General features: G+C 73.4%; 98 protein-coding genes, 2 tRNA genes and 1 riboswitch (2 of these 101 only partly in view). Of the genes, 41 read left to right on the top strand and 59 right to left on the bottom strand.

The window, feature by feature from the left end:
• The 5 genes from ACZ47G_RS08665 to ACZ47G_RS08685 all read right to left on the bottom strand — a co-directional run.
• On the bottom strand, positions 1 to 308 hold the start of the coding sequence (locus ACZ47G_RS08665; protein WP_465740715.1) for an extracellular solute-binding protein. 1006 nt of this gene lie to the left of the window's left edge; only the first 308 of its 1314 coding nucleotides appear in the window; it begins with the start codon at positions 306 to 308; the stop codon falls past the left edge of the window.
• Between the two features lie 420 nt (positions 309 to 728).
• Positions 729 to 2282, bottom strand: coding sequence for a glycoside hydrolase family 3 protein (locus ACZ47G_RS08670; RefSeq protein WP_465740716.1), 1554 nt, complete (start codon positions 2280 to 2282; stop codon positions 729 to 731).
• Between the two features lie 6 nt (positions 2283 to 2288).
• On the bottom strand, positions 2289 to 3116 hold the full coding sequence (locus ACZ47G_RS08675; RefSeq protein WP_380459136.1) for a carbohydrate ABC transporter permease: 828 nt from the start codon (positions 3114 to 3116) through the stop codon (positions 2289 to 2291).
• Complete coding sequence (locus ACZ47G_RS08680; protein ID WP_465740717.1) at positions 3113 to 4141, bottom strand: carbohydrate ABC transporter permease; 1029 nt, start codon at positions 4139 to 4141, stop codon at positions 3113 to 3115. Before ACZ47G_RS08680 ends, ACZ47G_RS08675 begins: the two co-directional genes overlap by 4 nt.
• A gap of 90 nt (positions 4142 to 4231) precedes the next feature.
• Positions 4232 to 5518 carry an extracellular solute-binding protein gene (locus ACZ47G_RS08685; RefSeq protein WP_465740718.1) on the bottom strand — a complete coding sequence of 429 codons (1287 nt, stop codon included), beginning with the start codon at positions 5516 to 5518 and terminating at the stop codon, positions 4232 to 4234.
• Between the two features lie 338 nt (positions 5519 to 5856).
• Between ACZ47G_RS08685 and ACZ47G_RS08690 the strand changes: the two genes are divergently transcribed.
• The 4 genes from ACZ47G_RS08690 (at position 5857) to ACZ47G_RS08705 (ending at position 9915) form a co-directional block, all read left to right on the top strand.
• Positions 5857 to 6648, top strand: coding sequence for a GntR family transcriptional regulator (locus ACZ47G_RS08690; protein ID WP_380459128.1), 792 nt, complete (start codon positions 5857 to 5859; stop codon positions 6646 to 6648).
• Positions 6649 to 6986: 338 nt separating this feature from the next.
• Entirely contained in the window at positions 6987 to 7283 is a 297-nt protein-coding gene (locus tag ACZ47G_RS08695) for a DUF3311 domain-containing protein (RefSeq protein ID WP_465740719.1), read from the top strand.
• Positions 7280 to 8890, top strand: a complete 1611-nt coding sequence (mctP, locus tag ACZ47G_RS08700; RefSeq protein ID WP_465740720.1) for a monocarboxylate uptake permease MctP — start codon at positions 7280 to 7282, stop codon at positions 8888 to 8890. The genes ACZ47G_RS08695 and mctP overlap by 4 nt, the downstream gene beginning before the upstream one ends.
• A 197-nt stretch (positions 8891 to 9087) precedes the next feature.
• Positions 9088 to 9915, top strand: a complete 828-nt coding sequence (locus tag ACZ47G_RS08705; protein ID WP_465740721.1) for a histidine phosphatase family protein — start codon at positions 9088 to 9090, stop codon at positions 9913 to 9915.
• Between the two features lie 12 nt (positions 9916 to 9927).
• Here the strand turns inward: ACZ47G_RS08705 and ACZ47G_RS08710 are convergent, their stop codons facing one another.
• The gene (locus ACZ47G_RS08710; RefSeq protein ID WP_465740722.1) at positions 9928 to 10890 is read right to left on the bottom strand and encodes a helix-turn-helix domain-containing protein; all 963 of its coding nucleotides are present in this window, start codon (positions 10888 to 10890) and stop codon (positions 9928 to 9930) included.
• Positions 10891 to 11290: 400 nt separating this feature from the next.
• Between ACZ47G_RS08710 and ACZ47G_RS08715 the strand changes: the two genes are divergently transcribed.
• Together ACZ47G_RS08715 and ACZ47G_RS08720 are read left to right on the top strand one after the other, a co-directional pair.
• A complete protein-coding gene (locus ACZ47G_RS08715) occupies positions 11291 to 11785 on the top strand; it encodes a GNAT family N-acetyltransferase (protein WP_465740723.1) in 495 nt (164 codons plus the stop codon).
• 193 nt (positions 11786 to 11978) lie between these two features.
• Positions 11979 to 14105, top strand: coding sequence for a DUF459 domain-containing protein (locus tag ACZ47G_RS08720; protein ID WP_465740724.1), 2127 nt, complete (start codon positions 11979 to 11981; stop codon positions 14103 to 14105).
• Between the two features lie 60 nt (positions 14106 to 14165).
• On the opposite strand, the gene ACZ47G_RS08725 is transcribed toward ACZ47G_RS08720, so the two are convergent.
• From ACZ47G_RS08725 to ACZ47G_RS08745, 5 genes are all read right to left on the bottom strand, one after another.
• On the bottom strand, positions 14166 to 15359 hold the full coding sequence (locus ACZ47G_RS08725) for a glycoside hydrolase family 113 (RefSeq protein ID WP_465740725.1): 1194 nt from the start codon (positions 15357 to 15359) through the stop codon (positions 14166 to 14168).
• A 16-nt stretch (positions 15360 to 15375) separates the two neighbouring features.
• Entirely contained in the window at positions 15376 to 16827 is a 1452-nt protein-coding gene (locus tag ACZ47G_RS08730) for a glycosyltransferase family 2 protein (RefSeq protein WP_465740726.1), read from the bottom strand.
• A 67-nt stretch (positions 16828 to 16894) separates the two neighbouring features.
• On the bottom strand, positions 16895 to 17737 hold the full coding sequence (locus tag ACZ47G_RS08735; RefSeq protein WP_465740727.1) for a hypothetical protein: 843 nt from the start codon (positions 17735 to 17737) through the stop codon (positions 16895 to 16897).
• A 164-nt stretch (positions 17738 to 17901) separates the two neighbouring features.
• A complete protein-coding gene (locus tag ACZ47G_RS08740) occupies positions 17902 to 19356 on the bottom strand; it encodes a glycoside hydrolase family 26 protein (protein WP_465740728.1) in 1455 nt (484 codons plus the stop codon).
• Positions 19357 to 19505: 149 nt separating this feature from the next.
• Positions 19506 to 20531: a flagellar basal body-associated FliL family protein gene (locus tag ACZ47G_RS08745; protein ID WP_465740729.1), complete on the bottom strand. Its 1026-nt coding sequence runs from the start codon at positions 20529 to 20531 to the stop codon at positions 19506 to 19508.
• A gap of 331 nt (positions 20532 to 20862) precedes the next feature.
• Positions 20863 to 21003, top strand: a riboswitch (cobalamin riboswitch).
• Between the two features lie 193 nt (positions 21004 to 21196).
• Here ACZ47G_RS08745 and ACZ47G_RS08750 point away from each other — a divergent pair.
• From ACZ47G_RS08750 to ACZ47G_RS08760, 3 genes are all read left to right on the top strand, one after another.
• Positions 21197 to 23602 (top strand): ribonucleoside-diphosphate reductase subunit alpha, encoded by a 2406-nt coding sequence (locus ACZ47G_RS08750; protein WP_465740889.1) that lies wholly within the window; start codon positions 21197 to 21199, stop codon positions 23600 to 23602.
• Positions 23602 to 24618 (top strand): ribonucleotide-diphosphate reductase subunit beta, encoded by a 1017-nt coding sequence (locus ACZ47G_RS08755; RefSeq protein WP_465740730.1) that lies wholly within the window; start codon positions 23602 to 23604, stop codon positions 24616 to 24618. The genes ACZ47G_RS08750 and ACZ47G_RS08755 overlap by 1 nt, the downstream gene beginning before the upstream one ends.
• A gap of 86 nt (positions 24619 to 24704) precedes the next feature.
• The gene (locus ACZ47G_RS08760; protein WP_465740731.1) at positions 24705 to 25178 is read left to right on the top strand and encodes a hypothetical protein; all 474 of its coding nucleotides are present in this window, start codon (positions 24705 to 24707) and stop codon (positions 25176 to 25178) included.
• Between the two features lie 53 nt (positions 25179 to 25231).
• On the opposite strand, the gene ACZ47G_RS08765 is transcribed toward ACZ47G_RS08760, so the two are convergent.
• Together ACZ47G_RS08765 and ACZ47G_RS08770 are read right to left on the bottom strand one after the other, a co-directional pair.
• Positions 25232 to 25450: a DUF397 domain-containing protein gene (locus tag ACZ47G_RS08765; RefSeq protein WP_465740732.1), complete on the bottom strand. Its 219-nt coding sequence runs from the start codon at positions 25448 to 25450 to the stop codon at positions 25232 to 25234.
• The gene (locus ACZ47G_RS08770) at positions 25443 to 26312 is read right to left on the bottom strand and encodes a helix-turn-helix domain-containing protein (protein WP_465740733.1); all 870 of its coding nucleotides are present in this window, start codon (positions 26310 to 26312) and stop codon (positions 25443 to 25445) included. The genes ACZ47G_RS08765 and ACZ47G_RS08770 overlap by 8 nt, the downstream gene beginning before the upstream one ends.
• 227 nt (positions 26313 to 26539) lie before the next feature.
• Between ACZ47G_RS08770 and ACZ47G_RS08775 the strand changes: the two genes are divergently transcribed.
• Together ACZ47G_RS08775 and ACZ47G_RS08780 are read left to right on the top strand one after the other, a co-directional pair.
• A complete protein-coding gene (locus ACZ47G_RS08775; protein WP_465740734.1) occupies positions 26540 to 26953 on the top strand; it encodes an ATP-binding protein in 414 nt (137 codons plus the stop codon).
• Positions 26950 to 27225 carry a hypothetical protein gene (locus ACZ47G_RS08780; protein WP_465740735.1) on the top strand — a complete coding sequence of 92 codons (276 nt, stop codon included), beginning with the start codon at positions 26950 to 26952 and terminating at the stop codon, positions 27223 to 27225. The genes ACZ47G_RS08775 and ACZ47G_RS08780 overlap by 4 nt, the downstream gene beginning before the upstream one ends.
• Positions 27226 to 27772: 547 nt before the next feature.
• Here the strand turns inward: ACZ47G_RS08780 and ACZ47G_RS08785 are convergent.
• Complete coding sequence (locus ACZ47G_RS08785) at positions 27773 to 28267, bottom strand: SRPBCC family protein (RefSeq protein WP_465740736.1); 495 nt, start codon at positions 28265 to 28267, stop codon at positions 27773 to 27775.
• Positions 28268 to 28368: 101 nt separating this feature from the next.
• Entirely contained in the window at positions 28369 to 29289 is a 921-nt protein-coding gene (locus ACZ47G_RS08790; RefSeq protein ID WP_465740737.1) for an LLM class flavin-dependent oxidoreductase, read from the bottom strand.
• A 65-nt stretch (positions 29290 to 29354) separates the two neighbouring features.
• On the opposite strand from ACZ47G_RS08790, the gene ACZ47G_RS08795 reads away from it, so the two are divergent.
• On the top strand, positions 29355 to 29795 hold the full coding sequence (locus tag ACZ47G_RS08795; protein ID WP_465740738.1) for a MarR family winged helix-turn-helix transcriptional regulator: 441 nt from the start codon (positions 29355 to 29357) through the stop codon (positions 29793 to 29795).
• 161 nt (positions 29796 to 29956) lie between these two features.
• Positions 29957 to 31015, top strand: a complete 1059-nt coding sequence (locus ACZ47G_RS08800) for a ferritin-like domain-containing protein (protein ID WP_465740739.1) — start codon at positions 29957 to 29959, stop codon at positions 31013 to 31015.
• A gap of 122 nt (positions 31016 to 31137) precedes the next feature.
• Here the strand turns inward: ACZ47G_RS08800 and def are convergent, their stop codons facing one another.
• From def to ACZ47G_RS08840, 8 genes are all read right to left on the bottom strand, one after another.
• The gene (gene def / locus ACZ47G_RS08805) at positions 31138 to 31791 is read right to left on the bottom strand and encodes a peptide deformylase (protein ID WP_465740740.1); all 654 of its coding nucleotides are present in this window, start codon (positions 31789 to 31791) and stop codon (positions 31138 to 31140) included.
• Between the two features lie 27 nt (positions 31792 to 31818).
• Entirely contained in the window at positions 31819 to 32805 is a 987-nt protein-coding gene (locus ACZ47G_RS08810) for a tetratricopeptide repeat protein (RefSeq protein ID WP_380459061.1), read from the bottom strand.
• Between the two features lie 339 nt (positions 32806 to 33144).
• Entirely contained in the window at positions 33145 to 34581 is a 1437-nt protein-coding gene (locus ACZ47G_RS08815) for an HD-GYP domain-containing protein (RefSeq protein ID WP_465740741.1), read from the bottom strand.
• On the bottom strand, positions 34578 to 35999 hold the full coding sequence (locus tag ACZ47G_RS08820) for an HD-GYP domain-containing protein (protein WP_465740742.1): 1422 nt from the start codon (positions 35997 to 35999) through the stop codon (positions 34578 to 34580). Before ACZ47G_RS08820 ends, ACZ47G_RS08815 begins: the two co-directional genes overlap by 4 nt.
• Positions 36000 to 36351: 352 nt before the next feature.
• Entirely contained in the window at positions 36352 to 36777 is a 426-nt protein-coding gene (gene rsrA / locus ACZ47G_RS08825) for a mycothiol system anti-sigma-R factor (protein WP_465740743.1), read from the bottom strand.
• A complete protein-coding gene (locus tag ACZ47G_RS08830; protein WP_380459155.1) occupies positions 36774 to 37517 on the bottom strand; it encodes a sigma-70 family RNA polymerase sigma factor in 744 nt (247 codons plus the stop codon). The genes rsrA and ACZ47G_RS08830 overlap by 4 nt, the downstream gene beginning before the upstream one ends.
• Positions 37518 to 37844: 327 nt before the next feature.
• Positions 37845 to 38483 carry an alpha/beta hydrolase family protein gene (locus ACZ47G_RS08835; protein ID WP_465740744.1) on the bottom strand — a complete coding sequence of 213 codons (639 nt, stop codon included), beginning with the start codon at positions 38481 to 38483 and terminating at the stop codon, positions 37845 to 37847.
• 22 nt (positions 38484 to 38505) lie between these two features.
• Positions 38506 to 39258 (bottom strand): SOS response-associated peptidase, encoded by a 753-nt coding sequence (locus ACZ47G_RS08840; RefSeq protein ID WP_380459050.1) that lies wholly within the window; start codon positions 39256 to 39258, stop codon positions 38506 to 38508.
• A 137-nt stretch (positions 39259 to 39395) separates the two neighbouring features.
• Here ACZ47G_RS08840 and ACZ47G_RS08845 point away from each other — a divergent pair, with 137 nt between their 5' ends.
• The 5 genes from ACZ47G_RS08845 (at position 39396) to hisN (ending at position 43996) form a co-directional block, all read left to right on the top strand.
• On the top strand, positions 39396 to 40118 hold the full coding sequence (locus ACZ47G_RS08845; protein ID WP_465740745.1) for a M50 family metallopeptidase: 723 nt from the start codon (positions 39396 to 39398) through the stop codon (positions 40116 to 40118).
• Positions 40119 to 40272: 154 nt separating this feature from the next.
• Complete coding sequence (gene aroA / locus ACZ47G_RS08850; RefSeq protein WP_465740746.1) at positions 40273 to 41610, top strand: 3-phosphoshikimate 1-carboxyvinyltransferase; 1338 nt, start codon at positions 40273 to 40275, stop codon at positions 41608 to 41610.
• A 15-nt stretch (positions 41611 to 41625) separates the two neighbouring features.
• On the top strand, positions 41626 to 42681 hold the full coding sequence (rsgA, locus tag ACZ47G_RS08855; protein WP_465740747.1) for a ribosome small subunit-dependent GTPase A: 1056 nt from the start codon (positions 41626 to 41628) through the stop codon (positions 42679 to 42681).
• Between the two features lie 119 nt (positions 42682 to 42800).
• The gene (locus ACZ47G_RS08860) at positions 42801 to 43124 is read left to right on the top strand and encodes a DMT family transporter (protein ID WP_380576335.1); all 324 of its coding nucleotides are present in this window, start codon (positions 42801 to 42803) and stop codon (positions 43122 to 43124) included.
• A gap of 74 nt (positions 43125 to 43198) precedes the next feature.
• Positions 43199 to 43996, top strand: coding sequence for a histidinol-phosphatase (gene hisN / locus ACZ47G_RS08865; protein WP_465740748.1), 798 nt, complete (start codon positions 43199 to 43201; stop codon positions 43994 to 43996).
• 91 nt (positions 43997 to 44087) lie between these two features.
• Here hisN and ACZ47G_RS08870 read toward each other — a convergent pair whose 3' ends face one another.
• Positions 44088 to 45563 (bottom strand): catalase, encoded by a 1476-nt coding sequence (locus ACZ47G_RS08870; protein ID WP_465740749.1) that lies wholly within the window; start codon positions 45561 to 45563, stop codon positions 44088 to 44090.
• A 105-nt stretch (positions 45564 to 45668) separates the two neighbouring features.
• Here ACZ47G_RS08870 and ACZ47G_RS08875 point away from each other — a divergent pair, with 105 nt between their 5' ends.
• Positions 45669 to 46082: a Fur family transcriptional regulator gene (locus ACZ47G_RS08875; RefSeq protein ID WP_380462716.1), complete on the top strand. Its 414-nt coding sequence runs from the start codon at positions 45669 to 45671 to the stop codon at positions 46080 to 46082.
• Between the two features lie 19 nt (positions 46083 to 46101).
• Here the strand turns inward: ACZ47G_RS08875 and ACZ47G_RS08880 are convergent, their stop codons facing one another.
• From ACZ47G_RS08880 to ACZ47G_RS08895, 4 genes are all read right to left on the bottom strand, one after another.
• A complete protein-coding gene (locus ACZ47G_RS08880) occupies positions 46102 to 48075 on the bottom strand; it encodes a tetratricopeptide repeat protein (RefSeq protein WP_465740750.1) in 1974 nt (657 codons plus the stop codon).
• Positions 48076 to 48441: 366 nt separating this feature from the next.
• A tRNA-Met gene (locus ACZ47G_RS08885) sits at positions 48442 to 48515 on the bottom strand.
• 83 nt (positions 48516 to 48598) lie between these two features.
• A tRNA-Met gene (locus tag ACZ47G_RS08890) sits at positions 48599 to 48672 on the bottom strand.
• A 68-nt stretch (positions 48673 to 48740) separates the two neighbouring features.
• Positions 48741 to 51737 carry a UPF0182 family membrane protein gene (locus ACZ47G_RS08895; protein WP_465740751.1) on the bottom strand — a complete coding sequence of 999 codons (2997 nt, stop codon included), beginning with the start codon at positions 51735 to 51737 and terminating at the stop codon, positions 48741 to 48743.
• 212 nt (positions 51738 to 51949) lie between these two features.
• Between ACZ47G_RS08895 and ACZ47G_RS08900 the strand changes: the two genes are divergently transcribed.
• Complete coding sequence (locus ACZ47G_RS08900; RefSeq protein WP_465740752.1) at positions 51950 to 52522, top strand: PPA1309 family protein; 573 nt, start codon at positions 51950 to 51952, stop codon at positions 52520 to 52522.
• 14 nt (positions 52523 to 52536) lie between these two features.
• On the opposite strand, the gene ACZ47G_RS08905 is transcribed toward ACZ47G_RS08900, so the two are convergent.
• From ACZ47G_RS08905 to ACZ47G_RS08920, 4 genes are all read right to left on the bottom strand, one after another.
• The gene (locus ACZ47G_RS08905) at positions 52537 to 53649 is read right to left on the bottom strand and encodes a YlbL family protein (RefSeq protein WP_465740753.1); all 1113 of its coding nucleotides are present in this window, start codon (positions 53647 to 53649) and stop codon (positions 52537 to 52539) included.
• Between the two features lie 42 nt (positions 53650 to 53691).
• Positions 53692 to 53865: a hypothetical protein gene (locus ACZ47G_RS08910; protein WP_465740754.1), complete on the bottom strand. Its 174-nt coding sequence runs from the start codon at positions 53863 to 53865 to the stop codon at positions 53692 to 53694.
• A 241-nt stretch (positions 53866 to 54106) separates the two neighbouring features.
• A complete protein-coding gene (locus tag ACZ47G_RS08915; protein WP_380462705.1) occupies positions 54107 to 54547 on the bottom strand; it encodes a molybdenum cofactor biosynthesis protein MoaE in 441 nt (146 codons plus the stop codon).
• Positions 54548 to 54750: 203 nt separating this feature from the next.
• Positions 54751 to 55899 carry an NAD-dependent epimerase/dehydratase family protein gene (locus ACZ47G_RS08920; protein WP_188303064.1) on the bottom strand — a complete coding sequence of 383 codons (1149 nt, stop codon included), beginning with the start codon at positions 55897 to 55899 and terminating at the stop codon, positions 54751 to 54753.
• Positions 55900 to 56099: 200 nt separating this feature from the next.
• Here ACZ47G_RS08920 and ACZ47G_RS08925 point away from each other — a divergent pair, with 200 nt between their 5' ends.
• Complete coding sequence (locus ACZ47G_RS08925) at positions 56100 to 57617, top strand: zinc-dependent metalloprotease (RefSeq protein WP_465740755.1); 1518 nt, start codon at positions 56100 to 56102, stop codon at positions 57615 to 57617.
• Positions 57614 to 58201, top strand: a complete 588-nt coding sequence (locus ACZ47G_RS08930) for an NUDIX hydrolase (RefSeq protein ID WP_465740756.1) — start codon at positions 57614 to 57616, stop codon at positions 58199 to 58201. Before ACZ47G_RS08925 ends, ACZ47G_RS08930 begins: the two co-directional genes overlap by 4 nt.
• Before the next feature lie 116 nt (positions 58202 to 58317).
• Here ACZ47G_RS08930 and ACZ47G_RS08935 read toward each other — a convergent pair whose 3' ends face one another.
• Positions 58318 to 59061 carry a M48 metallopeptidase family protein gene (locus tag ACZ47G_RS08935; RefSeq protein WP_465740757.1) on the bottom strand — a complete coding sequence of 248 codons (744 nt, stop codon included), beginning with the start codon at positions 59059 to 59061 and terminating at the stop codon, positions 58318 to 58320.
• 255 nt (positions 59062 to 59316) lie between these two features.
• Here ACZ47G_RS08935 and ACZ47G_RS08940 point away from each other — a divergent pair, with 255 nt between their 5' ends.
• Together ACZ47G_RS08940 and ACZ47G_RS08945 are read left to right on the top strand one after the other, a co-directional pair.
• Positions 59317 to 60405, top strand: a complete 1089-nt coding sequence (locus ACZ47G_RS08940) for a TOMM precursor leader peptide-binding protein (protein WP_465740758.1) — start codon at positions 59317 to 59319, stop codon at positions 60403 to 60405.
• A 489-nt stretch (positions 60406 to 60894) separates the two neighbouring features.
• On the top strand, positions 60895 to 62313 hold the full coding sequence (locus ACZ47G_RS08945; protein ID WP_465740759.1) for an ABC1 kinase family protein: 1419 nt from the start codon (positions 60895 to 60897) through the stop codon (positions 62311 to 62313).
• A gap of 148 nt (positions 62314 to 62461) precedes the next feature.
• On the opposite strand, the gene ACZ47G_RS08950 is transcribed toward ACZ47G_RS08945, so the two are convergent.
• The 4 genes from ACZ47G_RS08950 to ACZ47G_RS08965 form a co-directional block, all read right to left on the bottom strand.
• Entirely contained in the window at positions 62462 to 62707 is a 246-nt protein-coding gene (locus ACZ47G_RS08950) for a hypothetical protein (protein WP_380461827.1), read from the bottom strand.
• Positions 62708 to 62859: 152 nt separating this feature from the next.
• Positions 62860 to 63228, bottom strand: a complete 369-nt coding sequence (locus ACZ47G_RS08955) for a WhiB family transcriptional regulator (RefSeq protein ID WP_465740760.1) — start codon at positions 63226 to 63228, stop codon at positions 62860 to 62862.
• Positions 63229 to 63396: 168 nt separating this feature from the next.
• Positions 63397 to 63855 carry a hypothetical protein gene (locus ACZ47G_RS08960; RefSeq protein WP_380461825.1) on the bottom strand — a complete coding sequence of 153 codons (459 nt, stop codon included), beginning with the start codon at positions 63853 to 63855 and terminating at the stop codon, positions 63397 to 63399.
• A gap of 293 nt (positions 63856 to 64148) precedes the next feature.
• Positions 64149 to 66416, bottom strand: coding sequence for an ATP-dependent DNA helicase UvrD2 (locus tag ACZ47G_RS08965; RefSeq protein WP_465740761.1), 2268 nt, complete (start codon positions 66414 to 66416; stop codon positions 64149 to 64151).
• Between the two features lie 284 nt (positions 66417 to 66700).
• Here ACZ47G_RS08965 and ACZ47G_RS08970 point away from each other — a divergent pair, with 284 nt between their 5' ends.
• Complete coding sequence (locus ACZ47G_RS08970; RefSeq protein WP_188304952.1) at positions 66701 to 66958, top strand: mycoredoxin; 258 nt, start codon at positions 66701 to 66703, stop codon at positions 66956 to 66958.
• Positions 66959 to 66988: 30 nt separating this feature from the next.
• Here ACZ47G_RS08970 and ACZ47G_RS08975 read toward each other — a convergent pair whose 3' ends face one another.
• The 6 genes from ACZ47G_RS08975 to ACZ47G_RS09000 all read right to left on the bottom strand — a co-directional run bounded on the left by ACZ47G_RS08975 (position 66989) and on the right by ACZ47G_RS09000 (position 75132).
• Complete coding sequence (locus ACZ47G_RS08975) at positions 66989 to 67828, bottom strand: GntR family transcriptional regulator (protein WP_380461823.1); 840 nt, start codon at positions 67826 to 67828, stop codon at positions 66989 to 66991.
• 250 nt (positions 67829 to 68078) lie between these two features.
• Positions 68079 to 69020, bottom strand: coding sequence for an NAD(+) diphosphatase (gene nudC, locus ACZ47G_RS08980; RefSeq protein WP_380461822.1), 942 nt, complete (start codon positions 69018 to 69020; stop codon positions 68079 to 68081).
• A 78-nt stretch (positions 69021 to 69098) separates the two neighbouring features.
• Positions 69099 to 70502, bottom strand: coding sequence for a dipeptidase (locus ACZ47G_RS08985; protein WP_465740762.1), 1404 nt, complete (start codon positions 70500 to 70502; stop codon positions 69099 to 69101).
• Positions 70503 to 70635: 133 nt separating this feature from the next.
• On the bottom strand, positions 70636 to 73530 hold the full coding sequence (locus ACZ47G_RS08990) for an FtsX-like permease family protein (RefSeq protein ID WP_465740763.1): 2895 nt from the start codon (positions 73528 to 73530) through the stop codon (positions 70636 to 70638).
• On the bottom strand, positions 73527 to 74291 hold the full coding sequence (locus ACZ47G_RS08995) for an ABC transporter ATP-binding protein (RefSeq protein WP_465740764.1): 765 nt from the start codon (positions 74289 to 74291) through the stop codon (positions 73527 to 73529). The genes ACZ47G_RS08990 and ACZ47G_RS08995 overlap by 4 nt, the downstream gene beginning before the upstream one ends.
• Positions 74292 to 74502: 211 nt before the next feature.
• On the bottom strand, positions 74503 to 75132 hold the full coding sequence (locus ACZ47G_RS09000) for a PadR family transcriptional regulator (protein WP_465740765.1): 630 nt from the start codon (positions 75130 to 75132) through the stop codon (positions 74503 to 74505).
• Positions 75133 to 75199: 67 nt separating this feature from the next.
• On the opposite strand from ACZ47G_RS09000, the gene ACZ47G_RS09005 reads away from it, so the two are divergent.
• The gene (locus ACZ47G_RS09005; RefSeq protein WP_465740766.1) at positions 75200 to 76171 is read left to right on the top strand and encodes an endonuclease/exonuclease/phosphatase family protein; all 972 of its coding nucleotides are present in this window, start codon (positions 75200 to 75202) and stop codon (positions 76169 to 76171) included.
• Positions 76172 to 76174: 3 nt separating this feature from the next.
• Here the strand turns inward: ACZ47G_RS09005 and ACZ47G_RS09010 are convergent, their stop codons facing one another.
• The 4 genes from ACZ47G_RS09010 to ACZ47G_RS09025 form a co-directional block, all read right to left on the bottom strand.
• Positions 76175 to 77359 carry a PP2C family protein-serine/threonine phosphatase gene (locus ACZ47G_RS09010; protein WP_465740767.1) on the bottom strand — a complete coding sequence of 395 codons (1185 nt, stop codon included), beginning with the start codon at positions 77357 to 77359 and terminating at the stop codon, positions 76175 to 76177.
• A 192-nt stretch (positions 77360 to 77551) separates the two neighbouring features.
• Complete coding sequence (locus ACZ47G_RS09015) at positions 77552 to 80779, bottom strand: UvrD-helicase domain-containing protein (protein ID WP_465740768.1); 3228 nt, start codon at positions 80777 to 80779, stop codon at positions 77552 to 77554.
• A gap of 107 nt (positions 80780 to 80886) precedes the next feature.
• On the bottom strand, positions 80887 to 84219 hold the full coding sequence (locus ACZ47G_RS09020) for an ATP-dependent helicase (protein WP_465740769.1): 3333 nt from the start codon (positions 84217 to 84219) through the stop codon (positions 80887 to 80889).
• An 83-nt stretch (positions 84220 to 84302) separates the two neighbouring features.
• A complete protein-coding gene (locus tag ACZ47G_RS09025) occupies positions 84303 to 84680 on the bottom strand; it encodes an MGMT family protein (RefSeq protein WP_465740770.1) in 378 nt (125 codons plus the stop codon).
• Between the two features lie 134 nt (positions 84681 to 84814).
• Between ACZ47G_RS09025 and ACZ47G_RS09030 the strand changes: the two genes are divergently transcribed.
• Positions 84815 to 87568: a flippase-like domain-containing protein gene (locus ACZ47G_RS09030; protein ID WP_465740771.1), complete on the top strand. Its 2754-nt coding sequence runs from the start codon at positions 84815 to 84817 to the stop codon at positions 87566 to 87568.
• Between the two features lie 120 nt (positions 87569 to 87688).
• Here the strand turns inward: ACZ47G_RS09030 and moeZ are convergent, their stop codons facing one another.
• The 5 genes from moeZ to ACZ47G_RS09055 all read right to left on the bottom strand — a co-directional run bounded on the left by moeZ (position 87689) and on the right by ACZ47G_RS09055 (position 94458).
• Positions 87689 to 88867 (bottom strand): adenylyltransferase/sulfurtransferase MoeZ, encoded by a 1179-nt coding sequence (moeZ, locus tag ACZ47G_RS09035; protein WP_380463498.1) that lies wholly within the window; start codon positions 88865 to 88867, stop codon positions 87689 to 87691.
• A gap of 229 nt (positions 88868 to 89096) precedes the next feature.
• Positions 89097 to 90086, bottom strand: a complete 990-nt coding sequence (locus tag ACZ47G_RS09040) for an NAD-dependent epimerase/dehydratase family protein (protein WP_465740772.1) — start codon at positions 90084 to 90086, stop codon at positions 89097 to 89099.
• A gap of 153 nt (positions 90087 to 90239) precedes the next feature.
• On the bottom strand, positions 90240 to 91403 hold the full coding sequence (locus ACZ47G_RS09045; RefSeq protein ID WP_465740773.1) for a hypothetical protein: 1164 nt from the start codon (positions 91401 to 91403) through the stop codon (positions 90240 to 90242).
• Positions 91403 to 93199 (bottom strand): DUF3492 domain-containing protein, encoded by a 1797-nt coding sequence (locus ACZ47G_RS09050; protein WP_465740774.1) that lies wholly within the window; start codon positions 93197 to 93199, stop codon positions 91403 to 91405. Before ACZ47G_RS09050 ends, ACZ47G_RS09045 begins: the two co-directional genes overlap by 1 nt.
• Positions 93200 to 93555: 356 nt before the next feature.
• Positions 93556 to 94458 carry an alpha/beta fold hydrolase gene (locus ACZ47G_RS09055; RefSeq protein WP_465740775.1) on the bottom strand — a complete coding sequence of 301 codons (903 nt, stop codon included), beginning with the start codon at positions 94456 to 94458 and terminating at the stop codon, positions 93556 to 93558.
• 219 nt (positions 94459 to 94677) lie between these two features.
• Between ACZ47G_RS09055 and ACZ47G_RS09060 the strand changes: the two genes are divergently transcribed.
• The 3 genes from ACZ47G_RS09060 to ACZ47G_RS09070 all read left to right on the top strand — a co-directional run bounded on the left by ACZ47G_RS09060 (position 94678) and on the right by ACZ47G_RS09070 (position 96176).
• Entirely contained in the window at positions 94678 to 95319 is a 642-nt protein-coding gene (locus ACZ47G_RS09060) for a TetR/AcrR family transcriptional regulator (RefSeq protein WP_380463488.1), read from the top strand.
• 164 nt (positions 95320 to 95483) lie between these two features.
• Positions 95484 to 95711, top strand: a complete 228-nt coding sequence (locus tag ACZ47G_RS09065; protein WP_350506147.1) for a DUF3107 domain-containing protein — start codon at positions 95484 to 95486, stop codon at positions 95709 to 95711.
• A 138-nt stretch (positions 95712 to 95849) separates the two neighbouring features.
• Complete coding sequence (locus ACZ47G_RS09070; RefSeq protein ID WP_380463486.1) at positions 95850 to 96176, top strand: hypothetical protein; 327 nt, start codon at positions 95850 to 95852, stop codon at positions 96174 to 96176.
• A gap of 11 nt (positions 96177 to 96187) precedes the next feature.
• Here the strand turns inward: ACZ47G_RS09070 and ACZ47G_RS09075 are convergent, their stop codons facing one another.
• Positions 96188 to 96916 (bottom strand): ferritin-like fold-containing protein, encoded by a 729-nt coding sequence (locus ACZ47G_RS09075; RefSeq protein WP_465740776.1) that lies wholly within the window; start codon positions 96914 to 96916, stop codon positions 96188 to 96190.
• A 699-nt stretch (positions 96917 to 97615) separates the two neighbouring features.
• Between ACZ47G_RS09075 and ACZ47G_RS09080 the strand changes: the two genes are divergently transcribed.
• The 5 genes from ACZ47G_RS09080 to ACZ47G_RS09100 all read left to right on the top strand — a co-directional run bounded on the left by ACZ47G_RS09080 (position 97616) and on the right by ACZ47G_RS09100 (position 103064).
• Positions 97616 to 99646, top strand: coding sequence for a DEAD/DEAH box helicase (locus tag ACZ47G_RS09080; RefSeq protein WP_465740777.1), 2031 nt, complete (start codon positions 97616 to 97618; stop codon positions 99644 to 99646).
• Between the two features lie 140 nt (positions 99647 to 99786).
• Positions 99787 to 100665 carry an alpha/beta fold hydrolase gene (locus ACZ47G_RS09085; protein WP_465740778.1) on the top strand — a complete coding sequence of 293 codons (879 nt, stop codon included), beginning with the start codon at positions 99787 to 99789 and terminating at the stop codon, positions 100663 to 100665.
• A gap of 378 nt (positions 100666 to 101043) precedes the next feature.
• Complete coding sequence (locus tag ACZ47G_RS09090; RefSeq protein ID WP_188305309.1) at positions 101044 to 101202, top strand: hypothetical protein; 159 nt, start codon at positions 101044 to 101046, stop codon at positions 101200 to 101202.
• A gap of 304 nt (positions 101203 to 101506) precedes the next feature.
• Positions 101507 to 102145, top strand: coding sequence for a DUF6758 family protein (locus tag ACZ47G_RS09095; protein ID WP_465740779.1), 639 nt, complete (start codon positions 101507 to 101509; stop codon positions 102143 to 102145).
• Positions 102146 to 102203: 58 nt separating this feature from the next.
• Positions 102204 to 103064, top strand: a complete 861-nt coding sequence (locus ACZ47G_RS09100) for a PHP domain-containing protein (RefSeq protein ID WP_465740780.1) — start codon at positions 102204 to 102206, stop codon at positions 103062 to 103064.
• 129 nt (positions 103065 to 103193) lie between these two features.
• Here ACZ47G_RS09100 and ACZ47G_RS09105 read toward each other — a convergent pair whose 3' ends face one another.
• Positions 103194 to 103835, bottom strand: a complete 642-nt coding sequence (locus tag ACZ47G_RS09105; protein ID WP_465740781.1) for a suppressor of fused domain protein — start codon at positions 103833 to 103835, stop codon at positions 103194 to 103196.
• 418 nt (positions 103836 to 104253) lie between these two features.
• On the opposite strand from ACZ47G_RS09105, the gene corA reads away from it, so the two are divergent.
• On the top strand, positions 104254 to 105375 hold the full coding sequence (corA, locus tag ACZ47G_RS09110; protein WP_465740782.1) for a magnesium/cobalt transporter CorA: 1122 nt from the start codon (positions 104254 to 104256) through the stop codon (positions 105373 to 105375).
• A gap of 19 nt (positions 105376 to 105394) precedes the next feature.
• On the opposite strand, the gene ACZ47G_RS09115 is transcribed toward corA, so the two are convergent.
• A complete protein-coding gene (locus ACZ47G_RS09115) occupies positions 105395 to 106324 on the bottom strand; it encodes a DMT family transporter (RefSeq protein WP_465740783.1) in 930 nt (309 codons plus the stop codon).
• A gap of 219 nt (positions 106325 to 106543) precedes the next feature.
• Between ACZ47G_RS09115 and ACZ47G_RS09120 the strand changes: the two genes are divergently transcribed.
• The 4 genes from ACZ47G_RS09120 to ACZ47G_RS09135 all read left to right on the top strand — a co-directional run bounded on the left by ACZ47G_RS09120 (position 106544) and on the right by ACZ47G_RS09135 (position 110368).
• Positions 106544 to 107083, top strand: a complete 540-nt coding sequence (locus tag ACZ47G_RS09120) for a hypothetical protein (RefSeq protein WP_465740784.1) — start codon at positions 106544 to 106546, stop codon at positions 107081 to 107083.
• Positions 107084 to 107221: 138 nt separating this feature from the next.
• On the top strand, positions 107222 to 108526 hold the full coding sequence (locus ACZ47G_RS09125) for a magnesium transporter MgtE N-terminal domain-containing protein (RefSeq protein ID WP_465740785.1): 1305 nt from the start codon (positions 107222 to 107224) through the stop codon (positions 108524 to 108526).
• Positions 108516 to 109151, top strand: a complete 636-nt coding sequence (locus ACZ47G_RS09130; RefSeq protein WP_465740786.1) for a DUF1003 domain-containing protein — start codon at positions 108516 to 108518, stop codon at positions 109149 to 109151. The genes ACZ47G_RS09125 and ACZ47G_RS09130 overlap by 11 nt, the downstream gene beginning before the upstream one ends.
• Before the next feature lie 56 nt (positions 109152 to 109207).
• Complete coding sequence (locus tag ACZ47G_RS09135; protein WP_465740787.1) at positions 109208 to 110368, top strand: Mrp/NBP35 family ATP-binding protein; 1161 nt, start codon at positions 109208 to 109210, stop codon at positions 110366 to 110368.
• Positions 110369 to 110661: 293 nt separating this feature from the next.
• On the opposite strand, the gene ACZ47G_RS09140 is transcribed toward ACZ47G_RS09135, so the two are convergent.
• The 4 genes from ACZ47G_RS09140 to sigE all read right to left on the bottom strand — a co-directional run bounded on the left by ACZ47G_RS09140 (position 110662) and on the right by sigE (position 113857).
• On the bottom strand, positions 110662 to 111339 hold the full coding sequence (locus ACZ47G_RS09140; protein WP_465740788.1) for a hypothetical protein: 678 nt from the start codon (positions 111337 to 111339) through the stop codon (positions 110662 to 110664).
• A gap of 201 nt (positions 111340 to 111540) precedes the next feature.
• Entirely contained in the window at positions 111541 to 111975 is a 435-nt protein-coding gene (locus ACZ47G_RS09145) for a sec-independent translocase (protein WP_465740789.1), read from the bottom strand.
• Positions 111976 to 112100: 125 nt separating this feature from the next.
• Positions 112101 to 113132 (bottom strand): anti-sigma factor family protein, encoded by a 1032-nt coding sequence (locus ACZ47G_RS09150; protein ID WP_465740790.1) that lies wholly within the window; start codon positions 113130 to 113132, stop codon positions 112101 to 112103.
• Positions 113129 to 113857: an RNA polymerase sigma factor SigE gene (sigE, locus tag ACZ47G_RS09155; protein ID WP_465740791.1), complete on the bottom strand. Its 729-nt coding sequence runs from the start codon at positions 113855 to 113857 to the stop codon at positions 113129 to 113131. The genes ACZ47G_RS09150 and sigE overlap by 4 nt, the downstream gene beginning before the upstream one ends.
• Positions 113858 to 114145: 288 nt before the next feature.
• Between sigE and ACZ47G_RS09160 the strand changes: the two genes are divergently transcribed.
• Positions 114146 to 114659, top strand: partial view of an O-methyltransferase gene (locus tag ACZ47G_RS09160; RefSeq protein WP_189915839.1) — the 5' portion only. Its footprint extends 119 nt past the window's final position; the window shows 514 of its 633 coding nt (coding positions 1–514); its start codon is at positions 114146 to 114148; the stop codon falls past the right edge of the window.

Consider the following 114659-nt stretch of genomic DNA (forward strand, 5'->3'; position numbering starts at 1 on the left):
TCGGGGGCGCTGCCGTCGGCGATGGCCTTGTCGAGCTTGCCGACCTTGTCGGCCCAACCCTGGTACACCAGCTTGAGGCTGACGTTCGGGTACTTCGCCGCGAACTCGTCGTTGACCCGCTGGACGAGGTCCGGCCAGCTCTTCTGGGCGTCGTCCATCAGCCAGACGGTGACGGTGCCGCCGGCGCCCTTCGGGTCCGAGGAGGCGTTCTTGCCGTCACCCGAGGGTGAGCCGGACGAGGAACAGGCCGTCAGTCCGACCGCCAGTGCGGTGATCCCGAGCGCCGAAACGAGCTGACGCTTCTTCACGCCATCCTCCGAGGGTTGTCCAAGAACGGTGGTGCCCGCCGACAGCGTGATTGGCGCCCGCGGCGGGAGAGTCCGGGCGGGGGCGGCGAAGAGCTTCGAAGGGGGCGCGATACCACATCCGGTGAGGTTCAATTTCGAACCGGATGCATGGACTCTGGCCTAGACCAACTGTGGTGTCAACGGCCAACAGGCCCTGTTGCCAGGGCCGTTGCAGAGCCGTTGTACCGCGTGGCGATCAGTCGCCGGGCCGTCACCCTAAGTGGGGCTTAAGGTGGATTTAAGGCTCTCTTGAGGGAGCACGGTCATCCGACGGAAGCCCGGGCCGACACCCGGGAAACGGAACGGGCCCGCCATGCGACATGCGCATGACGGGCCCGTCGGCCGACGCCTCCCGGACCGGCCGGTGGCGTCTCTCCGCTCTCAGCCGACCGCTCCCGGCTGCCCGGTGAGCACCTCCACGGCCGCCAGCCCGCAGACCCGGGCGGCGCCGTGGGTGGCGATGTACAGCGCGCCGACCGGCTCGGACTGGGGCAGCCCCATCTCCACCACCGCGGCGTCCGGCCGGGCCGCCACCAGGCGGGCCAGCGCGGCGGCCATCCAGGCGTGCCGGTGGGCGTCCCGGACCACCAGCACCAGCCGGCGGCCCTCGGCGCCCGCCACCAGCTCGGCGACCAGGGCGTCCAGCAGCTCCGGCGCGGCCTCGGCGGCCGACACCTCACGGGTGCGGGTGCCCGGGAAGCGGTCGGCCAGCATGCCGGCCACGCCCCACGGGGTCACGTCGCCGACCGCGATGTTCGGCTCGTCCGAGAACGAGGCCACGTACGGGCGCTCGCTCACCGGCAGCACCTCGCGGCCCGGCGCCCGGACCACCTTCAGCGCCCGGCGCGCGGCCCGCAGGCCCACCGCGAGGTCCGGCTCGACCTGCTCGCCCTGGGCCGCGATCCGGCCCCAACTGCCCAGTGCCCGCACCCGGTCGGCGGCGTCCGCCAGCCGCTCCTCGGTGAGCCGGCCGGAGCGCACGCCCGCCACGATGGCGTCGCGCAGCATCAGCACCGTCTCCTCGTCGGCCAGCCCGCCGCCGACGCAGATCGCGTCCGCGCCGGCCGCCAGCGCCAGCACGGTGCCCTCGCCCATGCCGAAGGTGTCGGCGATGGCGCCCATCTCGATCGCGTCGCTGACGATCAGGCCCTGGTAGCCGAGGCCGCCGTCGGCCGGGGCGGCCCGCAGCAGGTCGCGCAGCACGGTGGGGCTCAGGGTGGCCGGCAGCTTCGGGTCCAGCGCCGGGACCATGATGTGGGCGGTCATCACGGCCTTGGTGCCGGCCGCGATCGCGGCCTGGAACGGCACCAGGTCGCGGGCGCGCAGCACGTCCAGGTCGACGTCGATGACCGGCATGCCGTGGTGCGAGTCCACCGCGGTGTCGCCGTGGCCGGGGAAGTGCTTGGAGCAGGCGGCCACGCCGGCCGACTGCAGGCCCTCCACCCAGGCGGCGGTGTGCCGGGCGCACAGCTCCGGGTCGGCGCCGAAGGAGCGGACGCCGATGACCGGGTTGCGCGGGTTGGAGTTGACGTCCGCGGTGGGCGCCCAGTTGTAGTTGACGCCGGCCGCGGCCAGCGCCCGGCCCAGCTCGCGGGCGACGTCCCGGGTCAGCGCCGGGTCGTCGATCGCGCCGAGGGCGAGGTTGCCCGGCCAGGAGGAGCCGGAGCCGGCCTCCAGCCGGGTGACGTCGCCGCTCTCCTCGTCGATCGCGATCAGGAGGTCGGGGTTCTCCGCGCGCAGCGAGCCGGTGAGGGCGGAGAGCTGGTCGAGGTCGACCACGTTGCGGTCGAACAACGCGACCGAGCCGAGCCCGGCGGCCAGGTGGCGGCGCAGCCAGGCGGGCGGCTCGGTGCCGACGAAGCCGGGCTGCAGGACGGTCAGGGCGTCCCGGTGGAGCTGGTCGCTGTCCGGGACGGTGGGAACGAGGATGCTCACGGTGGCTCAGCCCTTCACGGCGCCGTCGGTCAGACCGCCGACCGCCTTGCGCTGCAGGAAGACGAAAAGGATCAGCACGGGGACGGCGAACATCGTGGAGGCCGCCATGGTCGCGCCCCAGTCGTTGCCGAAGGCCGTCTTGAAGGAGGACAGCCACAGCGGGAGGGTCTTGCCCTCCTCCTTGTTGACGATCAGGACGAGCGGGAACTCGTTCCAGGCCGTGATGAAGCCGAACAGCGAGGTCGACATCAGGCCGGGCGCCAACAGCGGGAAGATCACCTTCACGAAGGCCTGGGTGCGGGTGCAGCCGTCCACCATGGCCGACTCCTCCAGCTCCTTCGGCACCGCGGCGATGAAGCCGCGCAGCGTCCAGATGGTGAAGGGCAGGACCATCATCATGTAGAAGAACGTCAGCGGCAGCAGGCTGTTCAGCATGTCGTTGTCGCGCGAGATCATGTAGACCGCGATGGTCATGACCTCCCAGGGGGCCATCTGCGCCAGCATGATGACCAGCACGAAGGCCTTGCGGCCGCGGAACTTCATCCGGGCGATGGCGAAGGCCGCCAGGGTCGCGATCACCAGCGAGATCAGCACCGCGCCGACGGTGACGGTGACGCTGTTGGTGACGTACGTCCAGAAGTCCGGGGCGTTCACCGCGGTGGTGAAGTGGTCGAACGTCGCGTCGAAGGGGACGAAGACCGGCGTCTTGCTGATGATGTCGCGGTCCTGCTTGAACGCGGTCGCGATCATCCAGTAGACGGGGAAGATGAAGAAGACGATGAGGACGACCGCGATCACGTTCGGCCAGGTACGTCCGAAGAGAGAGCGCCTCACAGCTCGTCCTCCTGCTTGATCATGATGCGGAAGTAGTACGCCATCAGCACCCCCAGCATCAGGATGGTGAGCACCGCGATCGCGGCGCCGACGCCGTAGTGCTGGCTGCCCGAGCCCTCCAGGAAGGCGTGCACGGGCAGGGTGCGGGTCAGCTTCTCGGGGCCGCCGCCGTTGATCGCGTAGACCTGGGTGAACGACTTGAACACCCAGATGACCTCGAGGAAGGTCGTGGCCAGGAAGAACGGCTTCAGGTTGGGGAAGATCACCGAGCTGAAGATCTTCGAGGAGCCGGCGCCGTCCATCCGGGCGGCCTCGTAGAGCTCCTTGGGGATGGTGGTCAGGCCGGCGTACATGTTGAACGCCACGAACGGGATCGACATCCAGACGATCAGCAGGATGACGACGAAGAAGGTGGAGTACTCGTCGCTCATCCAGTTGTAGTCGGCCATCGAGTGCCAACCCAGCTTGTCCAGGAACCAGTTGACGACGCCCCACTGCTCGTCGAACAGCCAGGTGTAGACGGTGGTCGCGGCGACGACGGGCATGGCCCAGGCCATCAGCAGCGCGATCGACAGCGCCAGGCGCATCTTCTTGCCGAGGTTGTTGAGCAGCAGGCCGATCAGGGTGCCGCCGACCATGATCAGCACCACGTTGATCAGGGTGAAGGCGACGGTGCGACCGGTGACCGACCAGAACTCCGGGTCGGACAGCTGCTCCTTGTAGTTGTCGAACCCCGTCCACTCGGTCAGGTGCATCACCAGCTGGCGCCGGTTGAGGTTCTGGAACGACAGCAGGACGGTCTTCAGCAGCGGCCAGCCCAGCAGGACGATGGTCGCCACGATGGCCGGCAGCAGCAGCAGGTACGGGGCGAGGCGGGCACCCAGGCCGGGGCCGCCCGCGGATCTGGTGCGCTTCGGCGCGGCGCCCTCGGCCCCGCCGCCGGCGGCACTGGTGTCAATCTCGGCCACAACAGCCTTCCCTGACTCCGGGGACTGTGTCTGCACCCGCTCCGAATGCACAGCCATCGTTCTCACTTCCTCACAACCCGGCCACGACGGACAGGCGCCGCCCACCGACCCCCCGCCGGGGGCCGGTGAGCGACGCCGCTCAATCCCTTAGTTCTTCTCGTTGAGCCGCTTGGCGATCTCGTCGTCGTACTTCTTCGCGGTGGCCGCGTAGTCGCCGCCCTGCAGGGCCGCGGTCAGGAAGTCCTTGATCGGGTTCGGCTTGTTCTCGACGCTGGCCCAGTTCGGGGTGTTCGGGGTGATCCCGCCGACCGCGGCGGCCGTCTGGGCGGCCTTCGCGAAGTCACCGGTGAGCTGGCTGTTCAGCGCGGCCTTGTTCGGGATGTTGCCGGCCGCGGCGACCAGGCCCTCGTTCTTGTCGTTGAGGGCGATCTTCAGGAAGTCCTTCGCCATGTCGGTGTTCTTGCTCTGCGCGGCGATCGCGAGGTTCGAGCCGCCGAGGAACACGCCGGAGGGCTTGTCGGCGGTCTTGCCCGGGATCGGGAAGAAGCCGATCTTGTCCTTCGACAGGTCCTTCTCGTCCGGGAGCTCCCAGCCGAGGGCGATCATGGTGCCGACGTTGCCCTTGGCGAAGACGTCCTTCTGCTGCGGGGTGGCCTCGTCCTTGTCCTTCGGACCGGTGGCCGAGTAGCTCTGCAGCTTCTGGTAGGTCTGGAACGCGGCCTTCGCCTCGGGGGACTCCAGGCCGCCGACCCACTTGTCGCCGTCCTTCTTGGCGATCTTGCCACCCTCACCGGTGAGCAGACCGAAGTAGGTGTACCACTCCTGGCCCGGCAGGTAGATCGGGTCGGTGACGCCCTGGGTGGTCTTCAGCTTGTCCAGGTCGCCGTAGAACTCGTCCAGGGTCTTCGGCGTGTCGGTCAGGCCGGCGGCCTTCCAGAGGTCCTTGTTGTAGGCCACCACGCGGTTGGAGACCCACCACGGGGCGGCGTACTGCTTGCCGTCCAGGATCGCGGCCTCGTTCTGGTTGGCGGCCCAGCCGTCGCCGCCCAGCGCGGACTTGTCCTTGGTGATGTCCAGCAGGCCGCCGGTGGAGGCGTAGCCGGCGGTCTGGGTGTTGCCGATCTCCAGGACGTCGACCGAGCCCTCGGACAGCGCGGCGGTGACCTTCGGGCCGATGTCGGTCCACTCCTGGGTCTGGAAGTCGACCTTGGAGCCCGGGTAGGTGGTCTCGAACTCGGTCTTGACCGCGTCGGTCCAGCCCTTGGGGGCCGAGCCGGTCATCGTCCAGACCTTGAGCGTCTTGCCCTTGTACTTGTCGGCCGCGTTGGAGGACGACGACGAGCCGCCGTCGCTCTTCTTGCCGTCCGAGCCACAAGCCGCGAGACCGACGACCATTGCTGCGACGCCGACCGCCGCGATGAGCTGACGCTTCACGCCATCCTCCTGAGGGATGCCTGGGTTACCCCCGTCGGGCGGCAGCGGCAGACCCGCGCAAAGCGGGAGGAAAAGGTGCCGCGGACCCCTTCGAGCGGGTGGGGGGATTCATCGTTACCGGCCTAGTGGTGTAGACCAGATGCCTGGAGCTTGGCCTAGACCAATGGGCCTGTCAACGGCTGTTCGACCGATCTCGACCACCCGTTATCAAGCCGACACCGCACATCGTTCATCGCGTGATGAGGTATTCGTTCCGCAGCCATACATGCAACGATGTGGTCCGTTAACGATGTGGCGGGGCGGTAGAAGGCCCCGCGAGAAGCGGGAGAACAGGTCCGATGAGCAGCGACGGGGGATCCACCGCCCAGGCCGACGACCCCGAGGTGAAGAACCTCCCGACGCAGGCCGGCACCGACCCGACCGCGCGCGTCCCCAAGTACTACGGCCTCAAGCGCCACCTCCTCCAGCTCACCGAGACCCAGCCCGCGGGCACCCCGGTCCCGCCCGAGCGCGCGCTGGCCGCCCAGTTCGACACCTCGCGCACCACCGTCCGCCAGGCCCTGCAGGAACTGGTCGTCGAGGGCCGACTGGAGCGCATCCAGGGCAAGGGCACCTTCGTGGCCAAGCCCAAGGTCGCCCAGGCCCTGCAACTCACCTCCTACACGGAGGACATGCGCGCCCAGGGCCTGGAGCCCACCTCCCGGCTGATCGAGATCGGCTACATCACCGCCGACGACCGGCTCGCCCCGCTGCTGGACATCAAGCCCGGCGGCCGGGTGCTGCGGATCGAACGGCTGCGGCTGGCCAACGGCGACCCGATGGCCATCGAGGTCGCCCACCTCTCCGCCAAGCGCTTCCCCGCGCTGCGGCGCAACCTCGCCAAGCACAACTCGCTGTACGCGGCGCTGCGCGAGGTCTACGGGGTCACCGTGGCCGAGGCCGAGGAGACCATCGAGACCACCCTCGCCAACCCGCGCGAGGCCGGGCTGCTCGGCTCCGACCTCGGCCTGCCGATGCTCCAGCTCTCCCGGCACTCCTTCGACGCGGACGGCGACCCGGTCGAGTGGGTGCGCTCCATCTACCGCGGCGACCGCTACAAGTTCATCACCCGGCTGAAGCGTCCGGAGTAACCGGAAGCGCCCGGAACCACCGGGCGCCCCCGCTCACCACGGGCACCGGCGCGCACGCCCCACGCGCCGGTGCCCGTTCGCGTTCCCGCCTTCCCAGCACTCGCAGCCGCACCCGCACCCGCACCGCCACGCGCGGCCACGCGCCGCCACACGCGGCCCTTCGTGTCCGGATGGCGGGAAGTTGCGTCAATCCCGGTGACATGGATCACGCGATGCCCTAGATTGCGCAGCCGTACTGACTGCCGATCACCGCTGGTGCTGCTCGGCGGGCTCACGGGGGCACGCGGTGCCCCCGGAGCTGCGGCGCCGACGGGGAACCCTCCGGAGCGGAGCCCACGATGTCGTCTGATCAAGCCCCCAGCGAAGCCGCCATGCCCGAGCCGGCCGGGAGTCCCGTCCCGGCCGTGACCCCCGAGCGGGTGCTGGCCGGGCTCGCCCTGCTCGTGCCGATCGTCGCGATGCTCTGGGTCTCCTCGTACGACAAGACCGACCCGGCGGCGTCCGGGATGCCCTTCTTCTACTGGTACCAGCTGCTCTGGGTGCCGGTGTCGGCCGTCTTCACGGTCGCCGCCTACCTGCTGATCAACCGGGACGAGAAGGCCCGCAAGGCGGCCCGGACGGGCGGTGCGCGATGAAGGACGTCAACGTGCCGGCCCTCGCGGTCTTCGTCCTGTTCTTCCTGCTGGTCACCGTGATGGGCTTCCTCGCCTCCCGCTGGCGCCGCGCGGACGACGCGGCCCACCTGGACGAGTGGGGCCTGGGCGGGCGCAACTTCGGGACCTGGGTGACCTGGTTCCTGCTCGGCGGCGACCTCTACACGGCGTACACCTTCGTGGCCGTCCCGGCGGCGGTCTACGCGACCGGCGCGGCGGGCTTCTTCGCGGTGCCGTACACGATCATCGCCTACCCGCTGGTCTTCCTGTTCCTGCCCCGGCTCTGGTCGGTCTCCCGGGTGCACGGCTACGTGACCCCGGCGGACTTCGTCCGCGGCCGGTACGGCTCCCGGCCGCTGTCCCTGGTCATCGCACTGACGGGGATCCTGGCCACCATGCCGTACATCGCCCTCCAACTGGTCGGCATCCAGGCGGTGCTGGACGTGCTCGGCGTCGGCGGCGGGGAGAACGCCAACTGGTTCGTCAAGGACCTGCCGCTGTTCCTCGCCTTCGGCGTGCTGGCCGCCTACACCTACTCCTCCGGCCTGCGCGCCCCCGCGCTGATCGCCTTCGTCAAGGACGCCCTGGTCTACATCGTGATCATCGTCGCGGTGATCTACATCCCGATCCGGCTGGGCGGCTACGGGCACATCTTCGACGCGGCCGCGCAGCACTTCAAGCAGGCCAAGACCGGCGGGCTGACCCTCCCGGACAACAAGCAGTGGACGTACGCCACGCTCGGCCTCGGCTCGGCGATGGCGCTGTTCATGTACCCCCACTCGGTGACCGGCGTGCTGGCCTCCAAGTCCCGCAACACCGTGCGCCGCAACATGGCGATCATGCCCGCCTACTCGCTGATGCTCGGCCTGCTGGCACTGCTCGGCTTCATGGCGATCGCGGCGGGCGTGGGCAGCGGCGTCAAGGGCTACAACTCCCAGCTGTCCGTGCCGCAGCTGTTCGCGAACATGTTCCCGGACTGGTTCACCGGCGTGGCCTTCGCGGCGATCGGGATCGGCGCCCTGGTGCCGGCCGCCATCATGTCCATCGCGGCGGCCAACCTGTTCACCCGCAACGTCTACAAGGAGTGGCTCAAGCCCGCCGCCACCCCCGCCGACGAGACCCGGATCGCCAAGCTGGTCTCGCTGCTGGTGAAGGTCGGCGCGCTGGTCTTCGTGCTCGGCATGGACAAGCAGGCCGCGATCAACCTCCAGCTGCTGGGCGGCCTGTGGATCCTGCAGACCTTCGTGGCGATCGTCGGCGGCCTGTTCACCCGCTGGTTCCACCACTGGGCGCTGTTCGCCGGCTGGGCGGCCGGCATGGTCTACGGCACCTGGAAGGCCTACGGGCTGGCCAGCCCGGCCACCAAGCACTTCGGTGGCAACGCGGCCGAGATCCCCGGCATCGGCGAGATCGGCTACATCGGCCTGACCGCCTTCGCGCTCAACCTGATCGTCGCGGTGGTGCTCACCCTGGTGCTGCGGGCGGTCAAGGCCCCCGACCTCCCGGACGAGACCAAGCCCTCCGACTACAGCGCCGAGGCCGGCGACGACGAGCTGAAGAACGCGCCGGAGCCCGTAGCGGCGCACTGATTGGCACTGCGCGCGCCCTGTGATCGCGCCGCCTTCTCCGTGAACACTGGAGGAGGCGGCGCGATCATATGTATGAACAGGCGTGCACGCCGGGCACCACCAGACCGGACCGGCATCCGGCCGGAACCCGATCGACCCGAACCCGAACCCGAACCTGATCGACCCGAACCTGATCGACCCACGGGGAGCTCGCGGCCATGGCAGAACTCGGCACCACCCTCAACGGCCAGCACCAGTCCACCCAGAGCCCGCACCAGAGCCCGCACCAGTCCGTCCAGGGCGTGCACCACCACGTCCCCGCCCACCGCCCGGCGTCGGCCACCCGGCTGCCGTCCGTGCTGATCGCCACCCGGCACGGCGAGTCCACCGCCAACGTCGAGTTCCAGCTGGCCGAGGCCGCCGGCGCGCTCAGCGTCCCGATCAGCTGCCGCGACGCCGACATCCCGCTGTCGCTGCGCGGCCGGCAGCAGGCCCAGGCGCTCGGCCGTTGGTGGGCCGCCCTGCCCGGCGCCGACCGCCCGCGCAGCGTCTGGTGCTCGCCGTACGTGCGCACCGCCGAGACCGCCCGGATCGCGCTCGCCCAGGCCGCCGGGCTCGGCGCCGTGCCCGTCACCCTCGCCGTCCGGTACGACGAACGGCTGCGCGACCGCGAGCTCGGCGTCCTGGAGATGCTCCCCAAGGCCGCCATCGAGGCCAAGCACCCGGAGGAGGCGGCCCGGCGGCGCAAGATGGGCGAGCTGTACTACCGCCCGCCCGGCGGCGAGTCCTGGGCCGACGTCGCCCTGCGGGTGCGCAGCCTGCTGCGGGACGTCTGCGAGGAGGACGCCGGACGGCCCGTCCTGCTGGTCGCCCACGACTGCACGGTGCTGATGCTGCGCTACGCGCTGGACCGGCTCGACGAACAGCAGCTCACCGCGCTCGGGCCGGTGCACAACTGTTCCACCAGCCTGTGGCGGGCCAAGGACGGGCGGCTGCGGCCGGACGGGTGGAACGGGGTCGGGCACCTGGGCGTCGAAGGGGCCTAGCCAGTCAGGCGGTCAGGCGGTGGCGACCGCCGGGTCGGCGAAGCAGCGCCGGTAGGCCAGCGGCGTGGTGCCCAACCGGCGGCCGAAGTGGTGCCGCAGCGCCGCCGCGTTGCCGAAGCCGCAGCGGGCGGCGATCGCGTCCACCGACTCGGTGGTGGACTCCAGCAGCCGCTGGGCCAGCAGCACCCGCTGCCCCACCAGCCAGCGGTGCGGGGTGGTGCCGGTCTCCTGCTGGAAGCGCCGGGCGAAGGTGCGCGGCGACATGTGCGCCCGGGCGGCCAGTTGCTCGACGGTCGCCTCCTGGTCCGGGTGGTGGCGCATCCAGTCCAGCAGCGGGGCCAGCGAGTCCCCGCCGCCCTCCGGCAGCGGACGGTTCACGAACTGCGCCTGCCCGCCCTCCCGGTGCGGCGCCACCACCATCCGGCGGGCGATCCCCCGGGCCACCTCGGCTCCTTGCAGCTTGCGCACCAGGTGCAGGCAGGCGTCGATGCCGGCCGCGGTGCCGGCCGAGGTGATCACCGGGTCGTCGTCCACGTACAGCACGTCCGGCTCCACCACCGTCCCCGGGAAGCGCCCGGCCAGCTCGTCGCTGTGCCGCCAGTGGGTGGTGGACCGGCGGCCGTCCAGCAGCCCGGCCGCGCCCAGCACGAAGGCGCCGCTGCAGATGGACAGCACCCGGCCGCCGTCCGCCACCACCCCGCGCAGCGCCGCCAGCAGCGGCTCCGGGTACCGCGCGCGGATCCCGGAGGCGGTGACCACCACGAGGTCCGCCCCGGCGAGGCGCTCCGGGCCGTACGGGACGTCCACCGAGAAGCCGGAGTGGGTCGCGTGCGGCCCGGGGTGGGCGCCGGCCAGCGCGAAGTCGTACCCGGGCAGCCCGTCGGCGGTGCGGTCCAGGCCGAAGACCTCGCAGGCCACCCCCAGCTCGAACGGATGGATCTCCTCCAGCACCACCGCGACCACGTTCCTCAGCATGCCGATCAGGATGCCCCGGCGGGCCGGGCGCCGGGAAGGGCCCGGCTGGCAGGATTTCGAGGCAACGCGGCGTTCCTGCCACTCGTGGGCACCGGCACCCCCCGGCCACAGTGGTGGCCATGGAACCCGGCACCCTCGCAAGCGCACTCGCCCTGGCCGGCACCGTAGGCGGCTTCGGCCTGCTCGGCGCCCTCATCGGCCGCGAGCTCTCCCACGGCCCCGCCGCCGGCCGCGACAACCACCACCGCGCCGGCGGCTACCCCGCCGACCCGCACCGAGCCGACCGGCTGTACGGCACCCTGCCGGCCGCCTCGCTGCGCCCCTCCGCCGACCCGGCCACCCTCCCGGTCCGCTCCACCCCCGAGATCACCACCCCGCACGGCTCCGGCACACTGACCCGATGGACTACCTCATCCGCCACGCCCTCCCCCGCGACCTCGAAGACGCCGGCCGGATCACCGTCGACGCCTTCGTCGGCGACGGCTACACCCGGCCCACGAGCGGCTACGTCGAGCTGCTCCGCGACGCCGAGCGCCGCTCCCGGGAGGCCGAACTCCTGGTCGCCGTCGACCCGGCGGGCGAACAGGTCCTCGGCTGCGTGACCTTCGCCGTCGGCGGCACCGAGTGGGCCGACATCGCGACCCCGCGGGAGGGCGAGATCCGGATGCTCGCCACCGCCGCCGCCTCCCGCGGCCGAGGCGTCGGCGAGGCCCTGGTCCGCGCCTCCGTCGCCCGCACCCGCGAACTCGGCCTGGCCGGCATGGCGTTCTCCACCCGCCCCGAGATGACCGCCGCCCACCGCGTCTACGAGCGGGTCGGCTTCCGCCGCACTCCCGAACGCGACTGGGCGCCCTACCCGGGAATGGACCTGATGGTCTACACCATGGCCTTCTGACGCCCCGGCGGCAGCGCGCCGGTCATCCCCGTCCCCGGTGACCGGCAGACGATCAACAGGCGTCTTTTGATATAAACCACAGATCAAGACGTGTCTTTGACACGTCGCGACAGTCGATCGACCCGGGGGGACGCACCACATGGACGACGGGCCCAGCCTCGGCGCGCCCGGAAGCGGCCCCACGCTCCAGGACATGCGCGAAGCACGGGGCGTCGAGCCCCCGGCCACCAGCCGCTACGCGATCCCCGCGCCGGTCCCCGAGCCGCGCGGTCCCCTGCCGCCCTCGGTCCGCTTCAAAGCGGTCGACGGACTGCGCGGCCTCGCCATCGTCTCCGTGCTGCTCTACCACACCGACTGGTTCCAGAACGGCCTGTTCGGCGTGGACGTCTTCTTCGTGCTCTCCGGCTTCCTGGTCAGCCTGGTGCTGATCCGCGAGCTGGACCGCACCGACGGCATCCGGCTCGGCGTCTTCTACCGCCGCCGGGCCAAGCGGCTGCTGCCCGGACTGCTCGCCACCATCACCCTGGTCGTCGGACTGTCCGCCCTGCTCAGCCCGCTGCGCGACGTCAAGGACCTGCGCCCGCAGGCGCTCGCCGCACTCGCCCAGGTCGCCAACTGGGCCCAGCTGTCCCGCGGCGACGCCTACTGGCAGCACTTCGCCTCGATCGACCCGCTGGCCGCCATGTGGTCGCTCAGCATCACCGAGCAGTTCTACGCGCTCTGGCCGGTGCTGCTGCTCGTGGTCTTCGGCCTGTGCCGCCGCTCGCTGCGCGCGACCGGCATCGCCACCGCCGTGCTGTTCGCGGCCGCCGCGGCGGTCGCCCCGCTGATGTGGAACGGCGACAACAGCGACCGCCTCTACCTCGGCACCGAGACCCGCGCCGTCGGCTTCGCGGCCGGCGCCACCGCCGCCTTCGGGGTCTACCTGTGGCTGCGCCGCAAGGTCCGCGCCACCGCCGACGGCTCCCGTGCGGCCCAGCGCGGCGGAGCCGCCCTGCCCACGCTGGTCGGCACCGCGGCCCTCGGCGGCCTGGTCTGGGCCAGCCTGTCCGTCGGCACCTACCACGAACCCTGGCTCTACCAGGGCGGACTGGCCGTCGTCGCGGCGCTCGCCGCCGTGCTGACCGCCTCGCTCTGCCACGACCGCGGCCCCCTGGTGTGGCTGCTGTCGCTGCCCCCGCTGCGGCTCACCGGAACCATCTCGTACAGCCTCTACCTGCTCCACCTGCCGGTGTACTGGCTGCTCCAGCACTACGTGGACGACATCTCGCCGCAGAAGCTGCTGCTGATCGGCGGACCGCTCTCCTGGGTGCTGGCCTGGCTGCTGCACACCGGCACCGAGAAGCTGCGGGTGCTGCGCTGGCGGGCCTTCCCGGCCGTCCCGCTGCTCGCCGTCACCACCGCGGTGGCCACCGCCGGGGCCTGGTACCTGCCCGCCTGGGTCACCCACGACATGCGGTCCGGGCCGAGCGGCAAGCCGATGGTCCTGGTCCTCGGCGACTCCTTCGCCCAGGACCTCGCCACCGGCCTCTACCGGCACGGCGACCGCTACCGGGTGGTCGACGGCGGCATCAGCGGCTGCGGGGTGTTCGACCCTGACAAGGTGCGCACCACCTCCCAGGTGGAGTTCGACACCGAGCCGGACTGCCGGGACCGGGCCGCCGTGTGGGACCGGCAGCTCGCCTCCGCCGCCCCGCAGGCCGTCGTGGTCCACCTCGGCTGGGACGCCGCCGAGCAGCACCTGGACGGCACCTGGCTCAACCCCTGCGACGACGACTACCGCACCCGGTACCGCACCCAGCTCGCCCAGGCCATGGAGCAGATCCACCGGCGGGCACCCGGGGCCCAGGTGCTGCTGATGAACGAGCGGGTCGAGAACGGCGCCATCAGCAAGGCCTGGGGCACCTGCTACGACCAGCAGATCTCCGACTACGTGAAGTCCGCCGGCGGCACCGTCCGGCTGGTCGACCTGGACACCTTCTACTGCCCGTACGACACCTGCGCGTGGAAGGACAAGGACGGCCACTGGATCACCCCCGCCAACGACGGGGTGCACCTCACGCCGGCCGGCATGCGCTTCGTGACGCCGTGGCTGGAGAAGCAGATCGCGGACGCGCTGGCCGGGGTGCAGCCGGACCACCCGGCCGCCCCGGCGCCGACGGCGACCCCCACGCCGACCCCGACGCCCACGCCGACCCCCACGGCCTCCCCCACGCCGACGCCGACCACCGGCAAGCCCACCACCCGGCCGACCACCGGCAAGCCGGCCCACACCCCGACCACCAGGGCGACGGCAGGCGAACCCCCGGCCCGGCAGTAACCGGGCCCGGGGCTGCCGGTCCCGCGTCGTGCGCCCGGCAGGCTCCGCGCCGAACCGGCCCTACGCGGGCGGGACTTCGTAGGTCTGCGAGAAGCAGTCGCGGATCGCCTTCTCGGAGCCCGCGCGCCCCGCGTAGTCCATCCGCGGGGTGTCCGGGGTGATCGGCAGGGTCGGGTCGATGCCGAAGTACAGCGACCAGAAGTACACCCCGCTCAGCTTGCGCTGCTGGGCCACCTGGCAGACCGCGGTGAACCAGGCGGCCTGGACGGCCTCGTTCACCTCGGTCTTCCTGTAGTACTCACCGGGCGTCTTGTACGCGCCCTTCTGCGCCGGGATGCCCACCTCGGTGAGCTTGGTGGCCGGCTGCGCGCCCTTGCCGCGCTTGTCGAGCCACGCGTTCCAGCTGGCCTCCAGCTGGGCGATCGGGGCGTCGTCGTCGGCGTTCTTGGCCGGCGGGTAGGCGTCCACACCCGTGACGTCGGCGGGCACCGCGATCGGCGCCTGGGACCAGTTGTCGAAGTTCGCGTCGTACGCCAGCTCGCCGTGGAAGGTCTTCCGCGCCTGCTCGATCAGCCCCGGCCAGTGCGCGTCGCCCTCCAGCGAGTTGAACTCCGTGCCGATGGTGAACTCGGCCGCGTTGTGCTCCTGGGCGGCCTTCAGGTACGGCTCCAGGAAGGCGGCGTAGCTGGCGAACCAGGCGTCCCGGTCGGTCGGGGCGATGTTGCCGCGCCACTTGAGGGTGTTGAGGTAGTCGAACACCTCCTCGTCCATGATCGGGCGCACGGTGGTGCGCAGTCCGGCCCGGTGCGCGGCGTCCAGCAGCATGGCGAGCCGCTCCGGGGTGGGCGAGGTCGGCCGGGCGGCGACGGCGTTCGACTTGGTACCGGTGGTGTAGTACGGGAAGGTCACCGACAGGGAGTTGGCGTTCAGGCCGACCACGTACTTGACGATGCGGTCGACCTTGCCCTGGACGAAGTTGTCCGGGTCCGCCGGGTCGTCCAGCCAGTACACCTGCACGCCCCACTCGGGGCTCCCCTTGGTCCACGGGCGGGCCACCTTGGGGCCGGTGTCCGCGACCGGCGGCGCGTCCTTGCCGAAGCCCCAGACCCGGCCCTGCTCGGTGGGGGCGGCGAAGTGGACGGTGGTGGGGCGCTGGTGGTCGAACCGGATCGGGTGGTCGCCCCACACCACGGGGACGGCCACGGTTATGGCGACGACGATGGTCGGCAGGATGAAGATGGCGGGGCGCTTCAAGGGTCGTGACTTCCGATCAGGCCGGCTTGGCGATGACGACGAACTTGTTCTCCTCGCGCTTGAGGAACTTGATCAGCCCGCGCAGCCCGCCCCAGCCCTCCAGGAAGGAGAACACCGGGATGCAGGCCACCACGACGATCGGCTCCCACCACTTGCGCCGGTGGTTGGCGGAGGCGACCACGTTCAGCCGCAGCCCCTCCCAGTAGGTCCAGATCACGTAGGCGAAGTTGATCGCCCACAGCAGCACCACGGACTGGGTGACCGGTGAGGTGTTCCAGGTGCCGGTGAACCAGGCGACCAGCAGCACCAGGCCGACGTGCTGCAGCGGGCCGAGGACCCAGCTGACCATGCCCATCCCGATGAACAGCCGGTACCGCAGCGGGATCGTCTTGTTGAAGCAGAGCGCGACCAGGCCCCAGGCCCAGCGCTCGCGCTGCTTGAGGAAGTCCTGGACGCCGGCCGGCGAGGCGCCGTAGCAGCGCCCGTTGAACCAGTCGCTGCGGCCCGGGTAGCGCTGGCAGAAGTTCAGCGCCATCTGGGCGTCCTCGACGATGGTCTTCGGCCCGAAGTCCCAGCCGATGGTGGCCTCCACCGAGGAGCGCACGATCAGCAACTCGCCGTGGACGCCGGCGATCGGGGTGCCGGTGCCGGTCATCGCGCGGAAGCGGGCGATGTCGTCGGCCGGGCGGATCGCGTCGGCGAGCCAGGTGAAGGTGGAGACGGCGTTCTCCCGCGGGTACGTCAGGATGCCCTGCGCCATGTGCTTGGCGTCGTCCCCGGCCCGGCGCTGCCGGTTGACGAACTGGGCGACGGCGGCGGCGGTGTCCGGCCCGACGCCGGTGTCATCGTCCATGTGCAGCACCCAGACGTCGTCCTGCGCCTCGCCCTCCTCGATCCGCAGCTCGTGCGAGTAGTGGTTGGCGCGGGCCTTGAACTTGGTGCCGTTGGCCGTCTCGTACGCCTTCGGCACGGTCACCACCCGGATCAGCGGGTGGCGGTCGGCCAGGTCGTCGATCTTCTCGGCGGCGGCGCAGCCCTCCTCGGTGAGGATGTCCACCCGCATCCAGGGGAAGTACGGCGGCAGGTGCTCGACGTACGAGAGCACCGAGCGCTCCAGCGCCGGGTAGGTGTCGTGCCGGCCGATGGTCGGCACCAGCACGATCAGGAAGTCGTCCTCGGCCGGTGCCGGCGGGGTCATCCGGCCCACCTGCCGCAGCCGTCGGCGGACCATCAGCACCCCCTGGAAGCCGATCAGCACGCCGAACACCGGCATGCCCCACAGGATGGTGATCGCCCAGCCGAGCGGGGTCGGGTTGGGCACGTACGCCCAGATCGAGAAGGTGAAGATGATCGCGAAGGCGATGTAGAACGGCAGTACCCGGGGCTTCCACGACATCTGCCGCTCGGCGAGCCGGGCGGCCTCGCGGGAGGTGGTGAGCACCGTCCGCGCGGGGGCTGTCGCTGTCATGGCGGAACTCGTTCCTCGTCTGGTCTCGGTCCGGCCCCCGGACGGGGCTCGGGTGGGTGGTGGGCGGTCAGGCCTGCGGCGGGCGGTTCACCGGCGGGGCGTCGGCGGGCGGCGGCACGACCGGGCCGGGGGCCACCGGGCCGGGCGCCACCGGGCCCGTGGTCGGCTGGCCGGGCGCGGGCCACTGCTGCTGGACCACCGTCGGCTGGTACGCCGGTGCCGCCTGGGGCGGCGGCTGCTGGGCGTACCCACCCGGCGGCGGCACCTGCTGGGGCTGGGGTTGAGGCTGGGGCTGGGCCGGCGGCCACGCGGCGGGCTGGGGCTGCGGCTGCTGGGGCTGCGGCTGCTGGGGTGCGGCCGGCTGCTGGTGCCACGCCGGCTGGGCCGGCGGCTGCTGGTGCCACCCGGGCTGCGGCGAGCCGTACGGCGTGGGCTGCGGGGCGACCGGGGCGGTCTGCCCGACCTGCCAGGGCGCCCCGGCCGGGGCGGCCTCCAGCCGGTCCCGCCACGAGGAGCGGGCGAGCAGCGCGATCAGCGTCGCGGTGACGACCACGCCGAGTGCGAAGGTCGCGAGCTTCAGCCAGCCCTCGGTCGTCCCGGTGAACCACTCCCGCTGCGGCTTGTCCAGCAGCGCACCGGTCAGGCTGCGCACTCGGTTGTAGCCCTCGACCAGGGCCACGCCCGCCGCGACGCCGAGCGCCCAGTTGCGCCCGCGCAGCAGCAGGAGGCCGGAGAGCAGGTACAGCAGGCCGTAGTTGAGGCTTCCGGTCTCGGCGTCCACCGAGGTCCCGCCGTAGTAGAAGATGCCCTTGAGGTAGGTCGCGAAGCCGACCTGCCCGAAGCAGTTGTAGGCCGCCCAACCGAGCAGCACCACGCCCCAGCCGACCGCCAGGCCACCGGCCCCACGCATCGGACGCGCCTGTGTCATCCCGCACCCCGCCCCTTCGGCCTTCTCCCGACCGTCCGCCCCGCCCTCGGTTTCGCCGCCACAGGATGCCACACGGCACAACGGACCCGGAATTCAACCCGTTCAACGGATCCCGGCGGCGGGTCCCGGCCGCGGATCCCGGCGGCTCAGCGGACGTGCAGCCCGCTCCAGTCGATGCTCCCGCCGGAGCGGCCGGAGCCCCCGGTGATCGCCAGCGGGCTGTGGTAGGTGGCGTTGACGTCCGCACTGGAGTTGCCGGGCTGGTCCGGGGCCAGGTTGTCGGCGGTGAGCGCCTGCCCCCAGACCGTCCAGATCGTCCAGGGGGTGCGCCGCAGGGTGTCCGGCTGGCGGGAGTTGACGGGCACGGCGAAGGACTCGGCGAGCATCCGCGGCTTGTCGTAGGCGGCGAGCCCGTCGTAGTAGCGCTTGGTCCACACCTCGCCGGTGCCGATCGGGTGCGCCGGGCTGCCGCTGTAGTCGTCCACCCCGACCACGTCGACGTACTGGCCGCCCGGGTAGTAGTCCCACGGGTCCACGCCCGGGGCACCGTCCCAGGACACCGGCGTCCAGACGAACAGCAGGTTGTGCAGGCCGCGGGTCTCCACCAGGTACTTGTAGGTGATCCGCCACAGCGCCTGGTAGTCGGCCGGCTTCTGGCCTGCCCACCAGAACCGGCTGGCGCAGTCCTTGACGTTCATCTCGTGGTACGGACGCAGCAGCACCGGCACGTCGTGGGCGGCCAGGTACTCCAGGTGGTCGGCCAGGTAGGACAGGTCGGTGATCAGCGCGCGGTACTCGGGGGTGTCGCCCGCGGCGTCCACGACCCGGCCGAACCAGCCCGGGTCGGTGGCCGCCGGGGAGTTCGAACAGAGCACCCGGTCGAAGGACTTGACGTCGGATCCGGGGTAGGGCTCGTGGAAGGACATGCCGACGATCCCGGCCGGGGCGCCGCCGTTGTCGGGCAGTTCGGTGGTGCTGCCGTCGCAGTTCTGCTGGACGCCGGCGCTGTCGTAGGAGCCGTCGTCCGCGCGCGGGTGGCCGGACCAGACGGCGGCCATCAGGTCGACGGCGTCGTCGGTGTACTGCCAGCCGGCCCGGCAGGTGGGCCAGCGGCCGGCCGAGTAGGAGCGCGGGTTGCCGACGCCCCAGGCGTTCTGGCCGTAGCCGGGGCCGAGGTCGGTCTCCATGAAGCCGGGCAGCCGGCCGGTGAGGTCGGCGGCCTTCTTGTAGTAGTAGCCGACCTGCTTGGTGCCCCGGTAGTCGCCGTACCCCGGGTTGTCGCGCTCGTTGTGCGCCTCGACGTGCTGGCCGATCACCGTGCCGCCGCTGTGCCCGGTGCGGGCCTGGGCCTCCAGGTCCGCCAGGAACTGCTGGACGGCGCGGGCGTTCGGCGAGGCCTGCGGGTCCCGGGCCAGTAGGTCCCGGCCCACGTCCGGGGGCAGGGTCCGGCCGGGGGCGCCGACCGACACCGGCACCCGCACGGGCGGTGCGATGTCGGCCCGGCCGTCGCGGTCCAGCAGGACGAGGCTGCCCGCCGCGACCACGATGCCGGCCGCGGCCAGGACGGCCGACTTGCCGCGCAGGGCTCTGGGCAGGGCCACGACCGCTCCTCCGGTTCTCGCCGGTACCGACCCCCACGGACGCAACCGGAACACGCGTACGACTCACTCCGACGAGAGCCTGCCACACTCCCCCGGCCCCGGCGAACGGCCCCGGCGAACGGCCGCCGGTGCCGGGGTGTCACGACGGATCAGCCGGCCGGGGCGGCCCCCGGGGTGCCCTGCGAACCGGGCGTGGCGGAGCCCGCCGACTTGGCCCGCTGGAGCAGCTGACCCTTCACGTGCTCGGCGAACCCGGAGGACGCCGCGGTCGCGGTGGCGTCGGGGGTGTTGCCGCCCTTGGCCGTGCCCTCGACGGTGAAGTAGGCGTACCGGCCCAGGCTGCCGTGCGCGCCGGTGCAGCCGGGGTTGGCGCAGAACGCCGGCGCGCCCGGCGCGGGCAGGCCCTTGAGCTGCCCGGTGAAGTTCTTCATCGCGGTCTCGGCCTGGATCTTGTGGTCGAAGACCGCGACGCCGACGGTCACCGCGCTGTCGCCGGAGACGTACGTCGCCCGGAGCACCTTCTGGCAGCCCTGGTCGCCGAGAACCTTGCCGAGCCCGCCGGTGGTGGAGTTGCCGTCCCAGCAGGGCTGGTCCAGCGAGACCACGGTCCGGTTCCAGGTCGCGCCGTTGATCGTCACCTGCAGCGCGGAGAACAGCGCCCCCGCGTCCTGCGGCGCCGGGTCGGTGGCGGCCTCCCAGATCGGCTTCGACGGGTCGTCCGGCTGACCGCCCTGGGACGCGCTCGGCGAGCCGGGGGTCGGCTTGTTCGAGGCGGTGGCGACCGGACCGCCGGCGGCCTTCTTCGGGTCGTCCTTCTTGCCGAGGAGCAGCACGCCGCCCGCGACCGCGCCGCCCACCAGGACGACGGCGGCCACGATGCCGATGACCTTCACCCGGCGCTTGCGCCTGGCGTCGGCCTCGTTGCGGTTGGCCAACGCCTCCCAGTCCGGCTCGACGCGCTGCGGCGGGACCGGCTGGGGCGGACCCGGCTGGGGCGGACCCGGCTGCTGGGGAGGCTGCTGCTGCCACTGCGGCTGCGGAACCGGCGGCTGGACCGGCTGGGGCACCGGCGGGACGGGCTGGGAGAACGGCTGCGCGGGCGGCGCCACCTGCCCGTAGGAAGCCGGCGGCGGGCCGAAGCCGCCGCTCGGCGGTGGTACCGGACCCGGCACCACCGGCTGCTGATTCTGTCCGCCCCCCGGCCCGGCGGGAGGCGTCCCCTGCGGCCCGTGCCCAGGTACGCCAGTTCCGTCGCTCATGCGCCCAGATCGTAGGGCATCCCCATGACGGTCCCTAGGCCCGGTGACCGTTCCGTATCGAAACCAGGACGCGGGGTGCGTCGGGCGGGGCCGTCCGAAGCGCCGGCAGAGGGCTCCGGACGGGCCGTCACGCCGTGCCCGCGGCGCGCCTCCGGGCCTCGGACGGCCACGAACCGTCGCCCGCCCAGGCACCGCCGGTCATCGCACCAACACGCCACGCCGCACTACATGTGGTGTCGCATCGAGGAGACACCACTACATGTATGCTCGCTTCTGCTGTCGATGCAGGGGAACCCGGTGCGATTCCGGGACTGCCCCGCAGCGGTGTGCGGGCGGCTCCAGCAGCCGTACCGCGAGTCCGAGTACCTGCCGAACAGTGTGCGCCACGGCCCTCCCGCAGAGGCCGCGCCGGCACCAGAACGACCCCCTCCGGGCCTCGCGGGCGGGCCGGGGAGACACCTCGCGCGACGCTTTTTTGCGTTCGCGCCGTGCTCCCCTGCCCACATCGGCCCGGGTGACCCCGATCACGCCGCCGATCGCCGCCAGGAGAGAGCGCCTTGACCACCGCTGCCTCAGTCACCCTGCCCACCCAGGGCACCGGAACCGCCTTTGTCGACCCGACGGTCTCCGACCCCGGCGGCGCGCTCCTGCGGCTGCTCACCGACCGCAGCGCCGACCTCACCGAGGTCGACCCCGGCCATGTCGCCGCCGCCGCGCTGCGCGGCCGCCACGCCGGCTCGGACTTCGCCGAGCTGCGCGGGCTGGCCGTGGACGCCGCCGCGTCGATGATCGCCGAGGACCCCCAGTACTCGAAGCTGGCGGCCCGTCTGCTCGCCCTGGAGATCGTCGACGAGGCGAACAGCCAGGGCTCGGCCTCCTTCTCCGCCTCGATCGCCGTCGGTCACGCCGAGGGCCTGATCGGTGACATCACCGCCGCCTTCGTCGCCAAGCACGCCGACACCCTCGACGCGCTGATCGACACCGCGGGCGACGACCGCTTCGAGTACTTCGGCCTGCGCACCGTGCAGTCCCGCTACCTGCTGCGCCACCCGATCACCCGCAAGGTGATCGAGACCCCGCAGCACTTCCTGCTCCGCGTCGCCTGCGGCCTGGCGGTCGGCGACTCCGAGCAGTCCGTGCGCGAGGTCGCCGAGCTGTACGGCCTGATGAGCCGCCTGGAGTACCTGACCTCCTCGCCGACGCTCTTCAACTCCGGCACCCGGCACCCCCAGATGTCCAGCTGCTACCTGCTGGACTCGCCGCTGGACAACCTGGACTCGATCTACAACCGCTACGCGCAGATCGCCCGCCTCTCCAAGCACGCCGGCGGCATCGGCCTGTCCTACTCGCGCGTCCGCTCGCGCGGCAGCCTGATCCGCGGCACCAACGGCAAGTCCAACGGCATCGTGCCGTTCCTGCGCACCCTCGACTCCTCGGTCGCCGCCGTCAACCAGGGCGGCCGCCGCAAGGGCGCGGCCTGCGTCTACCTGGAGACCTGGCACGCCGACATCGAGGAGTTCCTGGAGCTCCGCGACAACACCGGCGAGGAGGCGCGCCGCACCCACAACCTGAACCTGGCGCACTGGATCCCGGACGAGTTCATGCGCCGCGTGAACGCCAACCAGGACTGGTCGCTGTTCTCCCCGGCCGACGTCCCCGAGCTGGTCGACCTGTGGGGCGCCGACTTCGACGAGGCGTACCGCAAGGCCGAGCTGGCCGGCAAGGCCGTCCGCACCATCCCGGCGCAGACCCTCTACGCCCGCATGATGCGCACCCTCGCGCAGACCGGCAACGGCTGGATGACCTTCAAGGACGCCTCCAACCGCGCCGCCAACCAGACCGCGCTGCCCGGCCGCACGGTGCACTCCTCCAACCTGTGCACCGAGATCCTGGAGGTCACGGACGACTCCGAGACCGCCGTCTGCAACCTGGGCTCGGTCAACCTCGGTGCCCACGTGGCCGCCGGCGCCTCCGCCGACGACCTGGTCAACGCCATGGACTGGGAGCGCCTCGACGCCACCGTCCGCACCGCCGTGACCTTCCTCGACCGCGTGGTGGACATCAACTTCTACCCGACCACCGAGGCCGGCACCTCCAACTCCCGCTGGCGGCCGGTCGGCCTCGGCGTGATGGGCCTGCAGGACGTCTTCTTCAAGCTGCGGATCGACTTCGACTCCGCCGAGGCCGCCCGCCTGTCCACCCTCATCGCCGAGCGCATCATGCTCACCGCGTACGAGCGCTCCGCCGACCTGGCCGAGCAGCTGGGCCGCCACGAGGCGTACGGCGAGACCCGCGCCGCCCGCGGCGAGCTGCACATCGACCACTTCCCGACGGCCGCCCCGCAGTGGACCGACCGCTGGACGGCGCTGCGCGCCCGCATCGCCGAGACCGGCCTGCGCAACTCGCTGCTGCTCGCGATCGCGCCGACCGCGACCATCGCGTCCATCGCCGGTGTGTACGAGTGCATCGAGCCGCAGGTGTCCAACCTGTTCAAGCGCGAGACCCTCTCCGGCGAGTTCCTCCAGGTCAACCCGTACCTGGTGCGCGAGCTCAAGGAGCTCGGCGTCTGGGACCAGCAGACCCGCGACTCGCTGCGCGACGCCAACGGCTCGGTGCAGGAGCTCGGTTGGCTGCCGGAGGAGGTCCGCTCGCTGTACCGCACCGCGTGGGAGCTGCCGCAGCGCGCCCTGATCGACCTGGCCGCGGCCCGCATGCCGTACCTCGACCAGAGCCAGTCGCTCAACCTGTTCATGGCCGCGCCGACCATCGGCAAGCTCAGCTCGATGTACGCCTACGCGTGGAAGGTCGGTCTCAAGACCACCTACTACCTGCGCTCGCGCCCCGCGACCCGGATCGCCCAGGCCGCCTCGGGCACCGCCCGCGCCGCCGCGCCCGTGCCGGTCAACACCCCCACGCTCACCCCCGAGGAAGAGGCCGCGCTGGCCTGCTCCCTGGAGAACCCCGAGTCCTGCGAGGCCTGCCAGTAATGACTGCCGACGACCGCAAGATGCTGCTCGACCCCGGCTTCGAGCTGACCCTGCGCCCGATGCGCTACCCGTCGTTCTACGACCGGTACCGCGACGCGATCAAGAACACCTGGACCGTCGAGGAGGTGGACCTGCACTCGGACGTCGCCGACCTGGCGAAGCTCAGCGAGGGCGAGCGCCACCTGATCGGCCGCCTGGTGGCGTTCTTCGCGACCGGTGACTCGATCGTCGCGAACAACGTGGTGCTGAGCCTCTACAAGCACATCAACTCCCCGGAGGCGCGGCTGTACCTGAGCCGTCAGCTGTTCGAGGAGGCCGTGCACGTCCAGTTCTACCTGACGCTGCTGGACACCTACCTTCCGGACCCGGAGGACCGCAACGCGGCCTTCGCCGCGGTGGAGAACATCCCCTCCATCCACCAGAAGGCCCAGTTCTGCTTCAAGTACATGAACGCGGTCGACCACATCGACTCGCTGCAGACGAAGGAGGACCGCCGCGCGTTCCTCCTCAACCTGATCTGCTTCGCGGCGTGTGTCGAGGGCCTGTTCTTCTACGGCGCGTTCGCGTACGTGTACTGGTTCCGCTCGCGCGGCCTGCTGCACGGTCTCGCGACCGGCACCAACTGGGTGTTCCGCGACGAGTCCATGCACATGGACTTCGCGATGTCGGTGGTCGACACCGTGCGCGAGGAGGAGCCCGACCTCTTCGACGACGAGATGGCCAAGCAGGTGACGGAGATGCTGGAGGAGGCCGTCGAGGCCGAGCTCCAGTTCGCCCAGGACCTGTGCGGTGACGGTCTCGCCGGCATGAACACCGACTCCATGCGCCAGTACCTGGAGGCCGTGGCCGACCAGCGCCTCGCGCGACTCGGGATGCCGATCCGCTACGGGTCGACCAACCCGTTCGGCTTCATGGAGCTCCAGAACGTCCAGGAGCTGACCAACTTCTTCGAGCGCCGGGTGTCGGCGTACCAGGTCGCGGTCGAGGGTTCGGTCTCCTTCGACGACGACTTCTAAGACAAGGTCATCCAGCACACAGCGGAGCCGCCCTCGTGGCGGCTCCGCTGTGTGCTACCCGGTGCTTCAGGGGGAGTAGCCCAGGCATGCCCAAGCTCCAACAGCGTGTGATCGACGGCCCGTTCGGACCGATACAGATCAGCCACGACCGCTGGCCATCCGTCATCGCCCGCGTCCAAGGGGCGGGGATGCCCACCGTCACGGTGGTGCCGGACCGCGACCACGGCGCGATGAACGTCAACGGCCAGGCCGTCCCGACCACCCGGAAGTCCCGCACCCGCACGGCAGTTCTGGGCGACCGCACCTACGAGCTGAAGGCGACCAGCCTGCGCAAGGCGGAGCTGCGCCGCAACGGGCAGCTCATCGCCCACGCCTACGGCACGTACCGGTCGTACGCCCCGGGGCGCAGCATCCCGGGCCTGGACGCCAAGGTCACCTGGTCCCACGGCATCGACCCGACAGATGTCGCGGTCGCCCAGGCCATGGTCCTCGCCTTCGGCGCCGGCGCCCCGGGCGCCGTCCTGCGGGGCTTGCTCTTCTGGGTCGACAACTTCAGCTGAGCGAACAGTGGTGCCCCGCACGGCCACAGCCCGTGCGGGGCACCACTGGTACATCAGTCGGCCAAAAACTCCCCAGACTTGACCCCGGCGACGAACGAAGCCCAGGCATCAACCGGGAAGAGAAGAGCCGGCCCCTCCGGATCCTTCGAGTCCCGAACCGGCACGACTCCCACGACGCCTATGGCTATCTCCACGCAGTTGCTCTGCGCACCCGAGAACGATGACTTTCTCCAGATGAGGTCAACAGCCGCACCCTGAGGGACGCTACTCATCGCTGTGCTTTCCTTTCGCAATGCGTTCGATGAACGCAATCGACTCCTTGCGCGGCAGCGACTCGGCCAGGGCCCGTCGGAACAGGTTGGAGTACTTGAAGACCTCGCCCGGCTCCTCGATGTAGAGCGTGCTGAGGAGACTGTCCACATAGACGACATCCGTCTCCGTGCTCTCCGGGAAGCTCAGAATGACGAGTGGGCCGAACAGTGCCGCATGAACATCCGATTCCTCCGGCAGGACCTGGATGTTGATGTTGGGGCGGCCCGCCATGGCGACCAGGTAGTCCAGTTGCTCTCGCATCACCTCCCGTCCACCAATCCGGTGCTTCAGCACGGACTCCGACAGCACGACCCATAGCCGAAGAGGCGATTCGCGCGTCAAGACCGATCGTCGCTCCAGCCGGACCTTCGTCAGCTGCTCGACCTGCTCGACGCTGGCATCCTCTATCTGCGCCCGGACAACAGCCCGGGTGTAGTCCTCTGTCTGCAAGAGGCCCGGAACCAGGAAGGTTTCCACGCTGTAGGCGTCCGAGGCATCAGCCTCCAACGAGATGTAGTCGGCATAGAGCGGCGACAGCGCGTCCGAATATCTGTCCCACCAGCCGCGCAGACGCCCCTCCCGCGACAGCTCCTCCAGCCGGCTACGCACCACCCCGTCCGTCACCTCATAGAGGTCGAGCAGCAGCCGGAGATCCACGAGCCTGATACCGGACTGTGCAGCCTCGATCCGGCTGATCTTGCTCTCGGCACAATCCAGCTGTCTGGCCGACTGAGCCATCGTCATCCGCGCAGCAACCCGCAACTCCTTGAGGGTTCGAGCGAGCCGTCGCTGTCGAACCGTCGGATTCCTGTTCACCGGCACGCGTTGACCTCCCAGCCGTATGTGCGCTGCCAGTCTGCCGCCCTCCGCACGGGACAACAATCTTTGATCGATTCCAAAGTCGAGACTTGCACTCCAGAAGATATGAGGAGCATGCTACTCAACGTAGTCCGCTAGTTGACACATCGTGATCATGGCGGGCTTTCACCGGGCATCCCCATGCCTTCTCCCGCCGCTCTCACCTGCACACTCCAAGAGGTGACCCCGCCATGCGTGAACAGACCTGCTGGCTCCCCCGACACCCCAAGTCCCCCCGCAACGCCCGCCAGGAGCTCCGCGAGTTCCTCCTCCCCCACCCCTCCGCCGAACCCCTCCTCCCCACCGGCGAGTTGCTCCTCTCCGAGCTGGTCACCAACGCCGTCCAGCACGCCCGCACCCCGCGTGGGCGCCTGATCTTCGTCCGTCTCCAGCTGCCCTCCCCCACCACCCTCCGCATCGAGGTGCACGACGCCGACAGCGAGAAGCCCTCGCCCCACCGCGCCTCCCTCACCTCCGAGACCGGCCGAGGCCTGCTCCTCGTCCAGCAGTTGGCGCAGAGCTGGGGCTGCTGCCCGCGCAGGGGCGGCATCGGCAAGTTCATCTGGTGCCACATCACCGCCTCCGCCGAGGCGGTCGCCGCGTGAGCGCCGTCCGGGCCGGGATCAGCGGCATCCTGCTGCCGACCGTCTTCCCCAGCCTCGACCACGCGCTGCCGGTCCTCTGGGACCACGTCCGCCGAAGCCCGGTCCGTGCCGCCCACCGGGACTTCATCCGCCTCTGCATCGGCCCGGGCGGCGGCAACGGCGTCGCGGAGTGCCTCTCCCGCGGCGGCCGCTGGTCCGTCACCCTCTACATCGGCGACATGACCGACTGGACCGCCCACCCGATCACCATCACCACCCACCGCGCTGAATGACGCGAGCGCCCCCGCCCGGATCACCGGGCGGGGGCGCGTCGTCGTCGCACCTGATGTGTGGTCACCCGAACGGGAGGACCGCCGTACTGCGCCGAGCCAGGACGCGCGAGTATTCGACGGCCTCGCCGCTCAGGGCACGGTAGTTGAGCACCGGATCCCCGGCCCTGACCAAGGTGGTCGCACATGCCACGCACCACGGCTGGGGCGGGTCCACATCCAGGTCCTCGATGACCGCCTCAGCGGTTCGACACTCCGCGCAGATCGGCATTCTGCCGGCCCTCCTCGCTGTCTCAGGCCCAGGTGGCCCCGCATGACGTGCAGCCCCAACGGCCTTCCATCGGCTGGTACGTGGCGCTCGACCCGCAGGCTACCGGGCGAGAGGCTGGTGCCGGGGTGGATCCTGACGACGGGATGATCGCCCCCAACCGACCGCACAGGAAGTCGGCCCAGCCGACTTCCTGCGCACACCCCTGCGCCATCCGGCTCGACCGTCAAGGCGCGCAGGGTAAGGCACACCGCCCCGAACTTCCCCGTCCCCGCCCGGCGTTCACGCCGGGCGGGGACGACCGCGTCGCCCGGCATCCCCCGCCCCGGCCTGCCGCCCCGCCGCCAGCTCGGTGTCGGCGGCGGCGAGGATCCGGCTGAAGGTGTGCGCGATGAGGGGCTTCGCCAGGGCCCGGGTGAGGGCCGCGCCGAAGGGCAGGCGGACCTGGAAGGTGGTCGTCCACGCGACCTCCGTCCCCCCGGCGACCTCGGTGAAGGTCATCCGCCCGAGTTCGTGCCGGGACGGCGGCATGCTGCGCTCGACCGTGTAGTCGAAGTCGTACGGCGGGTTGTAGACGGTGACCCGCTCGCGGAACCAGCCGATCGCCCAGGTGTGCACCCGCACCGCCCCCACGCCGTACGGCGCACCGGCGCCCGGCCGGGCCAGTCGGGCCCGGAGGATGAGCGGGGAGCGGGTGTAGTTGGTGGTGGTGGCGCACCAGTCGAACACGTCCTCGATCGGTGCGGCGATGACGCGTCGAACGGTCAGGGTCTCCATGGTCGTTCCCCTCTCTCGGCCGGCCGTGGCGCGGTCGTCGGCGACCGCGCCCGACAGGTGGACCGGGGAGCCTCGGGAAACGTGACACTGGCGGCGCGCCCTCACCCCTGCCGTAGCGGCCGGATGATCTCCTCCACCAGCCATCGCGCCGCCCCCGCCGGGTACGGGCCGCGCAGGCTGAGCACGATGTGCGTGAAGCCCGCCGCGATCAGCTCGGCGATGACGGCGCGATCCCCCGCCGGGTCGTCGTACGACACGATGTACTGCACGGAGCGGGTGATCTCGGCCGGGTCGCGGCCGATCGCCGCGCAGTGGGCGTCGAGGACGCGACTGCGCTCGACGACGCGCTCGACGCCGTTGTGCGGCGGCCCCGGGACGTTCCAGATGTCGGCCTGCTCGGCGACCAGCCGCAGCAGCCGCGTCCCCCAGCCCCCGATGAGGATCGGCGGCCCGGGGCGCTGGACGGGCTTGGGCTCGTTCCGGTTGCCGGTCAGCCGGTGGTACCGGCCGTCGTGGTCGAAGACGTCCTCGGTCCACATGCCCCGCAGCACTTCGACGGTCTCGGCAAGCCGGTCGATGCCCTCACCGGGCGGCACCAGGTCGAATCCGTACCCCGCGTACTCCGCCGCCGCAGGATTGTCCCCCGCGATCCCCCCGGCCCCAGCCGGCTGGTGGGTGCCGCCGACACCCAGGCCCATGACGAGGCGCCCGCCGGAGATGACGTCGACCGTGGTGGCCATCTTCCCGAGCAGCGCGGGGTGCCGGAGGCGGTTGCTGGTGACCAGCAGGCCGAGCCGGAGCCGGGTGGTGCGGGCGGCGAGGGCGCTGAGCAGGGTCCAGCCCTCCAGCACCTCGCCGTCCTTGGGGCCGGCGACGGGCATCAGGTGGTCCCACAGCCAGGCGTCCGCGATCTCGGGCAGGTCGTCGGCCTCCTGCCAGACGCGGAGGATGTCCGCGTAGGGGACCCGCATGGGGGTGGTCTTGATGCCGAAGGTGACAGCGGGTAAGGCGAGTTGGCTCATATTCATCAGCCTAGCAAATCATCAGCACAGCTGACCATCAATCGCACGGAGATACCCTGACCCCCATGACCAGCGACGCAAGCCCCGACGACCTCCTGTCGACCCGCCTCGGCTACCTGCTCAAGCACGCCCACCTTCGGTACGCGGAGGCGTCCGCCCAGGCGCTGGCACCCCTCGGCCTCGACGGCCGCGAACTGGCCGTGCTCGCCGTACTCGCCACCGACGCCCCGCTCTCCCAGCAGGAGGCGGCCGCCCGGCTGGGCGTCGACCGGACCACGATGGTCGCCCTGGTCGACGGCCTGGAGTCCAAGGCCCTCGCGGAGCGCCGCCGCAGCGCCGAGGACCGCCGCAAGAACATCGTCCAACTCACCTTGGAGGGGCGAAACTTGCTCCGCCGGGCGGAACGCGTCCGGATCGAGGCCGAACAGCGCTTCCTGTCCGCCCTGCCCACCGCCGAGGCCGAGGCCCTGCTGCGCTCCCTGCGCACGCTCGTCACCGAACCCTGACCCCCCGGGGCCCGACGGGTCAGGCACCCGCCGGGGGCGGGAACCGCTCCACCGCACTCCACCCGTCCGACTGAACTCCCGAGCCACACCGGCTTCGCCCGCATACGCACGACCGGCCCCCGGCTACCGTCCGGCGCACAGCCGAACGAAAGGGGCCCGTCGTGACGACCGGAATCCTCGACTACGAGAGCGACGCCATCGTCCGCCTCATGAACATCGCGGAGGAGGACTGGACCGAGCAGGAGCTCAAGGACGCCCTCCAGCGGGCGATCATGCTGGAGTTGGCCACCATCCCCCCGTACGCCACCGCACTCTGGTCGATCACCAACCAGAACAACGACGAACCGGCGTACCACACGACCCGCGAGATCATCTTCGATGAGATGTCCCACTTCGGGCTGGTCTGCAACATGCTCACCAGCATCGGCGGCGACGTCGTCCTCACCGACCCGCGCACGGTCCCGAAGTACCCGGGCAAGCTCCCCGGTGGCGTCAACCCCGGGCTCACCGTCGACCTCGGCGGGCTGAACCAGGAGTCGGCGGCCCTGTTCGCCGCCATCGAGAAGCCCGAGAACCCGCTCGCCTACGCCTCCGACGGCACCTCGATCGGCGCGTTCTACCAGCGGATCGCGAACGTCTTCCCCCGGTTCGCGCACCTGCTCACCGGTCAGCGGCAGGTCAGCTTCCCGCTCGGGTCGAGCCACGGGGCCGGCAACGACATCGTCCCGATGAACACCATCGACGACGTGCTGAAGGCGATCACGATCATCCAGTCCCAGGGCGAGGGCACCGCCGCCTCCCCCGAGAACCCGTTCCCCGGCGAGGCGGGCGAACTCGCCCACTACTACGCCTTCAAGGAGATCGCCGAGGGCCGGCGGCTCGTCCTGAACCCCACGACCATGAAGTGGGAGTTCACCGGCGACCCCTACCCCCAGCCCGCCACCTCCCCGGTCGGCCAGGTGCCCGAGGGCGGCTGGGCGAACGACCCGGGCAACAAGCCCGACCAGGCCACCGGCGACCTCCTGCGGACGTTCAACCAGCACTACAGCGACATGCTCCGCGGTCTGGAGAAGGCCTGGCGGGGTGACGCCTCGGGCATCGGTCAGGCGATCGGGATGATGGGCTCCCTCGGGGGAGTCGCCCGGCAGCTCGCGGACGTCAAGCTGCCCGCCAACCCCCGCTTCACGTACGGCCCGGAGTGGCTGTTCGTCCCGGCCTGACCGGACACGCCGCTGCCCCGTACGGAACTCCCGTACGGGGCAGCGGCGTTCGGTGCCACACGTTCGACGCGACTACGCGTTCGGTGTCGCTACACGCGCGGTACGACGAACGCGCGGCGTGACTACGCGTTCGGCACCGTCGCGTACTTCGGGGTGCCCTCGGCCATCTGCTTCAGGGCGTCCTTGCGGTCCCGCTTCGACAGCTTGTCGATGTAGAGGGTCCCGTACAGGTGGTCGGTCTCGTGCTGCAGGCAGCGGGCGAAGAAACCGGTGCCCTCGACGCGGATGGCGTTGCCGTCCTTGTCGACGCCGGTCACGGCCGCGTAGTCCGGGCGGGGAAGCTCGGCGTAGGCGGTGGGGACGGACAGGCAGCCCTCGTTGCTGTCGTCGAGCTCCCGGCGCCGATCGGCCGGGTACTCCTCCAGCGTGGGGTTGATCACGTGGCCGATGTGGCGCACGCCCTCGTCGTCCGGGCAGTCGTAGACGAAGACCTTGAGGTCGACGCCGATCTGGTTGGCGGCCAGGCCGACGCCCTCGGCGGCGTACATCGACTGGAACATGTCGTCGATCAGCGCGGAGAGTTCGCCGTCGAACGCGGTGACGTCCTTGACCTCGCGGTGCAGGACGGGGTTGCCGACCACGGTGATCGGACGCGCGGTGCCCTTGGTCAGGTCGGGCTCCTCACCGATCACCTTCGCGGGGGCCTCGGACGCCGCCCCCTCCACGTCGTGCTCGTGCTCGTGGTCGTGCTGCTCCGCCATGTCTTCCGCTTCCATAGGTCTACGCGTACCTCACCAGGGTACTCAGCACACTTCTTCGAGATCCCGGTAAGCCCGGCTTGCGGGAGCGGCCGCGACCCAGCGGTCCAGCAGGGTGCGGACCAGGTGCGCCGGGGCCGCGAGCCCGCACTCGCGCTCGACCAGCCAGGACATCCCGGCCGCGCCGCCCTGGCTGAGGTGGCTGAGGTGGCCGGGGTGGGCGGCGTCGCCGTCGTCGTGGGGGTCGTGGTGGGCGACGACGCCGTCGTCGGAGGCCATCCGGCTCTCCGAGCAGGCGCGGCACAGCAGCCGCACCGAGGAGGTCCAGTCCTCGGCCGCGTACCCGGCCTCGGCGACCAGCCGCTCCAGCGCGTCCCGGTCGCCGGCGGTGGCGGCCTGCAGCAGCACCACGTAGGTCGGCACCGGGGAGGGCGCCCACAGCTCGATCTCGTCGAAGACGGGGTAGGCGACGCCGTCGGTGACCCGCTCGCCGTGCGGGGCGCCGTCGTGCAGCACCACCTCGCCCCAGCGCCGGCCGGAGGAGGGCAGCGGGATGGACAGCACCTCGATCCGGGCCGGGTCCAGCCGTCGGCCCCACACCACCTCGGACTCGCCGTCCGGGGACAGCCGCACCGGGGTGGTGCCGAGGTCCAGGCTGACCGGGCCGTCCCCGCCGGGGCCGCCGGGCACCTTCAGCCCGTACGCCTGCCAGGCGCGGCGGGCCAGCGGCCAGTCCTGCAGGGCGGTGGCGGTGATGCCGAGGTTCCACCAGTCGGGGGCGCCGTGCTCGCGGTCCAGCAGGGCGACGGCGCGCAGACCGGCCGAGCGGGCCTGTTCCCAGTCGCGGCGGAACTTGTGCAGCAGGGCGAGGTTGAACCAGGAGTCGGACAGCCACGGCTCCAGGTCGGCGGCCATCACCAGCAGGGCGCCGGCGTCCTCGTAGCGGCCGTCGCCGATCAGCGTGAAGGCCCGGTCGGTCGTCTGCCGCCAGGTGGCGGACGGCCGGTGCCGTGCCCGGTGGAAGATCCTCACGTTCGTCCCTGCCGTCGTCGTCCGCTCAAGTCCCCTGCCGCCGGGCCCGTTCCGTCCTCGACGGGGCCCGGGTCCCGGTGTTCCGGGTCGGTGTTCCACGCTACGACCGCATCCAACCACGCTCGCCCCCGCCCGCGCTCCCCACCGCCGAGGTTGGGGACCGCCCCTCCCCAGCCTGCCCGCCGCGGCGCACCTCCTCAACCCCTGACCGGCCCGACTCGACCACGACCCGACCGATCCCGGCGCTCCGGGCCCGAACCGGGCGCCGCTCAGCCGCGCCCCTGCCCGCCGGCCCGGGCGCCGCTCAGCCGCGCCCCTTCCCGCCGGCCCGGCCGCCGCTCAGCCGCGCCCCTGCCCGCCGACCCGGGCGAGCGCGTCCACCACCCTGGCGTCGTAGACCCGCCCGCGCCCCAGCCGCAGCACCTCCAGGGCCTCCAGCCGCCCCACCGCCTCGCCGAGGCCCCGGCCGCGGGCGGCGGTCAGCAGGTCGTCGTGGGCGTTGGCGACCCGGATGATCCGGGCGGCGAGCGGCACCGGCCCGTCGCCGGCCACCGGCCCGGGGCAGGGGTCGGCCAGTCGGGCGACCTGCTCGGCGACCTGCCGGGGCACCCCGGTGCGGCTGATCACCTCGCTGCCCAGGCGGGCGATGCGCTGCTGCTCGTCGCAGGGCAGCAGCGCGGTGGCGCCGTCCGGCACCGGCTCGACCAGGGACAGCTGGCCGACGTCGTGCATCAGCGCGGCGTACTCCAGCAGGGCGAGCTCGCGGGTGCCCAGCCCCAGCTCGCGCCCGAGCGCGCACGCCGTGTCCGCGACCCGGCGCGCGTGCCCGTGCGGGGTGTACCCGGCGACCTCGGTGGCCCGGGCCAGGCTGGCGATGGTCTGCCCGGTGGTGGCCCGCACCGCCGCGGCCCGCCGGAAGGAGATCTGGGCGAGCAGCAGCGGGGTGCAGAACAGCGGCAGCGCCCACAGCCCGACCTCGCCGGCCGCCAGGCTGACCAGCATCCCGGTGGCGACGATCGCCGAGCCGATCCCGAACAGCGAGCGCAGTTCGTCCTCCAGCGCCGCCGGGAAGCGCGGTCCGGTGGTCCCGGCCCCGCCGTCGGCCGCCCGCCCGCGGGGCGGACGGCGGGGGTTCGAGGGCCCGCCCGAGGCGCGCAGCAGCGCCGCCAGGGTGGCGTCGCAGAGCGCGGCCAGCGCGGCGACGGTGGTCAGGAACGCCCCGTAGGCCGGGCCCTCGGGCGAGAAGCGGTCGACCAGGCCGCCGTTGTAGAGCGGCTGGAAGACGGCCGCGGCGAAGCCGACCGCGAGCAGCCGGCGGGCGGCGCTGTCGCGGCGGGCCGGGTCGGCCCAGGGCGGGCGCCGGTGCGGGCGCCCGGGCCCGTGCGGCAGGGCGAGGCCGGGCAGCCAGCCCAGCAGCAGGCCGACGCCGGTCACCGCGACGACCTGGAGCGTGCCGTGCGCGGTCGGCACTCCGCGCAGCGGTCCGAGCAGGGCGTACGCCAGTGCGCCGGCCGCGCCGATGGGCGCCTGCTCGCGATCGCCCGGAAGGGTGATCCGGACGCATTCGCCCAGCGCGATCAGCGCGGCGAACGCCAGCGCGACCCTCGGCTCGGCGACCCCGCGCACCGCGACCGCGCCGAGCGCGAGCACCAGCAGCGCGGCGGCGGCCGTGTGCACGGCACGGGCGGTGCGGCCGCGCGCCGCGAGGGCGCGGGCGGTCCAGCGGGTGCCCCGGCGGGTGCCCCGGTCGGCGGTCGCGGGCCCGGGGCCGGTCACGACGGCCCGGCCGCGCGGGCGGTCCCGCCCTGGGCGGGCACCCGGCCGGGCGCGGCTCGCACCGGCTCGGGCACCCCGAGCGGGATGTCCGGCACGGACCGTACGCAGTCCTCGGAGTGCACCACCGGCTGCCAGCCGTGCACGGCCAGCGCGTCGATCAGCGCCCGCACCATCACCGGATCGAACTGGCTGCCGGAGCAGCGCTCCAGTTCGGCGACCGCCTCGGCGACGGGGCGCCCGCGCCGGTAGGAGCGGGTGGAGGTCATCGAGTCGAAGGCGTCGGCGACGGAGATGATCCGGGCGAACTCGGGGATCTGCGCGCCGGCCAGTCCGCTGGGGTAGCCGCGCCCGTCCATCCGCTCGTGGTGGTGCAGGATCCCGGAGTGGGCCTCGCCGAGGAAGTCGATCCCGCGCACCAGCTCGTACCCGTACACCGGGTGGATCTCCACGGCCCGGCGCTCGTCCTCGCTGAGGGGACCGTTTCTGCGCAGCAGTTCGGTGGCCACGCCGAGCTTGCCGACGTCGTGCAGGATCCCGGCGAAGCGCAGGGTGCGCAGCCGCTCGGCCTCCATGCCGAGCTGACCGGCGATCAGCACCGAGGCCCGGCCGACCCGTTCGCTGTGCCCGCGGGTGTACGCGTCCTTGATCTCCACCGCCTGCACCAGCGACTGCACGGTGGCCTGGTGGGCGTCCTGCTCGCGCTGGCCCTGGGCGAACACCCAGGCCGAGATGGACAGCGGCAGCAGGGCCAGCAGCGCGGCGAACGCCCCGTACGGGCCCTGCCAGAGCACCGCGACCATCAGCCCGCCGGCCGCGTGCACCAGCACCGGCAGCCCGCACATCGAGCAGGCGCCGCGCAGCACCTCGATCACCGGGCGGTCCTCGCTGAGCACCACCATGACGCCCACCACCAGCCCGTTGACCAGGCAGAACGCGGCGACGGCGGCGAAGCCGGGCAGCAGCGCGGCCGGGAAGCGGGAGCCGAGCAGCAGCTGCGGGCCGCGCAGCAGGTGGAAGGCGACGGAGGAGGCGAAGGCGCACAGGGCGAGTTGGGAGCCGTTGAACAGCTGACGCCGGCGGCAGCCCGGGCCGGTCGGGCCGCCGAGCAGCGCGGCCGGGGCGGCGACCAGGGCGGCGGCGGCCGGCGGGAGCATCAGCACCCCGGCGAACAGCACCGGGAAGAAGGCGTTCACCCCGGGCCGGGAGGGTGCCCGTCCGGTGGGCGCGGGGCGGCGCAGCAGCCGGCGCAGCAGGAGGGAGCAGGGGGTCGGCAGGCCCTGGGCGAGCGACTCCCAGCAGCCGTGCAGGAAGCCGAGCAGTCCGACCTTGGGCCAGTCCGTCGGGTGGCCGAGCCAGCGCGGCACCCCGGGGGTGACGGCCTCGGGCAGCAGCGGCAGCAGGCAGCACAGGGCGGCCACCGGGACGGCCGCCAGGTAGCGTGCCGCCCCCTGCGGCAGGGTCGCGCCTCCACTGTCGGTAGCGATCTCGACCTCCCCGCGTCCGGGCCCCGTGTTGCCTCAGCACGCCGGGGTGACCGGCGGTGAGCGTCCGTCAGGAGGATAGGCCGCCGTCCGGGCGCGGGGACGCATGATCGCGCGATGGCGCAGTTGGCGCACCGCCAACTCACCCGTACGAGTGACGGCGCATGCGAGCAGAACGGGAGCGGCCCCGGGAGCACATGCTCCCGGGGCCGTCGAACTCCCTGGTCGAACTCCCTGCTCGAACCGTTTCGCCCGCCCTCGCCGGCGGACGGCACGGGCCGCTCTGCGGCTACTCCGCGGGGGCTCCGGCGTCGACCGTCGCACCGGGGCGCACGCCCGGCTCATCGGCCGCGCGCTCCGGGGCCGGCGTCTGGGCCGGTCTGGGCGCCGGACGGGCGGACTCGGCGTGCACCTCGACCGACGCCTCCACCGCGACGACCACCTGCTCGCCCGAGCGCTGCCCGGCCCGGATCGAGTCGATCCTGGCCAGCACCTTGCTGCGCAGGTCCGTCGGGGTGTCGTCGCAGCCGCAGGAACGCTTGATCAGCGCCTTGATCGCCTGCTCCAGTCCGTACTGCTTCAAGCAGGGCGAGCACTCCTCGAAGTGCACGCGCAGCTTGGCGCAGTCGCCCTCGGCCATCTCGTTGTCGAGGAATTCATAGAGGTGGTCGAGGACCTCGCCACACTCGGTTTCGTGCGGATCGCCGCAGCTCATGAGCCCGAGCCCTTCGCTTCCTGCCCTGCCCCGCTGCCGGCCGGGACGAGCCCGCGCTCACGGGCGTAGTCCTCCAGCATGCCGCGCAGCTGACGACGGCCGCGGTGCAGCCGGGACATCACCGTACCGATGGGAGTACCCATGATGTCCGCGATCTCCTTGTACGCAAAGCCTTCTACGTCCGCGAGATAGACGGCGATCCGGAATTCCTCCGGGATCGCCTGGAGCGCGTCCTTCACATCGCTGTCGGGGAGGTGGTCGAGCGCCTGGGTCTCGGCCGAGCGCAGACCGGTCGACATGTGCGACTCGGCCCTGGCCAGCTGCCAGTCCTCGATCTCCTCCGCCGCGGTGCGCTGGGGCTCCCGCTGCTTCTTGCGGTACGAGTTGATGAACGTGTTGGTGAGGATGCGGTACAGCCAGGCCTTGAGGTTGGTGCCCTCACGGAACTGGTGGAAGGACGCGTACGCCTTGGCGAACGCCTCCTGGAGCAGGTCCTCCGCATCCGCGGGGTTGCGCGTCATGCGCAGCGCCGCGGAGTACATCGGATCGAGGTAGCCCAGGGCGTCGCGCTCGAAGCGCTCCCGCCGGGCCCCCTCGGACTCCTCCGCCGACACCCTGAAGGTGTCCTCACCGATCGCCTCGGCCAGCTCCTCACCGGTGAGCGCCTCGCCCGCAGGCAGGGCCTCGTCCGGGCCACGGCCCGGCTCGGCCTCGTGCTCGGTCCCGACGACCGGACCCACCTCCTCGGCATGACGGGCTCGGCCCACTGCGGGCCGCCCAGAAATGGAGGATATCGGGCTGACGGGCTTCTCGCCCGCGTCGATCCACTCCGGCCAGGAGGGGGTGAAGGCCGTGGCGGCCTCGCGCTCCTCAGGCCGTTCGGGGCACGCGATCGAACCCATCTGCCCTGCCTCTCACCGGTGACTCCTGCTGACGGAGACGACAACCACACCGGCCCCGCCCGCATTCCCGCCCCGACGCCCCCTTCACTCGCACGAGTGATCGAGCGGAAACTCCCTGCTCACGGCCCCGCGCCCGGCACCGGCCACCCGACACCGGCCGGCCGCTCAGACCAGCCCCAGCACCCAGTCCCCCACCGACGAACAGATCAGCTCCAGCACCTCGTCCTGCCCCACCGACGCCCGCTTGGGCACCTCGAAACCGTGGTTCCCGTACGGCAGCGCCACCAGCTCGTGCCCCGGCGGCAGCTCCGGGAACTCCTCCGGCCCGCCGAACGGGTCCGCCGCGCCCTGCACCACCAGCGTCGGCAGCCCCGATCCCAGCAGTTCCTCCGCCCGGCTCTTCTCCGGCCTGCCCGGCGGGTGCAGCGGGAACGCCAGCGCCACCACCCCCACCGCCCCGCTCGCCGCCCCCGTCCGGCAGGCCACCCGCGCCCCCGCGCTGCGCCCGCCCACCACCAGCGGCAGCCCCTGCCCCACCAGGTGCTCCGCGACCGGCCGCCAGCCGGTGTCCAGGGTCTTCGGCGCCGGGCCCAGCTTCTTCCCCGCCACCCGCCAGGGCTGCTCGACCAGCGCCACGGTGATCCCGCGCTCCGGCAGCCGCCCGGCCAGCGCCACCAGGTCCCGCGCCCCGGACCCGCCGCCCGCACCGTGCCCCAGCGCCAGCACCGCCTTCGGCGCGGCGGCCCGGTGGTAGGTGATCCGGGCGTCCCCGGCCTCGGTGGCGACGAGTTCGGAGGTGGTCATCTCAGCGGCTCCCAAGGACGGTTCAGAACAGTGTGGTCTCGTACTCGACCTCGGCCCACGGCTCCTTGAGCTCCGGGCCGTTGTTGCGGATGCTGCCGACCGCCGGCGACACCGGCGTGGCCAGCAGCGCCCCCGGCGGCGGGGGTATCAGCAGCCGGCGCGCCTCCTCCGGGTCGCTCAGCCCCGGGTCCAGCCAGTCGCCCCAGTCCCCCGGGTCGAGGAACAGCGGCATCCGCTCGTGGATCGGCGCCAGCAGCTCCTCGGCGTCCGTGGTGACGATCGTGAAGGTCACCAGCCAGGCCTCCGGGTGCCCCGGCGGCACCGCCCGGTTGCGCCAGAACTCGTACAGCCCCGCCAGCGCCAGCGGGCTGCCGTCCGCCCGGGAGACGAAGAACGGCTTCTTGCGCGCCTTGCCCCGCTCGCCCGGCACCGTCTGCCACTCGTAGTAGCCGTCCACCGGCAGGATGCACCGGCGGGCGGCGAAGGCCTGCCGGTAGGCGGGCTTCTCGTGCACCGTGTCCGAGCGCGCGTTGATCATCTTCACCGCCGTCTCGGCGGAGTTCGACCACTGCGGCACCAGCCCCCAGCGCAGCGCCCGCAGCTGCCGCACCGGCCGCGCCGCCCCCTTGGCCTGCCGCTCCAGCACCACGAAGGCGCTGGTGGTCGGCGCCACGTTCCAGTTCGGGTCCAGGGACTCCTGCGGGTCCCAGAACTCCACGTCGAACAGGTCGACGAGGTCCTCGGGCTTGCTGCTGGCTGCGAACCGACCGCACATGCGGGCCAGCTTGCCATGCCGCCCGCACTCACCACTTCCTCATCCCACCGGGAGAACCGCCCGCTGCCGTCCCGCCGTCCCCGCATGGGAGGCTGCCCCGAACGGCCCAACGCAGCGAACGGAGGCGACGACCGCCGATGAACCCGAACAACCAGAACCTCGGCGAACTGTGGGACCGGGTCACCGGCACCCAGGCCGCCCCGCCCGGCTGGCTGGTCCTCGCGACCGGCTGCGCCGCCCTGCTCACCGTCCTCGCCCGCCCGCTCTGGCACGTCGCCCGCAACGCCGTCACCATCGCCCACGAGGGCGGCCACGGCCTCGCCGCGCTCGTCACCGGCCGCAAGCTCGCCGGCATCCGGCTGCACTCCGACACCTCCGGCCTCACCCTCTCCTACGGCCGCCCCACCGGCCCCGGCATGGTCCTCACCGCCGCCGCCGGCTACACCGCCCCCGCCCTGCTCGGCCTCGGCTGCGCCGCCCTGCTCGCCGCCGACCGGATCACCCTGCTGCTGTGGCTGGCCATCGCCCTGCTGCTCGCCCTGCTGATCCGCATCCGCAACGCCTTCGGGCTGTTCACCGTCCTGGTCGCCGGCGGCGCCTTCTTCCTGGTCTCCTGGTTCGGCAGCAGTCAGGTCCAGGCCGGCTTCGCCTACCTCGGCTGCTGGTTCCTGCTGTTCGGGGCGGTGCGCCCGGTCCTGGAGCTCCAGCACCAGCGCCGGATCGGCTGGGCCCGCGACTCCGACGCCGACCAACTCGCCCGACTCACCCACGTCCCCGCCCTCGCCTGGGTCACCGTGTTCCTGCTGATCGCCCTCGCCTGCCTGGCCCTGGGCGCCAACTGGCTGCTGCGGCCGCTGTAGCGTCCCCGGCCCGCTGCCGCGTCCCCGCCGTGTCCGCCCGGTCCGCCCGGTCTGCCCTGTCCGTCCGGTCTGCCCTGTCCGTCCGGTTCGCCGTGGCTTCCCACCATGCGGCCGTCACCCGGGCCGTTCCGGTACGGCCCCTAGACTGGCCCACATGACCGAGACCCTGTGGCCCGCCCCCGTCGCCACCGCCCCCGTCGACGCCACCGTCACCATCCCCGGCTCCAAGTCGGTCACCAACCGGGCCCTGGTGCTGGCGGCACTCGCCGACGGACCGGGCTGGGTGCGCCGCCCGCTGCGCAGCCGCGACTCCCAGCTGATGGCCGACGGCCTGCGCGCCCTCGGGGTCACCATCGAGGAGAAGGTCAACAACGACTCCGGCGGCACCGGCGGCGGCGAGGCGTGGCGGGTCATCCCCGCCCCCGCGCTGCGCGGCCCCGCCAGTGTGGACGTCGGCAACGCCGGCACGGTCATGCGCTTCCTGCCCCCGCTCGCCGCCCTCGCCGACGGCCCGGTGCACTTCGACGGCGACCCCCGCAGCCACGAGCGCCCCCAGCACGGCGTGATCAACGCCCTGCGCGCGCTCGGCGCCCGGATCGAGGACGGCGGCCGCGGCAGCTTCCCGCTCACCGTCCACGGCACCGGCGGCCTCGACGGCGGCCCGGTCGAGCTGGACGCCTCCTCCTCGTCCCAGTTCGTCTCCGCCCTGCTGCTCTCCGGCGCCCGCTACAACCACGGCGTCGAGGTCCGGCACGTCGGCGGCCCGGTGCCGTCGCTGCCGCACATCCGGATGACCGTCGAGATGCTGCGCCTGGCCGGCGCCCAGGTCGACGCCCCCGAGGACGGCGGCGAGAAGGACGTCTGGCGGGTCACCCCCGGCGCCCTGCTCGGCCGCGACCTGGTGGTCGAGCCCGACCTCTCCAACGCCGCCCCGTTCTTCGCCGCCGCCCTGGTCACCGGCGGCCGGGTCACCGTCCGCGACTGGCCCAAGCACACCACCCAGCCCGGCGACCAGCTGCGCGACCTCTACACCCGGATGGGTGGCGCCTGCGAGTTCACCGACGAGGGCCTGCAGTTCACCGGCACCGGCCGGATCCACGGCATCGAGGCCGACCTGCACGACGTCGGCGAGCTCACCCCGGTGATCGCCGCCGTCGCCGCCCTCGCCGACTCCGAGTCCCACCTGTACGGCATCGCCCACCTGCGCCTGCACGAGACCGACCGGCTGGCCGCCCTCGCCAAGGAGATCAACGACCTCGGCGGCGACGTCAGCGAGACCGAGGACGGCCTGCGGATCCGCCCGCGCCCGCTGCACGGCGGCATCTTCCACACCTACGAGGACCACCGCCTGGCCACCGCCGCCGCGGTGCTCGGCCTGGCCGTGCCCGGCGTCGACGTGGAGAACGTCGGCACCACCGCCAAGACCCTGCCCGACTTCCCCGGAATGTGGGCGGAGCTGCTCGGCGAGGGCACGGCGGCGACGGACGCCTGAGCGGAGACTGGAATCATGCGCCGCTACGGCAAGGACGCCGACGAGGACGACATCCGCAACCGCCCCGCCCGCCGGGGCTCCCGGCCGCGGACCCGGATCAGGCCCAAGCACGAGGACGCCGCCGAGGCGATGGTGCTGACCGTCGACCGCGGCCGGGTCACCTGCCTGGTCGATCCGGGGACCAAGCAGGAGCGCGAGGTCGTCGCCATGAAGGCCCGCGAACTGGGCCGCAAGGGCGTCGTCGTCGGCGACGTGGTCAACCTGGTCGGCGACCTCTCCGGGGACGCCGACACCCTGGCCCGGATCGTCCGGGTCGAGGAGCGCGGCTCCGTGCTCCGGCGCACCGCGGACGACGACGACCCGTACGAGCGGATCGTCGTCGCCAACGCCGACCAGCTGGCCATCGTCACCGCGCTGGCCGACCCGGAGCCCCGCCCCCGGCTGATCGACCGCTGCCTGGTCGCCGCCTACGACGCGGGCATGGAGCCCCTGCTGGTGCTCACCAAGTCCGACCTCACCCCGGCCGACGAGCTGCTGGAGTCGTACGCCCCGCTGGGCATCGACTACGTCGTCACCCGCCGGGACGAACTGGAGACCACCGGCGCCGAGGCCGTCCGCGAGCACCTGCGCGGGCTCTCCACGGTGTTCATCGGCCACTCCGGCGTCGGCAAGACCACCCTGGTCAACGCCCTGGTCCCGGACCGCCAGCGGCAGACCGGCCACGTCAACGCGGTCACCGGCCGCGGCCGGCACACCACCGTCTCCGCCCTGGCCCTGCGGCTGCCCCCGCCGCCCGGCGCCAAGCCCGGCTCCCGCAAGGCGCTCGACCCGGGCTGGGTGATCGACACGCCCGGCTTCCGCTCCTTCGGCCTCTCCCACATCGACCCGTCCCGGGTCATCCACGCCTTCCCCGACCTGGAGCCCGGCACCGTCGACTGCCCGCGCGCCTGCAGCCACGACGAACCGGACTGCGCCCTGGACGCCTGGGTCGCCGACGGCCACGCCGAGGGCGCCCGGCTCTACTCGCTGCGCCGTCTGCTGGCCAGCAAGGAGGCCCGCGAGGGCGACTGACGGCCTTGCCGTCCGTCGGGTCCGTGACCCGTTCGAGGTGTCGGACCGGCCCGCCCTGGCGATCATAGGAAAGTCGGGCCGGGCACGGCCCGTCCGTCGATCGACAGGGAGGGCACCCGATGGCATGGGCCCTGGTGATCCTGGCCGGCCTGCTGGAGACCGGCTTCGCGATCAACCTCAAGCTCAGCGAGGGTTTCACCAAGCTCTGGCCCACCATCAGCTTCTGCGTGTTCGCCCTCAGCAGCTTCGGGCTGCTCACCCTCTCGCTGAAGAGCCTGCCGGTCGGCCCCGCCTACGCGGTGTGGACCGGCATCGGCGCGGCCGGCACCGCCATCTACGGCATGGTCTTCCTGGACGAGACCACCTCGGTGCTCAAGCTGGTCTCCATCTCGCTGGTGATCGCCGGGGTGATCGGCCTCCAGCTCAGCGGCTCGGCCCACTGACCGCCCGACCCGACCCGCCGACCACCCACCGAGACACCCGGACCGGCCCGACCCACTGAGCTAGGGTTTCCGGCATGGCCGACTACCACGACGATCTCCGACTCGCCCACGTCCTCGCCGACTCGGCCGACTCGATCACCCTGGAGCGCTTCCGCGCCCTCGACCTGAAGATCGAGACCAAGCCGGACCTCACCCCGGTCAGCGACGCCGACAAGGCCGCCGAGGAACTGGTGCGCAGCGTGCTCCAGCGCGCCCGCCCGCGCGACGCCGTCCTCGGCGAGGAGTTCGGCCTCCAGGGCTCGGGCCCGCGCCGCTGGGTGATCGACCCGATCGACGGCACCAAGAACTACATCCGCGGCGTCCCGGTCTGGGCCACCCTGATCGCCCTGCTGGAGGACGGCCCGGACGGCGTCGAGCGTCCGGTGGTCGGCATCGTCTCCGCCCCGGCGCTGCAGCGCCGCTGGTGGGCCGCCAAGGGCCTGGGCGCCTACGCCGGCCGCAGCCTGGCCAAGGCCTCCCGGATCCACGTCTCCGGCGTCTCCCGGATCGAGGACGCCTCCTTCTCGTACTCCTCCCTCACCGGCTGGGAGGACCGCGGCCGCCTGGACCCGTTCCTGGACCTCACCCGCGCCTGCTGGCGCACCCGCGCCTACGGCGACTTCTGGTCCTACATGATGGTCGCCGAGGGCGCCGTGGACATCGCCGCCGAGCCCGAGCTGTCGCTGTGGGACATGGCCGCGCCCTGCATCGTGGTCGAGGAGGCCGGCGGCCTGTTCACCGGCCTGGACGGCATCCCCGGCCCCGGCGGCGCCGACGCGGTGGCCACCAACGGCCTGCTGCACGACGAGACCCTGCGCCGGCTCTCCGTCTGACCCGCAGGCGAGCGGGCGGGCGAGTAACTGCCGCGGGCCCGGATGACCAGTGGGAGCTGGTCATCCGGGCCCGCCGCCCGTTCCGGTCCGGCTACTGCTTGCGCAGCTCCCGGACCGCCGCCTCCAGCCGCTGCCCGTAGTCGGCGTCGGCCTTGCGGAAGTTGTCGATCGCCCGCTCCACGATGTCCTCCCGGTCGGCCGAGACCTTGGCGATGAAGCCCGCCAGGTTGGCGATCAGCCGCTGCTTCTCCTCCTCGGAGAACAGCCGGTAGAGGTCGCCCGCCTGCACGAAGTCGTCGTCCTCGGCGTGCGAGGGCGCCGCGTGGGTGCCGGTGGAGCCGTCGACCGCGGTCGCCGCCCACAGCGGACGGCCGGTCTGCACCGGGCCGCCGAAGCTGTTCGGCTCGTAGTTCTTCTGCCGCCCGTGCCGGCCGTCGTACAGGTGGCCGTCCCGGCCGTTGGTGCGGGCCTCGGTGGCGTGCGGGCGGTTGACCGGCAGGTGGTCGGCGTTGATGCCGACCCGGTAGCGGTGGGCGTCCGCGTAGGCGAACAGGCGGCCCTGGAGCATCTTGTCCGGGGACGGCCCGATGCCGGGCACGAAGTGCGCCGGGGAGAACACCGACTGCTCGACCTCGGCGAAGACGTTGTCGGGGTTGCGGTTGAGCTCCAGCCGGCCGATCTCGACCGGCGGGTAGTCGGCGTGCGGCCAGACCTTGGTCAGGTCGAAGGGGTTGAAGCGGTACGCGGCCGCGTCGGCCGCCGGCATGATCTGGACCTGCACCGTCCAGCTGGGGTATTCGCCGCGCTCGATCGACTCGCGCAGGTCCCGCTGGTGGCTGTCCGGGTCCTCGCCGGCGAGCTTGTTGGCCTCGGCTTGGGTGAGGTTGCGGATGCCCTGGTCGGTCTTGAAGTGGTACTTGACCCAGAAGTGCTCGCCGGCCTCGTTCTGCCACTGGAAGGTGTGCGAGCCGTAGCCGTTCAGGTGCCGGTAGCTGGCCGGGATGCCGCGGTCGCCGAACAGCCAGGTCACCTGGTGGGTGGCCTCGGGCGACAGGCCCCAGAAGTCCCAGACGTTGTCGGCCTCCTGCGAGCCGGTGTACGGGTCCCGCTTCTGGGTGTGGATGAAGTCGGGGAACTTGATGGCGTCCTTGATGAAGAACACCGGGGTGTTGTTTCCGACGAGGTCGTAGTTGCCCTCCTCGGTGTAGAACTTCAGCGCGAAGCCGCGCGGGTCGCGCACCGCGTCGGCCGCGCCGAGGTTGCCGGCCACGGTGGAGAACCGCAGGAAGACCTCGGTCTGCTTGCCGATCTCGGACAGGAAGGCCGCCCGGGTGTAGGGCGTCACGTCGGCGGTCACCGTGAAGGTGCCGTACGCGCCGGCACCGCGGGCGTGCACCACGCGCTCCGGGATCCGCTCGCGGTTGAAGTGCGCGAGCTTCTCGAACAGCAGCTGGTCCTGGATCAGGGCCGGGCCGCCGACACCAGCGGTCGCGGTGTTCTGGTTGTCGGCGACGGGGGCTCCCGCCTCCGTGGTGAGGGTCGGGCGCAGCTCGTCCTGCGTGGTCATAACGGGTCGCCTCCGAGGGATCCGGTCGTGATGACACGATCCTAACTTGGACTTCGTCTAAGTCAACACTGGCACCAATCTCGGAGCCTGACTTATTCTGGTCCCATGAGTGACCTGCTGGAGAGACTGCGCGGACGCGGCTGGCGGCTGACCTCACAGCGCCGGGTGGTGGCCGAGGTCCTCGACGGCGAGCACGTCCACCTCACCGCGGACGAAGTGCACGCCCGCGCCGCCGCCCGCCTGCCCGAGATCAGCCGCGCCACCGTCTACAACACGCTCGGCGAACTCGTCACCCTCGGCGAGGTGCTGGAGGTCGCCACCGACGGCCGCGCCAAGCGCTACGACCCCAACGCCCACCGCGCCCACCAGCACCTGGTCTGCTCCGGCTGCGGCGCGATCCGCGACGTCCACCCCCAGGGCGACCCGCTCACGGCACTGCCCGCCGCCGAACGCTTCGGCTTCGCCGTCACCACCGCCGAGGTCACCTACCGCGGCCTGTGCCCCGACTGCCGCCGCTGAGGCGAAGGCCGACGGCCCGCTACGCGCTCAGCTCGGCGTGCAGCGCGCCCAGCAGCCGCCCGGCCCGCTCCGCGACCTCGGCCGGCCCGTAGTCGATCGCCCGACGGCACCAGTTCTCGGCCTGCACCGGCTCGCCCCGGCGCAGCGCCAGCAGCGCCAGGCGCAGCGCCGCCCGCCCGTGCCCGGCGTCGGCGGCCCGGGTGTACCAGAGCATCGCCTCCGCCTCGCTGTCCTGCCGGGCCAGCAGCAGCCCCAGGTTGAACGCCGCGCTGCGGCTGCCCGCCTCGGCGGCCCGCCGGTACCAGCTCTCGGCGATCTCCAGCGCCCCGCGCTCGGCCGCCCGCACGCCCATCCGCACCTGCGCCCGGCGGTGCCCGGCGTCGGCCGCCAGCGCGTACCAGTGCTCGGCCTCGGCATCCGCGTCCCCGCGCCGGTCCAGCACCGAGGCCAGCCGGAACGCGCCCTCCGCCGAGCCGCCGGCCGCCGCCTGCCGGTAGCGCTCCAGCGCGCCGGACAGGTTGCCGCGCTGCTCCTGGGCGACCGCCAGCTGCAGCGCCGCCTCGCCGTGACCCTCGGCGGCGGCCCGCGCGTACCACTCCTGGGCCTGCCGCGCCTCGCCCCGCCCGGCGTGCAGCACGCCCAGGTTGAAGGCGCCGTCCACGCTGCCGGCCTCGGCGGCCTTGGAGAACCACGGCTCGGCGCCGGACTCCTCGCCGCGCTGGAGCAGCATCACGGCCAGCGCGTTGCAGGCCTCCCGGTGCCCGGCGTACGCGGCCCGGCGGTACCACTGCTCGGCCTGCTGCTCACGGCCGGTGCCGGCGCAGAGCAGGCCGAGGTTGAAGGCGCCGTTCTGGTCGCCGGCGTCGAGGGCGGTGCGGTACCAGTGCTCGGCCGCCTTGGCCTCGCCGCGGCCGGCGTGCAGGGCGCCGAGCGCGTTGGCGGCGTTGCCGTCGCCGGCCTCGGCGGCCTCCTGCCACCACTCGGCGGCGGCGGCGATGTCCCCGGAGTCGCGCAGCAGGAAGCCCAGCGCGCAGGCGGCCCGCGGCTCCCCGTTCTGCGCGGACTGCCGGTACCAGCGGGCCGCCTCCTCCAGCAGCGACCGGTCGTCACCGGCGCGCTCCTCCAGCAGCACGCCCAGGCGCAGCGCGGCGCGGGCGTGGCTGCGGGCGGCGGCCGTGCGGTACCAGGCCTCGGCGGTCTCCTTGTCCCCGGCGGCCTCGCGCATCCGGGCCAGCCGGTAGGCGGCCTCCCGGTGCCCGGCGTCGGCGGACACCTTGAACCAGCGCTCGGCCCGTACGTCGCGCCGGTGCTCCATCAGGTCGCCGAGCGCGTAGGCGCCGAGCGGGTGGCCGTGGTCGGCGGCGAAGTGCAGCCAGTACTCGGCGGCCTCCTCCTCGCCCTGGTCGCGCAGCTGGAGCCCGAGCGCGTGCGCGGCGGGGGCGCTGCCCGCCACCGCCGCCTGGCGCCACCACTGGCCGGCCTCGGCGCGGTGGCCCTGCTGGTGCAGCAGCACGCCCAGGTTGTTGGCGGCGGCCCGCACCCCGGCGGCCGCGGCGGCGCGCAGGTAGGGCTCGGCGTCCTCCAGGTCGCCGCGGCGCAGCAGCAGGGTGCCGAGCCGGCCGGCGGCGTCCGCGTCGCCGTCGTCGGCGGCCTGCCGGTGCCGGGCCTCCAGGGCGGCGGACTCCCGGGCGGCCAGCGCGGTCTCGAAGCTGGTGGGGTCCAGCCCGGCCGGGTCCAGTGCGGCGCCCGCGGGCGATTCGTCGCCGCCCGCCCCGTACGGGCCGACGGCGGCGGAGAACTGGCGGGTGGACACGTGGACCAGGCTGTCGGGCCCGGAGCCGCCGACCGCGGGGCGCTCCGACAGCCCGCTGGTGCGCTGGGCGGGCAGGGCCCCGGGGCGGTCGTCGGGGCTCTCGGCGCTCTCCGCCCAGGCGTCGGTGTCGGCCTCGACGGCCGCACCGGACTTGGCGCCTGACTTGCCGATCAGCCTCATGCCGACTCCCGCTCCCCCAGAGTGTCGCGGCATCGTGCCCCGGCCGACGGCCGGGGGGACTCCCAGGAGAGGCGCCGGACCCGACGGCCCATCAGCGGCCGTGCACCGTCCCCCGTGTGTCCCATCGTCGCATCACCCGCTACCCGCGTACACCTGCCCCGGCCGAATTCGGGTGGGGCGGACCCGAAGCCGACGGAATTGCTTCGGCGCTTTGTCGATTTCCCGACACTTCCACCCCACAAACCCCGGTGCCGTCCCCGTTGGCGACGGTCGATAGTACCGGAGCGGTTCCCGCCGCTTCCGGACGGAAACATCCGGGAACGACAGAGGCCCGGAGGAATGATCCTCCGGGCCTCTGATACTGAGTAGCGGGGACAGGATTTGAACCTGCGACCTCTGGGTTATGAGCCCAGCGAGCTACCGAGCTGCTCCACCCCGCGTCGGTGATCAAACAATAGCACGGTTCCAACGGCGCAAATACCAGGGGCCCGGAGGAAGAATCCTCCGGGCCCCTGGCACTGAGTAGCGGGGACAGGATTTGAACCTGCGACCTCTGGGTTATGAGCCCAGCGAGCTACCGAGCTGCTCCACCCCGCGTCGTTGTGGTTGAACCGTAGCACGGACGCGGGGTGGAACCCAAAACGGTTATCGCAGCTCAGCGGGGACTACGGGTGCGGACTGGCCGCCCCCGTGCCGGTCGGCGCCGCCGTCGGGGCCGGCGCCGGGCTGCCGCCGCGGGCCGCGTCGGCCGCCTTCAGGGCGTCCCCGAGCGCCTTCTGGGCGTTGCCGTAGGCCACCCAGTCGCCGTTCTTGAACGCGGTCTGGCTGTCGTTGTACGCCTTCTCCGCGTCCGCGAGCGCCTTCTGCAGCTCCGGCGAGAGCGTCCCGCCCGGCGCCGGGGTGCCCGGCCCGGTGGGCGTGGGCGTCGGCGTCCCCGGGGAGGTCGGCGTCGTGCCCGAGCCCGGCGTCGTGCCCGGGACGGCCCCGCCGCCCGGGTTGGACGGCGCGACCGGCGTGGCCGGCGGGGCCTGCCCGGCGAACAGCTTCTTCAGCGCGTCCTCCAGGGTGTTCTCGAAGGCCACGTTGTCGTCCCCGTACACCGCCAGGACCTTCTGCAGCGTCGGGTACTTGGCGCCGCGCCCGCGCACGTACACCGGCTCCACGTTCAGCAGTCCGCCGCCGACCGGCAGGGTCAGCAGGTTGCCGTACTCCAGCTCGGTGTCACCACCGCTCTTCAGCGCGAAGATCTGGTTGGCCACCTCCTGGCGGGAGTTGAACTTCGACTGCACCAGGCCGGGGCCGGGGGCGCCGCTCTCGCCGGTCATCTTCAGGATCCGGATCTTCCCGTAGTCGTCGCCCGGATCCGCGTTGACGGCCATGAAGGCCGCCAGGTTCGGCCGCTGGTTGGGCACGAAGCTGCTGGTCAGCGAGAAGCTCGCGGCGGGGGCGTCCGGCATCCGCACCGTCACGTAGTACGGCGGCTGGACCTGCTTGGTGTCACTGGTCGGGTCCACCGGGACCTGCCAGATGTCACTGCCGTTGAAGAAGGAGTTGGCGTCCGTCACGTGGTACTGGCCGAGCAGGTCGCGCTGCACCTTGAACATGTCCTGCGGGTAGCGCAGGTGCGGCAGCAGCGTCGCCGGGATGTCCGCCTTCGGCTCGACGGTGCCCGGGAAGGCCTTCATCCAGGTCTTCAGCACCGGGTCCTTGTCGTCCCACTGGTAGAGCTTCACCTCGCCGGTGTAGGCGTCCACCGTGGCCTTGACCGAGTTGCGGATGTAGTTGACCTGGTTGGCGACGCTCAGCAGCTCACCGCGCTGGTTGGTCAGCGAGTCCTTGGTCGCGGTGCCCAGCGTCGTCTTCGACGAGAACGGGAAGCCGTCCGAGGTGGTGTAGCCGTCCACGACCCACACCACCCGGCCGCCCTGCACCACCGGGTACGGGTCGGCGTCGATCGACAGCCACGGCGCGACCTTCTCCACCCGCTCCTTCGGCGTCCGGTTGTAGATCACCTTGGCGCCGTCGGTGATCGCCCCCGCGTACAGGATCTGCGGCTCGGCGAAGCGCACCGCGTACGCGGCCCGGGTGATCGGGTTGTCCAGCGAGACACCGCTGTCACCGCCGTACGTGTACTCCACGTTCTGGCCGGTCTTGATGTCGGTGTAGTCGATCTCCTTGTTGGCGCCGCCGACGATCGAGTACGTCGTCGTCTTCTCGCCGTAGTAGATCCGCTGCTCGTAGTCGCCCAGCGAGCCGGTGGCCGGCAGGCCGGACTCGGTGAACACCGGCCCGCCCTTGTCGTCGACCTGGTTGCCCTTGGCGACGGCCGCGCCGTAGCCGTGGGTGTACTTGAAGTGGTCGTTGATCCAGTTGCGCTGCACCCCGTTGAGGTCCAGCTCGCGCAGGCCGATCACGGTGTCCTGCTTGTCCGCGCCGGTGCCGTAGCGGTCCACCGACAGCGTGCTCGGGAAGGCGTAGTAGTTGCGCTGCTGCTCCAGCGACTGGAACGTCTGCGACACGATGTTCGGGTCCAGCAGCCGCACGTCCGCGATGGTCTGCGCGTCCGGCTTCAGCGCGTCACCCGTGGTCGAGCCCTGCGGGCTGTACGGGGTGGTCTCCGAGCCCGCGATCCCGTACGCCTGCCGCGTCGCGTCGATGTTCTTCTGGATGTACGGCGTCTCCTTGGCCTGCTCGTTCGGCTTGACCTGGAACTGCTGCACGATCGCCGGGTACAGCCCGCCGATCAGCACCGCCGACAGCACCATCAGCCCCAGCCCGATCAGGGCCGGCGCCCAGGTGCGGCGGATCGGGGTCAGGAAGAACAGCACCGCGCAGATGATCGCGACGAAGAACAGGATCGTCTTGGCCGGCAGGAACGCGTTGGCGTCCACGTAGCGCAGGCCCGTCCAGCCCGAGACCCCCTTGTAGGAGCCGGTCTTCACCGCCAGCGCGTACCGGTCCAGCCAGTACGCCACCGCCTTCAGCAGCACGAACACGCCCAGCAGCACCGCCAGGTGCCCCTGCGCGCCCGCGCTCGCCCGCCGGCCCGGGCCCTGCAGCCGCAGCCCGCCGTACAGGTAGTGCACCAGCGCCGAGGTCAGCAGCGAGACGATCACCGCGCTGAACGCGAAGCCCAGCACGAACTCGTAGAACGGCAGGTCGAAGGCGTAGAAGGAGACGTCCATGCCGAACTGGGCGTCCTTCTCACCGAAGGACGTCGCGTTCGTCCACATCAGCCAGGTCCGCCACTGGCCCGACGCCGCCGCGCCCGCCACCAGGCCGATCACCAGCGAGACGCCGATCAGCGCCCAGCGCTTGAACGGCGCCAGGCCCGCCCGGTAGCGGTCCAGGCTCTGCTGCTCCACCGACATCGCCGACAGCGGCGGCCGCAGCCGGTGCGCCAGCCAGACGTTGAAGCCGACGATCACCGCCATCAGCAGGCCGAACACCGCGAACAGCCCGATCTTCGTCCACAGCTGGGTGGTGAACACCGAGGAGTAGTGCACCGACCTGAACCACAGCCAGTCCGTCCAGAACCCGGCGAACATGACGAACAGCAGGAACAGCACCGCGAGTACGCCCAGGGTCAGCAGGGCCACCCTCGCCCGCCGGGAGGGCGGGCCCACCCTCCGCCGGAAACCCGGCCCTGAGCGTTCCGGCATCTGGAATACCACGGTGGCACCTCAGCTGTGTCGTCTGGGATCAGTCGGTCGTCAGAGCAACTTAACCAGGCTTCGGCCGAGTTCCCACCGTTAGCAGACGGTTACTACGGCGTTCCCGCCCGGCCCCCGCCGGGCCCCTCGCCCGGCCCCTCGCCGAGCCGCCGGCGGCCGCCCCGGCGAGCGCCCGCCGCCCGGCGTGTGAGGATTGAGTCATGTCCGACGCGTCTGATCTGAACAACTCCCCCGACGACGTCTCCAAGCTCCCCGCCGCCACCCCGCTCACCCGGGCCGCGCTGGAGATCGACGAGTACGCCGCCACCCTCGGCTGGGACCTCCCGGCCCGGCTGTTCGCCCTGGTGGACAGCGCCGCCCTGCGCAAGGCCGACCCGCACATCGCCAAGCAGCTCGGCCTCGCCGACACCGACGAGCCCGGCCTCACCCCGGTCGAGCAGGACGAGCTCCCGGAGGGCATGGAGCTCGACAAGTTCCTCGGCACCATCGCCTGGCCCGCCGCGGTGGCCGGCTGCGCCCTGGTCGTCGAGCGCCTGATGCTCCCGCCGGGCGCCGAGCAGTCCCGCCCCCGGGGCGCCAGCGACGCCCAGCTCGCCGAGTGGGTGGCCAACCACCCCAAGCGCGAGGAGGTGCGGATCACCGCCGCGGTGCTGCGCAACGGCAAGAAGGAGATCGCCCTGCGGCTGCGCTCCAAGGACGTCGCCCGCGAGGTGCTGACCGGCCCGGACCTCGTGCCCGGCCTGACCGACGCGCTGCTGGCGACCTTCTCCTGACCCCCGCGCCCCGGCTACTCGGGGCAGGACGGCAGCGCCGAGGTCTGCCCGGAGCGGATCTGCTCCAGCGACTTCAGCGCGCCGTCCAGGGTGTCGGTCTTGATCAGGGTCAGCCCGGACGGCACGTTCTTGTCGGCCTCGGCGCAGTTCGAGGACGGGGTGAAGAAGTACTGGGCCCCGGCGTCCCGGGCGGCGATCAGCTTCATCGATATCCCGCCGATCGGGCCGACCTTGCCGTCGTCGTCGATGGTGCCGGTGCCCGCGACGAACTTGCCGCCGGTGAGGTCGCCGCCGGGGGTGAGCTTGTCGATGATGCCGAGCGAGAACATCAGCCCGGCGCTCGGGCCGCCGACGTCCTGCAGGCCGATGTCGATCTGGAACGGGTAGGTGTGCCGGATCCCGGTACCGATGCCCACCACCGCGAGCTCGGCCCGCTCGGCCGGGGCCTTCGGGTCGAGGTCCTTGGCCCGCACGGTCGGGACGGTGACGTCGGTCTTCGTCCCCGGGGTGGTGGTGGCGTTGCCGGAGGCGTCCTTGGTCCGCGGCACCACGGTGAAGACCACCGACTCGCCGGGCTTGTGCTTGGTGACGGCGGCGACCACCTGGTCGACCGAGTCGACGGCCGTGCCGTCCACCGCGACGATCTGGTCGCCCGCGTGCAGCCGGCCCTCGGCCGGCGCCCCCGCGGTCACCGACTTGACGATCAGTTCGTCGCCGACCGGGACGCCCAACTGCTTGAGCGCCGCGGTGCGGGCGCTGTCCTCGGAGGAGGCGAACTCCTCGGCGTTCTGCTTCTTGGCGTCGGCGTCCGACTGCCCCTTGGGGTAGACGTTGTCGTGCGGAACCACCAGCACGTCGTCGCGCAGCCAGCCGACCACCGCGTTGACCAGGCTGGGCTCGTACTTGGCCCCGGTGACCTGGACGGTGGTCATGTTCAGGTGCCCGCTCGTCTTGTACGAGTCGTGCCCGGTGATGGTGATCACCGGCTTGCCCCCCTGCTCGCCCAGCGTGTTGTACGTCGGGCCCGGGCTCATCTCCGTGTACGGCACCTTCATCAGCACCGAGACACAGAGCAGCGCTATGAGCAGCAGGGTGGCAGCGAGCATCGTCGCGGAGCGGCGTGGCATGCCTCGACAGTACGGGACGCCCGTGAGAGGGCGCCCGCCGGGCTACCGGCCCGGGTGCTCCCCGGGAGCGGCACTGCCCGCGGTGGTGCGTTCCATCGCGGCCATGAAGCGCCGGTGCTCGGCCAGCGAGGCAGGGTCCCCGGTGGCCTTCGGAGCCCGCTGGGCCCAACCCGCCCAGGCGGCGGCGACCAGGACGGCGACAACCGGAATGATCAACCAGGCGAGCGCACCCATATCAGTACTCCCAGCTCGTCGTGTCTATGAGCAGATTAACCACTCCGGCGGACAACGCGGCCGGCGCCATCCGGGTTACGGGACGGCCGATCGGCTCACTTCCAGGGAGTATCCGGTGCCCCCGGCCGGACCCGTTCGGGTGAGGCCTCGGCGCGCCTGCCCCGAAAGACGTGTTCCGTGTGCGGCCGGTTCCGCGATGCCGGGGGCGGGAGCACGGATCGGATCAGCAGCCGCCGGCGCCGACCCACTCCTCCTCGCCGTCGGCGAAGACCTGGTGCTTCCAGATCGGCACCTCGTGCTTGAGGTCGTCGATCAGCCGACGGGCCGCCGCGAAGGCCTCACCGCGGTGGGCGCAGGAGACGGCCACGATCACGGCCTTGTCGGTGATCTCCAGCCGGCCCACCCGGTGCACCGCGGCGAGCGCCCGGACCGGGAAGTCCGCGACGACCTTCTCGGCGATCCGGCGCATCTCCTCCTCGGCGGAGGGGTGGCAGCTGTACTCCAGCGCGGAGACCGACTTGCCGCCGTCGTGGTCCCGGACCGTCCCGACGAAGACGGTGGTGCCGCCGGCCGCGTCGTCGCCGACCGCCTCGTACACCTCGTCCAGCGAGAGCGGGGTGTCGCGAATGGCGAGCAGGCGGATGGGGTCGTGGTTCTCGGACATGACCCCATGATGGCTCATCCGGGGCCGACCGGGGCAAGGGGCTTCCGCATCACGATTCCGAAATTTCGCATCGTGAGAATCTTGGTCGTCGCCCCGCCCAGCCCACCCGGCCCGCCCATACGCCTCTGGCCCTCCCGGCCCTCCCGGCCCTCCCGGCCCGCCCGGCCCGCCCGGCCCGCCCGAACCTCCCGTCCGCTCCCGTCTCAGAAGCGGCGCCGCTTGCGGGCCCGGCGCACCAGCGCCGCCGTACCGACCAGCGCCACCGTCGCCCCGGCCGCCCCCAGACTGGTCGCGGCCTCCTTGCCGCCCAGCCGGCGCCCCGCCACCGCGTGCTTGCCGGACACCTGCGCCAGCAGCTCGGCCAGCACCTGCTCATTGGTGAACTCCGGGCGCCAGCCCGCCTCGTGCAGCCGGCTGCCGGACACCACCCACGGATACATCGTGTACGCCAGGTCCCCCGCCGGAGCCGGGGTCAGACCCAGCCGGTGCAGCCGGGCCGCCGTCCCCAGCGCCAGCGCGGCCGGCAGCTCCATCCGCCGGATCCCCGACAGCCGCTCCACGTCCTCCTGCTCCAGCCAGCCGTCGCAGCCGACCGTCACCTCGCCCTCGACCAGGCCCAGCGCCGCGTACTCCAGCGCCGCCGCCAGGTCGTCCACATGGCAGAACTGCCAGCACGGGCGGGAGCCGGCCACCACCAGCAGCCGGGGCGCCTCGAAGTGCCGGGTCAGCACGGTGTCCACCCCGGGGCCCACCACCACCGCGGGGCGCAGCACCGTCACCTGCAGGCCCGGGTGGGCCCGCGGCGCCCGCCGGGCCAGCCGCTCGATCTCCAGCAGGTCCCCGACCAGCGAGGCCTCCTCGGTCGCCCGCAGCTCCGAGTCCTCGGCCAGCGGCACCTCGTTGTCGGCCAGCGCGCCGTAGACCATCGCGGAGGTGCACAGCACCACCCGGTGCACCCCGGCGGCCGCCGCCGCGGTCAGCACCGTCTGGGCGCCGCGCACGTTGTAGGCGCTGCGGGCCCGCGGATCGGACTCCATGCCGAAGTCCATCGCCAGGTGCACCACGACGTCCACCCCGGCCAGCCGCTCGGCCACCGCGGGGTCCCGCACGTCCAGCACCCGCCACTGCACGCCGGGGACCTCACCGCGCCGGTCGTCCACCGCCAGCACTCTGCGCACGTGCGGCGAGGCCACCAGCCGGGCGGCGACCCGCTCGCCCAGCACACCCGCGGCACCGGTCACCGCCACGGTCAGCGGCCGCCCGCCGTAGGCTGGAGGCGGCGACGCCGTGGCGTCCGGATCGTCCTCTCCAGCGGTCAGCCCAGAGCGAACGTCCGAGGGCGGGGAACTCACCGGCCATCCTCCACGGTTAGCTTATGTGCGTACGGACGTGTGTCACGTACGTCCATCCTGCCCGAGGCGAAGGCCCGGCGGTGCACCCGGCGCGGGCCTTGCGCCCGGGAGCCGCCCACGAGTCCCCCGCTCCACCGGAGCCCCGGGCGGACCGCACTTCCCGCCACACCCGTATGACGGCCTACCGGATCGAGGACCCCGTGAGCGACCTTCCCTTCGGATTCGGCGTTCCTCCCGAGGAGCCCGAGGACGGCAAGGCCAAGCCCGACGACGCGCAGAAGAAGGACCAGGGCCAGGAGGGCGCCGGCGGCCCCCAGTCGTTCGGCTTCGGAGCCGGCAACCCCTTCGGCGCGATGTTCGGCATGCCCGGCGCCCCGGGAGCCCCGGGCGGCCCCGGTGCCGACAACCCCTTCGCCGCGATGTTCGGTGGTCTCAACCCCGGCGACCTCGGCGCGGCCTTCCAGCAGCTCGGGCAGATGCTCTCCTTCGAGGGCGGCCCGGTCAACTGGGACCTCGCCCTCAACATCGCCCGGCAGAGCGTCGTCGCCGAACCCGCCGAGGGCAAGAGCAAGGACCGCTCGGTCGGCGCCGTCGAGCGCGCCGCCGTCGAGGAGGCCGTGCGCCTGGCCGACCTCTGGCTCGACGGCGTCACCGAGTTCCCCTCCGGCGCCGGCACCGCCGTCGCCTGGAGCCGCGCCGAGTGGATCGAGGCCACCCTCCCGGTCTGGAAGGACCTCGTCGACCCGGTCGCCGAGCGCGTCGGCACCGCCATGGGCGGCGTCCTGCCCGAGGAGATGCAGGCCATGGCCGGCCCGCTGATGGGCATGATGCGCTCCATGGGCGGCGCCATGTTCGGCACCCAGATCGGCCAGGCGCTCGGCGCCCTGGCCGGCGAGGTGGTCGGCTCCACCGACGTCGGCCTGCCGCTCGCCCCGGCCGGCAAGGCCGCCCTGCTGCCGCAGAACGTCGCCGAGTTCGGCGAGGGCCTGAACGTGCCCGCCGAGGAGGTCCGGCTCTACCTCGCCCTGCGCGAAGCCGCCCACCAGCGACTCTTCGCCCACGTGCCGTGGCTGCGGGCCCACCTGCTGGGCGCCGTCGAGGCCTACGCGCGCGGCATCAAGGTCGACACCTCCCGCATGGAGGAACTCGTCGGCCAGCTCGACCCGAGCAACCCGGAGGCACTCCAGGAAGCGCTGGCCGGCGGCCTGCTCCAGCCCGAGGACACCCCCGAGCAGAAGGCCGCGCTCGCCCGCCTGGAGACCGCCCTCGCCCTGGTCGAGGGCTGGGTCGACGCCGTCGTGCACGCCGCCGCCGAACCCCACCTGCCGCAGGCCGGCGCCCTGCGCGAGACCGTCCGCCGCCGCCGCGCGGCCGGCGGGCCCGCCGAGCAGACCTTCGCCACCCTGGTCGGCCTGGAGCTGCGCCCGCGCCGCCTGCGCGACGCCGCCCGGCTGTGGGCGCTGCTCGCCGACGCCCGCGGCGTCGAGGGCCGCGACGCCCTGTGGGAGCACCCCGACATGCTGCCCACCGCCGCCGACCTGGACGACCCGGACGCCTTCGTGCACCGCGGCAGCGGCGACCTGGAGGGCGGCTTCGACTTCGACGCCCTCGACAAGCTCCTCGGCGAGGCCGCGGCCGGCAAGCCCGACCTCACCAAGCCCGAGCAGCCCGGGACCGACGAGGACGGCACCGACGGAAAGGGCGAGCCCACCGCATGACGGCCACCGGCACGCACGCGCCCGCCCTGCACGCGGACGCCGTCCGCACCCTGACCGACTGGCGGCCCGCCGACCGGGACCAGGAACAGCTGCGGCTCGACTACCTCGCGCACCTGGCCGAGCAGCCCGAGGGCCTCTACCGGTCCTGCCTGCCCGCCCACATCACCGCGAGCGCGGCGGTCGTCGACCCGGCCGCCGGGCGGGTGCTGCTCACCCTGCACCCCAAGGTCGGCATGTGGCTGCAGATGGGCGGGCACTGCGAGCCCGGCGACGCCGACCTCGCCTCCGCCGCGCTGCGCGAGGCCGTCGAGGAGTCCGGCATCCCCGAGCTCACCCTGCTGCGGGACGGCGGCACCGCCGTCCCCGCCAAGCTGGACCGGCACCTGGTCCGCTGCACCGGCAAGGACCGGCCGGAGAACACCCACCTGGACGTCCAGTACATCGCGCTCGCCCCGGCCGGGGCGCAGGCGATGATCAGCGAGGAGTCGCTGGACCTGCGCTGGTTCGACTACGACAGGCTGCCGGAACTGACCGACCACTCGGTCCGCGACCTGGTCGCCCGCGCGCGACGGCTGACCGCCTGACGGACTGAGGTGCGGCGCGCCAAGGGGGCGCGGACCGATGTGGTCCGCGCCCCCTTTCGCCTGTCCGCCTTTGCCTGTCCGCCTTTGCCTGTCCGCCTTTTGCCTGTCCGTCTGCCTCAGCCGCAGGACGCCGCCGGGTCCGGCCCCGGCGCACCGTGCCGGGCCCCCGGGATGTGCGGCAGCCGGGCCGCCGACACCACGCCCTCCAGATAGCCGCGGGCCCGCTCCGTCCGGGGGTAGGCCTCCAGCAGCGCCCAGAACGCCGCGCCGTGGTCCGGCACCAGCAGGTGCGCCAACTCGTGCAGCAGCACGTAGTCCAGCACGTACTCCGGCATGCCCTGCAGCCGGTGGGACAGCCGGATCGTCCCCTCACTCGGGGTGCAGGAGCCCCAGCGCGAGTTCTGGTTGGTCACCCAGCGGACCTGCACCGGCTGGGCCCGTCCGTCCAGGTAGGCGGCCGACAGCTCCCGGGCCCGGGCCATCAGGGCGTCGTCCCCGAGGATCCGTCGGCGCTCCTGGGCGGCGAGCTTCTCCAGCATCTGCGCGACCCAGCGCTGTTCCTCGGCGTGCGACAACCGGGCCGGGATCAGCACGACGGTGCGGTCGCCCTCGCGGTAGGCGGAGACGGTGCGGCTGCGGCGGGCGCTGCGGCGCACCTCGACCCGGCTGCGGTCGTGCGCCTCGGGCGGCACCGCCCCGGCGGGCGGGTGCTGCGGCCTCGACTGCTGCTGCTCGTGCGACTTCTCGCGCTGCTTCTCGTCCGGGCGCCCACGTGTGCTCGGCGCCGCCGTCTGGGACCCGGACGCTGCACGGGCACGCCGACGCGACGCCGATGGATGGGAGTCCCGCTCGGCTGCCATGGCACACGACGTTACCCGGTACCGCTGACAGAAGTCCGGTGCCGTGGCCGAAATCTTTCATGGAGCGATCGGGAACGAAAGGCCGACGGGGGGTGTCCGGAAACCGACGCCCGGAAGGATGGGCAGTTATCCACAGGGCTTGCGAACAGATGGTGTGATCATGACCCCGGCCCTGTGGATAACTTTCCGCACGCCGTCGGCACGATGGGGCATGCTGCGGTCAGCCGTCTGGAAACGATCGGAAGGGAGATCGTCGTGCGCCTCACGCTCAAGCCCGCCCTGTCCCGCAGCTGGCGGGACTCCGAGACCCTGCAGTTCGGCACCGTCACCCGGTACGCCGGGGTGCTCGGCAACGCCGACAAGACGCTCTGCGAGTTCCTCGACCTGCTCGACGGAACGCGCGACCGGCCCGAGCTGCTGACCGCCGGCGAACGGATCGGCCTCGGCCGCGAACCCGCCGACACCCTGCTGAGCGAACTGGAGGAAACCGGGCTGCTCGACGACGCGGAGGCGACCGACAAGGCGCTGTCCCGCTTCCCTCTGCCCCACCGGGACCTCCTCGGGCCCGACCTCGCCTCACTGTCCCTGGTCCACTCCGGCCCCGGCGCCGCGCCGGCCGTCCTGGCCCGCCGATCCGAGGCCCGGATCGAGGTACGCGGCGCCGGCCGGGTCGGCGCCGCCGTCGCGGCGGTGCTCGCCGCCGGGGGCGCCGGCAGCGTCACCGTGGCCGACAGCGGGCGGGTCCAGCCCGGCGACTGCTCCCCCGCGGGGCTACCGCCCTCGGACATCGGGCGGTTGCGCTCGACCGTCGCCCGGGAGGCCGTGCAACGGGCCGCCGGGCGCCCGCTGGTCCCGGTGCCACGGCGGAAGAGCGACGGCCCGCCACCCGACTTCGTGGTCCTCGCCCCGCGGGACGGCAGCGCCGCCTTCGCGGGCGGGACGTACGAGGCCCGGCTGCTGCTCCGGGCCGGGGTGCCACATCTGTACGTGGGCGTGGTCGAGGAGTTCGGCATCATCGGGCCGCTGGTGATCCCGGGAAGATCGGCCTGCGGGCACTGCCTGGTGCTCCGGCGCGAGGACGAGGACGCCGACTGGCCGCGAGTCCTCGCCCAGCTGGCGGACAACGGCCCCGGCCGGGCCCGCACACCGGCCTGCGACACCGCCCTGGCGACGACCGTCGCCGGACTGGCGGCGCTGCACGTCCAGGTGTACCTGGACGGCGGCCGGCCGCCCAGCGTCGACGGCTGGTGCGAGATCTCCGCAGGCGACGGGATGCCCCGCCGTCTGCGGCTACGAGGCCACCCGGACTGCGGCTGCCTGTGGCAGCCGATGCCGCCGAGTTGAGGAGGAGGGAGGAACCAGGACGAAGGCACGGACCCGGACCGGCGGCTGCAGGGCTCAGCAGCCGCCCCACCCGAGGCCCGAGCTGACACGGGCGCAGCGCCCGGCCCGGTGAGCCCATGGCCAGGTGAGCCCATGGCCAGGTGAGCCCATGGCCAGGTGAGCCCATGGCCAGGTGAGCCCATGGCCAGGTGAGCCCATGGCCCGCGCCCTGCCTAGGGGCAGGGCGCGGGCCGGGAGAAGCGGGAGCCGCTGTTCCGAGGTGCAGGGCAAGCGTGGGAGGTGGGTGGGCAGGCGGCGGGTGAGGTGGGAGGAGGGTGGGTGGGGGGTGGGGGGGAGGGGGCGGGCCCCCGGAGCGTCAACAAGGCGCCCCGGAAGTCACCGCCCCCCGGCCCCCGAGAAATACCGCCGGAACCAGCCCCGGAACCGGGCACAATGGCGTAGTGATGGTGGGCCGTCCGGCGTCGGGGGGCCAGGGGATTGGAGGCCCGGGTGAGCGATCTTCCGCGCAAGGCAGTGACCCGCACGGCACGGCTCGCCGCCCTGCCGTTGGGGATAGCCGGCCGCGCCACGCTCGGACTGGGCAAGCGGATCGGCGGCCGGTCGGCCGAGGTGGTGACGGCCGAGCTCCAGCAGGCCACCGCCGACCAGCTGTTCAAGGTCCTGGGCGAGCTCAAGGGCGGCGCGATGAAGTTCGGGCAGGTGCTGTCCGTCTTCGAGGCCGCGCTGCCCGAGGAGGTCGCCGGCCCCTATCGGGCCGCGCTCACCAAGCTGCAGGACGCCGCTCCTCCGATGCCCGCCGCCAAGGTGCACACGGCGCTCGCCCAGCGGCTCGGAGACGGCTGGCGCGAGCTGTTCCTGGAGTTCGACGACCGCCCGGCGGCGGCCGCCTCGATCGGCCAGGTGCACCGGGCGGTCTGGCACGACGGCAGACGGGTCGCGGTGAAGGTGCAGTACCCGGGCGCCGGCGACGCGCTGCTGGCCGACCTCTCCCAGCTGAGCCGGGTGGCCTGGCTGCTCGGCCCGCTGATCCCCGGGCTGGACATCAAGCCGCTGATCACCGAGCTACGTGAGCGCGTCTCCGAGGAGCTGGACTACGAGCTGGAGGCCCAGGCCCAGCGCCGGCACGCCGAGGAGTTCGCGGGCGACCCTGACATCGTGGTGCCGGTCGTGGTGGCGCAGGCCGACCAGGTGCTGGTCACCGAGTGGATGGACGGCACCCCGCTGGCCGAGGTGATCGCGAACGGCACCCAGGAGGAGCGCGACCGCGCCGGACGGCTGCTGGCCCGGTTCCTGTTCGCCGGGCCGTCCCGGACCGGTCTGCTGCACGCGGATCCGCACCCCGGTAACTTCCGGCTGCTGAAGGACGACGGCCCGGCCGAGGGCTGGCGGCTGGGCGTGCTGGACTTCGGCACGGTGGACCGGCTGCCCGGCGGGCTGCCCGCACCGATCGGGGCCTCGCTGCGGATGGCCCTGGACGGTGACGCGGCGGGCGTGCTGAAGATGCTGCGCGAGGAGGGCTTCGTGAAGCCCTCGGTCCAGCTGGATCCGGACGCGGTGCTGGACTACTTGCTGCCGATCATCGAGCCGGCCGCGGTGGACAGCTTCCACTTCACCCGGACCTGGATGCGGGCCCAGGCGGCCCGGATCGCCGATCCGCGCTCGCCCGCGTACAACCTGGGCAAGCAACTGAACCTGCCGCCCGCGTACCTGCTGATCCACCGGGTGACGCTGAGCACCATCGGGGTGTTGTGTCAGCTGGGCGCCAAGGCTCCGTTCCGGGCCGAGATGCTGGAGTGGCTGCCCGAGTTCGCCGGTGAGCGGCCCGAGGAGCCGGCCGAGCCGGTGGCCGCCCCCGCGAAGCGCACCACCCCGGCGGCCGGGAAGAGCACCAAACCCGCCCGCCCCTGACACACCGGACGGACGGCCACGGCCGACGGCACCGGCCCACGACAACGGCCCACGACAACGGCCGCAGGCCGCTCCCCGAGTACGGGGGGCGGCCTGCGGCACGACGGGGGTCAGTCGGATCGGCGGCGAGCCGCCTGCTTCCGGCGCGTCACATCAGCGCGACGGCGAGCGCCTTGCGGGCCCGGAGGGAGGCCCGCTCGGCCCGCTGCCGGAGCTTGCGCGCCCGGACGACCCGGCTGACGAGGCGTTGTTCCTCCGCCTCGTGGAGCCTGTCTTGCATATGGGCACGGGCCAGGGATTCATGCATGAGTTGCATTTCGAGGGTCCTGTTCTGGATCTGAAGTTCGGTGGTCTGCTCAGCGCGGACGGTCGGATCGATGGCGGCGGGGGTCATGTGGTGGTCCTGCTCGTGGTGCGTGCTCGGGAATGGGATGGTGCGGGCTGCTGCGTCGGCCTTGGCGGCGGCTATCCGTACGGACCGGCGGAGGGCGCTTTCCAGCGGGGGCTGCTCTCCCCGGCGGACTGCCCTGGCGTCGTGGGCGGGGTTCACGCCATGACCTCGGTCTTGCGCGGACGGCCACGCGGCCGCTTGCGGGCCACGACGACACCCTGGACGAAGAGCTCGCCGCCCCAGACGCCCCACGGCTCGCGCCGCTCGAGGGCGCCGGTCAGGCAGGCGTCCTTCACCGGGCAGGTGCCGCAGAGGGACTTCGCGTACTCGACGTCGGCGGGCGTCTCGGCGAAGAAGACCTCCGGGTCGAAGGCGCGGCACGGGATGGGGAGACCGAGCGCCTCGGCCTGCTCGATCGAGTTGAGCTGCATGAACGGAACCTCCGGGGGGTCGGCCTGGTCGGCCTCGTTGATCTGGCTTGTCTGCGGTACGGACGGGATGGGCGGCGTGATGACCGTGGACACTGTGGGCGTCTTCCTCGTCTTCTCAGTGGTTCCGGCCCAGTGGACTGGTGGTGCTGGGCCGGAGGCCCCGGAGGGCCTGGGTGGTCTTGCGTACCGGACAAAACAGAAGGGCCGCGGATCCCGGTGTGACGGGTTCCGCGGCCCTGGAGGTGCCGACCTGAGGCTGACTCAGGTTCGTTCTCTCCAGGGTTCAGGGCCGCGGAAGGCCCACATCCGGATGGCCTTGGCGCCGGTAAAGGCGGCCATGACCTGGTTGATCTGCTGCTTGTTCTGCTTCTGGGCGTTTCCGGCACCGATGACCTGCGCATAGTCGCCATGCCTGGCGGCGATTACGACGGACTTCGGTGCCTGGAGCGGTCGCTCATCGCACTCGGGACGCGACGTGCTGACCTGCGCCCAGCCACGGGACAGACCGGTCTCGACGACGGTGCCTTCGACACTCCTGCCGCCCGTGAGGCACAGATCAGTGTGCCCAAGGCCACTGACAGCGGAGGCGACGGAGACACCGGTGGTGTCGAGACCCAGACCGGTTCCACCGAGCTCGGCGAGCGCCCGCAGGCGGGCGGCACGCAGGGAGGCAGCGACAACGGTCTGGCCAGTCATTTTGGTGATCATGATGTTTCCCACTGTCTTCGCCTCCTCTCGGCGTCTCGCGGAGCCTGGTTCCCCTGGCTCCGAATGTTCGGATGTCTGTCTCGGTGAAGCTGTGTGAAGCTGTGTGGCGAGGGGGATCGGCACAGGTGTCACCCCGTGCGACCGCGTCCCCTTGACCGCTCCGGCAGGCTATTGCGCTCCCGGTATGCCGCGCAAACTATTTTTCACGCGAGTTCACGCGACGCCATCGACGGCGTGGTCCGCGCGACCTTCCGCAGCGGTTGCGAAGTCCCCCGAGCAGTCCCCTGGACCGCGCCCGTGCCGGCTCACGCCGGATCGATCGGACCGTCGTCCTCGACGCCGTCCGGATCCTCCTCGGGCTCCTCCCCCGCACACAACGAGAGCACGGCGGCCCCGTACTTGTCCAGCTTCATGGCGCCGACCCCCGAGATCAGGGCCAGTTCCTGGCGGCCGGCGGGCACGTCCTCGGCGATCGCCATCAGCGTCGCGTCGGTGAACACCACGTAGGCCGGGGCGCCCTGCTTCTTCGCCTGCCGGGCCCGCCACTCGCGCAGTCGTTCGTACAGTGCCTCGTCCATCGTGGACGGACAGTCCTCGCAGCGGCGCAGCTTGCGTTCGACGGCGTCGGTCAGCGGCTTGTCGCAGACCCGGCACTTGACCGGGCCGCGGACCCGTCGGCCGGCGGAGCGCTCGCCGGGCTCGACGCTCCCCCGGCCGCCCCGCGCGCCGGTGCGTGCGCCCGGTGCGGCGGAGCCGGGGCGCAGTCCGTCCATGAAGCGGCTGGGCTTGCGGGAGGCGCGGCCGCCCGGGGAGCGGGAGAGGGCCCAGGAGAGGCTGAGGTGCTTGCGGGCGCGGGTGACGCCGACGTAGAGGAGGCGGCGCTCCTCCTCGACCTGCTCGTCGGTCTTGGCGTAAATGATCGGCAGGGTGCCCTCGGTGAGGCCGACGAGGAAGACGGCGTCCCACTCGAGGCCCTTGGCGGCGTGCAGCGAGGCGAGGGTGACGCCTTCGACGGCGGGGGCGTGCTGGGCGGCGGCGCGGGCGTCGAGTTCGGCGACGTAGGCGGCGAGGTCGGTGGTCAGGCCCTCGGCGGTGCGGGTGCGCTCGAACTCCTCGGCGAGGCGGACGAGGGCGGCGAGGGACTCCCAGCGGTCCCGGACGGCGCCGGAGCCGGCCGGCGGTTCGGGGGTGAAGCCGCGGCTGGCGAGGACGGCGCGGACCTGGCCGGCGAGGTCGGGGGCGCCGGCGGTGAGCGGGTCGGCGGCGGCGCGGGCGGCGCCGCGCAGCAGGACGCCGGCGTCGCGGACCTCGGGGCGTTCGAAGAACCGTTCGGCGCCCTTGAGCTGGTAGGGCACGCCGAGGTCGGCGAGGGCCTGTTCGTAGACCTCGGACTGGCCGTTGGTGCGGAACAGGACGGCGATCTCGCTGGCGCGCACGCCGGCGGCGAGGAGGTCCTTGATGCGGCGGGCGGTGGTCTCGGCCTCGGTGGGTTCGTCCTCGTACTCGGTGTAGACCGGTTCGGGGCCGGCCTCGCGCTGGGAGACGAGTTCCAGGCGGTGGCGGGCGGCCTCGCCGCGGGCCTGGGAGAGCAGCCCGTTGGCGAGGTGGACGACCTGGGGGGTGGAGCGGTAGTCACGGACGAGCTTGACGACGGTGGCCTGGGGGTGGCGGCTGCGGAAGTTGAGCAGGTAGTCGGGGGTGGCGCCGGTGAAGGAGTAGATGGTCTGGCTGGCGTCGCCGACGACGCAGAGGCTGGCACCGCCGTCGGCGCCGGTCCAGCGGTCGAGCAGGCGCTGCTGGAGCGGGGAGACGTCCTGGTACTCGTCGACGGTGAAGTGCCGGTACTGGCTGCGGACCTGGTCGGCGATGTCGGGGCGGTCCTCCAGGATGGCCGCGGTGAGCAGCAGGACGTCCTCGAAGTCGATGTTGCCGCGGCGGCTCTTGGTCTCCTCGTAGACCCGGTAGACCTGGGCGGTCTCGGCGGGGTCGCGGGGGGCTTCGCGGCCGGACTTGGCGACGGCGGCGGGGTAGTCCTCGGGGGCGGTCTGGGTGACCTTGGCCCATTCGATCTCGGCGGTGAGGTCGCGCAGTTCGGTGCGCTGGACGCGCAGTCCGCAGCGGCCGGCGGCCTCGGCGACGAGCTGGACCTTGCGTTCGAGGAGCTGGGGCACCGGGCCGCCGATGGCGCGGGGCCAGAAGTACTGGAGCTGGCGCAGGGCGGCGGAGTGGAAGGTGCGGGCCTGGACGCCGTCGGCGCCGAGCTGGCGCAGTCGGCCGCGCATCTCGCCGGCGGCGCGGGCGGTGAAGGTGACGGCGAGGACCTGCTGGGGCTGGTAGACGCCGCTGCGCACGCCGTAGGCGATCCGGTGGGTGATGGCGCGGGTCTTGCCGGTGCCGGCGCCGGCCAGGACGCAGACGGGGCCCTGCAGGGCGGTGGCGACGGCGCGCTGTTCGGGGTCGAGCCCGGCGAGCACGGCGTCGGGGCCCGTGGCGGCGCCGGGGTCGGCCCAGGGGGAGCCGTGGGGGCCGTCGTAGGGGCTGCCGCTCAAGAGGTCATCCTGCATGCGTTCCATCCTCTCAGCCCGGTGGGACAACCTGGGCGGGGTTGTCCACAGGCCCGGTGTGATCGCAGGATGATCGCTCCGCTCTCGTACGGGTCACGGGTCACCGGCCTCGGGTCACGGGTCACGGGCCACCGGCCACGGGTCACCGGCCTCGGTCACGGGGCCGGTACGCGCCCGGTCCCCACGCGGCCGGCCCGCACGCCCCCCTTCGGGATCCGGCCGGAATGACTGCCGTCCGGTGGACGTTGCGGGTGTGAGACCGTACGAACCCCTCTTTCGAAGGAGCCCTCTCGATGTCCGGCACCGTGACGATGTACAGCACGACCTGGTGTGGTTACTGCAACCGGCTCAAGAGCCAGCTGGACCGTGAAGGCATCGGCTACACCGAGATCAACATCGAGGAGGACCCGGCGTCGGCGGCGTTCGTCGAGTCGGTGAACAACGGCAACCAGACGGTGCCGACGGTGCTGGTCCAGCCGGTGGGCGGTGGCGAGCGGGTCGTGATGACCAACCCGAGCCTGATCCAGGTCAAGAAGGCCCTGGCGGCCTGAGCCGGCCGGGCCGGGTCGGGTCGGCGCGCGTCACGGCGCGTCGGCCCGGGCCGGGTCGACCGGGGTGGCGGGGGCGGGCAGGGTGGTGCGCGCGCCGAGGTCGCCGATGCCGTAGACGAGTCGGCTGCGGTCGGCGGAGTAGCGGGTCTCGATGACCCGGACGGGGCCGCGCCGGTCGTAGGTGACCCGGGTCTGGACCACGAGCGGGACGCCGGGGCCGCCCTGGAACCACTGGGCCTCCTCGGGGCCGGGCATCCGGGCGACGAGGTGGTCGACGGCGCCGATCTCGGTGCGGCCGAGGGTGGCGAGGACGGCTTCGTCCCCGCCCTCGACGGGGTCGGGTTCCATCAGCGGGGTGCCGGCGGCGAGTCCGGCCCGGTAGTGGCTCTCCTCGATGGAGTAGGGCTCGCGGTCGAGCAGGCGCAGCTGGCGGCGGACGACGATGGCCTCGCCGGGGCGCAGTCCGAGGCGTTCGGCGATGTCGACGCGGGCCCGGACGATCATCATCTCGAAGTCGGTGCTGAGTTCGCGCCCGGCTTCGGCGGCTTCGCCGAGGTAGACGGTGGAGGGCGCGGCGAGGCAGTCGCGCGGCGCGGGGGGCTGGGTGGGTCCGTAGGCGTGGTGGTCGAGCACGGGGTGTTCGCGCAGGTAGGTGCCCTTGCCCTGGAGCCGGACGAGTCGGCCCTCGTTGACCAGGACGTCGACGGCGAGCCGGACGGTGTTGCGGGCGACGCCGTACTGGCGTTCCAGTTCGCTCTCGACCGGGAGGGCGGCGTCGGCGGTGAACTCGCCCTCGGCGATCCGGCGGCGCAGGTCCGCGGCGAGGCGCTGGTATTTGGGGGATTGGGCGGTGCCCCGGGGGATTGTCACCCGAGTGAATGTAGCGAGCGCGGTGACGCGGTTTCAGCCGTTTCCGGCAATGTCGTCCGCGCGGGTTGACGGTGGGGGCCCGGAAGTGTCCTGCGGTAGCAGAACTGGCCCGTCCGGCCACGAACAGCCGGTCGTGCGGGATTCGGGGCGGGCTTGGAAAGGAAATCGGGGGCGCGCGGCATAAGCCACGCGCCCCCTTAGGTGCAGATGTGCGCAGAAGTGCACGGAAGCACCGGGAATTCGTACAGGATTACCAGCGCGCCGCCGACGGCAGCGGTTCGCCGTACCAGAGTTCGACCAGGTGGCGGGCGATCGAGATGCCGGAGGGCGGCAGGATCTCACCGGCCTCCATCCCGGCCCGCAGCTCCTCGCGGGAGAACCAGCGCGCCTCGGCCAGCTCCTCGCCGTCCACGGTGATCTCGGTGCCGCCGGGCAGCGCCTTGCCGGTGAAGCCGAGCATCAGGCTGGACGGGAACGGCCAGGGCTGGCTGGCCACGTAGCGGACCTCGCCGACCCGCACCCCCGCCTCCTCGTGCACCTCGCGGGCCACCGCCTGCTCGATCGACTCCCCCGGCTCGACGAAGCCGGCCAGCGTGGACCAGCGGCCCTCCGGCCAGATCGCCTGGCGGCCGAGCAGGCAGCGGTCCTGCTCGTCGGTGATCACCATGATCACCGCCGGGTCGGTGCGCGGGTAGTGCTCGGCCGCGCAGGAGGTGCAGCGCCGCACATGCCCGGCGCCGGCCTTCTCGGTCGGGTGGCCGCAGCGCGAGCAGAAGCTGTGCAGCCGGTGCCAGTGCTCCAGGGCGACGGCGTGCACCAGCAGGCCGGCGTCGCGGTCGGACAGCATCGCGCCGACCTCGCGCAGTCCGGCCGGGCGGGCGTCGCCGTCCAGCCGGCCGGGCAGGCTCTCGCCGGCCAGCGCGAAGTAGGAGACGCCGTCCTCGTCGGTGCCGAGGAAGTAGCGGTCCCCGGTCTGCGGCGCCTCGAAGGAGGGCAGCAGGACGAGCTCGGTGCCCTCGGCGGTGTCGACGACGAAGGCCTCGCCGCCGGCGATCGGCAGCACCCGGGTGGCGGGGTGGCTCCAGGCGGCCGCCAGCCAGGGCTCGTCGAACCGGTGCTCGGCCGCCCGCTCCACTCCGGCCCTGGACAGGGCCAGGGCCCGCGGACGCTCGGTCTCAGGCACGGTGCTCACGTCGTTCCATCCCCACGTGGTGAATCATCCGGATGAGTGATCTGACTGCCATGGTGCGAAAGCAGGCGCGAGAGAGGCTCACGCGCCGGGCCGGAAGTTCTCGGCCAGGTCGCCCCACAGGTAGGCGGCGGTCTCGACGCCCTTGGCCAGCAGGTCCAGCTCGACCTTCTCGTTGACCGAGTGCCAGCCGTCCGAGGGCACCGAGATGCCGAGGAACAGCACCGGCGCGCCCAGCACGTCCTGCAGGTCGGCCGCGGGGCCCGAGCCGCCCTCGCGGGTGAAGAGGATCTTCTGCCCGAAGGCGCGGCCCATCGCGCGGACGGTGGACTGCAGCGCCGGGTGGTCCAGCGGGGTCAGGCAGGGCCGGGTCGCGCCGGGGAAGACCAGCTCGTACCGGATGCCCTCGGGGACCTGCTCGGCGACCCAGGCCCGGACCGCCTCGCGGACCTTCTCCACCTCCTGCCCGGCGACCAGCCGGAAGGACAGCTTGAGGTGGGCCGAGGACGGCACGATGGTCTTGCCGCCGGGGCCGGTGTAGCCGCCCCAGATGCCGTTGACCTCGGCGGTCGGACGGGCCCAGACCCGCTCCAGGGTGGAGTACCCGGCCTCGCCGCGGGTGCCGTGGGACTTGGCGACGCGCAGCCACTGCGCCTCGTCGAAGGGCAGTTCGGCGAACAGCTCGCGCTCGCGCTCGGTCAGCTCCACGACCCCGTCGTAGAAGCCCGGGACGGCGACCCTGTGGTCGGCGTCGTGCAGGGCGGCGGCCAGCTCGGCCGCGACCTGCGCCGGGTTGGGGACGGCGCCGCCGAAGGAGCCGGAGTGGATGTCGGTGTCCGGCCCGTACAGGTCGAGCTGGGCGTCGGCGAGGCCGCGCATGCCGGTGCACACGGTCGGCGTGGTCTCGGACCACATGCCGGTGTCGGAGATGATCACCACGTCGGCGGCCAGCCGCTCGGCCTCGCGCCGCACCAGGTCGGCGAAGTGCGGCGAGCCGGACTCCTCCTCCCCCTCGATCAGCAGCTTGAGGTTGACGGCCGGCGCGGTGCGGCCGGTGGCGGCCAGGTGGGCGCGCACCCCCAGGGTGTGGAAGAACACCTGGCCCTTGTCGTCGGCGGCGCCGCGCGCGTACAGCCGGCCGCCGACCACGGTCGGGGTGAACGGCTCGGTGTCCCAGCCGTCCTCCTTCGCGGCGGGCTGCACGTCGTGGTGCCCGTAGACCAGGACGGTCGGCGCGGACTCGTCCCCGGACGGCCACTCGGCGAACACCGCCGGCAGCCCGTCGGTCTCCCACACCTCGGCCACCGGGAAGCCGGTGTCGCGCAGCTTGGCGGCCAGCCAGTCGGCGGAGCGGCGGACGTCCCCGGCGCGCTCCGGGTCGGCGGAGACCGAGGGGATGGCCAGCCATTCGGAGAGGTCGGCGAGGAACGCGGCCTGGTGCTGGTCGATGTGGGAGCGGACGGCGCTGTCCGGGGTTCTCGTCATACCGACGACTGTAGTTCGCCCGTACGGGTGCCCGCCCCGGCCCTCCGGGTGCCGGACGCCGTCGGGGCTGTAACCTCCGTCACCCCCGCCGCCGGGCAGGGCGGGCGGGGGTGACGGGAGCCGGGCGCGGGCGTCAGCCGGTGCGGCGCAGCAGCGAGATCCGCGAGCGGGTGAGGGCCGCGGCCAGGCCCGCCGCGAGCAGCGGCAGCACCACCACGGTGGCGGCGACGGTGGGCCAGGGGAAGACCACCGAGGACTTCTCGGCGATCTCCTCGGGGCTCATGCCGGGGTAGCTGCTCGCCAGGCCCTGGACCTTGCGCAGGGCCACGGCCGGCAGGACGCCGCAGACGGTGCCGAGCAGGGTCCCCATGGCGGCGATCACCCCGCACTGGAAGCCGGAGAGCGAGCGCCGGATGCGCGGTTCGGCGCCGACCGCGGCGAGGGTGGTCAGGTCGCGCTGGGAGTCGGCGGCGGCGAGTCCGGTGGCGATGCCGGCGGCGCCGAGGGCGACCAGGGCGGCGAAGCCGTTCAGGCCGAGGCCGATCAGTCCGGCCCGGGACTGGTAGCCGCGCTCGATCGAGAACTGGCTGTGGTCGCTGACCTTGGCCAGTGCGCCGTTGGCCTTCTGCTCGGCGGCGTCGGTGGGCGGGCCGGCGGGCAGCCAGACCGAGCCGGCCGGGGTGGTGCCGAGGCCGAGCCGGCCGGCGGTCTCGGGGCTGATCACGGCCTGGCCGTGGGCCGGGACGGTGGCGGACACCAGGACGGCGTCGACGGTGAGTTCGGTGCGCGCCGGCTTGGCCTGGCTCGCGCCGCCGACGCCGCGGTCGAACGGCTCGGTGGTCTCGATGATCAGCTTGCCGTCCTTGACGTAGCGCGGGTCGAAGACGACGGCCTTGCCGGCCGCGAGGGCCGTGGCGGCGGCCGGGTCGGTGACGCCGAAGAGGTTGCGCACCAGGGTGGGGTCACCCGCCGTCAGGTTGCTGAAGTGGTTGCCGCTGCGGTCGCGGACCTGGCAGCGCGGGTCGGAGGAGGTGATCCGGTTGATCTCCTCGTTGCTGAGCACGGTGTCGCCGTCGTAGGCGGGGCAGCGCAGTTCCTTGGGCAGTTCGATCCGGACGAAGCCGCAGGGCTTGCCCCCCGAGCAGTCGCCCTTGTAGATGACCCGGGCGACGTCGGCGCGGGGCCCGATGTCGGGGATGGAACGTTCGACGGTGTCGCGCAGCTGCGGCAGCAGCTTGGCGTCGCTGTCGCTGATCCAGCCGCCGAGCATGACGGCCCCGGCGGGGCCGCCGGCCACGTACTCGTGGCGCTGCTGGTCGTCGTAGCTGGCCAGGTAGATGCTGACCGCGACGGAGCCGGCGACGGCGGCCATCACGGCGGCGACGGCGGGCGCGGTGCGGCCGCGGTGGCGTACGGAGTCGCGCAGGGCGAGCCGGGGGCCGAGCGAGAGCCAGCGGCCGAGCTTGCCGAACAGGCCGACCAGGTACGGGGTGAGGGCGACCATGCCGAGTTCGGCGAGGGCGGAGCCGCCGAGGACGGCGAGGCTGCGGCTGGTGAAGCCGCTGGTGGCGCCGAGCAGGGCGAGGGCCGTTCCGGCGGCGAGCATCAGCAGGCCGAGCAGGGCGAGCTTGCGGCTCGGGGGCTTGAGCGAGTCGCGGCCGGTGAGCGCGGAGACGACGTCCTGGCGGGAGGCCTGGACGGCGGGTACGACGGCGGCGAGCAGCCCGGTGACCAGGCCGACCAGGAGCACCCCGAGCAGGTCGAGCGGCTGCAGGTTGAAGTGGCCGAAGCGCTGGCCGGCGTAGTCCTCGGCCTGGGTGCGCAGCAGGGCGACCAGGCCGACGCCGAGGCCCAGCCCGACGGCGGCGCCGGTGACGCCGAGGACGACGCCGCCGCCGAGGACGACCGCGCGGACGTTGGCGCGGTCACCGCCGGCCGCGGCGAGCAGGCCGAGCTGCCGCCGGGAGCGCCGGGCCCCGACGGCGAAGGCGGGGCCCGCGAGGAGCACGATCTCCAGCAGGGCCATGCCGGCGACGGTGCCGAGGATGACGACGGAGGTCCGGTCGAAGAAGGCGGTGCCTCCGCCGCCGAAGCGCTTGTCCATCTCGGTGTAGAAGGGGACGTCGGCGCGGGCGGGCGGGTCGAGCAGGACGGCGCGGGAGGCGACGGTGAAGCCGTAGCCGTTGAGTTCGGTGACCTTGGCCCAGTCGAGGGTGGCGCCGGCGGGGAGCTTGACCAGCCAGCGGGTGGCGGTGTCGGGGGCCGGGGCGGGGGCGGGGTTCTGGCCGGGGTTCTGGCCCTGGCCCGTGCCGGGGGCGCCGGCCAGCCGTCCGACCAGGGCGCCGGGCCGGGCGATGATCTCGGTGGCCTTGAGGTCACCGGGGAACTCGACGGCGGCGGTGATGGTGAAGGGGTTGGACTCCAGTCCGCGCACGGTGGTGCGGTCGCCGAGCTTGAGGCCGGAGCGGCTGAGGAACTCGCGGGTGACGGCGGCCTCGTGGTCGTCGGCGGGGGCGCGGCCCTGGACCAGGTTGACCCGGCCGTGCCAGACCGGGTCGGTCAGGTCGGCTTCGCCGGTCTGGGTGGCGAGCAGGCCCTCGGTGCTGCTCGCGGCGGTGCTGGGGCCCTCGTGCTCGGGCACCAGGGTGCTGCCGGGCGGGAGCAACTGCCGCACCAGTTCACCGGGTTCGGTGTCGAGGGAGCGCTGCTGGGCGGGGGTGTAGACGGGGGCGGCGCCGTCCTTGGCGTCGTCCTTGGGGTTGTCGGTGAGGACGCCGTCGTCGGGGTTGGGGGCCTGTTTGACGGCGGAGCCACGCTCGGCCAGGTTGAGTTCGGCGTCGGACTGACCCATGATCCGCACGACCCGTTCGGCGGGTTCGAGGGTGGAGCTGCGGTAGAACACGTCGGCGCCGGTGACGCCGAGGACGGGCAGGGCGACCATCGCGACGACCAGGGCGCTGCGGCCCTTGGCCCGCAGGGCGTCACGGCGGGCGATGCGCAGGGCGACCCGCCAGGCGCTGAGCTTCACTCGTCCACCTTCGCGCTGTTGGTGGCGGCGACGACGAGCAGGCTGGCGGCGTCCTGGCTGACGGACTCGTCGACCATGCGGCCGTCGCGCAGGAAGACCACGCGGTCGGCCCAGGCGGCGTGCCGGGCTTCGTGGGTGACCATCATGGCGGCGGCGCCGGCGTCGCAGCGGGCGCGCAGCACGGCGAGGACGGCCTCGCCGGTGGTGGAGTCGAGGGCGCCGGTGGGTTCGTCGGCGAGGACGAGGCGGCGGTCGCCGATCAGGGCGCGGGCGATGGCGACGCGCTGCTGCTGGCCGCCGGACATGTCGTCGGGGAAGCGGTCGGCGAGCTCGGGGATGCCGAGTTCCTCCAGGGCGGCGAGGGCCTCGCGGCGGGCGGCCCGGGCGGACAGGCCGTCGAGTTCACGCGGCAGCGAGATGTTCTCGGCGGCGGTGAGTGCCGGGATCAGGTTGTAGTCCTGGAAGACGTAGCCGACGGAGCGGCGGCGGACCTGGGCGAGCTTCTTGCGGGTGAGTCCTCCGAGGGCGACGCCCTCGACCAGGACCTGGCCGCCGCTCGGGCTGTCGAGGCCGCCGGCGAGGGTGAGCAGGGTCGACTTGCCGGAGCCGGAGGGGCCCATGACGGCGACGAACTCGCCGGGGTGGACCTTGAGGTCGACGCCGCGCAGGGCCTGGACCTCGGCGGCGCCTTGGCCGTGGACACGGGTGACGTTCTCCAGGTGCAGCACCGGTGTCTGCCGGGACTGTTGGGTGTGGGACACGGTTCCCCCCTCTGGGCTGGGTACGGGCGGGCGCCGCGGCGCCCGCCCGTGGTGCGGGTGGCTGGGCGCGACTGCGGCGGCGGGTGGTTTCGGGTGGCCGGGCGCGGCCGGGGTGGCTCTGGGTCCGGACCGGGCCTGGATCCGGACCGGGCCTGGGTCCGGTCCGGGCCCGGGCGCGGCCGGGGCGGCTCCAGGTGTGGCTACGGCGGCTCTAGGCGCGGCTGCGGCGGCCGAGCCGCTTGGGTTTCGCGGCGCCGTCGCGGGCGGCCTCGGCGGCGCGGGCCTGCTGGAGTTCGGCCTGCTGGGAGAGCCGGGTCTCGCAGTGGTCGAGCCAGCGGATCTCGGCCTCGGTCTGGAAGATCAGCTGGTCGAGGACGAGCAGCCAGGCGAGGTCGTTGCTCTCCGAGGGCACGGTGCCGGGTCTGGCCTCGCCCGCCAGGGCGCGGCCCTTGAGCCGGGTGTAGTCCTGGAGCGCCTTGATGCTGTGCCGGCGCTGGCCCTGGACGACGGCTGAGACGTCGACCCCGGGCACGGTGACGGCCATGGCGAGCTTGATCGCCAGTTCGTCGCGCGGGGGGTTGGTCCGGGGCACCGGGGTGTCGAACCAGGCCCGCAGTTCGGCGCGGCCGGCGTCGGTGACGGCGTAGAACTGGTGGCCCTCGGCGTCCTCGCCGGCGGCTTCGACCAGGCCGTCGCGCTCCAGTCGGGACAGCGTGGTGTAGACCTGCCCGACGTTGAGCGGCCAGGTGGCCCCGGTGCGCGCCTCGAACTCGGTGCGCAGCTGGTAGCCGTAGCGGGGGCCCTGATCGAGCAGGGCGAGCAGACCGTGGCGGATGGACATACCGAGTATGTATACCCGGTATGCCCTGCGGCCTCAAGCCGCGCGCCCTCCGGTACCGTCGTGCGGTGTGAGCCAGTTGCGCATCGCTACCTTCAACCTGTTGCACGGCCAGCCGCTCGGCCCGGACGGCGCGCCGCTGCCCTACCCGGCCGACGCGGGAGACCCGTTGGCGCAGGCGGTGGCCGCACTGGACGCCGACGTCCTGGCCCTGCAGGAGGTGGACCGGCACCAGTCGCGCTCGGGCGGCACCGACCAGGCGGCGGTGGCGGCCGCGGCGATGGGCGCCGGCGACTGGCGCTTCGCCGCCGCCCTGCACGGGCGCCCGGCGCCGGTGGCGGGCTGGGTGCGGGAGCCGTCCGGACCCGACGGGCTGCGGGTGTACGGCCCGGCCGAGGTGGGCGACGGCGCCGCGCCCTCGTACGGGACGGCCCTGCTGACCAGGCTGCCGGTCCGGCACTGGCGGGCCCGCCGGTTCGCCCCGGCACCGTTCGGGCTGCCGCTGCGGGTGGCCGGGCGGCGCGGGCTGACCCCGGTGCCGGACGAGCCGCGGGCCGCGCTGGCGGCGGTGCTGGAGGGCGAGCGCGGGCCGTTCACCGTGGTGGCCGCGCACCTGTCCTTCGTACCCGGCTGGAACATGGCGCAGCTGGCCGGGATCCGGCGCTGGATCGCCGATCTGCCGCAGCCCTACCTGGTACTGGGGGACTTCAACCTGATCGGCGCGGTGCCGCGCACGGTGCTCGGCGGGGCGACGGCGCTGGAGCGCACCGCGCCGCGGGCGCGGGTGCGGGAGCTGCGGGCGGCCCGGCGGGCCCGGCCGGTGCTGGCCGAGCCGCGCCGGCGGCGGGTGCGCGAGCCGCGGGCGCGGCTGCAGGGCTGGTACGACCTGGCGCGCACGCCGACCTATCCCGCGCACCGGCCGGCGGTGCAGTTCGACCACGTGCTCGCGGTGGGGGTGCCGCGCGCGGCGGTGGGCCCGGCGGCGGCGCCGCGCGCCGGGGTGTCGGACCACCGGCCGCTGCTGGTCCGGGTGTCGCTCTAGGAGTCAGCGGTTGGTCAGGACGCCCGCCTGCTGGGGCAGGTGGGCGAGGGCGGGCGGGGTGGGGTCGTACTGGAGGAGCAGCATGGCCGCGTCGTCGCCGAGTTGGCGGCCGACGTGGCGCACCACGTCCTCGTGCAGGCGCTGCAGGACGTCGGCGGGGCGGCCGTCGGCGCAGTGCGGGAAGCGTTCGGCGAGCGGGTAGAAGGCACCGGAGCGGTCCCGGGCCTCGATCACCCCGTCGGTGAACAGCAGCACCCGGTCGTCGCCGTGCAGCGGGACCCGGTGCACCGGGGGGCGGACGTCGGCCGGGTCGAGGACGCCCAACGGCGGTACGGTCTCGGCGAGTTCGAGCGGCTGGACGCGGCCGTCGCGGAGCAGCAGCGGCGAGGGGTGGCCGCAGTTGACGAGTTCGGCGGTGCCGTCCGGTCCGACCCCGATCAGGACGAGGGTGACGAACTCCTCCTCCACGCCCGGGTGGTCGTTCTCGTGCAGGGCGCGGTCCAGGCTGACCGCCAGCCAGCCGGCCACCCGGTCGAGGGCGGGCTCCTGGTGGGCGGCCTCACGGAAGGCGCCGAGGACGGCGGCGGCGGTCTCGACCGCGCCCAGGCCCTTGCCGCGCACGTCGCCGACCACGGCCCGTACGCCGTGCCGGGTGTTGACGACCTCGTACAGGTCGCCGCCGATCCGGGCGTGGGCCGCGGCGGCCTCGTAGTGGACGGCGGCACGCACGCTGCCGACCCGTTCCGGGACGGGCCGCAGCAGGACCCGCCGGGCGATCGAGGCGACCAGCTGGGCGTCGGCCAGGGCGCGTTCCTGGCGCAGTCTCAGGGTGGCGCTGACCCAGCCGATCGTGGCGACCAGCAGGATCGCGATGACGCTGGCGGCGTGCACGGACTCGCCGAGCGCGTCGCTGCGGAAGGCCATCAGGAAGGCCGCCGCCTCGGTGCACAGCCCGATGACGAGCGGGTACCAGGTGCGGCGGCTGACCACGGCGGCCAGTGCGGGTACGGCGGTGAGGGCGGGTTCGACCGTCACCTCGGTGCCGCTGAGGTAGTCGAGGACGACGATCAGCGCCATGCCGAGGAAGGGCAGCGCGAGCGCCGTCCTCGGCCAGGTGCCGGTCGTGCCCGGAGCGGGTCCCGGGGTCGGCCCGGTGAACCGCTCTCTGATCCATCCGGTCGCGCTCAACTTCGGTCTCTCCAGCAGAAGACGCCGATGCCGGGGGCACCTGCGGTGATGACTGAGGGTCAGGGAATACGGGCCTCGCTGGCGGCCGGAGCACGGGGTTGACCGGTTACCGACCCCACAATAGGCGCGAAACGTGCACGACGCACAGGTTTCGGGCGTCGGCGCGATGACTCGGGTGCTCTGCGTGACTCATTAGTCACTGTTCCCGATCAGGAGCCGTTCCAACTCTTTTCGGTCGGGAAGTCCTTCCGGTCTGACGATCCGCCCGCTGCGGACGTACAGGAACGACGCCGTGACCTGCTCGGGATCGACGCCCGCCGACTCGGCCCAGGCCAGCCGGTAGACCGCGAGCTGCAACGGGTCGGCGGTCTCCTCCCGATGGGTCTTCCAGTCCACCACTTCGTAGCGTGACGCACCACCGGATTCCGACACACCGTCACCGTCCCGGTAGACCGCGTCGATCCGGCCGCGCACCACCCGCCCCGCCAGCACCAGTTGGAACGGCGCCTCCACCCGGTAGGGCCGGCGCTGGGCGTACGGGGTGCGCAGGAACGCCTCCTTGAGCCGCTCCAGGTCCTGCTCGTCCTCGATGCCGTCGTCGTCGGCGCCGGGCAGCGCGCCGGGCTCGATCAGCAGCAGCGGCTCGATCCGGGACTGCACCCAGGCGTGGAAGCGGGTGCCGCGCCGGGCGGCGGGCTGCGGGGGGCGCGGCATCGGGCGGGCCAGGTCGTGGGCGAAGCCGTCCGGGTCGGCGGCCAGCCGCAGCAGCTGGGTGGCGGACAGCGCGGCCGGCAGCGGCACCTCGCGGGCGGTCCGCCGGGAGCGCTCCAACTCCCCCAGCAGCGCGGTCAGGTCGCGGTCCCAGGAGGCGACCTGGCGCTGGTCCTCGACGGCCATCGGCTCCGGATCACCTGCGGGCGCCCCGGCGAGCCGGCGCCGGACCACCTCGGCGACCCGGCGGCGGGCGTGCTGGGCGGCCGGGTCCAACGGCAGCGGCCAGGTGTGCTCGACGGCGGCGGCCAGCGCCGGGTTCCCGGCGCCCTTCTCCGGCTGCTCGGCCCAGTGCTCGACCTCGCCGGCGCCGGGCTGCTCGCAGTGCGCGCGCAGCTTTTCCAGGAAGACCGACGGGCCGCGGACGGTCTTCTGGCTGGGGCCCCACCAGTGCCCGGAGGCCAGCAGCAGGGACTTCGGCCGGGTGAACGCGACGTAGCCCAGGCGCAGTTCCTCGGTGCCCGAGTGCTCGGCCAGCTCCTTCTTGAACGCGGCCATCGACTTGGACGTCCAGCCGCCCCGCACGTCGGGCAGGGTCGCGGAGTCACCGCGCAGGGCGTGCGGGAGCACGCGCTTGGTGCTGGTCCAGCGTTCGCGCGGGGAGCCGGACGGGAACGCGCCCTTCACCAGGCCGGGGACGGCCACCACGTCCCACTCCAGGCCCTTGGACTTGTGCGCGGTGAGCACCTTCACGGTGTCCTCGCCGCCGGGCAGGCTGCTGTCCAGTCCGCGCTCGTACTCCTGGGCGGCGCGCAGGAAGCCGAGGAAGGCGGCCAGGCCCGGGTCGCCGTCCAGGTCGGCGAAGGAGGCGGCGACGTCCAGGAAGGCGTGCAGGGTCTCCCGCCGGCGGGCGGCCAGCGCCTGCGGGGAGGCGGCGAGTTCGACCTCCAGACCGGTGACGGTCAGCACCCGGTGCAGCACGTCCATCAGCGGGTCGGCCAGCGAGCGGCGCAGCTCGCGCAGCTCGGCGGCCAGCCGGGCCAGCCGTACCCTCGCCTCGGCGGAGAACGGCAGGTCGTCGGGCTGGTCGCCCTCCCCACCGGATGGGGCCGTCAGGAAGGTCTCCACCGCGTCGGCCAGCGAGACCACCTCGGTCGGGTCGGCCTCGGCGACGGCCGCGGCCAGCGCCTCGACGCCCTCGGGCCGCTCGGTGCGCACCAGTTCGGCGGCGCGCCGGCCGAGCAGGGCGAGGTCGCGCGGGCCGATCCGCCAGCGCGGGCCGATCAGCAGCCGTACCAGGGCGGCGTTGGCGGTCGGGTCCTGGAGCACCTCGCAGACGGCCACCAGGTCGGCCACCTCGGGCAGTTGCAGCAGCCCGCCGAGACCCACCACCTCGACCGGCACCTCGCGGGCGACGAGCGCGGCGTGGATGTCGGGGAAGGCCGCGCCGCCCCGGCACAGCACGGCGATCCGGCCGGGCGCGGTTCCGGTGCGCACCAGGTGGGCGATGGAGTCGGCGAGCCAGTCGATCTCCTCCGCGTGGGTGGGCAGCAGCGCGGCCCGCGCGTAGCCGTCCAGTTCGGCGCCGGGGGCCGGGCGCAGCGCCTCGACGCCCTCGTGCATGGCGCGCAGCGGGGCGGCGAGTTCGTTGGCGAAGGCGAGCAGCCGGCCGCCGCTGCGGCGGTTCTCGCTGAGCGCGTAGCGGTCGGCGGGGCGGCCGTCGGCCTGGGGGAAGTGCCGGGGGAAGTCGTCGAGGTTGGCGACGGAGGCGCCGCGCCAGCCGTAGATGGCCTGACAGGGGTCGCCGACGGCGGTGACCGGGTGGCCGCCGCCCTTGTGGTCGGGGCCGGCGCCGAACAGGCCGGCGAGCATCAGGCGCTGGGCGACGGAGGTGTCCTGGTACTCGTCGAGCAGGACGACCCGGTACTGGCCGCGGAGCAGTTCGCCGACCTCGGGGCGCTGCTGGGCGAGGCGGGCGGCGGCGGCTATCTGGTCGCCGAAGTCCATCAGCCCGGCGGCCTGCTTGCGGCGGCGGTAGTCCTCGACCAGGCGCAGCAGTTCCAGCCGGGCGCGAGCGGTGGCGGGCACGGCCCGCAGGTCGTCGTTGCCGAGCTTGACGGTGGCGAGGGTGTCGAGCAGCTCCTCGTCGTGGGCGCGCAGGGTGGCGGGCTCGACCAGGTGCTCGGCGAGTTCGCCGTCCAGGGCGGTGAGGTCGGCGACGAGGTTGGCGAAGGTGCCGGTGAGGGCGGGGAAGGGGCCCCGGGCGGTGCGCAGCACCTTGGCGGCGAGCTGGAAGCGGGTGGCGTCGGCGAGCAGCCGGACGTCGGGTTCGATGCCGATCCGCAGGCCGTGTTCCTTGAGCAGCCGGCCCGCGAAGGCGTGGTAGGTGGAGATCTCGGGCTCGCCGAGCGGTTCGGTGTCGTCCCGGTCGGCGACGCCGGCCCTCAGCAGGGCGGTGCGGACGCGTTCGGCGAGTTCGCCGGCGGCCTTGTTGGTGAAGGTGAGGCCGAGCACCTCCTCGGGCCGTACCGCGCCGGAGCCGACCAGCCAGACGACCCGGGCGGCCATCACGGTGGTCTTGCCGGAGCCGGCGCCGGCCACGATCACGGCCGGGGCGAGCGGGGCGCCGATGGCCGCCATCTGCTCCCGGTTGAACGGGATGCCCAGCAGCTCCTTGAGCTGGTCGGGATGGCTGAGCACGGCGGTCACCCCGCAACCGTAACCGGCGGAACCGACAGGCCGGGCGCCCGGTCGCCGTGACCCCGGCTACTCCCCACCCCGAGCGGAACAGAGCCGCCCGGAGGCGAGCGGGCGAGTTACAGAAGCTGCGCCCCGTCGCGCTGGGCGGAGCAGCTGCGGCGGAAGGAGCAGCGGTCGCAGCCGCCGCCGGTCTGCGGGACGAAGCGTTCGGCGAGGACCTTGCCGGCGGCCTTGGCGAGCAGGTCCTCGATCCACGGGTCGCCCTCGGGCGGTTCCTGGCGCTGCACCTTGGGGGCGTCCGGGTCGGCCTTGGCGGCGGCCTCGCGCAGGTGGACGAGTTCGGCGCCGCCGGTGGCCGGGGGGTGTTCGGTGAAGCCGGGCAGCTCGTTGAGGGCGCCGGCCCGGACGGCGAGCTGGTAGACGGCGAGCTGCTTGTGCTCGGGCATGGACTTGTCGGTGGGGATCTGCTTGCCGGTCTTGAAGTCGACCACGTAGGCGCGACCGGCCCGGTCCTTCTCGACCCGGTCCATGGAGCCGCGGATGCGCACCGAGACGCCGCCGACGTCGAGGGTGACGTCGAAGCCGTGCTCGGTGGCGACCAGGTCGCGGCCGCGTTCCAGGACGTGCCAGTTGAGGAAGCGCTCCAGGGCGGCGCGGGCCTCGGTCTTCTCCTGGTGGGACTTCCAGGGGGCGTCGAAGGCGAGGGCGTCCCAGACGGTATCCAGGCGGGCCATCAGGACGGCGAGGTCGGCGGGGGTGCGGCCGGAGCCGACCTCGTCGGCGAGGGCGTGCACCACGTTGCCGAAGCCCTGGGCGGCGCTGCCGGCGCCGCGGGCCTTGACCTCCTTGTCCAGGAACCACTGCAGCGAGCAGTTCTCCAGCTGTTCCAGGCCGCTGCCGGACAGCCGTACGGGCGCGTCGGCGCTGCGCAGCGGCTCGGGGGCGGTGGTGGCGTCGTCCAGGCCCCACCAGCGGTCGGGGTGGGCGGCGGGCACCAGCGGCAGCCCGTCCTCGTCGGAGGCGGCGGCGAGGACGGCGAGGCGTTCGGCGGCGGCGCGGCGCAGTTCGGGCGAGCGGGCGGGGTCGACGGTGACGGCGCGCAGTTCGGCGACCAGGGCGGCCACCGACAGCGGGCGGCGCGGGCGGTGGGTGACGTCCTCGACGGTGACCGGCGGGGTGCGGCGCACCACCTTGCCGGTCCTGGGGTCGACGTCCTCGCGGTAGAGCTCGCGCAGGAAGCGGGAGGGTTCGTCGCCGTCGTCGGCGGGCGCCTTGACGGCGGTGACGATCAGCCGTTCCTTGGCGCGGGTGGCGGCGACGTAGAAGAGCCGGCGTTCCTCGCCGAGCAGGGCGGCCGGGGAGAGCGGTTCGGCGAGGCCGTCGCGGCCGATCCGGTCGGCCTCCAGCAGGGAGCCGCGGCGGCGCAGGTCGGGCCAGAGGCCGTCCTGGACGCCGGCGACGACGACCACGCGCCACTCCAGGCCCTTGGAGCGGTGGGCGGTCATCAGCCGTACGGCCTCGGGGCGGACGGTGCGGACGGTGAGGGTGTCGGCGGCGATGTCCTGGGCTTCGAGTTCGGCGAGCAGGTCGAGGGCGCTGCGGTGGCCGGTGACCTGTTCCTCGGCGCGGGCGGCGGTCTCGAACAGGGCGCACAGCGCGTCCAGGTCGCGGTCGGCGTTGCGGCCGGCGGCGCCGCCGCGCAGGGCGGCCCGTTCCAGGCGTTCGCGCCAGCGGCGGCTGCCGTCCCAGAGTTCCCACAGGGCGTCCTCGGCGGTGCAGCCGCCGGCCAGCAGTTCGCGGACCTTGCGCAGCAGGGTGCCGAGGTCGCGGGCGCGGCGGGCGGTGGCCGGGTCGAGGGCGATCAGCCGCTCGGGTTCGGCGAGGGCCTCGCGGATCAGCTCGCCGGCCGGGCGGGGGGCGGCGGCGGGCCGGCCGTCGGCGCGCAGCGCGGCGCGTTCCTCCTCGCGCAGGGCGCGGCCGAGCCGGCGCAGGTCGGAGCCGTCGAGGCCGCCGAGCGGGCCGGTGAGCAGGGTGTGGGCCAGGTCGGTGGTGAGCGGGTCGGGGGTGTCCGGGCCGGGGGTGTCGAGGAGGACCTGCTTGTCGCGGGCGGCCTGCTCGGCGCAGACCCGCAGGGCGAGCAGCAGCTGGGCGACGGCGGGTTCCTCGCGCAGCGGCAGGTCGTCGCCGTCGATCTCCAGCGGGACGCCGGCCGCGCCGAGCGCCCGCCGCACGCCGGGGATGGAGCGGGCACCGGCCCGTACGAGCACGGCCATCTCGCCCCAGGGCACGCCGTCCTCCAGGTGGGCGCGGCGCAGCAGGTCGGCGATCGAGTCGAGCTCGGCGCCGGGGGTGGGGTAGGTGTACACCTCGACCCGGCCGCCCTCGCGGGAGGGCAGCAGGGCGCGGTGCTGGGCGAGTTTGTCGGCGGGCAGCCGGCCCATCGGCATCCGGCGGGCGAGTTCGCGGGAGGCGGCGAGCAGGACGGCGCCGGAGCGGCGGGAGACCCGCAGCACCTTGACCTCGGCGGGGGTGCCGTCGGCGCGGCGGAAGGCCTGGGGGAAGTCGAGGATGCCGTTGATGTCGGCGCCGCGGAAGGCGTAGATCGACTGGTCGGGGTCGCCGACGGCGACGAGGTCGCGGCCGCCGCCGGCGAGCTGGCGCAGCAGCCGGACCTGGGCGGGGTCGGTGTCCTGGTACTCGTCGACGAAGACGACCTCGTAGCGGCGGCGCAGTTCCTCGCCGACCTCGGGGCGTTCGGCGAGCAGCACGGCGCGGTGGACGAGTTCGGCGTAGTCGAGGACGCCGCGCAGGTCGAGCACGTCGAGGTAGTCGGCGAGGAAGTGGGCGGCGGCGGCCCAGTCGGGGCGCTGGACGCCCTGGGCGAAGCGTTCGAGTTCGGCCTCGCCGAGGCCGAGTTCGCGGCTGCGGGCGAGGACGGCGCGGACTTCGTCGGCGAAGCCGCGGGTGGTCAGGCAGGCGCGCAGGTCGAGCGGCCAGGCGATCCGGCTCAGGCCGAGTTTGGCGTCCTCGGCGCCGCCGGCCAGCAGTTCGCGGACCATGACGTCCTGTTCGGGGCCGGAGAGCAGCCGCAGCGGCTCGGCGTAGTCCTCCGGGTCCTGGTGGGCGCGCAGCAGGGCGTAGCAGAAGGAGTGGAAGGTGGTGGCCTGCGGGGCGGCGGCGGTGCCGCCGAGCCGGCCGGACATCCGGTCGCGCAGTTCCACGGCGGCCTTGCGGCTGAAGGTGAGGACGAGGATCCGCTCGGGGTCGGTGCCGTCCTGGATCCGCCGGGCGACCGCCTCGACCAGGGTGGTGGTCTTGCCGGTGCCCGGTCCGGCGAGGACGAGCAGCGGGCCGCCGGTGTGCTCGACCACGGCGCGCTGGTAGGCGTCCAGCGCGGGCGGGTCGGGCTGGGCGAGCGGGCTGCGCACGAGCCGGTAGGGGGAACTCACGAACGTCCTGGGGTTGTGCGGAGGGGCATGGCCGGGGTGGCCCGCGGAGGGCCCGCCCGCATCGAGCCTACGATCCTGCCCCGTCAATCCCGTCCGCGCGGACGGTTCGGTGGAATCTCCTCGCCGTCCCAGCGGGCCCGTCTGAGGTCGACCCGGGGCGGGTCGGCGAGTTCGCGCAGCGGGGTGCCCTCCTCGCCGTAGTGGGCGAGGGCGCGGTGCTCGTGGCCGGGCAGGAAGCGGCCGTCCGCGCGGATCACCCGCCACCAGGGCACCGAGCCGCCGTACAGGGCCATCACCCGGCCGACCTGGCGGGGGCCGCCCTGGCCGAGGTACTCGGCGACGTCGCCGTAGGTCATCACCCGGCCGGGTGGAATCCGCTCGGTCAGGTCGAGCACGAGTTCGGCGAACGGTGGTAGGGCGTCCGGGACGCCGTCGTCTGTTACGTCCGTCACCTGCGGCATTCTTCCTTACAGGGACGCGCGCGAAGCCCCGTACGAACGACCCGCCGCGCCCGATCCGGCCCCTGTCCAGCACGGGGGGTCGGGGCATGCCACCATCTTCGGGGCGGTGAGTGGTGATACGAGGACAAGACCAGATGACCGGGACGGCTGACGTGGGCGTGGACAGGGACTCCGACGAGTCCGGCTCTGCCGTGCCCCCGGCGCCCGGTGACGAGTCCGAAGGGCGGCCCGGAAGCGGGCCGACGCCGGAAGTCTCCCTGATCAAGGACCTGACGATCAAGACCCCCACGCCCGAGAAGTCTCCGGAGACGTCCCCGGAGACGTCCCCCGAGCCGGCCCCCGCGGCCGTGCCGGAGCCGCCCGCCCCGGCGCCGCCGGCCCCGCGGACCGAGTACCACGACCCGCTGGACGACGCCCCGCACCTGGACGTCGACGAGCCGCTGCTCGCCGCCCGCGCGCACCGCCCGTCCGACCTGATCCGCTTCCTGGCCGGCGTCTTCGGGATAGTCGCCGTCTTCGTCCTGGCCGGCATCGCCACCTCGACCACCACCGGCATCGAGCAGGACATCGCCACCAACGCGCCGCACTTCTCCGCGGTGCTCTCCACCATCACCGGCCTGGTCTCCAGCGTCGCGGTGCTGGCGGTGCCGCTGGCCTTCGCCGTCGAGCGGCTGATCAAACGCGACGGCCTGCGGGTCGCCGACGGCGTGCTCGCCTCGGTGCTCGCGTACGGCGTCTCGCTGGGCATCGACTGGTGGGTGGCCGAGGGCGCCTCCGAGCACATCCGGGACGCCCTGACCCGGCTGCCGATGGACAGCAACGGCACCCTCACCGACCCGGTGCACGGCTACCTCGCCCCGGTGATCGCCTACATGACCGCCGTCGGCATGTCGAGCAGACCGCGCTGGCGGGTGGCCCTGTGGGTGGTGGTGGTCTTCAGCGGGATCACCGAGCTGCTCGGCGGCTACACCACCCCGCTGTCGCTGATGCTCACCGTGCTGATCGGCTGGTCCGTCGCCTACGGCACGCTGTACGCGATCGGCTCGCCCAACATCCGGCCCACCGGCCAGCACCTGATGATCGGCCTGCGCAAGGTCGGCTTCACCCCGGACGGCGCCCACCGCGCCCCGGACGCCCCCGGCGGCACCCGCCGCTACTACGTCACCCAGCAGGACGGCCCGCCGCTGGACGTCCACATCATCGACCGCGAGCAGCAGGCCTCCGGCTTCTTCTACCGCGCCTGGCGCCGGCTGCGGCTGCGCTCGGTGGCCGTGCGCCGCAGCCCCCAGTCGCTGCGCCAGGCGCTGGAGCAGGAGGCCCTGATCGCGTACGCGGCGGCCGCCTCGGGCGCCCGGGCGCCGCAGCTGGTGGCCACCTCCGAGCTGGGCCCGGACGCCGCGATCCTGGTGTACGAGAACGTCGAGGGCCGAACGCTCGACGAGCTCGCCGACGAGGAGGTCACCGACCGGGTGATGGCCTCGCTGTGGCAGTCGGTGGCCGCCCTGCACGAGCGCCGGATCGCCCACCGCCGGCTGACCGGCGAGTCGCTGCTGGTGGTGGACGACGCCACCGCCTGCCTGGTCAACCTGTCCGGCGGCGACATCGCCGCCACCGACCTGACCCTGCGCATCGACGTCGCCCAGCTGCTCACCACCTTCGCCCTGCGGATCGGCCCCGAGCGGGCCGTCGCCACCGCCAACGCGGTGCTCGGCGCGGACCGGGTCGCCCAGGCGCTGCCGCTGCTCCAGCCGGTCGGGATGAGCCGCTCCACCCGGGTCGACCTCGCCAAGCTCACCAAGGAGCGCAAGGCCGCCGCCCGGGCCAGGGCCCTGGAGCAGGTCGCGGCCGGCGAGCGCACCCAGGAGCAGGCCGAGGAGGACATCGCGGTGGCCGGCGAGGACCTGCTCAGCCGCATCCGCGGCCAGATCCTGCAGATCGCCCCCGAGGCGCCGATGGAGCCGGCCAAGCTGGAACGGCTGAAGCCGAAGAGCCTGATCATGGTGATCGCGCTCACCTTCGCCGCCTACCTGGCGCTGACCACCATCAAGCCCGCCCAGCTCAAGCTCTCCCAGATGAACTGGGCCTGGGCGGCGGCGGCCCTGCTGGCGGCCGCGTTCAGCTACGTCGCCGCCGCGATGAGCCTGACCGGCTTCGTCCCCGAGCGGCTGCCGTTCCGGCGCACCGTCGCGGCCCAGCTGGCCGGCTCCTTCGTGAAGCTGGTCGCCCCCGCCGCGATCGGCGGCATCGCGCTCAACACCCGCTACCTGCAGAAGGCCGGCATCCGCCCCGGCCAGGCGGTCGCCTCGGTCGGCGCCTCCCAACTCGCGGGCCTGGCCGGGCACCTGCTGCTGCTGTTCAGCTTCGGCCTGATCACCGGCAGCCAGACCAACGGCGACCTCTCCGCCTCCCGGGCGGTGATCATCGGGGTGCTGACCGCCGCGGTGCTCGCCCTGGTGGTGGCCGCGGTCGCGCCGCTGCGCCGCTTCGTGCTGGGCCGGCTGCGCTCGCTGTTCTTCGGCGTGGTGCCGCGGATGCTCGACCTGATGCAGACGCCCAGCAAGCTGGTCACCGGCTTCGGCGGCATCCTGCTGCTGACCCTCTCCTTCACCGCCTGCCTGGACTTCTCGGTGCAGGCCTTCGGCGGCGACGTCAGCTTCTCGGCCGTCGCGGTGGTCTTCCTGACCGCCAACGCGGCCGGCTCGGCGATCCCCACCCCCGGCGGCATCGGCCCGGTCGAGGTGGCCCTGATCGGCGCGCTGACCGTCGCGGACGTCTCCCCCTCGGTCGCCACCCCGGCGGTGTTCCTCTACCGGGCGCTGACCTTCTGGCTGCCGGTGCTGCCGGGCTGGATCGCCTACAACGTGCTGCAGCGCAGGCAGGCGCTCTGAGAGGACGTACGGTCCGAGCGCACGTACGAGGCCCGAGGGCACGTACGGTCCGAGGGCACGTACGGGGAGGGCCCCACCGCGCTCGTCCGCGGTGGGGCCCTCCCCGTACGTCCCGACGGTCTAGTAGACCGGCTTGTGCGGCTCGATCTGGTTCACCCAGCCGAGCACCCCGCCGCCCAGGTGGACGGCGTTGGCGAAGCCCGCGGCCTTGACCACGGCCAGCACCTCGGCCGAGCGCACGCCCGACTTGCAGTGCAGCACGATCTTCCGGTCCTGCGGGAGCTTCTCCAGGGCGTCGCCCATGAGGAACTCGTTCTTCGGGATCAGCACCGCGCCGGGGATGTTGACGATCTCGTACTCACCGGGCTCGCGGACGTCGATGAGGTAGATGTCCTCCTCGTCGTCCTGCCACTGCTTGAGCTGCTTGGAGGTGATGGTCGACCCGGCCGCGGCGGCCTGCGCCTCCTCCGACACGACGCCGCAGAAGGCCTCGTAGTCGATCAGCTCGGTGACCGTCGGGTTCTCCCCGCAGACGGCGCAGTTCGGGTCCTTGCGGACCTTCACCTGGCGGTAGTTCATCTCCAGGGCGTCGTAGATCATCAGCCGGCCGACCAGCGGGTCCCCGATGCCGGCCAGCAGCTTGATCGCCTCGTTGACCTGGATCGAGCCGATGGACGCGCACAGCACGCCCAGCACGCCGCCCTCGGCGCAGGACGGGACCATGCCCGGCGGCGGGGCCTCCGGGTAGAGGCAGCGGTAGCAGGGGCCGTGCTCGGCCCAGAAGACGCTGGCCTGGCCGTCGAAGCGGTAGATCGAGCCCCACACGTACGGCTTGCCGAGCAGCACCGCGGCGTCGTTCACCAGGTAGCGGGTGGCGAAGTTGTCGGTGCCGTCCACGATCAGGTCGTAGCCGGAGAAGATCTCCATCACGTTGGAGTTGTCGAGGCGCTCCTCGTGCAGGACCACGTCGACGTAGGGGTTGATCTCCTTGACCGAGTCGCGCGCCGACTCCGCCTTGGAGCGGCCGATGTCGGCCTGGCCGTGGATGATCTGGCGCTGCAGGTTCGACTCGTCGACCACGTCGAACTCGACGATGCCCAGCGTGCCGACCCCGGCCGCGGCGAGGTACATCAGCGCGGGCGAGCCGAGGCCGCCGGCGCCGACGCACAGCACCTTGGCGTTCTTCAGCCGCTTCTGCCCGGCCATCCCGACGTCCGGGATGATCAGGTGGCGGGAGTACCTGCGGACCTCGTCAACGGTGAGCTCGTCGGCCGGTTCGACCAGGGGTGGCAACGACACGGGGACTCCGATGGGTGTCTTCTTCAGGCGGCCAGGGCCAGCCTCGGACGGGGTTGTTGCACCGCCACTCAGGTGGCTCTCTAGGCCAACAGTGTCACGCCCCGCCGGTATTCCGAGACAGCTCGTCCGGTGGGCGAGACGGCCCGCGCCGGATCGTGGAACCGCCCATCGGGCCCCCGGAAGCCCCCCGGGCCCGTGATCGCGGGCCCGGGGCGCCCCCGCGCCCGACTCACACCCGGCAGGCCGTCTCCAGCCAGACGTCCCCGAGCGACTCCTCCAGCGGCACCTGTGTCCGCCAGCCGAGACGGTCACGGGCGGTGCGCACGTCCGCCTGCCGCCACGGCACCGGCTCGCCCGGGGCGGGCCGGCCCTCCGGCCGGTGGCCCTCCGCGCGGTGGCCGGGCAGGTGGTGGCCGGGCAGGTGGTCGCCGCCCGGCCCGCCGACCTGCGCGGGCAGCAGGACCGGCCGGTTCTCCTCCACGATCGCCCCCTCGAAGCCCGAGGCCCGGACCAGCAGCTGGGCCGCGTCCCGGGCCCGTACGGCGTGCCCGCTGCCGACGTTGATCACCCCGGTGGCGGCCGAGACCGCGGCCGCCTGGATCGCCCGGGCGACGTCCCGCACGTCCACGAAATCCCGGTATCCGGACAGGTCCGGCATCCGCACCTGGTTCTCGTCCCGCTCCAGCGCCCGCCGCAGGCCCTCGGCCAGGCGCCCGAACAGCGAGGCGGTCGGCGCCCCCGGGCCCACCACGTCGAACACCCGCAGCACCGCCGCGTCCAGCCCGGAGGCCAGCACCAGCTCCGTCCCGGCCAGCTTGGACACCCCGTACGGGCCGACCGGCCGCGGCTCGGCCTGCTCGGACACCGGCACCCCGCCGGGCACCGGCCCGTACTCGGCGGCCGAGCCGACGTGCACCAGCCGGGCCGGCTCCCGGCTGCGCCGGATCGCCTCGCAGACCGTCGCGACGGCCAGCGTGTTCGACCGGATCAGGGTCCGCGAGCTGCCGTAGGTGGCGCCCGCGCAGTTGATCACCACCTGCGGCGCGACCGCGTCCAGGAAGCGGGCCAGCGCGCCCGGACTCCCGGTGGTCAGGTCGAAGCGGATGTCGGCCGAGTCGCGCCGGCCGAGCACCGTCACCTGCAACTCCTGGTCCATCAGCAGACGATCGGTCACCCGGCGGCCGATGAAGCCGTCGGCGCCCAGCAGCAGCACCCTCATCGGGGGCGTCCTTCCACGAAGCGAGGTCGGGGACGACCTGGCGGACTGAAAACAGCGAGAACAGCGAACGAGATCTGACAGGTGTTCATCGAGCGGAGGTTCATCGGGGGGCATCGGGCGGTCCACGGCCGGGTGGGGTTCGCCGGGCCGGGCTCAGCGGTGCGAGCCGGCCCGGCCGAGCACCGCCCCGCCGTGGACCGCCAGCACCGCCGCTACCGCGCCGCCGCCCAGCAGGACGGCCGACGGCCAGGGACGGCCCAGGGCGAGCAGCACCGCCGTGGCGGCGGGCCCGGCCACCGCGCCCAGCGCGGCGACCGTGGCCCGGCCACACCGGGCCAGCAGCGCGGGCAGCACCAGCAGCAGGCCCAGCACGCCCTGCGCGGCCCACGCGGCGGGGCCGGCCCGCTCGGCGGCCAGGTGCAGCAGCCCGCCGCCGTGGCCGGGCCCGGGGCGCGGCGCGACGACCGCCAGGACGGCCAGCGCCGCGTAGGTCAGCACCCCGAGCACCGCCAGGTGCAGCGCGACCGCGACCGGCAGCACCGGCCGCATCCGGGCCCGGAACCCGGCCAGCGTGCGGGCCGCCCCGAGGTGGCCCCGGCCGACCTGCCGGTACCAGCGGGCCGCCCGCTCGGCCGAGCCCGCCGAGACCCCGGCGGCCAGCACCAGCGCGGCGGCCAGCGGCCGGTCCCCGCCCGGCGCCGCCAGCGGGAGCAGCAGCAGCGCGGCCAGGCCCAGCCCCTGCCCGAGGGCGGCCGGGCGCAGCCCGGAGCCCGTCGGCCGGGTCGGTGTACGGGCCGGGCCGAGCGCCGCCGGGCGAGCCGGTCCGCCCGGCGGCGGGCCGGGCTCGGCCGGGGCCGGGGCGGTCAGGGCGGGCATCAGCACCAGCGGTACGGCGGCGGGCAGCAGCACCGGCCACCGGGCGCCGAGCGCCACCACCCCGGCGCAGGGCAGCGCGGCCAGGGCGGCGGCGGTCAGCGCCGCCCGGGCGGCGGCCCCGCACTGCCGGGGCCCGGGCGGCTCCGGGGCCGGCGGCCGGCGGGGCACCCGGGCGTACAGCTCCTCGGCCAGCGAGAACAGGTCGGCGTGCCGGCAGCGGGCGGCGGCGTCCGGGCCGTAGCCGGCCTCCTCCAGCCCGGCGGCGATCTCCAGCGGGTCGACGGCGCGCTCGCACAGCTCCCGGTGCTCGGCCATCACCTCGCGCACCGGATCGGCGCTCGGGCCGGGCCGAGCGCCGGTCCGCGGGCCGCCGGCGCCCGCCCGGGGTGCGGGCCCCGCCTCCGCGCGGCCGGGGGTCCGCGGCTGGGCCGGGCCGGTCATCAGACGGCCTCCGCGAGGGCCGGCCCGGCCGGTCTCGCCGGATCGGGGCGGCCCGCGGCCGGGGCGTCGGCGAGCACCGGGAGCGCGGCGAGGTGGCGCGGGCCCGGAGTGACGGCCTCGGCGGCCTCGCCCCGCCCTTCGCGCTCCTGCCCCTCCCGCCCCTCGCGCTCGTCCCGCTCGCCGCGCGGGCCGTCGCTGAGCCAGTACTCGGCGGGGCGGGCGAACGGGCGCGGCGCCCGGCCGTCCTCGTCGGCGCCGCCGCCGACGGGGAAGGCCGGGTACTGCGAGACCAGCTCCAGGTAGATCTCCCGGAAGGCACCGATCACCGGCTCGACGGCGAAGCGTTCCTGCGCCCGCAGCCGCCCCGCCAGGCCCAGCCGGGAGCGCCGTTCCTCGTCGCGCAGCAGCGCCAGGCAGGCCCCGGCCAGCGCGCCCGGGTCGCGGGCGGGCACCAGCAGCCCGGTCGGGCCGAGCACCTCGCGGGCCACCCCGACGTCGGTGGACACCACGGCCCGGCCGCTGAGCATGGCGTCGGCGAGCAGCCGGGGGCTGCGCTGGGAGAGCGCGGAGAAGACCGCCACCGTGCCGCCCTGCCAGGCCTCGGCGAGCGAGCCGGGCCGCCCGGCGAAGTCCACCGCCGCGGCCACCCCGAGCCGCTCGGCGACCGCCGCGCAGTGCGCCAGGTAGCCGGGGGCCGCCTCCTCGCCGTGCACCACCAGCCGGGCCGCGGGCAGTTCGGTGCGGACCCGGGCGAAGGCGTGCAGCATCAGTTCGGTGTCCCGCCCCGGCTCCAGCGCTCCCGCCCAGACCAGGGTGGGCCGCCGCGGTTCCGGCCCGGCGGCCGGGCGGTCCACCGCCGGGGTGCCCTCGTACACCACCCGGGTGCGCGCCGGATCGGCCCCGCAGCGGCGCTGCCACTGCTGGTCGTGGGCGCTGCCCGGGGTGAGTATCGCGGCCTGCCGGTAGGTCTCCTCGGTGAGCGCCCGGAAGTAGGACAGCAGCAGCGCCCGGACCGGCCACCGGTAGGGCGCCCGGTGACTCGCTCGCCGCTCGCCCTCCTCGCCCGCCATCGGGCTGGAGGGGCCCACGCTCTCGGCACCGGCGCGCCCTTCGGCTCGGGGCGCGCAGCCGAGGTACTGCTCGCGCAGGTGCAGCCCGTGCTCGGTGACCACGAACGGCACGCCGTGCAGCTGCCGGGCGACCAGGGCGGGCAGCGCGGCCGGGCCGCCGCCGACCACGTGGCACAGGTCGGCGCCGCCGAGGCCGCCCGACCCGGTGCCGTACCAGGGCGCGGACAGCGGGCGCAGGCACTGCTCCAGCAGGTCCGCGGCGACCAGGACGTCGCACACCAGCGGCTGTCCGGCCGAGGTGTCCGCGCCGGGCAGCCGCCAGGTCCGTTCCAGCACCCGGCGGGCGTGGGCGGAGGCGAGGAAGGCGGGCAGGGTGCCCGCGGCCTCCCGGGCCAGCGCCGCCAGCCGGTACAGCCCGGCCCCGAAGCCGGCCCGCTCCCCCGGCATCACCAGCGCCCGCACCAGCTCCTCGTACGCCCGGGCGTACTGGCGTCTGCGCAGCGCCCCGGGCGCCCGGCCGCGCGGGCGGCGCCCCCACAGCGCCAGGTCGCGGGCGCCGTGCCAGGCGGGCGAGAGCCGGGCGGCGGCGCCGGGGCCGTCCGGGCCGGTGAGCAGGTACAGCTCGAACTCGTGCTCCGGCAGGCCCTCGGCCAGCCGGTCGCACCACGGGTCGGCGCCACGGTCGGGATGCGGGCGGGCACCCTCGGTGAGCAGGGCGACGCGCACGGGAGACCTCCTAGGGTTGCTGCCCCTCCCAGGGGCGACCGGAGCCGCGGGGCCGTACGCCGGGACCCTTGCTGTCGCTTGTCACCCACCCAGTGGTCCGGTGTCTGCGGCTCTCCCCCACACCTGTTCGGTCCGGCAGCAGAACGGTAGGACCGGCTTCCGGCCGCCCATCGGTCACATGCCTGGCTGCCACCTGAACGAGTGAACCCCCGTGACCTCGGCCCGGACCGGGCCGTTGGCGCGCGCTATACGCCGCAGCCCCCGCCCGCGGACGGGTGGGGGCTGCGGCGGTGGGCCGGACGGACCCCAGGTCCTGTCCGGCCGATCTTGGCCCGGCAAGCTCGGCCGGACAGGGCCTAGCGGGCGGCGGCCGCGATCAGCTCGCGCACGGCCCGGGCGACCGCGTCGGGGTGCTCCATCATCGCCACGTGCCCGGACTCCGGCAGCACCAGCAGCCGGGCGTCGGCGAAGGCCGCGCAGGCCCGGCGGGCCGAGCGGTAGCCGACCAGCTTGTCGCGCAGCCCGTACACCAGCAGCACCGGCGCCGCCACCCGCTCGGCCTGCCGCCACAGCGCCTGGTCGCCGCGCTCGGTGTACGCGGAGACGATGCCGCGGGCCGAGCCGACCAGCGCCGGCATCGCGTGCGGCAGCTCCAGCCGGTACCGGTACTCGGCCACCGCCGCGGCCCGGGCGGCCGGGCTCAGAGCGGCCGGGTCGCCGTAGACCAGGCGCAGCAGGTCCTCGGTGGCGGCCTCGGCGTCCCGTCGGCCGGCCGGCAGCCGGCGCAGCAGGGCGGGCAGGCCGGGCACGGCGAGCAGGCCGGTGGGCCAGGCGGAGCGCTGCGGGGGCAGTTCGGGCAGGGCGGGCGAGACCAGGGTGAGGCTGCGGACGAGGTCGGGGCGCAGGGCGGCGAGCCGGACGGCGACGGCGCCGCCGAGCGAGTTGCCGAAGAGGTGGACGGGGCCGCGGCCGGCGGCCTCCAGGTAGCCGATGACGGCGCGGACGTGGCCGGAGAGGCTGAGGTTGCCGTCGGCGGGCGGGCCGGAGCGGCCGAAGCCGGGCAGGTCGACGGCCTCGCCGTCGACGAGGCCGGAGAGCCGGTCCATCAGGTCGTTCCAGTTGCCGGCCGAGCCGCCCAGGCCGTGCACGAAGAGCCCGGGCTCGCGCCCGTCGGTGCCGGTTTCCCCGCCGGGCCGGTGCACCGCGAGCACCGCGCCGGGGACCTGGACCGTACGTACCTGCTGCTCAGCGCTGCTCATGGTGGACGATGGTAGTGAGCCCCGGCCGGGGGCGGCGGGGGTGGTCCGGCCGTCCGATCCCTCGTCACACCACTGCCGACGCCGAGGTCAGCGCCGTATTGTGGGCTCCTGACAAGGGGGCGGGCAGCTTTTCTCGCGTTCGCCGAGGGCCGACGCGGTTACCGAAAAGTAGAATCGGCCCTCTTGCCAGCCCCGATCAACCCCGAAGTGAGGAGCGCCGTGACGGCCATCCAGGAGGCGCAGGAGCGCCCGCGCGGTGCCCGCCTGCCGCGAAGCGCCCGCCGTGAACAACTGCTCGGTGCCGCCCAGGAGGTGTTCGTCGCGCAGGGCTACCACGCGGCCGCCATGGACGACATCGCCGACCGCGCCGGGGTGAGCAAGCCGGTGCTCTACCAGCACTTCCCCGGGAAGCTGGACCTCTACCTGGCGCTGCTGGACAAGCACTGCGACGCCCTGGTCGAGTCGACCCGCGAGGCGCTGGGCACCACCACCGACAACAAGCTGCGGGTGGCCGCGACGATGGAGGCGTACTTCAACTACGTCTCCAGCGAGTCCGGTGCCTTCCGGCTGGTCTTCGAGTCGGACCTGACCAATGAGCCGGCCGTGCGCGAGCGGGTGGAGCGGGCCTCCGAGGCGAGCGCGACGCTGGTCAGCAAGGTGATCCAGGAGGACACCGACCTGCCGGAGGCGGAGTCCAAGCTGCTGGCCGCCGGGGTCTGCGGCCTGGCCCAGATCACCGCCCGGTACTGGCTGTCGCAGGGGCTGGAGATCCCGCGCGACGAGGCGGTGCGGCTGGTCGCCAGCCTGGCCTGGCGGGGCCTGAAGGGCTTCCCGATGCACCCGGGCGACCTCGCGACCTGAGACGGGCCCCAGGGTTCCGCTCAGCGCTGACGATCCACTGAGCTTCGCCTGAGCGGTGATCGGGTGCTCTATGGTGAAGCCGTACGGCGTGGTCGCCGCGGTCGCTTGTCCCAGGCGCTCCGGTGGCCGCGCGTGGAGGCTGCAACCCCGGAGGGACGGAAGCCGTGGAGGTCAAGATCGGCGTGCAGAACGCGCCCCGCGAGATCGTGATCGAGAGCTCGCAGACTGCCGATGAGGTCGAGAGCGCGGTCGCGAAGGCGCTGGAGGGCTCCACCAAGCTCTTCTCGCTCACCGACGAGCACGGCCGCCGCGTCATCGTCCCGGCCGAGCGCCTGGCGTACGTGGAGATCGGCGAGCAGGCCGCCCGCAAGGTCGGTTTCGGCACCACCTGAGGCGCCGCCCGCAGAGGGTCCGACCGGTGCCCCGCTCCCACCCGGGAGCGGGGCACCGTCGCGTGTACGGCCTGGTCGGCCTGGGTACGGCGACAGGAGCGGCGCCGGTGCCGCGCACCCGTCCCCGGGGAGGCCGCCATGCTGGTCGAATCGATCGTCTTCGCCCTGGTCGGGCTGGCCGCGGCCGCGGCCGCGCTGCTCGGCCTGCCGGGGTACTTCCGGGCGTCCCGCCCGCTGGTGGTGGGGACGGCCACGGCCGCGGCACTGCTCGGCGGGGTGGTCGCGCACTTCTGTCTGGACGGGCGCCTGCCGGTGGTCTCGGTGGCCTTCTCGGCGCTGTCCGCGGGGGTGCTCACCTCGCTGCTGGCCCGGCCGGACCTCGCCGCCGGGCGGGCCCCGGCGCACCGCCACCACCCGCACCGGGCCGGCGCCCACCGCGCACCGCGGCGGCACCGGCCGGCCTGAGGGATCGAGGCTTAGCTGGCCAGGCCGAGGGCGGCCATCCGCCGGGTGTGCGCCTCGGTGATCCGGTTGAACATCTTGCCGACCTCGACCAGGTCGAAGCCCTGCACCTGGACGCCGCCGACCAGCAGGTTGGACAGCGCGTCGCGCTCGGCGACGACCCGCTGGGCCTGGCTGAGCGCCTCGCCCATCAGCCGCCGGCCCCACAGGGCGAGGCGTCCGCCGGCCCGCGGGTCGGCCTCGATGGCCTGGCGGACCTTGTCGACGGCGAACTGGCCGTGGCCGGTGTCGGACATGACGCCGAGCACCAGCTCGCGGGTGTCGTCGTCCAGCCGGACGGCCACCTCGCGGTAGAAGTCGGTCGCGATGGCGTCGCCGACGTAGGCCTTGACCAGGCCCTCCAGCCAGTCCGAGGGCGCCGTCATCCGGTGGAACAGCTCCAGCGGCTCGACGAAGGGGCGCATGGCCTCCTGCGGGTCGGCGCCGATCTCGGCGAGCCGGTCGTGCAGCCGCTGGTAGTGCTGGAACTCGGCGGAGGCCATCCGGGCCAGCGCCGCCTTGTCGGCGAGGTCGGGCGCCAGCTTGGCGTCCTCGGCGAGCCGCTCGAAGGCGCTCAGCTCGCCGTACGCGAGCGCGCCGAGCAGGTCCAGCACCGCGGCGCGGTAGCCCGGTTCGGCCGAGCACGTGGCCCAGTCGCCGATCGAGCCGCCCGCGCCGTCCTGCGTCTCACCTTGGGTCTCCATGACCCGCCACCTTAGTCGCGCGGCGGCGGCCGCCCCACCACCGACCGCACCCGGGTGACCTGCCGGATCGGCCGGTGGAGGGCCGGTCACCGGGGGCAATGTCAGACGCGTCACGTGTTCGAGTCGTCGCCTGACTGTATGGTGGTACGGAGCCCCGTCGTGTTCGCACGGTGTCACCGCCGTCTCGGTGGCCCGCACGAGCCCGCTCCCTAGTGGCACCGTCCCCTCGGACGTGTCCGCACCGGAGGCACGGGTACTCACGTACGCGGATGCCCGGTCGGAGAGCCGATCGGCTCCGACCATGGCTTGGACTTCAAGCCTTGGCACCGCATCAGTGGCCGAGCGAGGGCCGCCGAGACCACGCCCACCTGGCGGAGGTCCCGCGCAGGTCCCTCACGGGAAACCCTCCCCGACGCCGCCGGCGACGCGCCCCGCCATCGGGCCGCGCGCACCGGCCGGCCGCAGGGACCGGCGCGGTTGTGCGTCCGCGCAGCTGTCATCAGGGCCGCCAGGCCCGTACGCAGCCGCGCGGCTGCCCGCCCGCCGCTCGCTCTCGGCCCCTCCGAAAACGGAAGAGGCAGCACCCTGTCCACCACCGCTGAACCCATCAAGACGACGTTCCGGGACCTGGGGATCCTCCCGGAGACCGCCGAGGCCCTCGAGTCCGTCGGCATCGTCCATCCCTTCCCGATCCAGGAGATGACCCTCCCGGTCGCGCTGACCGGCCACGACGTCATCGGCCAGGCCAAGACCGGCACCGGCAAGACCCTCGGCTTCGGCCTCCCGCTGATCGAGCGCGCCATCGTGCGCGCCGACGTGGACGCCGGCCGGGCCACCGAGGAGCAGCTCTCCGACTGCCCGCAGGCGCTCATCGTGGTCCCGACCCGCGAGCTCTGCACCCAGGTCACCAACGACCTGCAGACCGCCGGCAAGGTCCGCAACGTCCGCGTGCTCGCGGTCTACGGCGGCCGGGCGTACGAGCCGCAGGTCGAGGCGCTCAACAAGGGCGTCGACATCGTGGTCGGCACCCCGGGCCGACTGCTGGACCTCGCCGGGCAGAAGAAGCTGAACCTGTCCAAGGTCCGCGCGCTGGTCCTGGACGAGGCCGACGAGATGCTCGACCTGGGCTTCCTGCCCGACGTCGAGAAGATCATCACCATGCTGCCGGCCAAGCGGCAGACCCTGCTGTTCTCGGCCACCATGCCGGGCCAGGTCATCAACCTCGCCCGCCGGTACATGAGCCAGCCGACCCACATCCGGGCCGCCGCCCCGGACGACACCGGCGCGACCGTCGCCAACACCGAGCAGCACATCTTCCGTGCGCACTCGCTGGACAAGGTCGAGACGGTCTCGCGCATCCTGCAGGCCGACGGCCGCGGGCTGGCGATGATCTTCTGCCGCACCAAGCGCACCGCCGCCGACGTGGCCGACCAGCTCACCCAGCGCGGCTTCGCGGCCGGCGCCGTCCACGGTGACCTCGGCCAGGGCGCCCGCGAGCAGGCGCTGCGCGCCTTCCGCAACGGCAAGGTCGACGTCCTGGTCTGCACCGACGTGGCCGCCCGCGGCATCGACGTCGAGGGCGTCACCCACGTCATCAACTACCAGTGCCCCGAGGACGAGAAGACCTACCTCCACCGGATCGGCCGCACCGGCCGGGCCGGCGCCTCCGGCACCGCCGTCACCCTGGTCGACTGGGACGACATCCCGCGCTGGCAGCTGATCAACAAGGCGCTGGACCTGCCGTTCAACGAGCCGGAGGAGACCTACTCCACCTCGCCGCACCTGTACGAGCTGCTGAAGATCGCGCCGGGCACCAAGGGTGTGCTGCCGCGCTCGGAGCGCACCCGGGCCGGGCTCGGCGCGGAGGAGATCGAGGACCTCGGCGAGACCGGCGGGCGGGGCGCCCGCTCCGGCCGCGGCGGGCGGAGCGGGCCGGTCCGCCCGGCCGTCGAGACCCCGGCGGCGGAGGAGAAGCCTCGCCGTAACCGTGAGCGCCGCCGCACCCGCCGTGGCACGGACATCGGCGCCGAGGGCGAGGCGGCCGTCACCGCCGCGGTGACCGAGGCGGCTCCGGCCGTCGAGGGCGCCGAGGGCGAGACCGCGCCGCGCCGTCGCCGCCGCCGCTCGCGCGGTGGCGCCGCCACGGCCGAGGCCGCCCCGGTGGCCGAGGTCGTGGCCGAGGCTGCCGCCGTCGTCGAGGCCGCCGTGGTCGCGGCCGAGCCGGTGGCCGAGGAGAAGCCGCGTCGCACCCGGACCCGCAAGCCCAAGGCGGAGGTCACCGAGGTCGCTGAGGCCGTCGAGGCGGCCGCGGTGACCGAGGCTCCCGCCGAGGCCCCGGCCGAGAAGAAGCCGGCCCGCACCCGGGCCCGCAAGCCGAAGGCCGTCGCCGAGACCGCCGAGATCGCCGAGGCGGCCCCCGTCGCCGAGGCCCCGGTCGAGGCTCCGGTCGAGGCTCCGGTCGCGAAGAAGGCGACCCGGACCCGCAAGCCGAAGGCCGTCGCCGAGACCGCCGAGGCCGTCGAGGCGGCCCCCGTCGCCGAGGCCCCGGTCGAGGCCCCGGTCGCGAAGAAGGCGACCCGGACCCGCAAGCCGAAGGCCGTCGCCGAGACCGCCCCGGCCGCTGAGGCCGCCGAGGCCGCCGAGGCCCCGGCGGCCGAGGTGCCGGCCCCGCGCAAGCGGACCCGCACCCGCAAGGCCGTGGCCGCCCCGGAGGCCACTCCGGAGGGCTGACCGGCCCCACCCCCGAGGGGGCGGCCGGACCGTCGTGGTCCGTCCGCCCCCTCGGGCGTTCCCGGGCGTTCCGGCCGGTGGGAGGGGGTGCCGGGACGGCATAGGCTCGGGGCGTCGCCTGCCCCGGAGGGAAACCGCTCATGAGTACTCCGCCGTTCCTGACCCTGCCCGGCTGCGCCCACGCGGAGCGCGTGGTGACCGCGCGCGGCGAGTTCGCGGCGCTGCGGGCGGAGCCGGACGGGCCGGTGCGCGGGTCGGCGCTGCTGGTGCCGGGGTTCACCGGCAGCAAGGAGGACTTCATCGCGCTGCTCGGCCCGCTCGCGGCGGCCGGGTACCGGGTGACGGCCGTGGACCAGCGCGGCCAGTACGAGACCGGCGGGCCGGACGACCCGGCGGCGTACGCCGTGGCGGAGTTGGGCGCCGATGTCCGGGCGCTGACCGCGGTGCTGGCCGCCCAGGGCGGGCCGGTGCACCTGCTGGGGCACTCCCTCGGTGGCCAGGTGGTCCGGGAGGCGGTGCTCGCGGCCGCCGCCGAGGGCCCGCTGCCGTGGCGTTCGCTGACCCTGATGGCCACCGGCCCGGGGGCGATCGACCCGGCCGAGGCGGCCCGGACCAAGCTGCTGCTGGACGCCCTGCCGGCGATGAGCCTGGAGGAGATCTGGCAGGTCATGCGACAGCTGGACGAGAGCAGCGCGGAGCCCAGGCCCGCCCTGGCGCCGGACGTCGCGGAGTTCCTGCACCGCCGCTGGGTGGCCAACGTGCCGCGCTCGTTGGCCGTCACCGGCGCGCACCTGATGGCCGCGCCGGACCGGGTGGACGAGCTGGCCGCGGTGACCGCCGGCGTGCTGCCGGTGCTGGTGCTCTCCGGCGAGCGGGACTACGCCTGGCCGGTGCCGGGGCAGACCGCGATGGCGGAGCGGCTGGGCGCCCGCCGGGTGGTCATCGCGGGGGCGGCCCACTCCCCCAACGCCGAGCGGCCGACCGCCACGGCCGACGCGCTGGCCGCGTTCTGGGCCTGATCGGCCCCCGACCGGCGCCCGCTCGGGAGTGGTCTGTACCACTTCCGGGGGTTCCACCGGCCTCGGCGCAGGACAAAATTCGTTAGTTACGGTAATCTTTGATTCTGTCCGGGACTCATCGACGGCCTCCATCGGGGTGCCCATCAGTCGAAACCTGGACGTTACGGACGGGCAACGGCCCAGTAGCACCGCCACGGCACCGTGGTTCACGAGGCATTGGACGCACCAGGCAAGCAGGGGGAGCCCTTGCCGCAGCAGACCGCCGCACGCACGCCCCGCCCGATCCGGCCGCAGCGCCGGATCCGCAAGACCCCGAAAGGGCTGATACCGACTCAGCCGCAATCGCCCCGCCCGTCGGGGCCCGGAAAGGAGACGCCCATGACCAAGCCCATGCGCTTCGAGATCCTCCGACTGGACGACGCCAACGGCTCCGCGACCGACCGCGTGATAGCCGACGCCGAGACCGTCCGCGAACTCGTCCAGGACGCCGCCCGCACCGGCGAACGCCTGCTCATCCGCCCGTGCCCGACCGTCTGACCCTGCGCGGCGCCTCCGACCGGGAGACCCCACCCGCCGCCGACGAGCCGGCAGCGTCCGATCCGGACGTACCGATACCCGACTGACGCCCCGTCACCGCGATCGCCGTTGACGGGGCGTCAGTGCGTCCGGCCCCGGCCCCGGGACGTTTGCCGCCACCCGCCACGGGACATCCCCCAACGGGAGCCGCCCGCGGCGCACCCACCCGCGCCGGCCGGGCGTCACCACCGACAGGTGCCGCCGAGCCGTCCGTACGGGTGATCGTCCTTGACGCGGCGGTCCGGAGGGAGGAGCGTTGTCGGCTATGAGGGGCGAGCCAAGCTGCCCGAGGTGCGCCGGTCGGGTCCGCGCCCCCGGTCTTTTTGCGGACACCTGGCAATGCGACCGACACGGAGCCGTGCACCCGATGCAGCCCGTGCTGCCGCCGAGCGTGGAAGCCCTCGGAGTCGCCGTCGCCCGCTCGCAGGTCCCCGTCTGGCTGCCCTGGCCGCTCCCGGTCGGCTGGCTGTACACCGGCATCGCCCACGTCGGCGACGACATCTCGGGCGCCCGGGCCACCGCCGTCGCCTGCTCCGGGCCCGCCCCGCTCGGCGGCTTCGGCGAACTGGTGCTGGTCGCCGAGGAACTGGGGGTCGGCCTCGGCGCCCGCTACGCCGGACTGCCCGGCCCCGACCCGGGCGACTCGGTCGGCCTGTACAAGCCCGCCGACGCCAAGCTGATGGCCGCCGGGCGGCCCACCCCGATGTTCCACGTCCCGGACGCCCCGGCCGACCGCGCGGTGTTCGTCGGCGAGGCCCGCGGGCTCTGGCTCTGGGCGGTCGCCTGGCCCGAGCAGTCCGCCCTGGTGATGTACGACGAACTGGTGCTCACCGACCTGCGCGAGGCCGGCGCCGAACTCGGCCTGCTGCCCTGCGGGGCGCTCACCCCCCGACTGCTCGGCTGACCGCCGCACGAACGGCCTATCCTGGGCGGCACCCCACGAGCCTCCAGGAGTCCGCCCCGTGCGCATCGACCTGCACGCCCACAGCAACGCCTCCGACGGCACCGACAGCCCGGCCGAGCTGGTCGCGGCGGCGGTCGCCGCCGGCCTCGACGTGGTCGCGCTCACCGACCACGACACCGTCGCCGGCCACGCCGAGGCCGCCGGGGCGGTGCACGCGCTGCCGGACGGCGCCCGGCTGACCGTCGTCCCGGGCGCCGAGCTGTCCTGCGTGGTGGACGGCGTCAGCATGCACCTCCTGGCGTACCTGTTCGACCCCGCGGAGCCGGAGTTCGCGCGCGAGCGGGAGCTGGTGCGCACCGACCGGTTCCGGCGCGGGCGGGCGATCGTCGAGCGCTGCCGGGAACTCGGCGCGGACATCAGCTGGGAGCAGGTGCAGCGGATCGCCGGGGCCGGCTCGGTCGGGCGGCCGCACATCGCCAGCGCACTGGTCGAGGCGGGCGTGGTGGCCACCGTCTCGGACGCCTTCACCCCCGACTGGCTGGCCAACGGCGCCCGGGCGGACGTCCGCAAACACGAGACCGACCCGGTGCGGGCGGTCCGGCTGGTCCGGGCGGCCGGCGGGGTGCCGGTGTTCGCCCACCCCGGCGCGGTCAAGCGCGGCCGGACCGTCCCGGACCAGGTGATCGCCGACCTCGCGGCGGCCGGGCTGGCCGCGCTGGAGGTCGACCACACCGACCACGACGAGGAGACCAGGCAGCGGCTGCGCGGCCTGGCCAGCGACCTCGGCCTGCTGGTCACCGGCTCCAGCGACTACCACGGCACCCGCAAGACCGTCCGGCTCGGCGAGCACACCACCGACCCCGAGGTCTACGAGGCGCTGCTCGCCCAGGCCACCGGGGCGAAGCCGATCGAGCGCTGAGGGCGGGCGGGGCGCCGGGGCCGCCGGCGCACCGGGGCGCGGCCGGGCGGGCGCGGGCGGCCGTCCGCCCGGTCGAGGCCGGGACGGGGATCGGTCGAGGCCAGGTCCGGGATCGGTCGAGGCCGGGGATCAGTCGAGCTTGACGCCGCGCCGCCGCGGGTCGCGCAGGTCGGTGCCCTGGTTCAGCCAGCGCTCCTGCAGCGCGGCCGCGCCGTGCACCCGCTTCCAGCCGGCCTCGTTGGGCGTCATCGGCAGCAGCGGCAGGAAGCGCACCGGCTCGGCGGGCTCGGCCAGTTCCAGGTCCTCGACCAGGCCGCCCGGCTCGGCGGCCAGCACCGAGGTGAAGGGGGCGCCGTCCCAGAGCGGGGCGCCGAGGTCCAGCGAGCCGCCCGGGGCCACCACCAGGCCCTCGACCTGCGGGGTCGCGGCGAAGGTGGCGAGGCTGCGCAGCACGCCGTCGCTCCCGCCGCGCACCGTCAGCACCAGTTCGACGCGGGGGCCGCGCAGCTGGTCGGCGACCAGCGCGGTCGGGTCGGCCATCGGGGCGGCGGACATCCCGAGCGTCGCGTAGCGGACCAGTCCGTCGGCGTCCGGGCCGAAGCGCAGCACCTCGATCCGGTCGGTGCCGAGGAAGGTGACGGCGGCTCGGCCGCTCGGCTCGCCGAAGGTCGAGATCAGCCGGGCCTCGACGGCGGCCAGCACCGCCTCCCGGGTGAGTTCCGGGGAGCTGCCGCCGTGAGGGTCACCGAAGGACGGGAAGTCGTGCGCCATGCCGGTGAGCGTAACCCGGGCGGAATCGCGGTCCGCGCGGGGGCGTACGGGCTAAGACCGACCGGCAAAGGGCGGGGAAACGCCGGGGCGCCGATGCCCGGTCAGCTGTTAGGGTGAGCGACTGGCCACCGGGATCGTTCGTCCCGGGGCGGCGGCGCGAAGGAGGTGGTTGCGGTGGATACCGGCCGACCATGCAGTACCGGCAGCTCTGCCCGGCCCCGACTTCCCCGCATCCCTCGCCTCGCAGGCCGTACCGGCTGATCCAGCCGTAGCGGCCCGGGCGCGGGTAGGCGGCGGACGGACCGGCCGGGAGAGCACCCTCATCCCCTTCACCGGTGTTCCTCGCCGTCGCACCACGGCCCTGCCCGCGGTTCTTTCCGCGCCGCCGTGCGACGGCTCCTGCTTCAGGGAGCCTGCCATGTCGATGATCAACAGCCTGCGCGCCGCCGTCCGCACCAACCGTCGCCGGGGTGCCGCCGGGGTGTACGACACCGTGCCCGAGGGCACCGGCTCGGCGGTCGTGGACTGTGCCGTCTACCAGCACGGCCGGCGCAACGGCGAGGCCTGCAGCCCGCGCGAGGCCGCCCGCCGGGTCAAGGCCGCGCACCAACTCACGGACACCGCGGGGTCGTTCAGCTGGATCGGGCTGCACGAGCCGACCGGCGCTGAGTTCGAGGGCATCGCCCAGCGGTTCGGCCTGCACCCGCTCGCGGTGGAGGACGCGGTGCACGCCCACCAGCGGCCCAAGGTGGAGCGCTACGACGACGTGCTGTTCGCCGTCTTCAAGACCATCCGCTATGTCGAGCACGACCAACTCACGCCCACCAGCGAGGTGGTGGAGACCGGCGAGCTGATGGTCTTCGCCGGGCGGGACTTCGTCATCACGGTGCGGCACGGCGGCCACGGCTCGCTGCAGGAGCTGCGGCACCGGCTGGAGGCGGACGCGGACGAGGCCGGACTGCTCGCCAAGGGCCCGGCCGCGGTGCTGCACGCGATCGCCGACCACGTGGTGGACAACTACCTGCTGGTCGCCGAGCGGCTGCAGAACGACGTGGACGAGATCGAGTACGGCGTCTTCTCGGCCAAGGGCGCGCGCAGCGCGGACGTCGGCCGGGTGTACCAACTCAAGCGCGAGGTACTGGAGTTCAAGCGCGCGGTGGTGCCGCTGCTGCGCCCGATGCAGCAGCTGTCCGAGCCGGTGCAGCGCCTGGTGGACCCGGACATCCAGAAGTACTTCCGGGACGTCGCCGACCACCTGGCCCGGGTCACCGAGCAGGTGCACGGCTTCGACGAGCTGCTGAACTCGCTGCTCCAGGCGAACCTGGCGCAGGTGTCGGTGGCGCAGAACGAGGACATGCGCAAGATCACCGCCTGGGCGGCGATCTTCGCGGTGCCCACCATGATCACCGGCGTGTACGGGATGAACTTCGACTACATGCCCGAACTGCACCACGCGTACGGCTACCCGATGGTGCTCGGCGCGATCGCGCTGATCTGCGTCGGGATGTACCGGGGCTTCCGCCGCAACGGCTGGCTGTAGCCCCGTCCCCGGGAGGCGATCAGCGCCGCCCGCCGCGGGCGACCAGGACCAGGCCGAGCAGGATCAGCACCACCGCCGGGTAGGCGGCCGCCGGGGGCCACTGCCCCAGCCACAGGGCGGCGATCAGGGCCGCGCCCGGGGTCTCCAGCAGGATCGCGGTGGAGGTGATCGACGGGCCGAGGGTGCGCACCACCCGGTTGCTCAGCGAGTGCCCGAGCAGCTGCGCGGTGACCATCAGCAGCACGATCTGCCACCAGGCCCCGGCCGACCAGCCGACCAGCCCGGTCCCGGTGACCAGGCAGATCGCCAGCAGGCCGACCGCCGTGGTCGCGTAGCAGACCAGGGTGTACGCGGTGGTGCTGACGGTCTTGCGGACCTCGGCGCCGAGCAGCATGTACCCGGCCGCGGCCAGGCCGGCGGCGAGCGCCAGGGCGTCGCCGAGCAGGGCCCGCGGGGACATCGAGAGGTCCACGCCGGTCAGCACCAGCACGCCCGCGAAGGCGACGACAGTGCCGAGCCAGACCATCCGGGGCGCCCGGACGCCGAACAGCCGCATCAGCAGGATCGTCCACAGCGGGGTGGTGGTGACCAGCGCGGTGGCGGAGGCCACCGAGGTCATCCGCAGGCTGGGCATCCAGAGCGCGAAGTGCACCGCGAGCAGCACCCCGGCGGCGACCGCCAGCAGCAGCGCCCGCCGGCCGATGCCGCGCAGTTCGGCGCGGTGGCGCAGCAGCGCGTACGGGCCGAGGACGCCGACCGACATGACGTTGCGCCAGAAGGCGATGGCCAGCGCGGGCGCGGCGGTGGCGGAGATCAGCGGGCCGGAGAAGGAGATGCCGCCGATCGAGACGGCGAGCAGCAGCAGGTCGAGGCTGGGGAGCGGGTGCGCGGACCGCGGGTCGGCGGCGGTGGCTGGGGCGGGGGCGGTCGCGGGCCGGGCGGCGGGCACGGCGCTCCTTCGCTGGTCGCGGGGGCGGGGCGCTCATACGGTAAGGCCCGTGGCCCGGTAATGGAACTGTCGCCCGGCGGCTGAGACATCCGGCGGGACCAGCTTGGCCGTCCGACCTGACCACCGTGCCCGTCCTGCGCCACCACCGCGCCCGTCCGACCTGACCACCGCGCCCGGCCGGCCGACGGGGACGGGCCGGAAACCCGTACGCTGTCCGCCATGGACCGCAACTCCGCCGCCCCCACCGCCGACGACTTCCTCGACCAGGCCCTGCTGGAGGAGGCCGCGAAGAAGTCCGGTCTGCTCTGGGTGCGCGCGGACGGCGAGGCGCAGTCCCGCCCGCTGTGGCACGCCTGGCACGACGGCGCGGTGGTGGTGGTCGGCGACGGCGGCGAGCAGCCGCTGCACGGCCTGACCGCGGGCGCCGGCGCCGTGATCACCGTGCGCAGCAAGGACAAGGGCGGCCGGCTGACCGGCTGGAACGCCGAGGTGGTCGAGCTGGAGCCGAACGGCGAGGCCTGGCTGGGCGCCGTCGAGGAGCTCAAGGGCAAGCGGCTGAACGCGCCCGACACCGACACCATCGCCGAGCGCTGGGCGCGCGAGTGCCGGGTGCTGCGGCTGCGGCCGGTCGGGGCGCTGACCGAGCGCCCGGGCGCCATGCCGGACGGCTCGCACGCCGCCCAGCCGATGCCCACCCCGGCCACCACCCGCCGCCCGATCCCGGCCGGGCTGCCCAAACTGCTGTTCAAGCGCCGCTAAAGGTTCACGCCCAGGACTCCTGGGGTCGCTACCGTGCCTCACCGGGCCGGGCGTACGCCGCGCGGGTAGCCTTGGCCGAACGTGCGCCGTGGCGCGCACCGTACGGCGTCGAGCAGGTCGAGCGAGTCGAGGGAGTTCATGGCAGGGCCAGGTACCCGGGTCTTCATCTCCCATCTCTCCGCCATCGCGGTCTTCGACCCGAACGGCGACCAGGTCGGACGGGTCCGGGACGTGGTCGTGTCGCTGCGCCTGGGCGGGCGCCCGCCGAGGGTGCTGGGCCTGGTGGTCGAGGTCGTCGGCCGGCGCCGGATCTTCCTGCCGATGACCAGGGTGACCAGCCTGGAGTCCGGCCAGGTGCTCGCCACCGGCCTGATCAACCTGCGCCGCTTCGAGCAGCGCCCGTCCGAGACCCTGGTGCTGGCCGAGCTGCTGGACCGCACCGTCACCTGGTCCAAGACCGGTGAGGACGTCACCGTGCTGGACGTCGGCATGGTGCAGACCCGGCTGCGCGAGTGGGAGGTCAGCAAGGTCTTCGTCCAGGTCGGCCGGGCCTCCCGGCTGCGCAAGGGCAAGGGCGAGCGGCTCACCCTGGACTGGCAGGACGTCACCGGCTTCGCGCTGCCCGAGCAGGACCAGGGCGCGGCCAACCTGCTCGCCACCTTCGAGCAGCTGCGCCCGGCCGACCTCGCCAGCGTGATGCACCACCTGTCCGCCAAGCGCCGCGCCGAGGTGGCCGCCGCGCTGCCCGACGAGCGGCTCGCGGACGTCCTGGAGGAGCTGCCCGAGGACGACCAGGTCGAGATCATCGGCAAGCTCAAGGGAGAGCGGGCGGCCGACGTCCTGGAGGCGATGGACCCGGACGACGCCGCCGACCTGCTCTCCGAGCTGCCCGGCGACGAGGCCGAGCGGCTGCTCGGGCTGATGGAGCCGGAGGAGGCCGAGCCGGTCCGCCGCCTGCTGTCCTACGAGGAGGACACCGCCGGCGGTCTGATGACCACCGAGCCGATCGTCCTGGAGCCGGACGCGACGGTCGCCGAGGCGCTGGCCCGGATCCGGATCCGCGACCACAAGCCCGCGCTGGCCGCCCAGGTGTACGTCTGCCGGCCCCCGAACGAGACCCCGACCGGCAAGTACCTGGGCGCGGTGCACTTCCAGCGGCTGCTGCGCGAGCCCCCGTACGTCCTGGTCGGCTCGCTGGTGGACGACGACCTGGACGCGCTGCCGCCGGACACCCCGCTGCCGCTGGTCACCAGCTACCTGGCGACGTACAACCTGGTGGCCGCGCCGGTCGTGGACGAGGCCGACCACCTGCTCGGCGCGGTGACCGTCGACGACGTGCTCGACCACTTGCTGCCCGACGACTGGCGCGACGCCGCGCTGCACGCCCGGGACGACGAGGAGACCCGGCACGACGAGAGGGAGGAGACGACCGGTGGACGGTGACCGCAACGGACGACCCGGCGAGTCCGCGCGCCGGCGCCTGCAGGGCGAACTGCGGGAACTGCGCCAGCTGCGCGAACTGCGCACCCGCGAGGGCATCGGCCGGGACCGCCTGGAGACCTCCCCCATCACCGGCTCCAACCGCACCCGCCTCGACCAGCCGCGCACCGCCCGGCCGGGCCTGCTGAGCCTGCCGTCCTACGACCCCGAGGCCTTCGGCGTGCTGTCGGAGCGGATCGCCCGCTTCCTCGGCACCGGGCGGTTCATCGTCTGGATGACGGTGTTCGTCGTGGTCTGGATAGGGTGGAACACCCTGCTGCCGGCCGGCCTGCGGTTCGACGAGTACCCGTTCATCTTCCTCACCCTGGCGCTGTCGCTGCAGGCCTCGTACGCGGCGCCGCTGATCCTGCTGGCGCAGAACCGGCAGGACAACCGGGACCGCGTCAACATGGAGCAGGACCGCGCCCGCAGCGACCGCAACATCGCCGACACCGAGTACCTGGCCCGCGAGGTCGCCGCCCTGCGGCACGGGCTCGGCGAGGTGGCCACCCGTGACTTCATCCGCTCCGAGCTGCAGTCGCTGCTCAAGGAGATGGACGAACGGCGGGGCGCGGCCGAGTCGTTGTGACCCTCGGCACGCTACCGGCCGGTTAACCGGTTCGCCGGGCGCCGTACCATCAAGGCATGGCCAACGAGACAGAGGTCGCGGCCGGCGTCACGGAAGAGTCCGTACGCCAGGCGCTGGCGACCGTCAACGACCCGGAGATCAACCGCCCGATCACCGAGATCGGCATGGTGAAATCGGTCGGGATCGCCGAGGACGGCGCGGTGAGCGTCGCGGTCTACCTGACCGTCTCCGGCTGTCCGATGCGCGACACCATCGTCACCCGGGTCCGCGAGGCGGTCGGCAGGGTGCCCGGCGTGACCGGCGTCGAGGTCGAGCTGGACGTGATGAGCGACGAGCAGCGCAAGGAGCTCTCCCAGCTGCTGCGCGGCGGCGCCCCCGAGCGGGAGATCCCGTTCGCCAAGCCGGGCACGCTGACCCGCGTCTACGCCGTCGCCTCCGGCAAGGGCGGCGTCGGCAAGTCCTCGGTGACGGTCAACCTGGCCGCCGCGATGGCCGCGGACGGGCTGAAGGTCGCCGTCGTGGACGCCGACATCTACGGCCACAGCGTGCCGCGCATGCTGGGTGTCGAGGGCCGCCCGACCCAGGTCCAGGACATGATCATGCCGCCGCAGGCGAACGGCGTGAAGGTCATCTCGATCGGCATGTTCACCCCGGGCAACGCCCCGGTGGTGTGGCGCGGCCCGATGCTGCACCGGGCGCTTCAGCAGTTCCTCGCCGACGTGTACTGGGGCGACCTGGACGTGCTGCTGCTGGACCTGCCGCCCGGCACCGGCGACATCGCGATCTCGGTGGCCCAGCTGGTCCCCAACGCCGAGATCCTGATCGTCACCACCCCGCAGATGGCCGCCGCCGAGGTGGCCGAGCGGGCCGGCACCATCGCGGTGCAGACCCACCAGAAGATCGTCGGCGTGATCGAGAACATGTCCGGCATGCCGTGCCCGCACTGCGACGAGATGATCGACGTCTTCGGCACCGGCGGCGGCCAGACCGTCGCGGACGCGCTCACCCGCACGGTCGGCGCGACCGTCCCGGTGCTCGGCTCGATCCCGATCGACGTCCGGCTGCGCGAGGGCGGCGACGACGGCCGCCCGGTCGTCCTGGCCGCCCCCGACTCCCCGGCCGGCACCGCCCTGCGCGCCGTGGCCGGCAAGCTCGGCGGCCGCCAGCGCGGACTCTCCGGCATGTCGCTGGGCCTGACGCCCAAGAACAAGTTCTGAGGCCGTACCTCCCCCGCCCCGAGCAGGCGGACGGGCGAGCGGGCGAGCACCCGCCCCGAGCGGGCGGACGGGCGAGCACCCGCCCCGAGCGGGCGGACGGGCGAGCGGGCGAGCACCCGCCCCGAGCCGAAGGGGCGCGCCGGTGCCGAAAGGGAGAAGCGACGGAGCGAGGCACGAGCGAGGGAGCGCCGACCGTCGGCACCGGGCCAAGAGCGCCCCGGAGGCGAGCGGGCGACTGACTGCCAGAGGGCCCGGGTGGATCTCCACCCGGGCCCTCGGCGTCCCCAGAGGCCCTACGGGCGGGCGTAGCCGCCCAGGTCGGGGACGGTGGCGAAGCCGACGCCGTAGGCGCTGACGCCCCGGCCGAAGGCGCCGAGCAGCACGCCGGGGGCCTCGCCCGCCAGCACCCAGCCGTACTCGGACTCGCGGTAGCGGAACGGCTGCGGCAGGCCGTTGACCGGCAGGCTCAGGGTGGACCAGCCGGGGCCGGCCAGGTCGTCGGCGAGGTCCCAGGCCAGGTTGCTCTGCTGGTCCAGCCAGTCCTGGCGCAGCGTGCGGTCCAGCTGGCCCGGCCAGGTAGCGGCGAGCAGGCCGGAGCCGGCCAGCCAGGCGGCGGAGGAGGCGGAGGTCGCCTCCAGCGTGCCGGTGTTGTCGGCGCTGCGGCGGCTGTCCCGGCGGGCGACGGTGACCACGACGGCGAACTTCCGTACGTCGCGCGGCTCGAACTGCTTGGCGGGCTCGTCGCCGTGGCCGAGGGTGCCGTAGTCGACGCTGCCGGCCGTTCCGCCGCGGGGGACGCCGGCGCCGGCCTGCATCAGGTAGCGGCGGCCGGTCCAGCCGTCGTCCAGGCCGTACCAGGGGAAGTCGGCGGACAGGTAGGGCACCAGCGGGTCCGCCGGGCCTGCCTGCCCGCCGACCACCGGGCCGCCGGCCGTGACCGTCGCCCCTCCCGCCTGACTCGTCGCGTCCATCCCCGGGCCTCCTCAAACGCACGTGTGCCTGCCGTGGCGCGCTCCCATGGTGGCGTACCTCGGCGTTCCCGGGGGCCGTTCCTGGTCCGCGCGGACGCGGATGTGACGGACGGCTCAGCGGGAACAATCAGCACAATAGCGGCGCGCACGCCGCCGCCCCGCTCAGCCGGGCGGCCGGGCGGGGCGGTGGTGTCGGTGCCGCTACGTCGCGTCGGGGTCGAACGGGGGCCGCTCGCCGGGCTGCAGCGGGGCGCCGGCGGAGGCGGGCGCCGGGGCGGCCTTGTCGAAACTCACGCTGCCCGCCCGGCCGTTCACCGGCGCGGCCGGCTTGTCGTCCAGCACGGAGCGGATGTCGAGCGACTCCTTCATGTCCTTCAGGCCCAGCGGGTCCTGCTGGTCGCCCATGAGCTGCTTGCGGACGAAGGTCTTGGGGTTGAGGTCCTCGAACTCGAAGTCCTTGAACTCGGGCCCGAGCTCGCTGCGGATGTCCTCCTTCGCGTTGTCGGCGAAGGAACGGATCTTCCGGATGAAGCCCATGGTGTCCTGGATCAGCTTCGGCAGCTTGTCGGGGCCGAAGATGATGATCGCCATCACGATCAGGGTCAGGATCTCCAGCCCACCTACGTCGCTGAACACCTTTGCTCCCTAGCTCGTCGGACGACGGTTCCTACAGGGTAATGGCCACCGGCGGGTCCCTGGCCCACGGCGGGATGAAGCCGTGGTAAAGACCGGCCGGTGGCCTGGGCGCGCGAAGGGGTTCGCTAACGGATCTGCTGGCGCAGGGCGGCGATGCTGCCGGGGTAGCGCTCCGGGGAGGAGGACGGCTCCGCCTCGCGGGTGGCGGCCACCGGGCGGCCCGGGAAGTCCACCGGGACCTGGGCGTTCATCGGGACCAGGCCGGTGCGGCCGGTGGTGCCGCCCACCGGGCTGACCGTGGTGCCGTGCTGCTCCTCGCCCTGGGTGAGCCCCCCGACGCCGCCGAGCGTGACCGCGGCGACCGAGAAGGCGCCGGCGGCGGCGAACACCAGTCGGCGGCCGCGGGCCGCGGAGGGGCGTACGACGGCCGCGGCGGGCTGCGGACGGGCAGCGGCGCGGTCGGGCCGGGCGACGGCCTCCGGACGGGCGGTGCGGCGCCCCATCAGCGGCCGCAGCACCGAGCCGCGGCCGAAGGCGCGCGGGTCGACCCCGGGGACGGGGGTGTCGGCACCGAGCGCGCCCGCGCCGAAGGAGGCGCCGGCGCCGCGGCCGAAGGAGCCGCCGTCGAGCCGGCTGCCGCCGAGGGTGCCGGTGGCGCCCATTCCGCCGCCGGGCAGGTCGTCGTCGTCCCGGCCGCGCCCGCGCGGCGGCCAGTCGGCGTCCGCCGGGGCGTCCTCCGGGAGGCTGCCGACGGCCATCAGCCGGGCCATCAGCGCGGAGGAGGGGCCGGGGTTGTCGGTGCGGGTCAGCAGGTGTTTGACGGAGCGGCCCTCGTCGGCCTCGGCCTTGCACTGCGGGCAGGTCGCCAGGTGGGCCAGGACCCGCTCGCGGGAGTCGTGGCCGAGTTCGCCGTCCAGGAAGGCGGACAGCCGGTCGCCGAGGTGGTGCTCCTCGGCCGCGGGTTCGGCGGGCCGTACGGGCACCGCGCGCAGTGCCGTGTCGGCGGGCAGCGGGAGGGCGGGCAGCAGGGGGTCGCCGGGTTCGCCGAGCGCCTGGTCCCCGGTGCCGCGACGGCCCGGCAGTGCCCAGCTCCGCCAGGCCGAGGACCGGTCGGACGCATCCGAACGGTCCGGGCCGGACCGGCTGGTTCCGCTCACGATCGCCTCCGTCCGCGCCCGCCGGGCGCAGTCGCGGCCTCGGCGGCGACGCCGACCGGCACCGGCTCCTCCGAGCCGCCGCGGCGCTCGCGGCCCGGGGCCGAGCCGGGGGCGCGGTGCTTGAGCGCGGCGCGCAGGTGGGAGCGGCCGCGGTGGATGCGGCTGCGGACGGTACCGAGCTTGACGCCCAGCGTGGCGGCGATCTCCTCGTAGGAGAGGCCCTCGATGTCGCAGAGCACCACGGCGGCGCGGAACTCCGGGGCGAGGGTGTCCAGGGCCTGCTGCACGTCGGCGTCGAAGTGGGTGTCGCTGAAGTGCTGGGCCGGGCTGGGCTCGCGGGAGGCGAGCCGCTCGGCCGCGTCCTCGCCGAGCGCGTCGAAGCGGATGCGCTGGCGGCGGCGGACCATGTCCAGGAACAGGTTGGTGGTGATCCGGTGCAGCCAGCCCTCGAACGTGCCGGGGGTGTAGGTGGACAGCGAACGGAACACCCGGACGAAGACCTCCTGGGTGAGGTCCTCGGCGTCGTGCTGGTTGCCCGTCAGGCGGTAGGCCAGGCGGTAGACGCGGGCGCTGTGGGCCTCGACGATCTCCTCCCACGTGGGAGGAGTCCAGGTCTGCGCGTCGGGACCTTCGGCGAAGGTCGCGAGGACAGGGGCCTCGGTGGTACCGGCGGCCGGCGTCTCGGCGGCGGGCTGGTCCAGGTCGGAGTGCGCAGGCTGGTTCATCACGGGCTTCGGCGTACGGGCCGACGCGGTGCCGCGGAAGTGCCGCCGCACAGGGACGTCGCCCTCGGCCACACCTCCTCGGTCGGCTCTTCTGCCCAGCAGGGCCACCACCATATCCACCTCACCCGTCAAGCCCGGATAAAAGTGTCCGGGAGGTCTTGCGCACCCGGTCCTCAGTGACAACGGCCCGCCGCCGTACGCGGTTCCCGCCCGGCCAGTAACCTGTGGCAGGAAATATCGACATCCCCCCGCACCGGGCCGCCACCCGGGGCTCCGAAAGAGGCAGCCATCAGCGAGTTCGGGCCCGCGCGCGCGGCCCTCGCCGACACCTACGTGGGCGAGGACGCGGTGCTGACCTACGCCCGGGCCCAGTCCGCGAGGACCGGGATACGGGCCATCGGGCCGAGCGGCGGGGCCTGCCTGCGCCTGCTGGCCGCCGCCCTGGACGCCAAGGCGGTGGCCGAGATCGGCACCGGCACCGGGGTGTCCGGGGTCTACCTGCTGCGCGGAATGCGGCCGGACGGCGTGCTCACCACCGTCGACTCCGAGCCGGTGCGCCAGCAACTGGCCCGCGAGGCCTACCAGGCGGCCGGGTTCGCGGCCAACCGCTCGCGATTCATACCGGGCCGGGCCCTGGACGTGCTGCCCCGGCTCGCCGACGGCCAGTACGACCTGGTGTTCTGCGACGGGGACCCGGCCGAGTCCCGCGAGTACCTGCTGGAGTCGCTGCGACTGTTGCGGCCGGGCGGGATGGTCTGCTTCGAGGGGGTCTTCCAGGAGGGCCGGCTCGCCGAGCCCGAGC

The organism is Kitasatospora sp. NPDC030952 (genome assembly GCF_055571335.1).

Bases quoted from the DNA above. Each gene is read 5' to 3' on its own strand.
- ACZ47G_RS09095 (WP_465740779.1), top strand. From the start codon at position 101,507: ATGAGGGGCGAGCCAAGCTGCCCGAGGTGCGCCGGTCGGGTCCGCGCC.
- ACZ47G_RS08760 (WP_465740731.1), top strand. From the start codon at position 24,705: ATGCCCAAGCTCCAACAGCGTGTGATCGACGGCCCGTTCGGACCGATA.
- ACZ47G_RS08860 (WP_380576335.1), top strand. From the start codon at position 42,801: ATGGCATGGGCCCTGGTGATCCTGGCCGGCCTGCTGGAGACCGGCTTC.
- rsrA (WP_465740743.1), bottom strand. From the start codon at position 36,777: ATGAGCTGCGGCGATCCGCACGAAACCGAGTGTGGCGAGGTCCTCGAC.
- mctP (WP_465740720.1), top strand. From the start codon at position 7,280: ATGAAGGACGTCAACGTGCCGGCCCTCGCGGTCTTCGTCCTGTTCTTC.
- ACZ47G_RS08875 (WP_380462716.1), top strand. From the start codon at position 45,669: ATGAGTGACCTGCTGGAGAGACTGCGCGGACGCGGCTGGCGGCTGACC.
- ACZ47G_RS09040 (WP_465740772.1), bottom strand. From the start codon at position 90,086: ATGAGGGTGCTGCTGCTGGGCGCCGACGGCTTCATCGGCCGCCGGGTG.
- ACZ47G_RS09045 (WP_465740773.1), bottom strand. From the start codon at position 91,403: ATGACCGGCCCGGCCCAGCCGCGGACCCCCGGCCGCGCGGAGGCGGGG.
- ACZ47G_RS08985 (WP_465740762.1), bottom strand. From the start codon at position 70,502: ATGACGAGAACCCCGGACAGCGCCGTCCGCTCCCACATCGACCAGCAC.
- ACZ47G_RS09070 (WP_380463486.1), top strand. From the start codon at position 95,850: ATGCTGGTCGAATCGATCGTCTTCGCCCTGGTCGGGCTGGCCGCGGCC.
- ACZ47G_RS08690 (WP_380459128.1), top strand. From the start codon at position 5,857: ATGAGCAGCGACGGGGGATCCACCGCCCAGGCCGACGACCCCGAGGTG.
- ACZ47G_RS09000 (WP_465740765.1), bottom strand. From the start codon at position 75,132: ATGTCCATCCGCCACGGTCTGCTCGCCCTGCTCGATCAGGGCCCCCGC.
- ACZ47G_RS08965 (WP_465740761.1), bottom strand. From the start codon at position 66,416: ATGGAACGCATGCAGGATGACCTCTTGAGCGGCAGCCCCTACGACGGC.
- ACZ47G_RS08755 (WP_465740730.1), top strand. From the start codon at position 23,602: ATGACTGCCGACGACCGCAAGATGCTGCTCGACCCCGGCTTCGAGCTG.
- ACZ47G_RS08735 (WP_465740727.1), bottom strand. From the start codon at position 17,737: ATGCGTGGGGCCGGTGGCCTGGCGGTCGGCTGGGGCGTGGTGCTGCTC.
- ACZ47G_RS08880 (WP_465740750.1), bottom strand. From the start codon at position 48,075: ATGAGGCTGATCGGCAAGTCAGGCGCCAAGTCCGGTGCGGCCGTCGAG.
- ACZ47G_RS09080 (WP_465740777.1), top strand. From the start codon at position 97,616: ATGACCCTCCCGGTCGCGCTGACCGGCCACGACGTCATCGGCCAGGCC.
- ACZ47G_RS08835 (WP_465740744.1), bottom strand. From the start codon at position 38,483: ATGACCACCTCCGAACTCGTCGCCACCGAGGCCGGGGACGCCCGGATC.
- ACZ47G_RS08935 (WP_465740757.1), bottom strand. From the start codon at position 59,061: ATGGCAGCCGAGCGGGACTCCCATCCATCGGCGTCGCGTCGGCGTGCC.
- sigE (WP_465740791.1), bottom strand. From the start codon at position 113,857: ATGAACCAGCCTGCGCACTCCGACCTGGACCAGCCCGCCGCCGAGACG.
- ACZ47G_RS08915 (WP_380462705.1), bottom strand. From the start codon at position 54,547: ATGTCCGAGAACCACGACCCCATCCGCCTGCTCGCCATTCGCGACACC.
- ACZ47G_RS08790 (WP_465740737.1), bottom strand. From the start codon at position 29,289: ATGAGCCAACTCGCCTTACCCGCTGTCACCTTCGGCATCAAGACCACC.
- ACZ47G_RS09075 (WP_465740776.1), bottom strand. From the start codon at position 96,916: ATGGAGACCCAAGGTGAGACGCAGGACGGCGCGGGCGGCTCGATCGGC.
- ACZ47G_RS08720 (WP_465740724.1), top strand. From the start codon at position 11,979: ATGCGCGAAGCACGGGGCGTCGAGCCCCCGGCCACCAGCCGCTACGCG.
- ACZ47G_RS09120 (WP_465740784.1), top strand. From the start codon at position 106,544: ATGGACCGCAACTCCGCCGCCCCCACCGCCGACGACTTCCTCGACCAG.
- ACZ47G_RS09090 (WP_188305309.1), top strand. From the start codon at position 101,044: ATGACCAAGCCCATGCGCTTCGAGATCCTCCGACTGGACGACGCCAAC.
- ACZ47G_RS08730 (WP_465740726.1), bottom strand. From the start codon at position 16,827: ATGACAGCGACAGCCCCCGCGCGGACGGTGCTCACCACCTCCCGCGAG.
- ACZ47G_RS08795 (WP_465740738.1), top strand. From the start codon at position 29,355: ATGACCAGCGACGCAAGCCCCGACGACCTCCTGTCGACCCGCCTCGGC.
- ACZ47G_RS08765 (WP_465740732.1), bottom strand. From the start codon at position 25,450: ATGAGTAGCGTCCCTCAGGGTGCGGCTGTTGACCTCATCTGGAGAAAG.
- ACZ47G_RS08870 (WP_465740749.1), bottom strand. From the start codon at position 45,563: ATGACCACGCAGGACGAGCTGCGCCCGACCCTCACCACGGAGGCGGGA.
- ACZ47G_RS08775 (WP_465740734.1), top strand. From the start codon at position 26,540: ATGCGTGAACAGACCTGCTGGCTCCCCCGACACCCCAAGTCCCCCCGC.
- ACZ47G_RS08970 (WP_188304952.1), top strand. From the start codon at position 66,701: ATGTCCGGCACCGTGACGATGTACAGCACGACCTGGTGTGGTTACTGC.
- ACZ47G_RS09125 (WP_465740785.1), top strand. From the start codon at position 107,222: ATGGCAGGGCCAGGTACCCGGGTCTTCATCTCCCATCTCTCCGCCATC.
- ACZ47G_RS09135 (WP_465740787.1), top strand. From the start codon at position 109,208: ATGGCCAACGAGACAGAGGTCGCGGCCGGCGTCACGGAAGAGTCCGTA.
- ACZ47G_RS08845 (WP_465740745.1), top strand. From the start codon at position 39,396: ATGAACCCGAACAACCAGAACCTCGGCGAACTGTGGGACCGGGTCACC.
- corA (WP_465740782.1), top strand. From the start codon at position 104,254: ATGTCGATGATCAACAGCCTGCGCGCCGCCGTCCGCACCAACCGTCGC.
- ACZ47G_RS09055 (WP_465740775.1), bottom strand. From the start codon at position 94,458: ATGAGCAGCGCTGAGCAGCAGGTACGTACGGTCCAGGTCCCCGGCGCG.
- ACZ47G_RS08785 (WP_465740736.1), bottom strand. From the start codon at position 28,267: ATGGAGACCCTGACCGTTCGACGCGTCATCGCCGCACCGATCGAGGAC.
- ACZ47G_RS08705 (WP_465740721.1), top strand. From the start codon at position 9,088: ATGGCAGAACTCGGCACCACCCTCAACGGCCAGCACCAGTCCACCCAG.
- ACZ47G_RS08895 (WP_465740751.1), bottom strand. From the start codon at position 51,737: ATGCCGGAACGCTCAGGGCCGGGTTTCCGGCGGAGGGTGGGCCCGCCC.
- ACZ47G_RS09140 (WP_465740788.1), bottom strand. From the start codon at position 111,339: ATGGACGCGACGAGTCAGGCGGGAGGGGCGACGGTCACGGCCGGCGGC.
- ACZ47G_RS08900 (WP_465740752.1), top strand. From the start codon at position 51,950: ATGTCCGACGCGTCTGATCTGAACAACTCCCCCGACGACGTCTCCAAG.
- ACZ47G_RS09030 (WP_465740771.1), top strand. From the start codon at position 84,815: ATGACCGGGACGGCTGACGTGGGCGTGGACAGGGACTCCGACGAGTCC.
- ACZ47G_RS09025 (WP_465740770.1), bottom strand. From the start codon at position 84,680: ATGCCGCAGGTGACGGACGTAACAGACGACGGCGTCCCGGACGCCCTA.
- ACZ47G_RS08930 (WP_465740756.1), top strand. From the start codon at position 57,614: ATGACGGCCACCGGCACGCACGCGCCCGCCCTGCACGCGGACGCCGTC.
- ACZ47G_RS08715 (WP_465740723.1), top strand. From the start codon at position 11,291: ATGGACTACCTCATCCGCCACGCCCTCCCCCGCGACCTCGAAGACGCC.
- ACZ47G_RS09105 (WP_465740781.1), bottom strand. From the start codon at position 103,835: ATGGCGCACGACTTCCCGTCCTTCGGTGACCCTCACGGCGGCAGCTCC.
- ACZ47G_RS08950 (WP_380461827.1), bottom strand. From the start codon at position 62,707: ATGACCCCCGCCGCCATCGATCCGACCGTCCGCGCTGAGCAGACCACC.
- def (WP_465740740.1), bottom strand. From the start codon at position 31,791: ATGGAAGCGGAAGACATGGCGGAGCAGCACGACCACGAGCACGAGCAC.
- ACZ47G_RS08695 (WP_465740719.1), top strand. From the start codon at position 6,987: ATGTCGTCTGATCAAGCCCCCAGCGAAGCCGCCATGCCCGAGCCGGCC.
- ACZ47G_RS08840 (WP_380459050.1), bottom strand. From the start codon at position 39,258: ATGTGCGGTCGGTTCGCAGCCAGCAGCAAGCCCGAGGACCTCGTCGAC.
- aroA (WP_465740746.1), top strand. From the start codon at position 40,273: ATGACCGAGACCCTGTGGCCCGCCCCCGTCGCCACCGCCCCCGTCGAC.
- ACZ47G_RS09085 (WP_465740778.1), top strand. From the start codon at position 99,787: ATGAGTACTCCGCCGTTCCTGACCCTGCCCGGCTGCGCCCACGCGGAG.
- ACZ47G_RS08680 (WP_465740717.1), bottom strand. From the start codon at position 4,141: ATGGCTGTGCATTCGGAGCGGGTGCAGACACAGTCCCCGGAGTCAGGG.
- rsgA (WP_465740747.1), top strand. From the start codon at position 41,626: ATGCGCCGCTACGGCAAGGACGCCGACGAGGACGACATCCGCAACCGC.
- ACZ47G_RS08710 (WP_465740722.1), bottom strand. From the start codon at position 10,890: ATGCTGAGGAACGTGGTCGCGGTGGTGCTGGAGGAGATCCATCCGTTC.
- hisN (WP_465740748.1), top strand. From the start codon at position 43,199: ATGGCCGACTACCACGACGATCTCCGACTCGCCCACGTCCTCGCCGAC.
- ACZ47G_RS08905 (WP_465740753.1), bottom strand. From the start codon at position 53,649: ATGCCACGCCGCTCCGCGACGATGCTCGCTGCCACCCTGCTGCTCATA.